The sequence below is a fragment of the Prevotella melaninogenica genome, assembly GCF_003609775.1.
Classification (GTDB): domain Bacteria; phylum Bacteroidota; class Bacteroidia; order Bacteroidales; family Bacteroidaceae; genus Prevotella; species Prevotella melaninogenica_A.
On record NZ_AP018049.1, the window covers coordinates 115344 to 230686 of the forward strand.

Annotated in this window: 78 protein-coding genes and 2 pseudogenes (2 of these 80 cut by a window edge); 53 read left to right on the top strand and 27 right to left on the bottom strand. The window is 41.5% G+C overall.

Annotated elements, in window-relative coordinates:
- A protein-coding gene (locus PMEL_RS00445; protein ID WP_120173496.1) for a M28 family peptidase crosses the window boundary here: on the top strand, positions 1 to 962 show its 3' portion. It extends 55 nt beyond the left edge of the window; only the last 962 of its 1017 coding nucleotides appear in the window; its start codon lies off the left edge, out of view; the stop codon is at positions 960 to 962.
- 1109 nt (positions 963 to 2071) lie between these two features.
- On the opposite strand, the gene PMEL_RS00450 is transcribed toward PMEL_RS00445, so the two are convergent.
- Positions 2072 to 3343, bottom strand: a complete 1272-nt coding sequence (locus PMEL_RS00450; RefSeq protein ID WP_120173497.1) for an NAD(P)/FAD-dependent oxidoreductase — start codon at positions 3341 to 3343, stop codon at positions 2072 to 2074.
- Positions 3344 to 3451: 108 nt separating this feature from the next.
- The gene (locus PMEL_RS00455) at positions 3452 to 4693 is read right to left on the bottom strand and encodes a M16 family metallopeptidase (RefSeq protein ID WP_120173498.1); all 1242 of its coding nucleotides are present in this window, start codon (positions 4691 to 4693) and stop codon (positions 3452 to 3454) included.
- Positions 4694 to 4834: 141 nt separating this feature from the next.
- On the opposite strand from PMEL_RS00455, the gene PMEL_RS00460 reads away from it, so the two are divergent.
- The 15 genes and pseudogenes from PMEL_RS00460 (at position 4835) to PMEL_RS00530 (ending at position 25605) form a co-directional block, all read left to right on the top strand.
- Complete coding sequence (locus tag PMEL_RS00460; RefSeq protein WP_120173499.1) at positions 4835 to 5773, top strand: carbohydrate kinase family protein; 939 nt, start codon at positions 4835 to 4837, stop codon at positions 5771 to 5773.
- Positions 5774 to 5856: 83 nt separating this feature from the next.
- Positions 5857 to 7047 (top strand): FprA family A-type flavoprotein, encoded by a 1191-nt coding sequence (locus tag PMEL_RS00465; protein ID WP_120173500.1) that lies wholly within the window; start codon positions 5857 to 5859, stop codon positions 7045 to 7047.
- Between the two features lies 1 nt (position 7048).
- Positions 7049 to 7567, top strand: a complete 519-nt coding sequence (locus tag PMEL_RS00470) for a TIGR00730 family Rossman fold protein (RefSeq protein ID WP_120173501.1) — start codon at positions 7049 to 7051, stop codon at positions 7565 to 7567.
- A gap of 704 nt (positions 7568 to 8271) precedes the next feature.
- The gene (locus tag PMEL_RS00475) at positions 8272 to 10290 is read left to right on the top strand and encodes a family 16 glycosylhydrolase (protein WP_120173502.1); all 2019 of its coding nucleotides are present in this window, start codon (positions 8272 to 8274) and stop codon (positions 10288 to 10290) included.
- 814 nt (positions 10291 to 11104) lie between these two features.
- Positions 11105 to 13360, top strand: a complete 2256-nt coding sequence (gene pnp, locus PMEL_RS00480) for a polyribonucleotide nucleotidyltransferase (RefSeq protein ID WP_120173503.1) — start codon at positions 11105 to 11107, stop codon at positions 13358 to 13360.
- A 209-nt stretch (positions 13361 to 13569) separates the two neighbouring features.
- Positions 13570 to 13767 carry a hypothetical protein gene (locus PMEL_RS00485; protein WP_120173504.1) on the top strand — a complete coding sequence of 66 codons (198 nt, stop codon included), beginning with the start codon at positions 13570 to 13572 and terminating at the stop codon, positions 13765 to 13767.
- A gap of 9 nt (positions 13768 to 13776) precedes the next feature.
- Positions 13777 to 15615, top strand: a complete 1839-nt coding sequence (locus PMEL_RS00490) for a lamin tail domain-containing protein (RefSeq protein WP_120173505.1) — start codon at positions 13777 to 13779, stop codon at positions 15613 to 15615.
- A 1240-nt stretch (positions 15616 to 16855) separates the two neighbouring features.
- Positions 16856 to 17518: a leucine-rich repeat protein gene (locus tag PMEL_RS00495; RefSeq protein WP_231999383.1), complete on the top strand. Its 663-nt coding sequence runs from the start codon at positions 16856 to 16858 to the stop codon at positions 17516 to 17518.
- A 305-nt stretch (positions 17519 to 17823) separates the two neighbouring features.
- Positions 17824 to 18759: a transposon Tn4555 protein TnpA gene (gene tnpA, locus PMEL_RS00500; protein WP_004292844.1), complete on the top strand. Its 936-nt coding sequence runs from the start codon at positions 17824 to 17826 to the stop codon at positions 18757 to 18759.
- 141 nt (positions 18760 to 18900) lie between these two features.
- Complete coding sequence (locus PMEL_RS00505) at positions 18901 to 20019, top strand: tyrosine-type recombinase/integrase (protein ID WP_004338318.1); 1119 nt, start codon at positions 18901 to 18903, stop codon at positions 20017 to 20019.
- Between the two features lie 247 nt (positions 20020 to 20266).
- Complete coding sequence (gene tnpC, locus PMEL_RS00510) at positions 20267 to 21124, top strand: transposon Tn4555 protein TnpC (RefSeq protein WP_004339687.1); 858 nt, start codon at positions 20267 to 20269, stop codon at positions 21122 to 21124.
- A gap of 199 nt (positions 21125 to 21323) precedes the next feature.
- Positions 21324 to 21698 carry an excisionase family DNA-binding protein gene (locus tag PMEL_RS00515; protein ID WP_004338328.1) on the top strand — a complete coding sequence of 125 codons (375 nt, stop codon included), beginning with the start codon at positions 21324 to 21326 and terminating at the stop codon, positions 21696 to 21698.
- Positions 21699 to 21703: 5 nt separating this feature from the next.
- A complete protein-coding gene (locus tag PMEL_RS00520; protein WP_004348225.1) occupies positions 21704 to 22801 on the top strand; it encodes an AAA family ATPase in 1098 nt (365 codons plus the stop codon).
- Between the two features lie 3 nt (positions 22802 to 22804).
- On the top strand, positions 22805 to 23920 hold the full coding sequence (locus PMEL_RS00525; RefSeq protein WP_004292742.1) for a DUF6371 domain-containing protein: 1116 nt from the start codon (positions 22805 to 22807) through the stop codon (positions 23918 to 23920).
- Between the two features lie 282 nt (positions 23921 to 24202).
- Positions 24203 to 25605: pseudogene (locus PMEL_RS00530) on the top strand (mobilization protein).
- A 92-nt stretch (positions 25606 to 25697) separates the two neighbouring features.
- Here the strand turns inward: PMEL_RS00530 and PMEL_RS00535 are convergent.
- Entirely contained in the window at positions 25698 to 26663 is a 966-nt protein-coding gene (locus PMEL_RS00535; RefSeq protein ID WP_004339683.1) for a CfxA family broad-spectrum class A beta-lactamase, read from the bottom strand.
- Between the two features lie 254 nt (positions 26664 to 26917).
- On the opposite strand from PMEL_RS00535, the gene PMEL_RS00540 reads away from it, so the two are divergent.
- From PMEL_RS00540 to PMEL_RS00565, 6 genes are all read left to right on the top strand, one after another.
- Positions 26918 to 27139, top strand: a complete 222-nt coding sequence (locus PMEL_RS00540; protein ID WP_004356044.1) for a hypothetical protein — start codon at positions 26918 to 26920, stop codon at positions 27137 to 27139.
- Between the two features lie 404 nt (positions 27140 to 27543).
- Positions 27544 to 29193, top strand: coding sequence for a leucine-rich repeat domain-containing protein (locus tag PMEL_RS00545; protein WP_231999384.1), 1650 nt, complete (start codon positions 27544 to 27546; stop codon positions 29191 to 29193).
- Positions 29190 to 29408: a hypothetical protein gene (locus PMEL_RS00550; protein ID WP_120173506.1), complete on the top strand. Its 219-nt coding sequence runs from the start codon at positions 29190 to 29192 to the stop codon at positions 29406 to 29408. The genes PMEL_RS00545 and PMEL_RS00550 overlap by 4 nt, the downstream gene beginning before the upstream one ends.
- Positions 29409 to 29547: 139 nt before the next feature.
- The gene (locus PMEL_RS00555) at positions 29548 to 32877 is read left to right on the top strand and encodes a glycoside hydrolase family 66 protein (RefSeq protein ID WP_120173507.1); all 3330 of its coding nucleotides are present in this window, start codon (positions 29548 to 29550) and stop codon (positions 32875 to 32877) included.
- A gap of 700 nt (positions 32878 to 33577) precedes the next feature.
- Complete coding sequence (locus tag PMEL_RS00560; protein WP_120173508.1) at positions 33578 to 33901, top strand: DUF4625 domain-containing protein; 324 nt, start codon at positions 33578 to 33580, stop codon at positions 33899 to 33901.
- 115 nt (positions 33902 to 34016) lie between these two features.
- Entirely contained in the window at positions 34017 to 34478 is a 462-nt protein-coding gene (locus PMEL_RS00565) for a copper resistance protein NlpE N-terminal domain-containing protein (protein WP_120174587.1), read from the top strand.
- 455 nt (positions 34479 to 34933) lie between these two features.
- On the opposite strand, the gene PMEL_RS00570 is transcribed toward PMEL_RS00565, so the two are convergent.
- Together PMEL_RS00570 and PMEL_RS00575 are read right to left on the bottom strand one after the other, a co-directional pair.
- The gene (locus PMEL_RS00570; protein ID WP_120173509.1) at positions 34934 to 35488 is read right to left on the bottom strand and encodes a DUF3332 domain-containing protein; all 555 of its coding nucleotides are present in this window, start codon (positions 35486 to 35488) and stop codon (positions 34934 to 34936) included.
- A 191-nt stretch (positions 35489 to 35679) separates the two neighbouring features.
- Entirely contained in the window at positions 35680 to 37350 is a 1671-nt protein-coding gene (locus tag PMEL_RS00575; RefSeq protein WP_120173510.1) for a DUF6377 domain-containing protein, read from the bottom strand.
- Positions 37351 to 37603: 253 nt separating this feature from the next.
- Between PMEL_RS00575 and PMEL_RS00580 the strand changes: the two genes are divergently transcribed.
- Complete coding sequence (locus PMEL_RS00580) at positions 37604 to 39742, top strand: glycoside hydrolase family 97 protein (protein WP_120173511.1); 2139 nt, start codon at positions 37604 to 37606, stop codon at positions 39740 to 39742.
- A 239-nt stretch (positions 39743 to 39981) separates the two neighbouring features.
- Positions 39982 to 41538: a DUF6377 domain-containing protein gene (locus PMEL_RS00585; protein WP_120174588.1), complete on the top strand. Its 1557-nt coding sequence runs from the start codon at positions 39982 to 39984 to the stop codon at positions 41536 to 41538.
- A gap of 523 nt (positions 41539 to 42061) precedes the next feature.
- Here the strand turns inward: PMEL_RS00585 and PMEL_RS00590 are convergent.
- A complete protein-coding gene (locus PMEL_RS00590) occupies positions 42062 to 42496 on the bottom strand; it encodes a hypothetical protein (protein WP_120173512.1) in 435 nt (144 codons plus the stop codon).
- 426 nt (positions 42497 to 42922) lie between these two features.
- On the opposite strand from PMEL_RS00590, the gene PMEL_RS00595 reads away from it, so the two are divergent.
- The 3 genes from PMEL_RS00595 (at position 42923) to PMEL_RS00605 (ending at position 47844) form a co-directional block, all read left to right on the top strand.
- Positions 42923 to 44149, top strand: a complete 1227-nt coding sequence (locus tag PMEL_RS00595) for a nucleoside recognition domain-containing protein (RefSeq protein WP_120173513.1) — start codon at positions 42923 to 42925, stop codon at positions 44147 to 44149.
- 90 nt (positions 44150 to 44239) lie between these two features.
- Positions 44240 to 45691: an oligosaccharide flippase family protein gene (locus tag PMEL_RS00600; protein WP_120173514.1), complete on the top strand. Its 1452-nt coding sequence runs from the start codon at positions 44240 to 44242 to the stop codon at positions 45689 to 45691.
- A 29-nt stretch (positions 45692 to 45720) separates the two neighbouring features.
- Entirely contained in the window at positions 45721 to 47844 is a 2124-nt protein-coding gene (locus tag PMEL_RS00605) for a S46 family peptidase (RefSeq protein WP_120173515.1), read from the top strand.
- A 119-nt stretch (positions 47845 to 47963) separates the two neighbouring features.
- Here PMEL_RS00605 and PMEL_RS00610 read toward each other — a convergent pair whose 3' ends face one another.
- Positions 47964 to 48323: a hypothetical protein gene (locus PMEL_RS00610; RefSeq protein ID WP_145985339.1), complete on the bottom strand. Its 360-nt coding sequence runs from the start codon at positions 48321 to 48323 to the stop codon at positions 47964 to 47966.
- Between the two features lie 248 nt (positions 48324 to 48571).
- Positions 48572 to 50494 carry a DEAD/DEAH box helicase gene (locus PMEL_RS00615; RefSeq protein WP_120173517.1) on the bottom strand — a complete coding sequence of 641 codons (1923 nt, stop codon included), beginning with the start codon at positions 50492 to 50494 and terminating at the stop codon, positions 48572 to 48574.
- A gap of 912 nt (positions 50495 to 51406) precedes the next feature.
- Between PMEL_RS00615 and PMEL_RS00620 the strand changes: the two genes are divergently transcribed.
- Positions 51407 to 52561 carry a TlpA disulfide reductase family protein gene (locus PMEL_RS00620; RefSeq protein ID WP_120173518.1) on the top strand — a complete coding sequence of 385 codons (1155 nt, stop codon included), beginning with the start codon at positions 51407 to 51409 and terminating at the stop codon, positions 52559 to 52561.
- 243 nt (positions 52562 to 52804) lie between these two features.
- Here the strand turns inward: PMEL_RS00620 and ispF are convergent, their stop codons facing one another.
- The 8 genes from ispF to rplM form a co-directional block, all read right to left on the bottom strand.
- Positions 52805 to 53308: a 2-C-methyl-D-erythritol 2,4-cyclodiphosphate synthase gene (ispF, locus tag PMEL_RS00625; RefSeq protein WP_120173519.1), complete on the bottom strand. Its 504-nt coding sequence runs from the start codon at positions 53306 to 53308 to the stop codon at positions 52805 to 52807.
- A gap of 192 nt (positions 53309 to 53500) precedes the next feature.
- On the bottom strand, positions 53501 to 54667 hold the full coding sequence (gene porV, locus PMEL_RS00630) for a type IX secretion system outer membrane channel protein PorV (protein WP_120173520.1): 1167 nt from the start codon (positions 54665 to 54667) through the stop codon (positions 53501 to 53503).
- 60 nt (positions 54668 to 54727) lie between these two features.
- Positions 54728 to 58318, bottom strand: coding sequence for a type IX secretion system sortase PorU (gene porU / locus PMEL_RS00635; RefSeq protein ID WP_120173521.1), 3591 nt, complete (start codon positions 58316 to 58318; stop codon positions 54728 to 54730).
- 72 nt (positions 58319 to 58390) lie between these two features.
- The gene (locus tag PMEL_RS00640; protein WP_120173522.1) at positions 58391 to 59008 is read right to left on the bottom strand and encodes a fumarylacetoacetate hydrolase family protein; all 618 of its coding nucleotides are present in this window, start codon (positions 59006 to 59008) and stop codon (positions 58391 to 58393) included.
- A 144-nt stretch (positions 59009 to 59152) separates the two neighbouring features.
- Entirely contained in the window at positions 59153 to 60151 is a 999-nt protein-coding gene (gene tsf, locus PMEL_RS00645) for a translation elongation factor Ts (protein ID WP_120173523.1), read from the bottom strand.
- Positions 60152 to 60278: 127 nt separating this feature from the next.
- Positions 60279 to 61094 carry a 30S ribosomal protein S2 gene (gene rpsB, locus PMEL_RS00650; protein WP_120173524.1) on the bottom strand — a complete coding sequence of 272 codons (816 nt, stop codon included), beginning with the start codon at positions 61092 to 61094 and terminating at the stop codon, positions 60279 to 60281.
- Between the two features lie 280 nt (positions 61095 to 61374).
- Positions 61375 to 61761 carry a 30S ribosomal protein S9 gene (gene rpsI, locus PMEL_RS00655; RefSeq protein ID WP_004358788.1) on the bottom strand — a complete coding sequence of 129 codons (387 nt, stop codon included), beginning with the start codon at positions 61759 to 61761 and terminating at the stop codon, positions 61375 to 61377.
- A gap of 11 nt (positions 61762 to 61772) precedes the next feature.
- Positions 61773 to 62237 (bottom strand): 50S ribosomal protein L13, encoded by a 465-nt coding sequence (gene rplM, locus PMEL_RS00660; RefSeq protein WP_107625076.1) that lies wholly within the window; start codon positions 62235 to 62237, stop codon positions 61773 to 61775.
- A gap of 445 nt (positions 62238 to 62682) precedes the next feature.
- On the opposite strand from rplM, the gene PMEL_RS00665 reads away from it, so the two are divergent.
- The 7 genes from PMEL_RS00665 (at position 62683) to PMEL_RS00685 (ending at position 73636) form a co-directional block, all read left to right on the top strand.
- Positions 62683 to 63780, top strand: coding sequence for a lactonase family protein (locus tag PMEL_RS00665; RefSeq protein WP_120173525.1), 1098 nt, complete (start codon positions 62683 to 62685; stop codon positions 63778 to 63780).
- A 463-nt stretch (positions 63781 to 64243) separates the two neighbouring features.
- The gene (locus tag PMEL_RS12150; protein WP_172586724.1) at positions 64244 to 64405 is read left to right on the top strand and encodes a hypothetical protein; all 162 of its coding nucleotides are present in this window, start codon (positions 64244 to 64246) and stop codon (positions 64403 to 64405) included.
- Positions 64406 to 64473: 68 nt separating this feature from the next.
- The gene (locus PMEL_RS00670; RefSeq protein ID WP_120173526.1) at positions 64474 to 66840 is read left to right on the top strand and encodes a hypothetical protein; all 2367 of its coding nucleotides are present in this window, start codon (positions 64474 to 64476) and stop codon (positions 66838 to 66840) included.
- Positions 66841 to 67368: 528 nt separating this feature from the next.
- Entirely contained in the window at positions 67369 to 67530 is a 162-nt protein-coding gene (locus PMEL_RS12155; RefSeq protein ID WP_172586725.1) for a hypothetical protein, read from the top strand.
- A gap of 77 nt (positions 67531 to 67607) precedes the next feature.
- On the top strand, positions 67608 to 69974 hold the full coding sequence (locus PMEL_RS00675) for a hypothetical protein (protein WP_120173527.1): 2367 nt from the start codon (positions 67608 to 67610) through the stop codon (positions 69972 to 69974).
- A gap of 652 nt (positions 69975 to 70626) precedes the next feature.
- Positions 70627 to 72531, top strand: coding sequence for a GH32 C-terminal domain-containing protein (locus PMEL_RS00680; protein WP_120173528.1), 1905 nt, complete (start codon positions 70627 to 70629; stop codon positions 72529 to 72531).
- A 223-nt stretch (positions 72532 to 72754) separates the two neighbouring features.
- Positions 72755 to 73636 (top strand): carbohydrate kinase family protein, encoded by an 882-nt coding sequence (locus PMEL_RS00685; protein ID WP_120173529.1) that lies wholly within the window; start codon positions 72755 to 72757, stop codon positions 73634 to 73636.
- 369 nt (positions 73637 to 74005) lie between these two features.
- Here PMEL_RS00685 and PMEL_RS00690 read toward each other — a convergent pair whose 3' ends face one another.
- The gene (locus PMEL_RS00690; protein ID WP_120174589.1) at positions 74006 to 74227 is read right to left on the bottom strand and encodes a hypothetical protein; all 222 of its coding nucleotides are present in this window, start codon (positions 74225 to 74227) and stop codon (positions 74006 to 74008) included.
- Positions 74228 to 74240: 13 nt separating this feature from the next.
- Positions 74241 to 76196, bottom strand: a complete 1956-nt coding sequence (locus PMEL_RS00695; protein ID WP_120173530.1) for a leucine-rich repeat domain-containing protein — start codon at positions 76194 to 76196, stop codon at positions 74241 to 74243.
- A 401-nt stretch (positions 76197 to 76597) separates the two neighbouring features.
- Here PMEL_RS00695 and PMEL_RS00700 point away from each other — a divergent pair, with 401 nt between their 5' ends.
- Together PMEL_RS00700 and PMEL_RS00705 are read left to right on the top strand one after the other, a co-directional pair.
- Positions 76598 to 78139 (top strand): arylsulfatase, encoded by a 1542-nt coding sequence (locus tag PMEL_RS00700; protein WP_120173531.1) that lies wholly within the window; start codon positions 76598 to 76600, stop codon positions 78137 to 78139.
- Between the two features lie 30 nt (positions 78140 to 78169).
- Positions 78170 to 79849, top strand: a complete 1680-nt coding sequence (locus PMEL_RS00705; RefSeq protein WP_172586726.1) for a sulfatase — start codon at positions 78170 to 78172, stop codon at positions 79847 to 79849.
- A gap of 478 nt (positions 79850 to 80327) precedes the next feature.
- Here the strand turns inward: PMEL_RS00705 and PMEL_RS00710 are convergent, their stop codons facing one another.
- Positions 80328 to 81152: an alpha/beta hydrolase gene (locus PMEL_RS00710; protein WP_120173532.1), complete on the bottom strand. Its 825-nt coding sequence runs from the start codon at positions 81150 to 81152 to the stop codon at positions 80328 to 80330.
- 327 nt (positions 81153 to 81479) lie between these two features.
- On the opposite strand from PMEL_RS00710, the gene PMEL_RS00715 reads away from it, so the two are divergent.
- The 10 genes from PMEL_RS00715 (at position 81480) to PMEL_RS00765 (ending at position 94042) form a co-directional block, all read left to right on the top strand.
- A complete protein-coding gene (locus PMEL_RS00715; protein WP_120173533.1) occupies positions 81480 to 82016 on the top strand; it encodes an NUDIX domain-containing protein in 537 nt (178 codons plus the stop codon).
- Between the two features lie 78 nt (positions 82017 to 82094).
- Positions 82095 to 84431, top strand: coding sequence for a type I DNA topoisomerase (gene topA, locus PMEL_RS00720; RefSeq protein WP_120173534.1), 2337 nt, complete (start codon positions 82095 to 82097; stop codon positions 84429 to 84431).
- A 94-nt stretch (positions 84432 to 84525) separates the two neighbouring features.
- The gene (locus PMEL_RS00725; protein WP_120174591.1) at positions 84526 to 85101 is read left to right on the top strand and encodes a shikimate kinase; all 576 of its coding nucleotides are present in this window, start codon (positions 84526 to 84528) and stop codon (positions 85099 to 85101) included.
- An 88-nt stretch (positions 85102 to 85189) separates the two neighbouring features.
- Positions 85190 to 87082 carry a biosynthetic arginine decarboxylase gene (speA, locus tag PMEL_RS00730; protein WP_120173535.1) on the top strand — a complete coding sequence of 631 codons (1893 nt, stop codon included), beginning with the start codon at positions 85190 to 85192 and terminating at the stop codon, positions 87080 to 87082.
- Positions 87083 to 87570: 488 nt separating this feature from the next.
- Complete coding sequence (locus tag PMEL_RS00735; protein WP_036921682.1) at positions 87571 to 88083, top strand: RNA polymerase sigma factor; 513 nt, start codon at positions 87571 to 87573, stop codon at positions 88081 to 88083.
- Positions 88073 to 88552 (top strand): pyruvate ferredoxin oxidoreductase, encoded by a 480-nt coding sequence (locus PMEL_RS00740; RefSeq protein ID WP_120173536.1) that lies wholly within the window; start codon positions 88073 to 88075, stop codon positions 88550 to 88552. The genes PMEL_RS00735 and PMEL_RS00740 overlap by 11 nt, the downstream gene beginning before the upstream one ends.
- Before the next feature lie 1213 nt (positions 88553 to 89765).
- Positions 89766 to 91040, top strand: a complete 1275-nt coding sequence (locus PMEL_RS00750; protein WP_120174592.1) for a glycosyltransferase family 4 protein — start codon at positions 89766 to 89768, stop codon at positions 91038 to 91040.
- Entirely contained in the window at positions 91037 to 91816 is a 780-nt protein-coding gene (locus tag PMEL_RS00755) for a glycosyltransferase family 2 protein (RefSeq protein WP_120173538.1), read from the top strand. Before PMEL_RS00750 ends, PMEL_RS00755 begins: the two co-directional genes overlap by 4 nt.
- 161 nt (positions 91817 to 91977) lie before the next feature.
- A complete protein-coding gene (locus PMEL_RS00760; protein WP_231999385.1) occupies positions 91978 to 92421 on the top strand; it encodes a hypothetical protein in 444 nt (147 codons plus the stop codon).
- Between the two features lie 403 nt (positions 92422 to 92824).
- Positions 92825 to 94042 carry an anaerobic sulfatase-maturation protein gene (locus PMEL_RS00765; protein ID WP_120173540.1) on the top strand — a complete coding sequence of 406 codons (1218 nt, stop codon included), beginning with the start codon at positions 92825 to 92827 and terminating at the stop codon, positions 94040 to 94042.
- Positions 94043 to 94174: 132 nt separating this feature from the next.
- On the opposite strand, the gene PMEL_RS00770 is transcribed toward PMEL_RS00765, so the two are convergent.
- The 4 genes from PMEL_RS00770 to PMEL_RS00785 form a co-directional block, all read right to left on the bottom strand.
- Positions 94175 to 95179, bottom strand: coding sequence for a peptidoglycan DD-metalloendopeptidase family protein (locus tag PMEL_RS00770; RefSeq protein ID WP_120173541.1), 1005 nt, complete (start codon positions 95177 to 95179; stop codon positions 94175 to 94177).
- Positions 95180 to 95454: 275 nt separating this feature from the next.
- Positions 95455 to 97551 (bottom strand): ATP-dependent DNA helicase RecG, encoded by a 2097-nt coding sequence (gene recG / locus PMEL_RS00775; protein WP_120173542.1) that lies wholly within the window; start codon positions 97549 to 97551, stop codon positions 95455 to 95457.
- Positions 97552 to 98186: 635 nt separating this feature from the next.
- Positions 98187 to 98879: a 2-C-methyl-D-erythritol 4-phosphate cytidylyltransferase gene (locus PMEL_RS00780; RefSeq protein ID WP_120173543.1), complete on the bottom strand. Its 693-nt coding sequence runs from the start codon at positions 98877 to 98879 to the stop codon at positions 98187 to 98189.
- A 22-nt stretch (positions 98880 to 98901) separates the two neighbouring features.
- Entirely contained in the window at positions 98902 to 99471 is a 570-nt protein-coding gene (locus PMEL_RS00785) for a DJ-1 family glyoxalase III (protein WP_120173544.1), read from the bottom strand.
- Between the two features lie 134 nt (positions 99472 to 99605).
- Between PMEL_RS00785 and PMEL_RS00790 the strand changes: the two genes are divergently transcribed.
- The 6 genes and pseudogenes from PMEL_RS00790 to PMEL_RS00815 all read left to right on the top strand — a co-directional run bounded on the left by PMEL_RS00790 (position 99606) and on the right by PMEL_RS00815 (position 106553).
- Positions 99606 to 100496 (top strand): NAD kinase, encoded by an 891-nt coding sequence (locus tag PMEL_RS00790; RefSeq protein ID WP_120173545.1) that lies wholly within the window; start codon positions 99606 to 99608, stop codon positions 100494 to 100496.
- 147 nt (positions 100497 to 100643) lie between these two features.
- Positions 100644 to 102323: an ABC transporter ATP-binding protein gene (locus PMEL_RS00795; protein WP_120173546.1), complete on the top strand. Its 1680-nt coding sequence runs from the start codon at positions 100644 to 100646 to the stop codon at positions 102321 to 102323.
- 128 nt (positions 102324 to 102451) lie between these two features.
- The gene (locus PMEL_RS00800; protein ID WP_120173547.1) at positions 102452 to 103381 is read left to right on the top strand and encodes a redoxin domain-containing protein; all 930 of its coding nucleotides are present in this window, start codon (positions 102452 to 102454) and stop codon (positions 103379 to 103381) included.
- Between the two features lie 378 nt (positions 103382 to 103759).
- Positions 103760 to 104257, top strand: a complete 498-nt coding sequence (locus tag PMEL_RS00805; RefSeq protein WP_120173548.1) for a hypothetical protein — start codon at positions 103760 to 103762, stop codon at positions 104255 to 104257.
- 307 nt (positions 104258 to 104564) lie between these two features.
- Positions 104565 to 106012, top strand: a pseudogene (locus tag PMEL_RS12520) (hypothetical protein).
- 16 nt (positions 106013 to 106028) lie between these two features.
- Complete coding sequence (locus PMEL_RS00815; protein WP_120174593.1) at positions 106029 to 106553, top strand: DUF6646 family protein; 525 nt, start codon at positions 106029 to 106031, stop codon at positions 106551 to 106553.
- A gap of 102 nt (positions 106554 to 106655) precedes the next feature.
- On the opposite strand, the gene PMEL_RS00820 is transcribed toward PMEL_RS00815, so the two are convergent.
- From PMEL_RS00820 to PMEL_RS00835, 4 genes are all read right to left on the bottom strand, one after another.
- On the bottom strand, positions 106656 to 108635 hold the full coding sequence (locus PMEL_RS00820) for a glycoside hydrolase family 13 protein (protein WP_120173549.1): 1980 nt from the start codon (positions 108633 to 108635) through the stop codon (positions 106656 to 106658).
- A 151-nt stretch (positions 108636 to 108786) separates the two neighbouring features.
- Positions 108787 to 110700, bottom strand: a complete 1914-nt coding sequence (pulA, locus tag PMEL_RS00825; protein WP_120173550.1) for a type I pullulanase — start codon at positions 110698 to 110700, stop codon at positions 108787 to 108789.
- Positions 110701 to 110831: 131 nt separating this feature from the next.
- Positions 110832 to 113525 carry a 4-alpha-glucanotransferase gene (locus PMEL_RS00830; RefSeq protein ID WP_120173551.1) on the bottom strand — a complete coding sequence of 898 codons (2694 nt, stop codon included), beginning with the start codon at positions 113523 to 113525 and terminating at the stop codon, positions 110832 to 110834.
- A gap of 658 nt (positions 113526 to 114183) precedes the next feature.
- Positions 114184 to 115343: the 3' portion of an SLC45 family MFS transporter gene (locus tag PMEL_RS00835; RefSeq protein WP_120173552.1), read on the bottom strand. The gene runs 175 nt beyond the window's last position; 1160 of the gene's 1335 nt are visible here — the last part of the coding sequence; its start codon lies off the right edge, out of view; the stop codon is at positions 114184 to 114186.

The following is a 115343-nucleotide window of genomic DNA, read 5'->3' on the forward strand; positions in this document are numbered from 1 at the left end:
CCGTAGCATACGGCTGTAAGGGGAAAGCAAGCAATGCTGATAATGCTGCTGATACTGTGGCTACAGTCAAGCCTGTCGGCCCTACGTTTAATCCTGACTCTGCATACGCCTTTACAGCAGCACAGTGTGACTTCGGTCCACGTGTGATGAACTCTGAAGCACATGATAAGTGTGGCAAATGGATAGTAGAGAAATTCAAAGAGTATGGTTGTGAGGTGCAGGAGCAGAAAGCCGATGTAAAAGCCTATGATGGTACGGTGTTGAAGGCAACTAACATCATCGCACGTTTTAATCCAGAAGCAAAGAAGCGTGTTTTAATCTGTGCGCACTGGGATAGTCGCCCTTGGGCTGATAACGATCCAGACTCTGCTAACCACAAGAAGCCTGTTATGGCAGCGAATGATGGTGCCAGCGGTGTGGCTGTAATGCTTGAGTTAGCACGCCAGTTGCAGGCTGATAAGAAGTTAAAAGTAGGTGTTGACTTCGTTTGTTTTGATGCAGAAGACTGGGGAATACCACGTTGGGAGACCCGATATCAAGATACTGGCGACTCTTGGGCACTTGGTGCACAATACTATGCAAAGAACTTCCCAACGGCTATTAAGCCTGAGTTCGGTATTCTTCTCGATATGGTAGGTGGCGAAGGTGCACAGTTCTATCGTGAGGGAATGTCTGTTCAGTTTGCTCCTGATATCGTAAACCGTGTGTGGGAGGCTGCAAAGAACGCTGGATTTGGCTCTTACTTCCCTGATGCTATCGGTGGAATGGTTACTGACGATCATGTCCCAGTGAATCAATTTGCAGGTATTCCTACAATTGATATCATTCCTTACTATCCTGATTGTCAACAAAGCTCTTTCGGTCCAACATGGCATACTGTCAATGATACGATGGAGCATATCGATAAGAATACGTTGCAGGCAGTGGGTCAGACTGTTATACAGGTCTTGTACACGCTGTAAGAAATAACGCCTCACCTCAACCCCTTTCCGAGGGAAGAGGGAGTAGCAATTACCTTTGTGAATAATAAAAGGCTGGATTCTATTGTGGATTCCAGCCTTTCTTATTTTTGTTTCTTTCTTAACTCAAATTGGTTATTAGAGCATAATATGTATAGTTCTTCTTGCTATAGTATTATTTCCTAACATCTTTTATATTCTTATCGGTATCTTGTTTGTCTTTGTAACTTGACGTAGCCCGCTACGCTTGCGTTCCAAAAACAAACAAGATACCGATAAGAAAACAAAATATGTTTAAGCTCTAATGACCAATTTGGTTTTAACCTACTAACCATGATATAGAAAAAGGTAAAGTCGTACTATGCCAACAAAGTGTTCATCAGATGAGGCTTTTATTGACTTCAACAAGTAATTAGCACACTTTCTTTTTGTGATAACCCCTTCTTCTCCTCTAAATTCTTCTCATGAAATAATAAGAGGTGGGTCGGTAAATAAGTACAAGAAAGAGGGGAGATAGGCTTAATTGGTATAATAATAGTTTATAAATAGTATAATAATAATTTATTTTATGCATATAAAAAGTTCTTCTAATGGTAAATAGGCATTGATTAATAGGCGGGAAAAGGTTCTTCATGAAACAAAAACATAGACAAGACCATCTACAATCTATTGTATTATTCCCCTCTGACATAGAAAACCTTTTCATGTTAGTACTTTGAAAATTCGAAGATAACAGGTTGAAAAAATATGACATAAATTCGGGTGAAATGTCTATAAATAACGAAAAAAATACGTATAAAAAGTAAGTCTGCAACCAACAGTAAATCAGTTGGTTATAAAACTCTATTCTAAAAGGTGCTTAATTGGACTTCAAAAGGGCGTTAGTAAGAGCTCTAAAGAGCATCTTTTGCAAGTCAATTAGGCGTCTTTTCGAAGCTAAAAAAGCATGTGTTGGTTTTGTGTTATGTGAAAATAGTTTACAAATATGAAGCAAGAGGGAATAAGTGGTGCGGTCTTTATAAAGTGTACAAGGCTTTATTCTATTTCCAATCTATGCTTTAACGAAAGAATCAGAAAAAAGACTCTGTTCCCAATAGTAGGGAACAGAGTCTTTATTTTGCCTTCAAAATCAAACGCAGGCTTTGTTTATAATTAATATAGTTCCATACCCAGTTGAGCAGGATAAATGTCTTATTCTTTACGCCAAGGATAGAACGAAGGTGAACAACGAGCCACAATGCCCACGCAGGGAAGCCTCCAAACTTCTTTCCAGAGATTTCTGCAACAGCATGGTTGCGACCAATAGTTGCCATTACACCGAGGTTTTTGTATCTGAAAGGCTTTGGCTCTTTTCCTTTCAACATTGCTTTGAAGTTCTTTGCAACGGTCTTTGCCTGCTGCATAGCTACTTGTGCGAGCTGAGGATGACCAAGTGGATATTCCTCATCGCCTTCTACAAGGCTTACATCTCCAATTGCATAGACGTCTTCTACACCCTTTACACGACAAAAACGGTCGGTAAGGAGTCTACCAGCATGCCCAATACTCTCCGCAGGAAAACCTTCGACGGTATTTGCACAGATTCCACTCACCCAAATAACAGTCTGTGTAGGGATTTCCAAGCCTGCACTGGTTTTCAGAATTCCATCTTTGTATTCAGTAGCAAACTGAGGCTGACGGATATGAACATGTAAGTCTTTCAGATCTCGTTCTGCTCGTTTTGATGATACTGGATCCATAGCTGCAAGAAGACGGTCACCTGCATTAACAAGGTAGATATGCATCTGTGAAGAGTCAAGGTCGGGATAATCACGAGCAATGATGTTCTTCTTCATCTCAGCCACAGCTCCTGCAATTTCAACACCCGAAGCACCACCACCGACAACAACGATATTCATCAATGCCTGTTTGCGTGCTGGGTCTTCCTCTGTTAAAGCAAGTTCAAGATTACGCAGGATTGTATTACGGAGTTTCATAGCCTCACTAACCGATTTCATCGGGAGTGTCGTTGCTTCAATATCCTTATTTCCAAAGAAGTTAGTCTTTGCACCAAATGCCAATACAAGATAGTCGTATTCTATCTCGCCCACCGTTGTGTTGATAGTCTTTTTAGCCGAATCCACCGATTTTACCTCTGCCATTCGGAAGAAAAAGTCCTTTCGTCCTTGGAAAAGTCGACGGAAAGGAAAAGAGATACTACTTGGTTCAAGACCACCCGAAGCCACCTGATAAATTAATGGAGGGAACTGATGATAGTTATTCTTATCTACCAATACAACTTGGTAATCATCATCTACTAATTTGAAGGCCAATTCCAAACCTCCCAATCCACCACCAACAATAACGACTCTTTTTTTGTTAGTGCGTTCAATGTTTGCTTTCATTATCCTGCTATATTTATGTTTGTTATCTTTTATACGTCTATTCCCTTTCTTTTTTTATAGAGAAAATCGTGCCAGAGGTATTCTTTGTTAGAGGAAAAGTTATACCGTCTATATATAAATTAATTTTGTAAGTCGTTCTTCTGGGAAGAGTCCGCGCGCAACAGCTTGCACCTCCTCTGCCGTTATTGCATCAATGTTGCGATAGAGTGCTGATATATCCTTCTTCCATCCATAGTGGAGGAAGCCTTTACCAAAATCTAAAGCAAGGTTTTCACGGTTGTCACATGCAATACCAATCTGTCCTTTAATCTGCTGTTTAGCTACAGCCAACTCGTCATCCGTCAATGGAGTATCGATGAAATGGTCGAGTTCTGCACGTACAAGGCGCATACATTCATCTAAATCATCGGCATCACAACCGAAGTATATAGCCCAAATACCCGTTAACGAATAGCTCACCATAGAACTATCTACCGTATAGACAAGTCCACGATGTTCGCGAAGTGCAAGATTCAAACGGGCACTCATACCTGGTCCACCTAAGATGTTATTCAATAGATAAAGTGCCATACGTCTTTTGTCATGTATGCTGTAGGCACGATTACCAATCATTACGTGAGCTTGATGAGTATGCTTATTAATCTTAACCGTTTGAGGTTGGTATTCACTCAATGCAGGAAGCGGAATTTCTATTGGTTTTTCTGTTTCGCCCTTTACCTTTACTTTACAGTCATTCTCTTTCTCTAAAAGACTGAGCAGATTATCAAAATCTATATCACCATACGCAAAAAACACCGAATTCATCGGTCTATAATGTTTTTTTGTGAATCGAAGTGCATCCTCAGTTGTGAACTTCCGAACACGCTCTGCCGTTCCAAGGATACTATGTCCTAAAGGGTGCCCACGGAAGATGATATTTTCAAATTCATCATAGATCAACTCTGCAGGACTATCATTGTAGGATTCGATTTCATCGCAGATAACTTCGACTTCCTTATCTATCTCCTTTTGTGGATAGACACTATGGAAAACAATATCTGTCAGAAGGTCTATTGCTCGTGGGAGATGGTCTTTTAGAATAGCAGAATAATAAACCGTATCGGTCTTAGTTGTAAAGGCATTGAGGTCGCCTCCCACTTGTTCAAGACAGTGAATAACATCTATTGCTGTGCGACGAGTAGTACCCTTGAACGTAACGTGCTCACAGAAATGAGCTATCCCCTCCTCATCAGGTAGTTCGTTGGCTGTCCCGACATTGAGTTGATACCCACAATAAACCACTGGTGAGGCCGTTGGAAGGGCTATGATGCGCAGTCCATTCTCCAAGACTGCAGTTTGATATCTTGTCATAGGGTGCAAAATTAAGAAAAAAGAATGAAAAGTAATAGACTTTAAACGACAAAGAAAAAAGAACTCATTTCATTTTGTAATCCGCCTAAATTTCAGTATATTTGCACAACTAAAGTGAGACACAATATAATTCACAATAAAATGCGGAAAGTAATAGGTATAGGTGAAACCGTTTTAGACATCATCTTTAAGGATAATAAACCAGTTGAGGCAGTTCCAGGAGGGTCTACCTTTAATGCCATTACATCGTTAGGACGCTGCGGAGTTAACGCATCGTTTATTTCTGAAGCGGGTAATGACCATGTTGGAAAATACATCATTGATTTCTTGAAGAACAATGGTGTGAATGCTGATAGCGTTTCTACTTTCCCTGATTCTAAGTCGCCTGTGTCGCTTGCCTTCCTCAATGAGAAGAATGATGCAGAATATATCTTCTATAAAGATCATCCACACGATCAGTTAGATTTTACTTTCCCTGATATCCAGCCCGATGATATCGTGCTTTTCAGTTCCTTCTATGCGGTGAATCCGGTGATTCGTCCACAGGTAGTAGGATTGCTCGATTATGCTCGCTCACGTGGTGCCATCATCTACTATGATGTTAATTTCCGCCCAGCACACAAAGATGAGGTTATCAAGATAACACCTAATCTGATAGAGAACCTTGATTATGCTGATATTGTACGTGGCAGTCACGAAGACTTTGCGACACTTTACAAGAAGGAGGATGCTGATAAAGTTTATAATGCAGAGATTTCCTTCTATTGCAAACAGTTTATCTATACACAGGGAAGTCAACCTGTGGAGGTGCGTAGTGGTAAGGAATTGAAAAAGTCATACCCAGTACTTGACACTAATATTGTTAGCACTATCGGAGCCGGCGATAACTTTAATGCAGGCTTTATCTTCGGTATGTTGAAGTATGGAATCACTCGTGTTGACCTCGAAAGAGGACTAACAGAAGAGCAGTGGGATAAACTCATCAACTATGCTTTGGCGTTCTCTGCAGATTGCTGTAAGGATATCTTCAACTATGTAAGCAAGGAGTTTGGTGAGAAGATGAGAGATGGGGCCTTATAATTAGTCTTATTTGCCAAATAAGTCCAATAAGCCAAATAAGCCCAATAAGCTTTAAAAAGAAACTACATAAATTCAAAAATAAAATGATAGAAATTGCCAATAAAGTTTATTACGTAGGAGTTAACGACCGTAATAAGAACCTCTTTGAAGGATTATGGCCATTGCCTTATGGTGTGACCTATAACTCTTACCTCATTGATGATGAGAAGGTTTGCCTTATTGATACAGTTGAAGTAGACTTCTTTACTCAGTTTATTGAGAGACTTCGTGAGGTGTTGGGCGACCGACAGATTGATTACTTAGTCATCAACCACATGGAGCCTGACCACTCTGGTTCAATAGGTTTGCTGCGTAAATATTATCCTAACATCCAAGTTATCGGTAATAAGAAAACCTTTGATATGATGTCAGGATTCTATGGTGTCAAGGATAATACGTTAGAGGTTAAGAATGGTGAGGAGTTGAGCTTAGGTAATCATACCTTACAGTTCTTTATGACTCCAATGGTTCACTGGCCTGAAACAATGATGACACTCTGCAAAGGTGAGGTCAGCCACCTCTTTACAGGTGATGCATTTGGCTGTTTTGGTGCATTAAATGGCGGTCTCATTGATCAAGAGATTGATACTGATTGGTGTTGGTTAGAGATGGTTCGTTACTATTCTAACATTGTTGGAAAGTACGGAACACCTGTTCAGAACGCATTAAAGAAGCTTGCTGGTATTCATATTGACTATATCTGCTCTACTCATGGACCAGTATGGCATAAGTATGTTGACAAGGTTATTGGTCTCTACGACCGAATGTCTAAGTACGAAACTGAGCCAGGCTTGGTAATTTGTTATGGTACAATGTATGGCAATACTGAGCGTATGGCAGAGGAGATTGCACGCTCAGCATCGCTCGCTGGTGTAAAGAATATTCGTCTGTATAACGTTTCTAAGACTCACCATAGCTATATTCTTCAGGACGTCTTCCGCTTTCGTGGCTTAATCGTTGGTGCTCCTACTTATAATGCAGGACTCTATCACGAGATGGACGTACTCTTGCAGGAGGTTGCTAACCGCGATATTAAGAATCACCTTATCGGCTGGTTTGGCTCTTATTCATGGGCATCAAAGGCTGTTGCTGCTATTGGTGAATGGAATGAAAATCACCTCCACTTCGAGAAAGTGGGTGAGCCAGTAGAGATGAAGCAAGCACTTACTCCAGAGATTAAGGAAGAGTGTAATCGCTTAGGACGCGAAATGGCAGCTAAACTCTTAGAGGAATAAGATGAATATAGCTGTATTTTGCTCTGCAAACAATAACATTGCTCCCGACTACTTCCGTGCTGCGGAAGAGTTGGGACGATGGATTGGAAAGAATGGACATACGCTTGTTTATGGTGGAGCTAATAGTGGATTGATGGAGTGTATTGGTAAGGCTGTACACGAAGCTGGTGGACGTACTATCGGGGTTATCCCTCGCATCTTAGAAGAAGGACGCAGAGTTAGTGGCTATGTAGATGTAGAGATTCCTTGTGAAGACCTTACTGATCGCAAAGCAATTATCATGGAACGCTCTGATGAGTTCTATGCATTGCCTGGAGGTATAGGGACTATTGATGAAATTTTCACCGTTGCAGGCTCAGCTTCTATTGGTTATCATCATAAGAAGGTAACCTTAGTTAACGTAGAAGGCTTCTGGGATAGTCTTATAGCCCTGCTGAACGACCTTTTAAAGAAAGAAATGTTACGTGGCTCTCTCAACGACTATATAGAGGTAAAGACCATTGATGACTTAAGGAAGTGATTGTTTTCTAAAGAACAGTTTTACAACAGTTCAGAAAACAAAAACATAATATAAATAAGGTTTCTTCCTATTTTTGGCTTCATAATCGACACTCAAGATTAGAACGAACACACTTTTTTCTACAAATTTACTTTCAATTTAATTTGCTGTCACTTTTAACATTTAGTGTAATCGATTTATAATCAGCTTTTTAATTGCGTAAAAGGAGTGATAGGAGTGACAGGAAAGTAGATTTATAGAAATCGTTTATTGAAAACGAACTTTTTGTCTTCGCATGAAAATGGGGATATATTGTGTTTTCTTATATACCCTTTTCTTATTTATAAGATAAAATTTAAACTGTCCAATCTTTTTAGTATCATTTGTTATCTACATTCATATCTTATAAACAAGGTAGCAATGTAATACAACCCGTTTGAATGAAACAAAAATAAACATTAGGCGTATTCATTTCATATTCTTCAACATAAAATGAGTACGTTTACAATACCTTACAGTTATTTTGCACTCTACCCGAGCCACGAACTGAGTAAATATGCGGGAAATAGTGTAATTTTGCAGCCGAAGGTTTGTTCATATTAGATTGAAAAATCACGATAGGTCAGCTTTGCAAGATGATATCAGCTTTCCTATTTAATATTGAGCCGCCTTGATTTTATTAAATAACAACGAGTAGTTTTAAACTGCTCATTAATCAAAACAACATGAAAAAAACAGGATTATTACTTTGCGGGTTATGTTTAGGACTCTCTAACCTATCTGCACAAGTAACACAGAATGCCGTACCGCCAATGGCTGGTTGGAATTACTATGGAGGTGATGAGTTTAATGGAAACAAGATTGACGAATCCCGATGGGGTATCTATGGTGATCCAAAGTATAATTATAAGTTTGATGATTATGGTAATACAGAAGGACAAGGAGGTGTCCAGTATTATCGTGCCGATATGGTTAAGGTAAGAAATGGAGTGGCATATATAACCGCTTCACGTGAACCTCTTTTGACAGGACGTCGTCCTGATCCTAAAAAAGACCCAGCTGGAACCGATTATAAAGTAAAGGTACAGCCACCTTTTAAGCCAAAGCACGACTTTGGAAAGTATGGTTGGTGGTCTGGGGCCCTCTCCAGTCGTAATGCTAATGGAGCTGACATGGGAACCGGTAAAGGATTAGAACACGGAGTTTATTATCCTCTTTACTCCCGTATAGAAGTAAAAGCAAAGATTCCATACGAGTTCGGAACTTGGATGGCACTATGGCTTCGTCACTGTAATGGAGCAAGTACTTTCGAGATTGATTTGCAAGAGTTCTTTGTAAATGAGGACCGAAAAGATGCAATGAAGGAGAAAGGCTTTTATCTGCATCAGACTGTCCATGGTATGGATTATAATTCAAGATCGCAAAACGGTAAGCTTAATAGTAGTCATAATATTAATGACTATGGAGATCGTGTAAGGGAGCTTGACTTTGATCCAGGAAAAGACTTCCATGTTTATGGTGCACAGATTGATCCAGAACCAGGTGACCCAAAGCATTTAGCCGTAACTTTCCTCTTAGATGGAAGGGTAAGATCTGTTTTCCGTACAAAGGATAATAGATATAAATCAAACAATCCGCAGTATCCATATCGTTATAATGCACTCTTAGCAGAAAACCTTTCAAAGTATGGAGAGGACCGTGTTTGGGACGTAGCCATCACAGGACAAGTAGGAGGTAAGGCGTGGAAAGCTAATACAGAAATACTACCAAGTATGTATCCATATACAGGATTTGGTGGAACCCTCTACCCTGAATTAAACCCTAAGTATGGAGGTGATATTAATAAGGTTCCTAATCAGTTTGTTACAGAAGTAGACTGGTTGCGTGTTTTTAAACGTGCAAATACACTACTATGGATAGGTAACCGTCCAGAATACAGAAAAAATCAGAAGATAAGTCTTGACCTTGCTAAAGAGAAGTTTGCTAAGATTAATGTAGGAGATCAGTTGGTTATGGACCTTGAGGTTTGTGATCCTACAAAGCAAGCAAGCCTTGATATCTTTAACAAAAGTGGACAGTCTATCACTACTCTAAAGCCAGAGTTTACAAAGAATGATGCACAGGTAACTTTCGTTGTGACAGAAGAACTTAGTAAGAAGCTAAGGAATGAGGGCTGCGTATTGCGAGGTGAGAATATTCGTTTATACACCGTATGTCATTCATCAAAGAAGGATGCTATTTGGTCAGGATTCAAGGAACTCCAGTGGGGTGAAACAATTATCCCTGCAGAGTTGTTTGCACATTTAGCAGAAGGTCAGAAACTTGAGTTTGTGGTGAGAGATGCTAATCCTGGTGCAAAGATTTTCTTACGCCAGAATAAAAAGAATCCTACTGATTCAAAAAGACCTAAGTTCTCATTTAGCGTACAGTATGGTAATATTATCAACTTGGATAATGAGAAAGATGAAAAGGCCTATACCCTTGACCTTGAGCCTAAGGTTATCGAAGAGTTAAAACAGAATGGTTTGGTAGTAACCGGACTGGGGTACTTCTTACGTAGTGTCAACATTGTAGGCAGTCCGATGACCAAAGTAATTACCTCTATTGATAAGTTAGAAACCACAGATCAGAATGATGGTGCAGTATATAATACTAATGGTGTGAAGGTTAGAGATGCTAATGATAAAGGAAAATTAGCTCCTGGTATTTACATTATCAATGGCAAGAAGGTTTTGGTAAAATAAAGAAGTGGGATGCAAGATTATGCTCAATCTATTTAATATTATAGATTGTCTTGCAGCACCAAAGAAAAATTGAACAATACCAATCAATATAAACTCCGATTATGGTGCAAGAGTATCTGCCCATAATCGGATTTTTTTATAACCAATGTTTGTAAACTATTTTCGTGTAGCTCAAAACCAAGACATGCTCTTTTGGCTTCTAAAAGACGCCTAATTAACTTGCAAAAGACGCCCTTTAAGCCCCTTACTAACGCCCTTTTGAAGTCTAATTAAGCACCTTTTCTTTCACTGCTTTATAATCAGCTGATTTTCTGCTGGTTATAAGTTTGCTCGTTATTCGTGTTTTTATCGTTATTTATAGCTGTTTTGTTTGATGTTTTGTAATGATTTTTCCGTGCCTTATCTGTAATTTTGCAGTATTAAAATAAAGGACTTTTCTATGATAGAGGATAATCATAGAATGAATTGCTGAGCGTCTTAGCTGTGTTATTTGTTTAATGAGTAACTTCAGTTCTTTCGTTAAGACTATACGAAGCGCATCCTACATTTTACGGAAAAGGAACCACAAAAAATAGTAAGAGTATATTAAAAGGAAAAGAAAAGCAAGTTAAGCGTTTTAACATCTGATAATTAGCTGACTTAAAAAACATTCATTTTTATTTGTAAGTTACATATATAATAGGTAAATTTGCACGGATTAATTTTTTCGGGACGCGTGAGAAGGTAAACGTCAAGACAATCGAGTCTTATCCAGAGTTACCACTTTTGGTTCCCTAAGATGTTGGTCAAAACAATAAGTATTTTAAAATTTTAGATGAACGTAATTACGAAAACAGTTCAATTGCCAGATGGAAGAACCATCTCAATTGAAACCGGAAAGGTTGCAAAGCAGGCCGATGGCGCAGCAGTTCTCCGTATGGGTAACACCGTACTTCTCGCCACTGTTTGTGCAGCTAAAGAGGCAGTTCCGGGCACAGACTTTATGCCTTTGCAAGTTGATTATCGCGAGCAGTATGCTGCCGCAGGTCGTTACCCAGGTGGTTTCACCAAGCGCGAAGGCAAAGCCAATGACGACGAAATCCTAACATCACGCCTTGTGGACCGTGTTCTTCGTCCACTTTTCCCATCAGATTATCACTGTGAAGTTTATGTACAGGTAATGTTGCTGTCAGCTGACGGCATCGATCAGCCTGATGCACTTGCTGGTTTGGCAGCTTCTGCAGCTCTTGCAGCTTCAGATATTCCAATCGAGCACACTACTTCAGAGGTTCGTGTTGCGCGTGTTAACGGCGAGTACGTTATCAACCCAACATTCCCACAGATGAAGGAGGCTGATATGGACCTCATGGTTGGTGCCACTAAGGACAATATCATGATGGTAGAGGGTGAGATGGACGAGGTTTCTGAGCAGGATCTTATCGCTGCTTTGAAGGTTGCACACGAGGCTATTAAGCCAATGTGTGAAATGCAGGAAGAACTTTCAAAGGCTTGTGGTACTGACGTTAAGCGTACCTACGAAGATGAAATCAATGACGAAGCATTGCGTGAGGAGCTTCACAAGGCTACCTACGATGCTTGTTACGCTCAGGCTCAGAGCGGTGATGACGACAAGAAGCACCGTGAGGAGACCTATAGCAAGATTAAGGCAGATTTCATCGAGGCTTATGACGCTGCTCATACAGATCTTTCAGAAGACGACCTCGAAGAAAAACACTCACTTATTGACCGCTACTTTGCAGATGTTCAGCGTGACTCTATGCGCCGTAGCGTTCTTGATACTGGCAAGCGTATGGATGGTCGTGCTACAGATGAGATTCGTAACATCTGGTGCGAGATTGATACACTGCCAATGCCACACGGAAGTTCACTCTTCCAGCGTGGTGAAACAATGTCTCTCTCTACTTGTACTCTCGGTACAAAGATGGATGAGAAGATGGTTGACAACGTATTGGAGAAGAGCTATCAGCGCTTCCTCCTTCATTATAACTTCCCTCCATTCTGTACAGGTGAGGCTAAGGCTCAGCGTGGCGTAGGCCGTCGCGAGATTGGTCATGGTCACCTTGCATGGCGTGGTTTGAAGGGTCAGATTCCAGCAGACTTCCCTTACACTGTTCGTTTGGTTAGTCAGGTGCTCGAGTCTAATGGTTCTTCTTCTATGGCTACTGTATGCGCAGGTACACTCGCATTGATGGATGCAGGTGTTCCAATGAAGAAGCCAGTATCAGGTATTGCAATGGGTCTTATCAAGAACCCAGGAGAAGATAAGTATGCAGTATTGAGTGACATTCTCGGTGATGAGGACCACTTGGGCGATATGGACTTCAAGACAACTGGTACAAAGGATGGTTTGACTGCAACTCAGATGGATATCAAGTGTGACGGTTTGTCATTCGAGATTCTTGAGAAGGCACTTATGCAGGCAAAGGCTGCTCGTGAGCATATCCTCAATATCATGACTGAGACAATCGCAGAGCCACGTGCTGAGATGAAACCACAGGTTCCACGTATCGTTCAGTTGGAGATTCCTAAGGAGTTCATCGGTGCTGTTATCGGTCCTGGTGGTAAGATTATCCAGCAGATGCAGGAAGAAACTGGTGCTACTATCACTATTGAGGAAGCTGATGGTGTTGGTAAGGTACAGGTTTCTGCTCCTAACAAGGATTCTATCGATGCTGCTCTTGGTAAGATTAAGGCTATCGTTGCTGTTCCAGAGATTGGTGAGGTTTACGAGGGTACAGTACGTTCTATCATGCCATACGGCTGCTTTGTAGAGATTCTACCAGGTAAGGACGGCTTGCTTCACATCTCAGAAATTGATTGGAAGCGTCTTGAGACTGTTGAAGAGGCAGGCATCAAGGAAGGTGATAAGCTTCAGGTGAAGCTCCTCGAGATTGACCCTAAGACTGGTAAGTACAAGCTTTCACGTCGCGTTTTACTTGAGAAACCAGAGGGATATGTTGAGCCACAGCGTCGCCCACGTGGTGACCGCCGTCCACGTCGTGATGGTGAGCGTCGTTTTGATGAGCGTCGTCCACGTCGTGAGAACAATGAATATGAGAACAACGATTAATCGTTTGTTATAATACTATAATCCCCCAGAGGCTTTTATAGCTTGCTGGGGGATTACAATTCTCTATCTATAAAGCCAAGTAGACTACAAACCCAATTCTACCTGACTGTACAAACCATATAGCCTAAATGGTAAAAACCACATCTATCTTGCACATTGTGAGATAGAATAAACCTATATTTAACTTAATCAAACCAATTAACGCTAAAATGAAGAAAGAATATCTTTCCCCTGCTATGGTTGCAATGCCAATCATAGAGGAACTTTCTATCTTAGAAACAGCCTCTGGCAACCTCCCAGAAAAGTCCCAAGGCCACAAAATGGATGATGAGGATGAGGAATACGAAACTGAGACTACTACAACTCCCAGTGGCCAAGCTAAATACACACCAAACTTTTTTGAATAACCAGAAATTATGAATAGCATTATTAAATCGTTTATTTTTGTAGCTATCTCACTTGGGTTAGCAGCCTGCTCACAGGAAGATATCACCTCAAATGAGCAAAAGAAAGCAACAGAAGAAACTACTTTCATCGTTGATGTTACATTAGATAAGAATGTAGAAGATATGGTGAACGCAAAACAGATGACAGCCGTATGGGATGCCGAGCAGTCTGCTATGACCCGTACACCTATCACCTACGACAAACAAGGGTCATTGACTTATAATTGGAAGGTTGGAAGTACGATACCTTTATTTGTCTATATCACTGATGGAAAGTACCGAAAAAGTTATAAACTTGATAAGGGCTTGCAAATTATCTCTACTAATAAGGGTTACTTTACGTTCTCTGTACCAACATATTTTGATTTATCTAAACTGCAAGTAGCATCGGCTACAGGTAAAGAGGATGGTGTAGAAAATGGTGCATGGACAATAGGTATTGGCATAGATGGCGTCATGAGAGTTTTTGGACCAAAAGTAATTGACGCAAATTCATACGATTATAACATCCCACTTTATTCGAAGTTGACGAATGTAGACCCTGTGACAAAGCACGCTAAAGTTCAGTTTTTAATGTTAGGTAGCTGGATTGGCGTTAGAGCAAAGTCGGATATGTATTACAAGAGCAGTGTCTATTCTATAGCCTTGAAGTCTGACGTGCTCCACATGGATGGTACATTTGACCTCTCACAAGCTTCTCCTGTATGGAAACCAAGTCCATATAGAATTAATATAGATAGACGGCAGGGAAAAGTTTTAGACGAATGTGACACGATTAGAGTCAATAATTTCGCTATTGGTGGTGAGGCTGATGGAGCAGGAACAACCAAGTATACCAAGCCTTTTTATTTCTGGGTAAAGGCTACACCAGGTGCAACCAGTACGACAAAAGCAAGAGTTATCCTCCGCAGTGAGGCTGATAGCAAGGCAGGTGCAGTAGCCCCACAAATAGACTTCTTGTCTATGCGTAATCGATTCTATCGTGAAGCGAAAACTATCGTTGACTTCAAAGATGGTGATACTTATAATTTCAGTATCAATGCAAGTCTGAAAGAAACACGTGGAGCATTGATGATAACAGAGTATTACCACTCTTCTGCAGTAAATGGAGAGAATAGTTGGATTGAAATAACAAATGCTTCAAGGGAGACAGTATCGTTGAAAGGATATTATCTGGTGAGTCCAAACCCATGGAATGTGGAACCTTATGGAAGATTATATGTAGCTAACCTTACGGACCTCAAAGCATTGAGCCGAGGCAGCAGTAGTGTTGGTATGCCAGGAAATTCAACAACATCGATACCTGCAGGAAAGTCTATTTGCTTAGCAGCAGGTACTGGTTATGCAGAAGTCGTAGCTAAGAATAAAGCTTATCAAGTAATCAATACGGGTTCTGGAATAGCATCTCCATCGGCAGTTACAGGTGGAGTCCACTATTCTAAGTTTATCTGTAAAGATGGTTGGAATATTGATTTAAAAGACCCTAACAACAATATAGTAGACAATTTTGGAATTCAAGTACATTATATATTGAATGGTAGCAACGGATTCTATTATAATTATTACTTAGGGGAGAAGGATTTTATTCGTTCAAAGGAGACGCCTTTTAATGCTCCTTATAATGGATTCAACCCGAAGGGATGGTATTACATGCCGATAGAAACAAGTGGATTAAACTTCCTTGGAACCTTCAATGATTATGATGGTAGGTTTATACCATTCAAGGACTATAATGATGGAGGTAATTTTACTAAAAGCGAACGCTATCGTGATATGTCTTATTATACCGATATAGTTCATCTTCCATAAGCGCAGGGAATCAAGATTATTTGATAATAAGCTGATCGTTTATATAAATATAGGCAGGAATACTACGTGTATTTCTGCCTTTTTTATGGTTCTTCTATTAAATGTAAAGATTATAATAGAGTAAAGACTTATACACTCGTGTGGTATTACTCTCCCAAATTAGATGAGCTTACAAAAGGAGAAAATTATAAGATAAAATGCAAATAGACACTATGTCTATTCGTCTGCTGTAAACAACGCATTCTCATATCATTGGTATTTGTAAACTATTTTCGTATGGTTCAAAACCAATACATGCTCTTTTGGCTTCTAAAAGATGCCTAATTGACTTGCAAAAGATGCTCTTTTGAGGTCTTACTAACGCCCTTTTGAAGTCCAATTAAGCACCTTTTAGTTTGCTACTTTATAACTAACTGATATCCTTTTAGTTACAAACCTAATTGTTATACGTGTTTTTGTCCTTATTTATAGATGTTTTATTCGAATTTATGTAATGGTTTTTCAATATCTTATTTACATCTTCGAAGTATTAAGAATGAAAAAGGTTGCTGTGTTGGAGGCTTATAATAGAATAGACAGTTGACTGTCTAAGTTGTGTTTTGATTTAATGATTAACTTCGGTTCTTCTGTTAAAGCTATACGAAAAATATCCATACATTTAGCAGAAGAACCTTTATTTATCTACATTTAAGTATTCTTCAACAAATCCTTTTCATAAAAACACTTCGATGAGGATGGTTTTTGTTCTTGGTAGAGTTATACTTAAGTATTCATATAAAGCTTTACTTAGGGCTTTGTTCTACGCCTTTTTGTTATAAAATTATCGATTTTATCGCTGCTTGTCGGATTTATTAAAAAATGTAATTGTATATATATGGAAGTTTTGTTATTGGTCTGAATTTTATTTTACAAAGCCTTATTTATTTTATATTCTGTTTGTATTATTGTAGGTTGTTAATGTATGTAACATATTGATTTTGTGTGTGATATATATGTCTGAAACTTGTATTTGTCGTAGTAAGAAATTGTTGAGTGGTTTATTTGTCTATCTTTGCATCGGTTTTTCTGTTTGATGTTTGAAACTAAAAATAACTTTTATTTCGTATCGCAAAGCGGAAGACAAAAGAGTGTCTAAGGATGACGAAGTGACGGAGTTTAATAGGACTTATATTCAGTCCGAGACATTCAGTCATGTAGTCTATGATAACATGGTATGAACCAAATTAATTAATAAAAAGAAATGAGACGAAAATTACTTTTGTTATTGTTAGCAATCATCTCGTTAGGATGTTTTGCTGACTCTCAACCAACAGATGCTGAGCGAAGAGCCAATCTCTTTGTATACAATGGTATGCTGTTTAGTATTCAGCATTTTGAGAGTGTCACCTCACAAAACAACACTGTTGAGTTCTGCGGGTGGACTACTTCGACTGATTTGAGTACTAATGCAAATAAGGATGCTGCTTTGGCTGATGCGCAGTTTAATGCCATTCGTAAGGTAGGAGAGATTTCTATTCCTGAAACAGTTACAGCTGGTGTTACTTACAATGGAGTACTTCAGGGTAATGCAACCTATAAGGTTATCATGCTTCGTGCTAACCTTTTCCGTGCAGAAGATTCAGGTGTTACAAGCCAGATTACTAAGATTACAATTCCAAAGACTGTTCAGCACATTGAGTCACGTTGTTTTGATAAGTGTGAAAACATGACAGAGTTTGTTATTGAAGGTGCTTCTGACGGTTCTTCTCAGTTGAAGGAGATTGACTCACATGCATTCTTAAATTGTAAGAAGTTGGCGTCTATCACGCTTCCTAATTCGGTTACTTACTTAGGTGAAAATGATCCGCTGGATGTATTTATAACCATAGAACAACCAAAACTAATCAGAAATATCCGAGTGTAAATCTTTAATTACCAGCATATTCTAAAATTTAACACTTTTCGGTTGCCATTTGTCGCTTCCCAAATTTCCACATATTTTTGAGACGTATTTCTGACGTGGAGAATTTGCGGGGCTTGTTTTTTGTCACACCGTGCAGACAGTTGACAAGGGTTTACAACCGTTTACGACAAGCGACAATAACCGCCCCGATATGCGGAAACAGTCACACTGTGTAGAAAAGCGACAATGGTTGACTTCCGTTCACATCCGTTTACCATTTCAGAGATATAGGATTGAAGAAATGAACCATTAAACGATAAAACGGTATGAAAGCAACCAGAAAATGCAGTTTTTGCGGCAAGTCCTTTGTAACCCGAAGCGGTATGCAAAGATATTGCAGTGAGGCTTGTCAGGCAGAAGCCAAACGAGCCAGAGTGATGCAGAAGAACAACCTCTTCAAAGTCGCCCAACCCTTGATGGAGATACAGCATCAGGAGTATCTCACCTTTTCCAAAGCAGCCATCCTCATGGGCTGTTCCCGACAGTACATTTACAAACTTGTAGCCATCGGCAAGCTGAAAGCCTCACGCATCAGCAACCGCATGGCATTCATCCGCAGAGCCGACATCGAGCAGATGTTGGAGGGCAATCCCTATCACCGCATCCTGCCCGGCAACACCTCCACACCAAGGAAATCATCTTCATCTTCCTTACCTGCCAAAAGAGAAAAAAGGGAAAAGGAAAGCGAAGAAGTGTTGGACTTCTATTCGGGCGAGGAGGTGATGTCCCTTTTTAAGGTAAAGCAGTCATGGCTTTACACTTCCGCCAAGCGTAACCATATCCCCATCTGCCGTATCGCAGGAAAGAACTATTACAGCAAGAAGCATATTGACGAGTTTTTCGGTGTGGCAGTTGATATTAGCGAAATTACCGACTGGCTACTGACCGAGGAGGTGGAGGAACTGTTCGGCATGAAGCCGACCGCACTCCGTGCCTACACCTATCGCCATAAGATACCCACTAAAAGAGAGTACGGGCGTACCTATTACTCCAAATCACATTTGAACGAACTCCGCAGAACTGACCTTGTGAACGATGAACGCTACTATACCGTTGAGCAGGTGCAGCAAATCTATGGTCTTTCGTCAGCCAACATCTGCCATATCGTCAAGGTGAAGCACATCGAAAAGATAAAGGTGGGTGTGAAAAACCTGCTTTTGCGCTCAGATGTGGAGCGTGTCATGGCTGAAAGGAACAAATAACCGTGAAAAATCGGGATTATCGAAAATTATTTCAAAATGATGTATCGTGGAGGTATTCACGGATATTTCACGTTGTTCCTTTGCCATCGGAAACATGGATACAACTCCAAAATGTATACAACCAATTAAAACATAATTATTATGAGTAAATGCAAAACAGTTACCTTGCGTAAGCGCAAGATTAAGAACGGGACACAGTATTCACTATGCCTTGACTACTATCCCGGCTACCGTGACAATGTCACCATGAGAGTGATTACACGTGAAGCCTTAGGAATTTACATCTTCGCCAAACCTGCAAACCAGCAGGAACGGGACTTCAACGCACGCATGATGAAGAAAGCGGTCATCCTGCGCAACCAGCGCTACGAAGCCATTTTCAATGAAAACAACGGCTTTTTTGACAAGACCAAGATGAAGGGCGATTTCCTTGCCTATTTCAAAGGACTGGCTGACCGCAAGAATATCAAGTGGCAGCACGTATACAAGCATTTCCAGCGGTTCGTGAACGGCAAATGCACCTTTGAGGAGGTGGATGTGGATTTGTGCCGCAAGTTCATGGAATACCTGCTTGATGCACCCCAATCCATCCACACCAACCAAAAGCTGCACATCAACTCCGCAGCAGGCTATTGGTCAACTTTCCGTGCCGTGCTGCACACCGCTTACCGTGACAGGAAGATAAAGGAGAACCCAAACGGCTTCTTAGACCGCATCGAGTGCATTCCCACCATCAGGGAGCATTTGAGCCAAGAGGAACTGATACGGCTTGCCGAAACACCCTGTGAGGAGGAGGTCTTGAAAAAAGCTTTTCTTTTCGCCTGTCTTACGGGACTGAGAAAGAGCGACATCAGACAGCTCACGTGGCAGCAGATACAACCATACACCAACGGCAGGATGTTCGTTACCACCCGTATGCAGAAAACCAAAGAAATAGTGCATAACCCCATCAGTGATGAAGCCTATGGACTGCTGGGAGAACGGGGCGAGGGACTTATCTTTGAGGATTTCAAGGACAAGATGCTGCAAGGACCACTCCAACGGTGGCTCACGGCAGCAGGGATAACCAAGAAAATCACCTTTCACTGTACCCGCCACAGCTTCGGAAGCCTGCACGTGGAAATGGGAACGGACATGGCTGTCATCCAAGCCTATCTCGGACATAAGAACATTACCACCACACAAATCTATTCCAAGATAGCAGCGCAGCAGATGTGTCAGGTGGTGGACAAGATAACCTTGAAGCGCAAGGAGGCATAAATGTCTCACATTGACAGGTATTCAGAGGGGCGGTTATGGCTACAAGGCTATAATCGCCCCTCTATGTTTTTGGCTTGATGCCACCATTTATAAGCCCCTCAGAGTATGAAACAGAGTATGATATGATGACATTTCGTGAAATACATTGAAAAAGACCGTTCTAACCGCAAATAACGGGCAGTAATTGGGAAAAATAGCATTAACTTTGCACAAAATAATACAGGAACATTCAATCTCTCAACGAAATATGGAATCATCAATCAAGGACAAATACATCATCTTGGGCTTTGTCGGCTTCGCCATCGTCCTAATATCTTCCATTGCCACGCTGGTAATAGCGGACAGCTTCAACCAAGACAACTTTGTCAGGTGGATAGTATTCGTATGCTGTAACCTGTTGGGATGGTTGCTCTATCTCTCCTTTCAGACACTTATCTTTGATACATACGAAATCTACAAAATCAAGTTCGGCAAGAAAGAAACGATTGCCGAAGCCATAGAGGTGCAGGAAGAACTGTCACAAAATACACTTGAAGAAGCCACATCTGTGCCTGGACCTACATCAGTCCCTGAGCCTGTACCCGAATCATCCCCGACAAAAGAAGAGACACTTATCCAAACACAACCGATAGAGCTTACTATCGCCCCGGATCTTCACGAAAAGAACCGTGCCAATTACGCAAGCAGAGAGCAACGGGAAAAGGAAGAGCGCATCCGCATGGTCATGGAGTATTGCCATTATTACCTGCCTCGCATTGCCGACCAAGAAACCGTGAACCACATCTGTACTGAGGTGGACAAATGGATGAATCTTAACACTTATACCCCGAAGCCCATACAAAGACCGTTTACCAAAGACATCAACAACATTCCACTCCGTCACTTCGTATGGAATATCTCTGAGCGTTTCCTGTACAAGAGATACTACAATGGGGATAACCGTGCCAAGTTCATCAAAGCCCTTTTCCCGAAATCGTTTGCTGATACAGACTTATCAACCATCAAGAATTTCAAGGTAGAGCCGTTAAAGACGGAAATTCCCATTGATGAACCCGAAAACGGCAAACTTGATTTCCACTATCCCGAGGATTATGTGCGGAATTAGGATAATCACGACACCAACGACAACCATCCGGTAACTCATAACCGCCTGTTTTACATCGTTTCCCGAGTAATTTTACCCGTCATTTATGGCTGGGCTTAATTATTCGGGAATTATTTTGCAATGACGTGTCGTGGAGATATTCACGGATATATCATTTCAGTCCTTTGCGCCAAGTCTTACAAAAGAGACGAGTACGCGAATGGAAAAATCAATTCTTACCTTCAACGACCTCCCCGAGGTTGTCGCTCAGCTTCGAGACGAAGTGATGAGCCTGAAAAGCCTGCTCGCCGAGCAGCGCAGTGTGAACAATGCCAAAACGGTGGACACCCACGTGCCCATGTCTGTGGACGAGGCAGCAGAGTATTTAGGTATCCCTAAGGGTACGCTCTACATGAAACTGTCAGAAGGGACAATCCCTGCCACCAAGCCCGGCAAACGCTATTGCCTTTACCGTGACGAACTGGACAAGTGGCTGGAAACCGCCCGAAAGAATCCCATACCGTTGTCAGACGAGGAACTGAACAAGTCCTTATCCTCTTCCCACCGTCGCAAGCCCAACCCACGTAACTGGTGAATGATATGGAAGAGGATAAGAACTATATCAACCTGATACGTGGCGACCTCACAAAAGCATCCCAAGCGCATAACGGTATGCCCGACAGTGTAGGCATGATGAATATCAAGACGGCAAACCAAACCATTCTTGAAGCATCGTTATTGCCTACGCCCCGTGCGCTGTGGGACAGCTTTTGGTACGAGGGGGAACTCTCCTGCTTGTTTGCCGATTCCAACGTGGGCAAGTCCATCCTTGCCGTGCAGATAGCCGACCGCATCGCCCGAACCGACAATGTGCTGTATCTGGACTTTGAACTGTCCGAAAAGCAGTTCCAGCTCCGCTATACCAACGAGCATGGAGAGCTCTACACCTTTCCCGACAAACTCTATCGGGTGTCTATTGACTGCAACCAGCTTTTGGATGCCAACTTTGAGGAAGCTATCATAGGCGGCATTGAACAGATGGCTGTGCAGACCGACTGCAAGATTTTCATCATTGACAATCTTACCTACCTGTGTTGCGCCATGGAGAAAGGCGATGCCGCAGGACGGCTGATGATTCAGCTGAACAATCTCAAAAAGAGATATGCGCTCTCTATCCTTGTCCTAGCACATACGCCCAAACGCTCTTTGGATTGTCCCATCACATCCAACGACCTTGCCGGAAGCAAACGGCTCTACAATTTCTTTGACAGCGTGTTCACCATTGGAAAAAGTGCCCAAGACGGAGGGCTTCGCTATGTGAAGCAGCTTAAAGTGCGCTATGGCACGTTCTCTCATGATGCGGATAATGTAATCGTTTACGAGATTGACAAGGTGGATGCTTTCTTGCAGTTCGTGTTCAGGGGCTATTCCACGGAAAAGGAACACTTGAAAAAATTGGGCGACAATGAATCAAGCCAAAGGGATTGCCAAATTCTGCAACTCTCCCAATCGGGCAAGTCCGTCAGGGAGATAGCCTCACAGGTGAATTGTGGCAAGTCCACCGTAAACCGTATCATCCAGCGCAGCAAAGAGAGTAAAAACGCAGGTGTCCCAAGTGTCCCACTGTCCCAACCCTTAGAGTGTGGGACAATGGGACAGGATGGGACAGCCGACAATCAACCATCAAAAACGGACTAAGCTATGGGCAATTATTCATTACAGAAGTATAAAGGAACGGCAACACGGCATACCTGCCCCAAATGCGGAGACAGGCATTCTTTCGTCTATTACGTGGACGAAAATAATGTGCCGTTGCATCCATCGGTCGGCAGATGTAACCACGAAAGCGGTTGTGGGTATCACTACACTCCGAAAGAGTATTTTCAAGAGCATCCTGAACACAGAACTACCAATGATTTCTCTTTTGACAGGCAAAGAGCAGAGCAGAAGAAAGTGAAGCAGCAAAGTAAGCCGACAGCCATCGGCTATATTCCCCCTCACTATGTGGAGAAGTCGCAAAGCGAGCGTAGCAATTTCTTCCGTTTCCTCTTCACACTCCTTACTTCCTACTATGGCGACAAGGCGAAAGAGGTGTTGAAGCGGTTGTTGGAGGAATACCGTTTGGGGGCTACCCGTGACGGCTCTGTTATCTTTTGGCAGATAGACAGGACGGGCAAGGTACGCACGGGAAAGGTGATGCAGTACAATCCCGAAGACGGACACCGTATCAAGGGAGGACAGACATCGGCAGTGAACTGGATACACAGCATATTGAAAAAGCAGCGTGTGTTGGCAGAGGATTGGCAACTATCCCAATGCCTTTTCGGGGAACACTTGTTGAAAACGCATCCCGACAAGGTGGTGGTCTTGGTGGAATCCGAGAAGAGTGCCGTTATCGGTTCTGCTATCTTCCCCGATTATGTATGGCTGGCTACGGGTGGTAAGAGTCAGATGAGAGAAGAGAAACTCCGTGTACTGTCAGGGCGAACCGTGCTTCTCTTTCCCGATGCCGATGCTTATGCCGAGTGGAAACAGCGAGCCGAGAGCATGTACTTTTGTAAGGTGGTGGTTTCGGACATCATCGAAAGGAATGCCACCCCGAAACAAAAAGAAGCCCATATCGACATAGCCGATTGGATTATCTTTCAGATACGGGAGGGCAAGGTGATGAGTACAGCCAACCACTTGGTCGAGGCTGAGAGAATCCTCCAGCGGATGATAGAGAAGAATCCCGTCCTGCAAAAACTGATAGACGATTTAGACCTTGTGCTGGTCGGTGCATCTCCAATCGGCAACGATGATGAAAAACCTCCCTGACGGAGGAGAGCGGAAGCCGTAGGCTGGAGTTTGCAGACAATGGCTTGCCATTGATATAGCCCACTATAACTACACGCTCCGCTTACGTAGTTGTGGGCTCTCCCGAGGGGATTAGGGTTTTACCCTAATGACCCACTCAGGGCGTTTCTCCCCTGAGAACCCAGAGCAAAGAGTGACCCTCTCTTTGCAATCTCCGCTTATGGGTTGCACCCCTAAGAACCCCATGCGTTTACGGACAGCGGAAAAGCAAACAATAAAGTACAAACCAAAAAACAAGTATCTATGGCAACAAAATCAAGCATACATATCAAGCCCTGCAACATCGCATCGAGCGAGGCTCACAACAGGAGGACTGCCGAATACATGCGCCACATCGGAGAGTCCAGAATCTATGTCGTTCCTGAACTATCCACCGATAACGAACAGTGGATAAATCCCGACTTCGGCAGTCCGGATTTGCGGATGCATTATGACAATATCAGACAGATGGTAAAGGAAAAGACCGGACGTGCCATGCAGGAAAAGGAGCGTGAACGCAAAGGCAAGAACGGTAAAATAGTCAAGATTGCGGGATGCTCCCCCATACGTGAAGGAGTGCTGCTTGTCAGGTCGGACACCACACTGGCAGACGTGCGTAAATTCGGTGAGGAGTGTCAAAGACGCTGGGGAATCACACCGCTGCAAATCTTCCTGCACAAGGATGAAGGGCATTGGCTGAACGGTCAGCCGGAAGCGGAAGACAGGGAAAGCTTCAAAGTCGGGGACAGATGGTTCAAGCCGAACTATCATGCCCATATCGTTTTCGACTGGATGAACCACGAAACAGGAAAGAGCCGAAAGCTCAATGACGATGACATGATGCAGATGCAGACCCTTGCATCCGACATCCTGCTGATGGAACGCGGGCAGTCAAAGGCTGTCACTGGTAAGGAGCATCTGGAACGGAACGACTTTATCATTGAGAAGCAGAAAGCTGAACTGCAACGCATGGATGCAGCCAAACGGCACAAAGAAGAACAGATAAATCTTGCCGAGCAGGAACTGAAACAGGTGAAATCAGAAATACGCACTGACAAGTTAAAGAAGACAGCCACCACGGCAGCGACAGCCATAACTAGTGGAGTTGCTTCTCTTTTCGGGAGTGGAAAACTGAAAGAACTGGAACGTGCCAACGAAAAACTGCAAGACGAGGTTTCAAAACGGAACACCAATATTGAAAAATTGCAGAGCCAAGTACAGCAGATGCAGAAACAGCATGATACGCAAATCCACAATCTCAGAGAAATGCACAGGCAGGAACTTGACATGAAAGAAAAAGAACTGTCACGGCTCGCCAGAATCATAGACAAGGCTTTCAGGTGGTTTCGATGTTCAGGGAAATGCTGCGCATGGAAAAGTTTTGTGCCATGCTGGGATTCTCTAAAGAAATGACTGAAAGTCTTATAGTCAAAAAAGAAGCCCTGAAATGTAGCGGTAAAATCTATTCCGAGCAACACAGGCGGAACTTTGATATAAAGGATGATATTTTAAGGGTGGAAAATGACCCTGACGATGAAAGCAGGCTGAACCTGACAATAAACAGGAAGCCGATTGCCGACTGGTTCAGGGAGCAATGGCACAGGCTTAGATATGGAGCAAGAGTGCCGCAACAGGAAGAAAGAAAAAGTAGAGGATTCAAATTATAATAGAAGCAATTTGATTAGTAATCTAAAAGCACTCCGATAACGATTAGAGTGCTTTTAGATTGTTTATCATTAATTATCAAAGCAAGTGCAGTTTAAGATTTTACTGAAGTTTGCATTAATAAAGAATATACTACAGCTGATATATGCGCAACATATTGTGACGCTTGTGATTCATTTCCCTTGAAATCCTTAACAAATACCGCTAAGGTATAACTGATATTATTAGGCAGACATATATAGGCAACATCATTGTGAGCTGCAAGAACACCATTTTCATTAACATAACCTGAACCTGTCTTATGCGCTATAACAACCCCTTCTTTATCAAGAAGTGGAGCTGCTATCCTATCTACACCTGTTTTGCATTCTTTTAACGTATTCTTAATGAAACTTTGTTTCTCATCATCGATAAGACCTTCAGTAAACAAACGATTCATCAACATTGCAGCACCAAGAGGAGATGTATAGTTAGAGTAAGCCTTGTTATGGTCAGCCGACATTTCCTCTTCCGTATAAGCTATCTGAAAACTTGAACGAGGAATGAGTGTGGCTATAAAACTATCTGTTTGAGCGACATTAACCATATCCTTAAACATAAGGTTGCTTGCATTGTTGTCACTCTGAGTAAGAGTATAACGCAGCAAATCTCTCACTGTCAATGATATGACTGGCCCTGAATAATCTTTCAGCATAGGACTCCAAGTCTTTGGGTCAAGTTTATCCCTATTTATATTTACTAAGGTATCAAGTGAAATTCCTTTATTGTCAAAGTCATTACAAAGAGCTAATGCCTGATGAACCTTAAACACACTCATCATAGGATAAACACTCTTATTATTGACCTTAACCGTATCTCTGTTATTAACAATAACCGCCACACCAATTTCGCCAGGACAAGCTGAGACAATTTGAGAAATGCTATCAGTCAAAACATTTGTTAAAGGAGGATTTGCGCTATCTTTTGTCGCTGATTTATGGAACAATGAAAATACCAAGATGAAAATGCAAACTAAAGCTATACTCAAAACTACGATTTGTTTTTTTCTGTTTTTTTCCATGTTTATATTATTTATATTTGTTTGACGAGAATATCTTTATTTGCCGACAAAGGTACATAACTTTACGGAAAAATATGTTTCTAAAATATATAAATAGACAGCTGTGGGGAAAATGTGGGGAAAAATTAGATAATTAAAAAGGCTAAATGACTGGAAATAATCACTTAGCCTTTTAATCCGTACCCAGACCCGTACTTCGTAATTGCTGCGCCCATCATTCAAGACTGTCAAATCGGGTCTTTCCTGTCAAGCCAATGATGCCTATGCGTATGCCAAACACATGGATTACGGATTTCTCGTTCCGTGAACAAACACTTTATCCGCAACTCTGCTATGTGGTGTATTGGCTTAACTCCATTTCTATGGGCAACACTTTTGTTGCAGATTTCAAGCAGCTTTTATCGAAATACCCATCAGTAAGAACTCGTTTATTAGGCTTTCCTCATAATTGGGAACAAGAGCCTTTGTGGAGATAAAATAATTGCCCTGTTTCTTAAAAAGCACTGGGGCAAACCAGCTCCGTCTTTAATTGTTTCCAATAAATGGATTGTTTCAAGCCCCTATAGAAAGAGAACAAAAATTCCTGTGTGAAAATTAATCTACGACAAGGAGCAAGCAAGGAGCAATATCAAACAAAAATCAATACCTTTGCAGTACATATGAGATAGACCAAAACAAAAGTGGAATATCGGAAACGAATAGCAAGGAAAAGAGAAGAAACGACCCAAGTTGATGTCCTTTTTGAGTTAATAATCAATAAAAGCGTTAAATCTTCACCTTTTAGAATGTGCAATTAAAAATAACAACCATATTTCTGACTTATTATCTATAAAATATTGAGTAATAATCGGTTGTAAATACTAACTCTAACGACGGTGGTGTGTTTGAAGGTTGTGAGTCGCTTACCTCTTTCACATTCCCAAGTAGTTATGCTTCAAACAACTTGCCAAGTTTTACCTTCAAGAATTGTACGAACTTAGCAACTATCAATTGGAATGGTTATAATCCAAAGCGTTTAAACAAGAATGCATTTGAGAATTGTGATAAAATCACATGGTCTCAAGTTCCTCAATCTGTAGAGGAGTTAGGCGATAACTGCTTCTATCTCTGTGATGCTTTGACGTCTGTTGACCTCTCAAAAATCAAGAAGATGGACACAGGTGTGTTCTGGGCGACACCTTTAACATCTGTTGAATGGCCTGCAGCTGTAACTGAAATTCCTGCAAATACATTCTGGGCTTGTGGCAAACTAACAACTATCAAGGGAATTCCTGGGCAGCCTGGTGCATGGGATAACATCACTAAGATTGGTGAAAATGCATTCAATATGTGTACTGCTTTGACTACTATTAAGTTGCCAGCAGAGCTTAAGACAATTGATGCGCAGGCTTTCCGAAGCTGTGATCATTTAGCTACAGTAGACTATGGTACTAAGGTTGAAACTATCGGTGACGGTGCTTTCTGGTTTACTGGTGCACTGAAGAAGTTCTTCTTCAAGGGTTCTGTTAAGACACTCGGTGCTCATGCTTTCCGAGAGAGTGGACTTACTTGTGTTCACCTCAAGGGTGATATGACTATAGGTAAAGAGGCTTTCATGAAGTGTGCAAGCTTGAAGTATGTTGAATTCCCAGCTACTTCTTCAGCTACTCAGCCATTGACTTATGTGGCTGAAGGTATGTTTGCCGATTGTACAAGTCTGCCTTTCATCACTCTTCCATCTACTGTAACAGAGATTAAAACAAAGGCTTTCGACGGTTGTTCAAGTCTGAAGTATGTAAATATCTTGGCTGCTTCTCCTGCAACATTGGGTGCTAATGCTTTCCCAACAACTGCTGGTGTATATGTAAAACCAAGCAAGCTTTCAGCTTATCAGGCAAATGCAGCTTGGAATGTTTATAGTCCTAAGGATACTTACGAGCAGACACTCGCTACGAAGTATGCAAGTTTCGACCATGATTTCCCTGTTTCTTTCGTAGCAAAGAATGGTCATGAAGCGTTGGAGGCATACGTTGGTCCAAGCACTTATAGAGTGACACAGCCAACCAAGATTCAGAAGATTTTGAAGATGATTAAGGTTACTTCAACAGCTGCTAATGAAGGTGTTCTCCTCAAAGGTGAGGTTGGTAGAACCTATACTTATCAGATAGCAGAGGTTGATCCAGGCCTTTATACGGGTAATCGTATTATCGGTGTACGTGAAGACACAACACTTGTACAGACCGAGACTGATGGTAAGAGCAACTGGGTTTTACAGCCAGATTATAAGCTTCACTTAGTTAGCAATGGAACTATTAAGAGTGGTCGTGCTTATGTTCATGAAACCAATGATGGTGATACAAGCTTTGGTGCAAAGGGAATTTACCTCTCTTTCGCTCTCAATGAAGAAAACAATACTACTGGTATTGATAAAGTTGAGAATAAGAAGGATGATGAAGAGAATATTTATTACACACTGTCTGGTGTACGGGTAATCAACCCAACGGAGAAAGGTGTATATATTAAGAACGGCAAAAAAGTTATTATACGATGAAACGGAACTATATAGCTCCTGCAACAGAGCAAATAGCAGTTAAGATAGAGCAGCATTTATTGGACTTATCTTTCGATGATACCGTTGTTGATCCAGGAACTGCACTGTCAAAGAAGAACGCATTTAATTCTGATGAAGATGAGGCAGATGATGCGTTGAGAGTTACATCTTATGGTGAGATAAGCATTGGTAGAAACTCACTTTGGGATGAATAATTACTAATATTGTTTACAGGTAAGGCATTGCTAAGTCTTGGCTTGAGAAAGTCAGGCTGTGGTAATGCCTTTCTATATTAACCTAAAGAATTGAAGTTGCCGTATAAGGCACATTAATAATAACTAAAAAACAAACACCATGAGATTAAAACGATTTCTTATTCTGTGGGTAACGCTGTCGTCAGCAGCCTTTTCATTTGCTGATGACTTTGTGTATGACAACCTCAAGTATGCTACCAACTCCGACAATTCGGTGACATTGGTAGACGGAAAGGGTGCGAGTGGAGAGATTATTATCCCTTCTGAAGTTCGCAACAACAAGAATGTTTATACCGTTACAGCCATCGAACACAACGCCTTTGAGCGTAACAACGCTATTACAGCAGTAACAATCCCAAGTTCGGTGAGTACTATTGGCTACAGTGCATTCAATGGTTGTAAGGGCTTGCGACGTGTGATGGATGCCTCACGTGTCACTGAGATGCAAGGCTTTGAGTACACTGATTGTACGAATTTAACCTCTGTAACCTTATCAGGAACACTACAAAAGATTGGTTATCGCTCTTTTGCTGGTAGCGCTTTAGCACATCTTGTATTACCAGCAAGCATGAGAGAGATTGGTAGCAGTGCTTTTGAAGATTGCCATCAACTAAGAAATGTGCAGTTTAATACAGGTCTTCAGAACATAAAGGACCATGCTTTTAAGAATAGTGGCTTGGTATCTTTAGAGTTTTCTAATGACTTAAAGGAGATTGGGGAGTGGGCTTTTGAAGGCTGTGCAAGCCTAAAAACAGTTCAAATACCTCCGTCTGTAACAAGCTTAGGAATGGGTGCATTCTATCATTGTATAGCTTTGGAGTCAGTTGTTATACCAACTACTCTTACGAACTTCAATGATAGAACCTTCAATGGATGCCGCAACTTGTCTGCCGTTTATTACTTAGGCAGCAGTTGCCCAAGCCTTGGACAATACACTTTTGCCGATGTTTCCGGTACTTTTGGCTTCTATGTAAAGCCATCAGCCCTGTCTGCTTTGCAAGGAATTGCATTTATTTCTGATAAGGTAAAGGATAGTTTTCCTTATCAGCAAAGCAGTAAGTACACCACTTTTTCGCGTTCTTTTGATATTGACTTCACCACTGCTACGGGTCTAAAAGCCTATATAGCAAAGGAAAGTAATGGAAGAACTTCGGTCTCCCTGATACCTATTACAACAGCGAGTGCAGGCACAGGTCTCATCATAGAGGCTGTTCCAAACACAGTTTATCAACTCCGTTTAGCTGATAATGCAGCCCATTATGATGACAATGCACTGCGTGTTTCAACAGGAGAAACTATTAGTACTACAACTTTAAAACTAAGAGAAGACATCACTTCTCGCTATGCTCCTGTAGAACTGACAACAGACAAGGTACGTTACGAGCCTGAGTCCACAGTTCGCTTTACATCAAAGTATCTTCTTCCTGATAATGTTAAAGTACGTTACTTACATGGCAATACAGTCGTAAAAACCGATGAAATCGGTGGAAAACAAAGTTGGTCTTGGAAGGTTCCAGCACAGAATTTTACTGGTTATCTGGCTGAAATCTATGTTGCTGATGGTATTGCCGAGCAGACACTTGCTACGATTGGTGTTGATGTTTCTACTGAATGGGGCCGCTTTCCACGCTATGGTTTCATCTCACACTATGGCTCTGACAAGACTGTTGAGCAGGTTAAAAAGGAAGTAGATATGCTTAATCGTTACCACATGACTGGCATTCAGTTCTATGACTGGCAGTGGCAACATCACAAACTAATTCCTGAAGGCGCTTCACAATGGAAGGATGTTGGCTTACGCGATGTCTTCAAATCTTCTATAGAAAATTATATTACCAAGCTACATGAGGTTGGAAGCAAGTGTATGTTCTATGACTTGCTCTATGGTGTAACGGGTAATATTGTCGATGGAAAGCCAGAAACACCAGCAAATCTTGATGGGAAGGATGGTGTCAGCAGTGATTGGGGATGGATAGACCTGCATGCAAACGATAAGGATGGCTATGACCTTCATCAGGTACAGTATCCTTTAGGCTCATGGCCAAGTATCTACGTGATGAATCCTGGTAATCAGGATTGGGTGAACTATCTCTCTAAAGAAATAAAGAAGGTATATCAGCATCTTAAGTTTGATGGTTATCATATTGACCAATTAGGCCGTCAGCGCGAGGCTTATTATACCAATTTGCAGAGCAAGACAGAAGATGGTCAGAAGGTTTATACTGGTGGCGACCGCCGTGATACTCACGACTTCGAAGGCTATTATGCAAACTTTATCAATCGTATGAAATCCGATAGTAAAGATAAGTCCCTTGTAATGAATGCTGTTTCTACCTTTGGTGGACCTAAGATAGTTGGTACAGGTAACGTTGAATTCGGCTATAATGAGATGTGGGGTGCTGACGACTATTTGTGGAACTACCGTAAAATAATACAGGACAATCGTCGTAATAATGGTAAGAATACTTTTAATACAGTCTTTGCAGCTTATCTACACTGTCGCAATGGAAATGGTGGTCAGTTCCGCACAAGCAGTGCTCTGTTTGGCAATGCTACTATCTTCGCACTTGGTGGTTCTCGTATTGAGTTGAGTGGTGACCACATGTTGTTTACAGAGTACTTCCCTGATGATGCTCGAAAAATGTCTGACAAGTTGCAAAAGTCAATCATTCACTATTATGACTTCCTTGTTGCCTATGAAAACTACTTGCGAGATGGCAATGCTGAAACTTCTGTTAACATGACAATGGATGGTGTTAACGTGGTTGCATGGGATTTGTCTGATCCTAATCCAAGTGTCGCAGATGCTGCAGATCAGACGATTGGACCAAAGCCTTATAGTGTGAATACTTATAGCACTATGAAGGGAAACGTGACTGCAATACAGTTGTTGAATTATAGTAACTTCTCAAGAGACAACTTTAATATCCGTGATATAAAGGAAACAATGCCAGAGCCTAATGTCCTACTTAATAAGAAGATTGTTCTTGACGATGCTGCCCCTGTAGCCCGTATATGGGTAGCAAGTCCAGATTGCTTCGGTGGTGCTCCGCAAGAAGTTGTCTTTACACAGAATAATGGTAAGGTAACATTCACCCTACCTTCTCTGGAATATTGGACGATGGTGGTCGTTGAACACGGTAGTAAGGTGGATAATAGCACGGGAGAAGTACGTAATTACATTCTCCGTGGTGAATCCTTTATAGAGGCTTCGAATAATACTGTTCCTGCAGGCGAGGCTTACCTCTCTTTTCCTGCTAATATAGGAAAGACCTTGCAGCCATTGTTACCTTTGGTTCCTGTTACCGCAGGGATTACTAATGTAACTGATAACGGACGTGATGATTATTACACTGTGTCTGGTATCAAGGTTGATAAGCCTGTGAAAGGGGTTTATATCCATAAAGGTAAGAAACTGATAAGCAAGTAAAAAATAGCTAATTCTTAATTACCCCCAATGGGGCATTAGTCATACTTACTATTCTACGTGAAGAGGTGTTCTAATGTCTGATTGGGGGTAAATAACTTCTATGACTTTATTAATGCTCACCAGCTATCCTATTATGCCTTTCTTTAATCTCTAATTAAATACTATGTCTATTCGTCTGCTGTAAACAACGCATTCTCATATCATTGATATTTGTAAACTATTTTCGTATGGTTCAAAACCAATACATGGTCTTTTGGCTTCTAAAAGATGCCTAATTGACTTGCAAAAGATGCTCTTTTGAGGTCTTACTAACGCCCTTTTGAAGTCCAATTAAGCACCTTCTCGTTTACTGTTTTATAACTGATTGATTTTCTTTTAGTTACAAACCTAATCATTATACGTGTTTTTGTCCTTATTTATAGATGTTTTGTTCGGATTTATGTAATGATTTTTCAAATCGTAGTCTGTGTTTTTGAAGTATTAAAACCTTTGTAACTTGACATAGCTCGCTACGCATGCATTGCCAAGACAGACAATCTAATCGATGATAAAACAAAATATGTTTATCCTTTAATAAAACGATTTGGGGTTAATTGAGGAACCTAAAATAATACTATATTAATCATTTTTTATTGTTAAGAATAGGGTGTAAGAACGATCAACAGTAACGTTACTTTAAGAAAGGTGGTAGCAAATCCTTATGCTCCAAATTACTAATTTGAAGGTAAATACACTGTCAGGAGTAGCGAATGGTAAGGTTACATTGACAGCAACTATCGTAACAACGTCTCCTATTGACGATATCGAAGTGGAGTTCCATGGTGATAAGGAGTATGATGTAGACATTTATGGTTACTATTATAATCAAGACTTTTCTATTCCTCGTGGCAACAAAGCATACGATACCAGCCAAGAAATTCAGATACCAACGACCGTCGAGCCGGGTGATTACCATTTTGTTATTCGTTTGACAGATCAAGCTGGTCACCAACAAATACGTGCTATGGCGATAAAAATAAAATAAAACTTGCACGATAAGGATAAATAAAGGTTAAAACATTCTTGTTTTTCATTCTAAATACAATATCTTTGCACCGTGAGAGTTAAAATAGAGTTTACATTATAAAACTAAAATGATTATGAAAAAGATTATGTTTATGGTAGCTGCTTGCGCAGCTATGGTAGCTTGTAACAATGGCAAGACTACTGCAAATAACGAGGGTGCAGATTCAACAGCTCAGGATTCAGTTGTTGCTGGTGACTCTGCTGTTTACGAGGGTTTGACACCTGCAGCTGATGTTGCTGGTATCAAGTATCGTGTTGCTTTGGCAAAGGATTCAACAAATGGTTTCAGCGTTTCTGAGTCTTACATGAAGTCTGATTCTGAGGTTGATACTGTTTACAACTATACAGGTAACTATCAGGTTGTAGAGAAGGACGTTAAGGGTAAGAAGAATACTTACTACCAGTTCGAGTTGGGTAAGGACAATAAGACCAACTTCCTCGTAGTAAACGATTCTACACTTCGTCTTGTTAACTCTGACTTCGAGGAGCCAGCTGTTAATTCAAAGGATATGAACTACGACTTGAAGTTGAAGTAAGAAGAATCTGTAAACACAACACTAAAATAAAGGGGCTTGCCAGGGTTTAATACCTTGTGCAAGCCCTTTTTACTTAGAGTAAGCTTACGTCTCTTTATCAAATAAGAGAATACTTCTCTTTGCTTGTACGGCTCTTTTCTCACGTCATATTGTGGTCATTATAAGAATTGGTAAGAATGTGTTTAGGCTTTCGCACCATTGGTGTTAAGGCTCCGCACGATGTGTGCTAAGGCTCCGCACCATTGGTGCGGAGCGTTAACACGGTTGTAAGCGATGAAAAAGTCGAGGCTTTTTCGTTGTATATTTCTATAGTAAACACTAATAGAGGACATACGAGCGATGGCTATCAAGGTTGCACAAACCGCTTGGCACGACTTCTGGTGCTTCTTATAGAAACAAAAATAGGGACACGTCTGTGCCCCTATTTTTATATTGCAATGTCACAAGAATGGATTTTATCTTCTTGCCATGAAGTAGCTTGTGCCAGCCTGCATCTGACGTACCTCATATACACCAGCTGCATCGAGTGTAACGTCTGCAGTCAAACCGTTGTTAAGGAAAGCCTTTACAGAACCATCACCGTTGAAGTGGATAATCTTCTGCTCCTTACCTTCTGCATTCATGTACCATGTATTCTCCTGCTTGTTGTAAGTGAAGTAGAATACACTACCATCTGGCTTTGTAATCTGATAACCATTCTCGAGATACTTTACAGCATAAATCAAGCCGTCATCACCCTTGATATTGCGTGTCTTACCAACGCGATTTGCTAAAGGATTCTTACCAGTCCAGAACTCGATACTGTTGAGTACGAGCGCATCAGCCGCACTACAGAATGCGTAAGCAGGAGAAATTACAAGGAAGATAATCTCATTGATGAACTTAGACTTAGTAGCGTGCTTGTTCCACTTAGCAAGTTTGTTGAACAAAGTAAATGAACCTACACATGAACTCATGAGTGTTGCGCCAATCAAGAGGGCAACCATAGACTTGATTCCTTTTGTTTTCATACTTTCAAATTAGTTTATTTGGTGAATATTTATCTTTTTACCACTTAGGGATTTGATAACCAATGCAAAATTAATACTCTTATTTTTATTAAGAGATAATTTTATTTTATGATATTGAAAGTTTAAGGATTTTAACTGGCTTCGTTAATGTTTTTGACATAACGAATGCCTTTGTTAACTCTTGTTTTGAGTTAGGCAGGATTAGACTTACCAATTACTCGGCAGAGTTTCATTACTTCTTCCTCGAAGTTCTCTTTGTTGATGGCTTTTCCCTTCAGTACAGAACGGTAGTTATAGATGGTCTGGGGAGAATAGAAAAGGAGGTCGGCAATCTCTGCACTTTCCTTCACACCCAATCGAATGAGTGCCATAATACGCTGTTCGGTAGTAAGTTTATCTGTGCTTTTATTCTGAATTCTGCCTTCTGGTACGAGTAGGTTATTCAAGTCTTCAGTAAAACCAGGGTAGAGATCGAGGAATGCCTTGTCAAAACGAGATAGAAAGGTTGCAGCGTCTTCCTCTGATAATCGTTCAGATGAAAGCTGACTAAGCAATTCTGAGGTTTGGTTGGCTTTTATCTTTCTCTTTACTAATGTCTGTTGTTTTTTCAGTCGAGCAATATACTTTGCACAAAGGTCAATATACAACTTTGCCAACCTTTCGCGCTTACGGTTGGTATCGACAAGCACTGCGTTAAGGTCGTGTAGCTGTGTATTCAACTCTTTTTGTTGGGTATTGAGTTCAGAGAGTTGATTATTATTGTTTTGTAACTCCTGTTGCTGAATACTAAGACGTTTAGTCTGTTTTACAATATAAAAGACTGCGAAAAGTAGGAAGAGTAGAAGGAGTGAGATGACTATGATTGCGGTCATCTGCACTTTATTACGCTGATTGAGGGTCTGTTGATAGCTGCTAACAATTACTGGTAGCTTGCTTGATATTTCAATAATACGGAGTCTGTTATTATAGAAATGTGCATCCTCGAGTGCTGTCTGTATGTATCGTTGTGCATAATCAAGGTCGTCTTTATTGTGCTCAAAGATATACATCGCCAAGTTTTGCAGTGCAAAGTTTTCCATTGTACAATTCTCCACATCTGCAATACTCGACAATAAAAGGAATTCTTCTTGTTTATTAGTATTTCCCTCATTAGCATAGCTGCCAGAGAGAGCAAAGCACGACATAGCGTAAAATCGGGAGGTTGGTGGCAACTGCTTTATGGCTTTGATGTAATGGGAACGTGCAGAAAGGGGATTATTCTGTACAAAAACACAGTATTCACCGCGATAATACTCGTAACTTTTATCGGTTTCATCGCAAAAAGGCATGGCTTTCTTTAAGTAGTTCTTTGCCTTTGAACGGTGTATAGGAGTATAGGTTTTATCATTGCAGAAGTCTGCCCAATAGGTGTGAATGCGGAAGAGTGAGAAGTAATATTCAAAACGTTGAGCCTTATCAAGTGCCGTTGTATCCACTTGTTCTATTTCTTGAACGGCCTCACTATATAAGCCTCCAATAGACAATAGTTCTGCCTTTCGTATCACATTACTATTGTAATAATAGGTGTTCTGTGTCTCCAAAGCCAGTTTGATACCTTTGTTCAAATACGTCATAGCCGAGTCAAACTGGAAGACATAGTATTCTTCAAACAGTTGCTCGTAGGTTTGCAGACGCTTAAGGGTATTGCTGCTGGTTGTAAGATGCTTTTTTAGGCGGTTGATATCGTTGTTCTTGTTATCGATAAGTGCATCACGTTGCTCCAAAAGATTATCGAGCTTTTGTCGTAACTGTTGTGTCTTACTACCAGCAGATAATGTCGTTGGCAGTAGCAAGAAAAGTATATATAATAAGCTTCTTTTCATTGTTCAATTACTATTGAGTACAAAGATAATACTTTACTTGGAAATAGAGGATGTCTACTTAAACAAATTGTTATTTATCATTAAAATGTTGATATTAAGTTATTTATATTTAATAACAAGACAATGTTGTCTACTTATGCACTACTATTGGCAATTACTTCAACTCTTTTTTACTATCTTTGCATAAAATCATATAATTACCCTTACAATCTTTAAATAAGAATTAATAACCATATTATACTTTAACAAAACAATGAAGAAAACCAATATTGCCCTTATAGGGCTACTGATGGGGTTCGCAAGCATTGCTAATGCGCAGACAGTAAAGTCTCCGAATGGTAATGTTGCTGTGACCTTCTCATTGACAGGTAACGGAGTACCTACTTATGAGATGACTTATAAGGGTAAGGCTGTTGTTAAGCCTTCACACTTAGGTTTGGAATTGGCTAAGAACAAACATGCCAGCAAAGGCATGGAAGAAACCAGCCTTATGGATGGTTTTGAGAAGACAGATACCAAGATTTCCACTTTTGATGAGACTTGGAAACCTGTTTGGGGTGAGACTGCTACCATTCGTAACCACTACAATGAGTTGGAAGTAGACCTTAAACAACCAAGCAGTAAGCGTAACATTGTTATCCGTTTCCGTGTTTATGACGATGGAATGGGCCTTCGTTACGAGTTCCCACAGCAGCCAGAACTGAACTACTTTGTTATAAAGGAGGAGCATACACAGTTTGCTATGGCGGGCGATCACACCGCATGGTGGCTCCCTGGAGACTATGACACACAGGAGCAGGAGACACAAGAGTCAAAGCTTTCTGAAATCCGTAAGCGTTTCCATGAGGCTGTAAACTGGGATAACTCATCGGTTTCTGTATTCTCTGATACGGGCGTTCAGACCTCTTTACAGATGAAGTCTGCTGACGGTCTATATATCAATATTCATGAAGCAGCATGTGCAAACTATGCTACAATGCACCTGAATCTGGACGACAAAACAATGACCTTCGAGTCATGGCTTACTCCTGACGCTACAGGTTTGAAGGGATTCATGCAGACTCCATGCGAAACTCCTTGGCGTACGGTGATGGTGAGCGATGATGCACGTGATATGCTTGCAAACAATCTCATCCTCAATCTCAACGAACCTTGTAAGATTGAAGATACATCATGGATTCATCCAACCAAGTATTGTGGTGTATGGTGGGAGATGATTGCAGGTGGTAAGTCTTGGGCTTATACTGATGAATTTAGTTCAGTAAAGCTTGGTGAGACTGATTATGCATCTGCAAAGCCAAACGGACGTCACTCAGCTAACACCGCTAACGTTAAGAAATACATCGATTTTGCTGCTGCTAATGGTTTGGATCAGGTATTAGTTGAAGGCTGGAATATCGGTTGGGAAGACTGGTTTGGACGTTGGAAAGACTACGTATTCGACTTTGTTACTCCTTATCCAGACTTCGATATCAAGACACTTAATGAGTATGCACACTCTAAGGGAGTAAAGTTGATGATGCACCACGAGACCTCATCAAGTACACAGAACTATGAGCGTCACATGGAGAATGCTTTCCAATTGATGAATAAGTATGGTTATGACGCTGTGAAGACAGGATATGTAGGTGATATTATTCCACGTGGCGACCATCACTATTCACAGTCAATGAACAATCATTATCTGCATGTTATCAAGGAAGCAACTAAGCATCATATTATGGTGAATGGGCATGAGGCAACTCGTCCTACCGGTCTTTGCCGTACATGGCCTAACCTCGTTGGTAACGAGTCAGCACGTGGAACAGAATACGAAGCATTCGGTGGAAGTCATCCTAACCATACTGTTATCCTTCCATTTACTCGTCTTCAGGGCGGACCAATGGACTACACACCAGGTATCCTTGAGACTCAACTCTCAACATGGTGTGATAATAAGAGCTATGTACACACAACTCTCGTGGGTCAGCTTGCACTTTATTTAACGATGTATAGTCCACTTCAGATGGCTGCTGACCTTCCTGAGAACTATCAGAAGTATAACGATGCCTTCCAATTCATTAAGGATGTTGCTTGCGATTGGGACGATAGTCATTATCTTGAGGCAGAGCCAGCACGTTATGTAACTGTTGCTCGTAAGGCAAAAGGTACTAACAACTGGTTTGTTGGTGGAAAGACTGGTCTCGCACCACACCTTAGTATCCTGAAATTCGACTTCCTTGATAAGGGTCGTAAGTACGAGGCAACTATCTATGCTGATGCTAAGGACGCTGATTACGAAAAGAATCCAAAGGCTTACACCATTACTAAGCGCACTATAAAGAAGGGTGATGTTCTCAAACTTCAGCAAGTTCGTGGAGGTGGTTTTGCCATCAGTTTGAAAGCACTTTAAGCTAACATTTTTATCGGTATTAACCGATTGTTATGTTTATTACAATACATTACCGCAGAGAAGCATGATAGCTCAGCTATTCAGAGGGTTATATCCTCTGAATGATAGCTTGCGTTTCTCTGTGGTTTTTTTATCTCTAATACTGATCATTGTACTTACTTACATTACTACATACTAAAAAACCTGATTATAGCGTTATATATAAGGATGATATTATGCCCCAAATTACAATGAAGCTAATGAAGAAAATAGCCCTTATCTGTGTAATATTATGTATGCCTTTACTCGTAAATGCACAGAATCAAATACCAACTCTTGACGATCTCGATAATGAGATAGCCATGTCACCCCAGTATGACAAAAAATATGAAGACGTTATTAGCAGTGTAAAGAAGGAACTTCGCACTGCTAAAACCAAGGAGGCTCGTTATGACCTATCTAATAAACTGTTTAATCTTTATACATCTTACTCTGTTGATTCTGCCATTGTCTATGCTATTGAAAAGCAGAATATAGCTAAGCAAATTGGGGATCGGAGTAAGGTAAACGATGCCAAGCTTAATCTTGCTTATCTCTTGATACGAGGTGGACAACTTAAGGATGCGAGTGATATTATTAACTCTATTCCCCGAAAGGAGATAAGTCAAGAATTGTCTTTCTATTATTTTTCTACCCGAAAGACACTTTATCGTACACTTGCTGAAGCTGCACTAACCACATCACAGAGGAATCTATACAAGCAGATGGAGAAGAACTGTAACGATTCCGTCGTTGATAATAATGCTTCTCCTGATAGTTGGTCACGTGCTGAACAGCTTGTTAATCGCCATCAGTACGAGCAAGCAAAGAAAATACTTCTTGATGCTTATCAACATTTAAAGCCTGGTGACCGCCAGACGGCATTTGTGTCTATTTCGCTTGCAGATATTTACGGTAGAGAGAAGAATGTTGAAGCTCAAAAACAATATCTTATCGCTGCTGCTATTTCCGATATTCGTAACTCTGTAAAGGAGTATCTTGCTTTACAGCAGTTGGCTGTAATCCTCTTTGAAGAAGGCGATACAAAACGGGCCTATGCCTATATGGATCAAGCCATGAACGATGCTGTGTTCTGTAATGCACGACAGCGTACTATTGCTATGGCTGACGTATGGCCTGCTATTGAGAAATCGCATGAGCGTGAAACAAAGAGTCGTACACTCAGACTTACAGCTATTATTATTGTTATCAGCTTGTTATCTGTTGTCCTATTCGTTATGATTATCTATACGCGTCGTCGTGTAGTTGAGTTGCGTGCTATCCGTGCACGTCTCTCCAACACTAACGAATTGCTGAAAGAGTCAAATAATATTAAAGACGAGTATATTACTCGCTTCCTCACTGAATGTTCTGCATATATCGATAAACTCGATAGCTATCGCAAGCAGATTTATCGCCTTGTCACTGGAAATAAGCGTACGGAACTACTCAATACGTTAAAATCACAAGAGGTGATCGACCGTGAATTGGAGTCTTTCTACTCCAGCTTCGATGAAACTTTCCTTGGTCTTTTCCCAAACTTTGTAGATGATTTCAACGCACTACTCAAACCAGATGAGAGGATTATTCCTAAACAGTCTGGTCATCTCTCTACCGATTTACGCATCTTTGCGCTTATTCGGCTTGGAGTAAAAGAGAATGAACTTATCTGCTCCTTCCTTCGTTGTTCAAAAGCAACGGTTTATGCTTATCGTTCTCGTGTTCGTTTGAAGTCGATAGACCCAGATAATTTCGATGAAATGGTGCTAAAATTATAGTCGGTTACATCTCTTTCTGTAATTTATAGGCTACTTATTATCTTCGTGCGACAACCCAATGTCCTGTATATTGGATTGTCGCACGTTCTGTTTTTTATTGCTCCTTACTCATAAAAGCCTACTTATTCTTACTCTCTTTTTGTTCTGAGTAATACCTCGAAAATCCGCAGATAAGGGTCTGAAAAATAATTACAAAAACGCGAATAAATATCTATAAATAATGGCAAAAAATAAGTATTAAAAACATATTTGTAACTAAAAGGAAATCAGTTAGTTATACAGTGGGAAACGAAAGGGTGCTTAATTAGACTTGAAAAGGGCGTTAGTAAGACCTCAAAAGAGCATCTTTTGCAAGCCAAAAGGGCGTCTTTTAGTAGCTAAAAGAGCATGTGTTGGAATTGAAGTGTGCGAAAATAGTTTACAAATAGCGGTCGTAAAAAGAAGAATCCGATTATGGACAGAAACTCTTGCAACCATAATCGGAATTTATTTGGATTAATATTGTGAATCCTATTTCAGATGTTTAGATACGTTTTAACGACTGTTTAACGCCAGAGATAAGTAAGCCCATTTCCGCAGCATTCAGTCCTCTAATCAAGACGTTAGGCTCTCTATACTCCACAGCGTAATTGGATAAAGCGGGTACACAATGAAAGAAAGGTAAGTCTACAACCTCTCCTTTCTTTGTCGTACTTACAAATGTAAGTCGAATGTCAGAGAAATTATCTTTTTCGTTTTTGTATAACTCGTTGGGATACATCGGTAGAATGGTGTTAACCCCCTCTGTTATAACAAAATTCAAAAGCTTTTCTTTTCCCTCTTTTTCATAACATTGTGGCTCTGCCACATAAGCCTTCGACCATAGGTCAGCCTCCCCTGTCCCTTCTTCATCTAAGAGACATTGTTCATTTTGCTGAGCCTTACGCTTATTCTTGTTAAAGAAATCGAATATACCCATATAGTCTTGCTGTTACTATCTTTATTGGCAAAGTGACTAATTATGTAATAAAAGTAATCGGAAATAGATAAAATCCTATCCCAAAAAGACGTTTGCAAAGATAAAGACTTCATACTACATAAACACAATTACGTATGTTAAAAAGATTAAACTATACTTGTATTTGTCTATAATCATCGATAAAACATCTAAAAACAGGGCGTAATAAATGTTATTTTGGTAGCTTTTTGGAAAGCAACCTACAGCTTATTATCGACAAAACAGTTGGAAACACGTAGGCTGACAACATCTTTTTAGTTTATTATGCCGTAGGTTCACATAGAAATGTTTATCTTTGCATTGGGAATGAATGGTGCCTTTGTGGGGCTGTCTGTCCCCACTTCTGATATATTACAGACATATTAAAACAGTTATAAAACGCGATAAATGGCACTGAACTATATTTGGATAGGATTCTTCGTAATAGCCTTCGTCTTCGGTATTATCTCTCTGTTGATGGGTGATACGACGATATTCGAGAAAATGATGAATTCTACCTTTGATTCATCTAAGAACGCCTTTACAACATCAATAGGCTTAACAGGAGTCTTGACGCTGTGGTTGGGAATTATGAAGATTGGCGAAAAGGCTGGTGTTGTCAATGTTCTTGCACGTATGCTCAGCCCTTTCTTCTCTAAACTCTTCCCTGATATCCCAAGGAATCACCCAGTTATGGGTTCTATCTTTATGAATATAGCGTCGAATATGTTAGGACTTGACAATGCTGCTACGCCTACAGGACTGAAGGCAATGGCGCAGATGCAAGAGCTGAATACGAAGAAGGACACGGCAACCAACCCGATGATAATGTTCTTAGTATTGAATACTTCGGGTCTGACGCTCATTCCTACGACCATTCTTGGCTATCGAAGCATGAACGGAGCAGCACAACCTATGGATGTGTTTATCCCAATTCTGTTGGCAACAACGGTAGCTACGATAGCTGGTATTCTCATTACGGCAGCTTGGCAACGTATCAACATCTTCCAACCGACATTGTTTTTGGGGCTTGTTGGAATTATTGGCTTTGTCGGATTGTTAATTTGGGGATTCGGACAGATGGATAAGCAGATGACGAATACGGTGTCATCTGTTGCCTCTAACTTGATTGTCATGTCGATAATCATGCTTTTCATCGTTGTGGCACTATTACGGAAAGTGAACGTTTATGACGCTTTCATCGAAGGAGCGAAGGATGGATTCCAAACAGCTGTACGCATTATTCCTTATCTGGTTGCTATCCTTGTGGCAGTAGGAGTGTTCCGTGCTTCGGGTGCAATGGACCTTTTGATACAGGGAATTAAGTGGTGTGTGGAGCAGTGCGGACTTGACACAAGATTTGTAGATGCACTCCCAACTGCCTTTATGAAGCCGCTTTCTGGTAGTGGTGCACGTGGTCTTATGTTAGAAGCAATGAAGAACTATGGTCCAGACTCCTTCGTTGGCAGATTGAGTTGTATCTTCCAAGGTTCAACAGATACTACCTTCTATGTTCTGGCTGTTTACTTCGGAAGCATCAGCGTAAGATATACACGCCACGCATTGGCCTGTGGATTGTTAGCCGATTTGGCAGGTGTAATAGCTGCAATCGCAATCTGCTATATATTCTTTTAGAAGATAACTGAGTCTTTTAAGCTATTGGGCGATTAGCCCTATAAGCCTTATTAGCCTAATAAGGCAAGTAAGCTAAACAATAATACAACAATGGCAAATTTAAAATCACTTGCAAAAGACACTGCTATCTACGGATTGAGCAGTATCATTGGAAGGTTCTTAAACTATCTTCTTGTACCCCTCTATACAGCTAAAATTAGTGCAGCGAGCGGTGGCTATGGTGTTATCACAAACATCTATGCCTATACTGCGTTGCTGTTGGTCGTTTTGACTTATGGAATGGAGACAACTTTCTTCCGTTATGCCAATAAGACTGATCAAGATCCGAAGAAGGTTTACTCTACTACTTTGTCTTTGGTAGGCCTTTCTTCACTGCTATTCATCGCAATGGTCTTCGTCTTTCTGCAGCCTATTTGCGACTTTATGGGTTATTCGGAACATCCGTCGTATGTGTGGGTAATGGCTATCACTGTAGCAATTGATGCTTTTCAGGCTATTCCTTTTGCCTATCTCAGATACAAGAAACGCCCAATTAAGTTTGCTACTTTCAAACTGTTATTCATTGCTTTGAACATCATTTTGAATCTTGTTTACTATCTAATCCTCGACGGACATGAGGTAGGTTATGCCTTCTATATCAACCTTGTATGTACAACGACTATCACCTTCTGTTTCTGGAAAGAGCTAAAAGATGGCTTCTTCTCAGGCGGTAAGCTGCTTGATATGCCTTTGGCAAAGAAGATGTTGTCCTATACTTGGCCAATTCTTTTCCTTGGTATTGCTGGTATTCTTAATCAGACAGCAGGTTATATCATCTTCCCATACGTCTACAAGAACAACGATGCGCATACACAATTGGGTATCTTCGGTGCTGCAAGTAAGATAGCAATGATTATGTCGATGATTACACAGGCTTTCCGCTATGCCTACGAACCATTCGTCTTTGGTAAGGCACGCGACAAAGACAATAAGGAAACCTATGCAAGAGCAATGAAATTCTTTATTATCTTTACGCTTCTTGCCTTCTTGGTGGTAATGGGTTATATGGATATTCTGCGCCATATCATCGGTCGTGACTACTGGGTAGGATTAAAGGTTGTGCCAATCGTGATGGCAGGAGGTATCATGACCGGTGTTTACTTCAACCTTAGTTTCTGGTATAAACTCATTGATAAGACAATTTGGGGAGCCTACTTCTCAGGCATCGGATGTGCTGTAATCATCGCAATTAACGTGATTTTCGTACCCAAATATGGTTATATAGCCTGTGCTTGGGCAGGTTTCTTGGGTAATGCTACGGCAATGGTGCTCTCTTATCTTGTCGGTCAGCGTAAGTATCCGATTAATTATCCATTGAAGAGTATCTTCGTCTATCTTCTGATAGCTGGTCTCTTCTTTGCCATTATCACCTATACTAACGCCAATCTTCCCGTTCCTGCAGCCTTGGGAATCAATACATTGGTGATTATTCTCTTTATAGCTCACGTGCTTTATCACGACTTTCCGCTGCAAAAATTACGCAGTCGGTTTGCAAAGAAATAAACAATTATCATTTAACCAATAATATCATTATGAAGAAATCGACTTTACTTATTGCCGGACTTCTTGCATTGGGTAGTACAACCATGCACGCCGACGAGGGTATGTGGACGCTCTACAATTTGCCAGATGCTGTCTACGAACAAATGGTAGCTGAGGGATTCCAGATGCCACGCAACATGCTTTATGGCGCACCTAACGCTATTAGTAATTCTGTTATCAACTTCTCTGGCTTCTGCTCAGGTGTTGTTGTCTCACCAAATGGTCTCGTTTTCACCAATCACCACTGTGGATTTGGTGCTATTAATGCTCTTTCTACTGTTGAACACGACTATATGAAGGATGGTTTCTATGCAAAAAGCTATGCAGAGGAACTCCCAAGTAAGGACTTGTTCGTTTCCTTCATGAAGAAGCAGGAGGATATTACTCCTCGCGTTAATAAGCTTATTGCTGGTAAGAATGCTGAACAGACAGAGGCTATCATTGATTCACTTACAAATCATTTGACTGACTCTATCAAGGCGATTGATAAGACATTGCATATCTCTGTTGATGCTTTCTATGAGGGAAATAAGTACTATGCAACTACATATCAGGACTTCCAAGATGTACGTTTGGTCTTCACCGTTCCAAAGAGTATGGGTAAGTTTGGTGGTGAAACAGACAACTGGATGTGGCCACGACAGACAAGTGACTTCTCTGTTTTCCGTATCTATGCCGATCCTAAGACCAACGGACCAGCTGCTTACTCAAAGGACAACGTTCCTTATCAGCCAGCTAACTGGGCTCCTGTAAGTCTTGAAGGCTACAAGGATAAAGACTTTGCAATGACAATTGGCTATCCTGGCTCTACTAATCGTTACTTGTCTTCATTCGGTATACAGCAGCGTCGAGACATTGAGAACACTGTTCGTGTACAAGCTCGCGATATCAAGCTTGCTATCATGAAGAAGTACATGGATAAGAATGGAAAGACTCGTCTCCAATATGAGAATAAGTACGTTACTTCTGCTAACTACTGGAAGAACTCTATTGGTATGAATAAATGTATCGATTCTATCGGTTTGATTCGTCAGAAGGCTGAATATGAGGCTAAGATACAGAGATGGTTGGACGAGAAGACCGTGAAGGATCCAACTGTAAACGTTGATCTTAAGAAGTTGGAAAAGCTTTATAAGGAGAGCAATGAGCCTGCTTTGGTTCAGGCTTATTGGAACGAGTCATTCTGGAAGGTGTCTGAATTGATTCAGAGAGCCTTTGATATTACCCGTGGTGCTATCGAACCACAGGGTCCAAAGGATGATGAATCAGCGCAGTATATGCAATTTAAGGACAATAGCAGCGAATGGAACTTAGCACTTGATAAGGAAATGACAGCTGCCATGTTGAAGAACTATGCTGAACATGTACCTGCTGCATATCGCCCAGAAGTGTTTAATGTTATCAAAACAAAGTTCGGTAACAATTATAAGAAGTACACTGACTGGCTCTATGCAAATAGTAAACTACTCGTTAAGGACCACAAGTTCTATAATGATGAGAAGACCCTCAACGACCCAGGTATACAGCTTGGAGTAGAACTCGTGATGCTCTATCAGCAAGTTATGAGCAACTACGTTAGTAAGATAGAAGCTATCGAGCAGGAAGAGAAGAAGCTTTGTGAGGCAAAGGTACAGATGGAGATGGATATGCCACATTATAGTGATGCTAACTTCACTATGCGTATGTCTTACGGACAGGTGGGTGGCTATATGATTGGTGGCTTCGATAGTAACTACTACACCACAGCTGAGAGTATTGTTGAGAAGATGAAGAAGGGTAAGAAACTTGAGGACTATAAGGTTGAGCCTATCATGATGGATCTTATGAGTGCTAAGGACTTTGGTCGTTACGCTGATAAGACAACCGGTAAGATGCAGCTTTGCTTCCTTACCAACAATGATATCACTGGTGGTAACTCTGGTTCTCCAATGTTCGATGGTAAGGGTCGCCTTATTGGTCTTGCTTTCGACGGCAACTGGGATAGTCTTTCAAGCGACATCAACTTCGATCGTAAACTTGCACGTTGTATTGGTGTTGACATCCGCTTCGTCCTTTACCTGATGGATAAGTGGGGTCATGCTGACCGCCTTTTGAAGGAAATTAATCCACAGTAAGAGTTACTCTTAATATATTAAAAGAGGTATGTTCAAGAATGAACGTACCTCTTTTATTTTGTGAAGTTGTATCTATAAGTGTATTTATTGACTTTTACAATAAGTATCTAATATCTTTTTTAGATAATAGATAAAAAGATAATCATTAATATTATTAGCAACAAAACATAACAGAATAGTCCCAGTTTATATTCTTTCTTTGTCAGTAATGCCTCTCGTTCTTTCATCTTTCGTTCGGGAAATAGCAGAAACATTAAGAGGTATAAAGGAATAGCAACAATCGCACCTATTAGGTAATCCTCTGATTTTGAGCCTGTATGCCAAAAATTTAATACACTCTGCATATTTAATAAACCAATTATTATAAAGAAACAAAGTGTAAACAGTGCGAGAAGGTTTGTCAAGGTAGCAAAATAAGGAATGCTTCTGTTAGCCCCTCTCATATTAAAACGGTATAAACTGGCTATGATTTTGTACATAGTTATTACTGGAATAGGTGTAATATAATACAAACAACAGTCGCTTTTCCCCTTTTTAGCCATCGTGTTGAGGCTCCGCACTACTCGTGTTGATGCTCCGCACCAATGGTGCGGAGGCTTAACACCACTCATGAAGATAGCAATGCGCTATACAATATATGATAGATGTATAGCCAATGTATCGAAAGCCTCTCCAATGTTATACGCTAAGTCTCCCTCCCCTTTGGGGAGGGTTGGGGAGGGGTCTTTTACTTCTTTGGTTTGCGTCTTGCCCAACCTTCCTCAGAGAAGTCTGGTTCATCGCCCTTCAACTTAGCTGGGCTACCCTTCATAAGTTCCTTCCAATCATCTTTCTTGAACTTATGCTGTCCTCCGAAAGGATTTTCGTCATACTGGCGACGACTACGGCCCTTGCGCTCACGAGACTCCTGACGACCCTCGCCACGGCTTCCGTAACCGCCACGTCCACCTGCAGAGCGACCATTGCCACCAGCTGATCGGCCATTAGCCGAACGACCGTGACCACCTTCTTCGGCATCGTTACAACGTACCTTACGACCTTTGTAGGTTGCACCGTCCAATGACTGCATCACCTTCTGAGCGTCCTGCTCTGGCACTTCGATGTAGCTCTGCTTAGCAAGGAGGTCAATATGGCCTACTGCCTGCTTGCCATGCACGTTCTTATTGACAAACTGCATCACCTCACCCGGATAGAAACCATCTGCCTTACCGAGGTTGATAAAGAGTCGCTTGTAGCCACTCTCTGGCTTACGTGGTCCACGGCTGCGGCTTCCTCTGCCTTCACCTCTTGCGCCACGGCTATCTTCACGTGCACTACGTGACGATGGCTTCTCAATCTCCTGAGCATTCTTATAATACTCAAGGAAACGACCGAAGGTTGCAGTTACAATCTTCTTGATGACAACCTCCTTATCAATATACTCAAACTGGCGGTTGATATCCTTCATGTAAGGAGCAATCTGGTCCTCATCAACGTCTGTCTTCAGAATGTCATCCATTGTCTTAAACAGCTGCTTCTTGCAGATTTCCTCTGGTGAAGGCAGTGTTCCGTCAACAAACTCTTTACTGATTTCGCGTTCAATATTACGTACCTTATACTTCTCACGTGAGTGAATAATCGAGATAGAAGTACCCTTCTTGCCTGCACGACCCGTACGGCCAGAGCGGTGGGTATAGTTCTCGATATCATCAGGGAGACCATAGTTGATAACGTGTGTCAAGTCGTTCACATCCAATCCACGTGCTGCAACGTCTGTTGCCACGAGAATCTGTGTGAGATGTGAGCGGAACTTCTGCATCGTAAGGTCACGCTGCTGCTGCGAGAGGTCGCCATGCAACGCCTCGGCATTGTATCCGTCCTTAATCAATTTATCGGCAATCTCCTGTGTCTCAACCTTTGTACGGCAGAACACAATCGCATAAATCTTTGGATAGAAGTCAACCAATCGCTTCAATGCAAGGTACTTGTCGCGTGCGTTTACCATATAATAGATATGGTTTACACTCTCAGCACCCTCGTTACGGCTACCCACAACAATCTCTTTATAGTCGTGTAGATAACCCTTTGCAACACGCTCAACGTCACGACTCATCGTAGCCGAGAACAATAATGTGTTACGATCTTCAGGTACACCCGTCAATATCTCAGTGATACTCTCTTGGAAACCCATGTTCAGCATCTCGTCAGCCTCGTCCAAAACAACGTTTCTTACCTTGTCAAGGCGAGCCTTACCACGGTGCATAAGGTCGATCAGACGACCCGGTGTAGCTACGATAATCTGTACACCATGGCGCAATTGGCGAATCTGTGTGTCGATAGACGCACCGCCATAAACAGCTGCGATATGTAGATGAGGGATATACTTACTAAATTCCTTCAAGTCATCGGCAATCTGCAAACAAAGCTCACGCGTAGGACTCAGCACAATAGCTTGAGTCTCCTTGCTGCTTGTATCAATACGTTGCAGCAAAGGCAAACCGAATGCAGCCGTCTTACCCGTACCAGTCTGTGCCAGTGCGATGACGTCGTTACGATTACCAAGTAAATAAGGGATTACTTCTTCCTGTACAGGCATTGGATTTTCAAATCCAAGCTCACTAATGGCGCGACGAATCTCTTCGCTCACACCTAACTCTTCAAATGTCTTCAAATTCGTTTGTTTATAATTTATTATCCTATATAAAAGGTAAGCTCACCACCAAACGAACCCACTAAAAAGACACTTGCCTGCGACGGGCTTCAACCAGCCAGTACGCAAACTCTCAGGTGGTATGTTACCTTTAATTGTTTGCAAAGGTACGTTAAGAAGTTGAAATGAGCAAATAAAACTTCCTATAAATCAAAAGGATGGAAGAAAAAGATAGTATTTAGAAGAGGAGTATTGGATGGAAATCTAAAAAAAAGTTGATAGATTTAAGTATTTTATCATAAGCTATTAAAAAAATACTACGAAAACACTTGTACTGTTATAAAGTCTAAAAGTGTCATCGAATATTCGTGAATTACATTTTTTTTATGTGTTTTTTTTGTAACTTTGCATTGTCAAATAGAAAAATAGTCGTTATTAAAGTTAATTATTTGAGTTAGTACAAGGACACAAAACTTACGTGAGTAAGTTTGATGTTAAACGAAAGGCTTCGCAGTGATGCGAAGCCTTTCTTCTTTTTGTAGGATGTGAAGTTGTAGCCCAGCCCAGCCTCACCCCCAACCGAGCCTCACCCCCAACCCCTCTCCGAAAGGAGAGGGGAGTGATTACCAGTGTAGGGTGAATATTCTTAGTAAGCAATTACTATTCAAAGGAATCCATCACCACCCAATATCAAACACCTATCACCCAATAACTAACACTCCATGTAAATGAGTAAAGGAGGCTTTTTGGGGTGTTGAAAAGGTATTAAAATACGGCTATCAGTGAAGAATCTATTATCATTTTGGCGGCTGGAGGATGATTTATATAAGTATAGTGAATTTGATAATATTTGACGATAATTGCTTTGCAGTTTTATCATTTTACGTTACCTTTGCAGGAAACATAAGATAAAAACGTAATATCTATTAAACAATGAAGCATAAAATCGGAAACATTTTGGCGGCAGGCTTTGCGATTGTTGGACTCGCTGCACTGGCAAGTTGTGCGGGAGAAAAGTTCCATGTGACAGGTTCTATTGCAAATGCCAAGGATTCTTTGCTCTATTTCGAGCATAATGGACTCGATGGATTCTCTACTGTTGACTCTGTAAAACTCGATGAAAAGGGAACTTTTTCGTTTTCAGGTGATAAGGTTGAGAACCCTGAGTTTTATCGTCTTCGTATTGCTGGGCAGATTATCAATATTGGTATTGACTCAACAGAGACTGTTGATGTGAAGGCTACTTATCCGCAGATGGCTACCGATTATACAGTGAAGGGTTCCTATGAGAATGAGAAAATCAAGGAATTGGCACTGAAGCAAATTGACTTGCAAGCACGTTGTCAAACAATTCTTGCTGAGCGTCCTGACCTTGCTGACTCAATCATCACCGTGTTGATGAGTGACTATAAGCAGGATGTATCACGCAACTATATCTTTAAGGAACCAATGCGTGCTTATAGCTACTTTGCATTGTTCCAGTATATCGTAATAGGTAATCAGGCACATTTGATCTTTGACCCATCCAGAGATGTGGCAGATAATAAGGTGTTCGGTGCTGTTGCCACCAGTTGGGATACTTATTATCCAGCGTCAAAGCGTACGCAGAACCTCCATAATATTACCATTAAGGGGATGAAGGACGAGCGTATTGTGAAGGCACAGAATAGGCCTGTGGAGATAGAAGCAAAGGAATTGGGGGTTGTTGACCTTCCATTGCGTGACAACCGTGGTGTAGAACGTCATCTGACAGATTTGAAGGGTAAGGTTGTTTTGCTTGACTTCCATGTCTTTGCTGCAAAGGGTTCTACGGAATACATTATGCAGCTACGCGAACTTTACAATAAATATCATGACCGTGGTTTGGAAATCTATATGGTTTCATTAGATGATAATGCCCATTTCTGGAAGGAACAGGTGGCTAATCTGCCATGGATTAATGTTTATGATGATACGGGTATCAGTAGAGCTTATACTGCTCCTGCACAGTCTTTCCCAATCATTTACCTCATTGATCGTGGTAATAACATCGTGAAGAACCCTTCACAGATTACGAATCTTCAGCAAGAGATTGAGAGCTTGTTGTAACGTTTGAAACTTGTAAGAGCTTAATTAGTATAAAGCATAATAAAAAAGGTTCTTCCGTTAAAGCTGTACGAAAAGCGTCCACACATTTAACGGAAGAACCCCCCAAAAAAAGGGACACATGCCGTGTCCCTTTTTTATTTAACAACCAATGTCGTTATATATTGTTCTGTTTAAGCACTGATAATTGATCAGTTCTTATGTAGAATCTCTATGTAGCATATTCTGCACTACGTTTTTGTACGCTTATGCCTTTACAATCATACAAACAGCGTATGCAGCCATACCATCTTCACGGCCAACAAATCCCATGCGCTCGGAAGTGGTAGCTTTAATAGATACAGCATCGATATCGCAGCCAATAATATCAGATAAGCATTTGCACATAGCAGGGATATGTGGGTTTATCTTTGGACGTTCTGCACATACCGTAGCATCAATGTTTCCCACGCGATAGCCCTTTGTTGCCAAGAGATCGATGGTCTTACGAAGAATGACCTTTGAGTCCATGTCTAATGTTTCAGCAGAGGTGTCGGGGAAGTGATAACCGATATCACGCATATTGGCTGCGCCGAGTAGTGCATCGCAGATAGCATGAATGAGTACGTCGGCATCACTATGTCCAAGGAGTCCAAGTGTATGCTCTATCTTGATACCACCTAAATATAGGTCACGTCCTTCAACGAGTTTGTGTACGTCGTATCCCATTCCGACACGGAACGATGGGATGGGTTGAGTAGAATCGGTCATATACTTATATAAGGAGAACCTTCCTAATACCCTGCAAAGGAGGGGGAATATCTTTACTAAAAGATAAGCAGAAGGTTGGTTGAGAGTTAATGCTAAATAATTAATGAATACGATAAGAAGCGGATAACTAAGTCTGTTCTAATAGTTTCCCATTAGTTCCTCCCCCTCCTTTGGAGGGGCTGGGAGAGGTCTTTACCTCCTCTTAAACAAATCCTTGATACCATCCATATCAAACGAGAGAGAGAAACGGAGGGTCTGATCAAGTGGGTTGTTCTTAGCCGTTGCTATGACATAGCCAGCATCTAATGCAAATACATTCATCTTGAAGCCTGCACCTACAGTGAAGTACTTGCGGTTACCTTTGTTCTCGCTTTCGTGGTGGTAACCAGCGCGGAGTGAAAACTTATCATTATAGGTATATTCTGCACCTAAGCTCCACTGAATCTCCTGTAACTCTTCAGAAGCACCATTAGGTGCATCACCAAAGCTCTTGAAGATACCAGAGATAGAAGATACGTCATAGTATTCCTTCTGAAGACGGTTATCATAGTCTACTTGTGTTTCATCAGCCTGACGCTTTGGATAGGTAGGAACCAATAGTTTGTTAGCATCAGCAGCAATGGTAAAACGATTGAATTCATCGATAGGAATCATCAAGGAAGCACCTAAACGTAGGTTGGTTGGGATGAATTCAGAGCGATTATCACCACCGAAGGTAATCTTCGAACCAATGTTAGAGATATTCATACCTAAGCCCAACTGGCACTCACGCTCACCGATATTGATATAGTTCTGATAATAGCAAGACAAGTCGGCTGCAAAGGCAGAACCTGGTGCGGTATCATCTGTATAATTATAGGTAAGGTCTGAGTATATCCAACGTACAGCAGCACCTAATGAGAAATGTTCACTCAACATCAGAGAGTAGGCCACGTCCATTGACATCTCGTAAGGGTTAATGGTCATATTAGAGCCGTCTGTCATCTGTACCTCACCCAAAGAGAAGTAACGCATTGAGGCAGATACAGCACTATAATCACCGATACGATAGTAACCTGCAAGGTAAGCCAAATCAATGTCGCTCACCAACTGGCGGAGCCAAGGAGTATAGTTCAATGAAACACCAGCACGAGAAATATTAAAAGGGTATTTAGCTGGATTCCAATACTGTGAGTTCACATCTGGGTCGGTGGCTGCACCAACGTCACCCATACCTGCAGCACGTGCGTCAGGAGCGATAGACTGTGAGGTAACAGATGTGTTGACAGGGTTAAAAATGTCTTTCTTATCCTGAGCGAAAGCGGTAGTCGAAGCAAATACCGTCAGTGAGAGGATGGCTATACGAAGCTTATTAATCATTCTATTTTAATTGGATTGCTTATTAAATGTTTCTATATGGATTGAAACGTTCTTTCTGTGTTATTTATTGTCTAAGATAATCAGTTTCTTAGCTTTCGATACCTTTGTAGCACCATTGCTGCTGAGGCGTACTCGATAGAGATAGACGCCTGTTTGGAGTCTTGCTCCATTCTCGACAGTAAGGTCCCAGTTGGCTGTAATGGCATTACCTGATGCAACACCAGTCTCACTACGGTGCCACAGCAGTCGGCCGCTCATATCGAATACTTCAATGTCGATATCCACATCTGAGCCAATGTAGTTGTGTGTAACGATGAAGGTTGTCTCTGTCTTGGCTGGGTTTTTAGAGGCATTGACGCTGTAAATTTCTGGTGCCAGCCCCTTAACAACTTTGAACTGAAGTGTGACGGTTGAAGGGTTGTTCTGTATATCCCATGCGCGGAACTGCAGTGTGTGTGGTCCTTCTGAAAGCTCTGGTAGGCTAAAACCTGTTGTTCCAGAGGTATAGCTACCGAAGTCGTATCGAAAGTTATCATTCAGAATATAGGTCTGTATCAGCTTGCCGTCAATGGTCAGCTGCATATCATGTCCGATACCATTACCAGAAGCGTTAATACCATCTTTATCTGTTATCTGTGCAAAGAAGTAAGGGGTACTGTTGACCTCACCACCATTGACAAATGAAGGAGAATTGAGATAAGCATAGATAGACGGGCCAATAGAGTCGTTGTACACAATCTCAGAACCATCAATAGTGAATCCCTCTTCATGTCCTTGTGCCATAAGGGTATGGCTGTCGTTAATGGCAGATAAATTCATCAAGCCTGTACCTGCTGCATAGTTGATGTCACGTGGTACAGCAAAGGTGAATGTAAACTCACCATTCTTGATACTATCTGTACCATTGTAGAGTACCTTCTGGCGATCATAATACTGGAAAGCCCTTACGGATGTATCTTCCTGCTTCTTGCAAGTAATAAGTTCTTTTGTATCACGTACGGTAGCAGTGAGTAGTCCCTTGAAATCACTTTGCTTACTGCCGTTCTTTGCTATGTATCCTTTGACGGTTACTACGGAGCCACCTTTGAGTACAACAGAGCCCGTTGTACTTGGTGTTTGTCCATTGATCGTCTCGACCTTGACTTCTAATGTAGGGAGATTCAATGCGAGTGCAGGATCGCCCAATAAGGCATATTGAAGCTTGTTAGGTGTAAGGTCGCTATTAGAATTAATCAACTCGCATTTAGCCAGACGCTGTGCTTCGCCCAATGTGGTAGGCTTACCATTTGTAAAGCTCAGTATATGCTTGAGGAAGGCGGTATTGATAGCCTTGTTATAGTAAGCATATACCGTACGAGTAGTACCCCAGAAAGCTACTGAGCCACCTTTCTTGTTTAGCATGGCAGCTTCACCAATAGTTGGGATGGTACCATCGTATGGCATGATATCACAACTGGCAGTAATCCAAAGCGGCAGATTAGCGTTGGTAAAGTTAGCATAGTCGTTGAGACGGAGTACTGCTTCATGAGAAATCTGGTCTTCTTTTCCATGACCAGCATAATCCATGATAAGTGCACCTTGTGCTTGTTGCTGCTTAATAATAGTGCTTACCTCTGGGTAGCTATGACCTGTTGCTGAAGACGTTCGTGTATAAGCGTCCCACATAACTTTCTTAACCTGATAGCTTGGGTAAAGTCCCATGATGGTTTCTGCCGTCTCATTGACGTCGTGCATGTGGAGATTATTGTTACCATCATCGCCCATGAACATAAGAACATTCTCCCAACTTCCTCCATTTTTGTTCTCAGCATAGTTGATAGTCTTATCAACTAATATCTTTGCATCTGATATGTCTGTAACAGGGAAACGCCCTACTCCGAGATCTTCTTTGTCACGTCTTAACAAATCTCCACCCTCACCATCGTCCATCAAAGTAAACCAACCATCATTGACATAGCAATCGGTCTCGCTGAAAGAGTTTTCACTCTCGTATGCAAGAAGATAGTCGTCAGGGTTAAGGTTACGGCAGGCACTGGTCACCATACGATTATCCCATACGCAGTCACCAAAGAGTAGGAGCGACTGTGGAAGATTATTACTGGTAGCACGGTCGTAAAGCATCTTCATGTAGCGACGATAAGCCATTGCATCAGGCGTTCCACTGGAGAACTCATTATAGAGTTCGTCTGCAGGAACAATACGTACTGAAATATTATCGTGTGTACGATGGAAGTCTGCTAAACGTTCTGCTTGCTTCAATAGCTTCTGGCTTGTTGGTATGATGATTACCATATTGACAGGCTCGTGAGCATGAAGGTCCTGATTGGTTATGTTGTAAACATATTCAGGAGCAGGGAAAGATGCCTTTAATGAAGGTGCTGGCGCAGGAGTAGGGTAGGTCATGATAAGATAGTCAAGACGTGCTGGACCACCTGATATGGTTGTCAGTTTGATACTGTCAACGGCATGAAGTGTGTTGAGAGTGTAGGTCCTGACTTCTTCATATCCTTTGTCAAACGATTCTTGTGGTGTGACTCTTATGTCGCCAAGACGCTGACCATTAGCTTCTACCTTTACAATAGAATTATAAGTACCTGTTGTTACGGCTACAGTGAGTTTTGCACTTGTAGCACGAGCTTTGTTTGCTAAAGCGAATACTTTACCTTCGTTCAGTTTTAATGGAGTCTCTTCAAAGAGGTTTCGACCTCCATGATACCAACTGAAATTATCAACCTCATGCAAACTATGATAATCTCCTGCTGATGGATAGAAACTATTGAGGAAGGTTGTGCTATCTGAAACAGTTGCAGGAGCACTGTTGTTGTCTTCTGTTAGGAAGTAATAACCATAGTTAGAATAAGGGTTGCGGATTCTCTTTACCGATGTGTTATTTTCCCAGCTAACAGGACCATGTGCGTAGAAGAGTCGTCTGCCGTTGCTGTTATAGGTCGGAACTTCCTTTAAATCATCATGTGAAGTAATGTAATCAGCTGTTAGGACCTCCTTCTGTAAGTTACCTCCATAGCCATAGATTTTTACTTTGTCAATGTTAGAGAAACCTGCACGACGGATAAGTTCATTGGTTAATTGATAGACGCCATTAGCTGGAACACGTATCTTTGCCCATTTTCCGCTGGCAAGAACAGAGTGGTCTACATAGCGATTAGCTACTGGAGATGCCGTTACACCTCCAGCACGAGTAGCAAGGGCTTTTGTCTTTATCTTCTTAGGACGCGATGTAAGGGCTATCATGAAACTAACGAGGAACTGCTTCTTACCATTGTGCTGAACAATTGGTGTCAGGGATATCTCTAAGACACCACGTTTGCGTTCTACAGTCATCTGCTGATGTATCTCTGGGAGTGTTGGGGGGACGATAGCAGTCAGTGCGTTATATCTCTCAATATCCGCCTTGTCCATGTCAATGAACTCAGGGTAGCGTATCTCCAATTCGTAGATAGAGTCAGTATATTGCTCACCTACAGGGATAGCATAGCGGAACTGTGGCAATACTGAGTCTATTGTCACATCTTTAACTGTTAGGTTAAAGAATCTTTGCTGTTGAGCTGATAGATTGATACAAACCAACAGTAGTATGAAGCAGAGTATTGCTGAGCGTTTCGTCATCAGCTTATTGATTTCTTTCGTCATTTTATTGATGTATTCCTCCTTAAGTCTTTTTGTCAGTTATTCCCTCTGTTTGGTTCGATTATTTGAGCGTATTTACTTGCAATTGAAGTTGAGGACTTTTCTTTCCTCTATATATCCTTCCAGATGATCGTTGATATGAACTGGTCCACAGCCTGATGGGCAGCCTGTATAGATGATGTCACCAGTCTTGAGGGTGAAGTAGCGACTAATATAACTGATGATTTCATCTACTTTATATAGCATATCACTTGTACATCCCTCTTGCATAGTCTGTCCGTTGATATCAAGGTGGAAACGGAGTCGTTGTATATCAAGAAATTTATCCTTTGATACCCATTCGCCTAAAGCAGCCGAACCATCAAAACCTTTACAGAGGTCCCATGGTAGTCCTTTTGCTCTTAGCTTTTGTTGTAATTCTCGTGCAGTGAAATCAATACCTACTGTCACAGCATCGTAGTATCTATGGGCGAAACGTTCAGAGATTGTCTTTCCCAATCGACAGATACGCACCACGAGTTCCGTTTCATATTCAATCGTTCCCAAATCATCGGGTATGAAGAAAGGCTTTTGGTCTTTCAGTAGGGCAGAGTCTGCCTTAGTGAAGATAACTGGTCCTTCCTTTGTAGATAACGTTTCGTTTAACGATTTATTATGTTTGGCATAATTCATGCCGACTGCAAAGATTTTCATTGTTGGTAGTTTCTTTGGTATTTGGCTTATTAGGCTAATAAGCCAAATAAGGCTAATAAGCCCTAACTTCTAATAAAAGAGAGTTGCAGGAGCCTAATGGCTTTCCTGCAACTCCCATATCTTTCTTCTTAAGAAGGTCTGTGATTACTCTGCAGAGAGAGTGAAGCGCTTGTAGGCAACAATCTTAAGATCCTTGCTCTGAGCCTTAAGCCACTCGCTAACGCTCTGCTTGTCGCCATCACCGAACTGGAACTCCTGATCAACGAGACAGTTCTCCTTGAAGAACTTGTTCAAACGACCTTTAGCGATGTTGTTAATCATATCCTCATTGAGGTTTGCAGCCTTCTCAGCAGCTACAGTGTTGCGGATTTCGATAGCCTTATCAGCTTCCTCACGAGTCAACCAACCTTTCTTGATGTTAGACTCGATGTGGTCATCGCTGTCAACGAGGTTAGCGTTGATACCTGCCTTCTTGATAGCAGCAACAACAGCCTTCTCAATCTGCTCTTCCTTAGTCTTCTCAACAGCAACCTTGAACTCCTCGTCCTTAACTGACTGTGGAATAGATGCTTCGTCAAGAGCAACTGGCTTCATAGCTGCAACCTGCATAGCTACCTTGTGACCAGCATCCTCGTTGTTCTCGTTGAGCTGAACCATAGTTGCGAGAGTGTGCTTGTTCATGTGGTCATAAACAGAGATGTTCTCACCCTCAAGGAAGTTGTAGCCGTCAAGCTCCATCTTCTCACCGGTAACACCAGAACGCTGTTGAACAGCAGTAGCAGCATCCTCACCGTTAGCGAGCTTAAGAGCCTTAACCTCATCAAGGCTCTTGCACTTGTTAGCAACAGCAGCGTCCAAAATCTCCTGAACGAGGGCAATGAAGTCCTGACCGTTAGCAACGAAGTCTGTCTCACACTTAATAGCAACCATAGCAGCAAAGTCGTCTACCTGCTTAACGAGTACACAACCATTTGATGTCTCACGGTCAGAACGCTTAGCAGCGATAGCCAAACCACGCTCGCGGATCAATTCCTTTGCTTTGTCATAATCGCCTTCAGCCTCTGTAAGTGCCTTCTTTACGTCAGCCAGACCTGCGCCAGTCATAGCGCGGAGCTTCTTGATATCTTCAATAGATACAGCCATTTTTTGTTTTCCTTTCTAATATTATTAAATATTGTGGGCGTTGATGAGGGATAATAAACTTCACGTATTATTACAAATAATATAGAAGCTCATTAGCACTCACCAGCGCCCACTATGTTTCTTTTAATTACTCAGCAGCTGGTGCCTCGTTCTCAGCCTTTGGAGCCTCCTCCGTCTTACGAGCAGCACGCTTTGGCTTAGCCTCAGCAGCCTCTTCAGCCTGCTCTGCTGCAGCCTTCTCGTCAGCCTTCTCAGCCTTACGCTCCTCAAGACCCTCTGCGATAGCACCGCAGCAAGCAGCGAGGATAGCCTCTACAGAATCCTTAGCATCATCATTAGCAGGAATGATGTAGTCGATGTTCTTAGGATCAGAGTTGGTATCAACGATACCGAATACAGGGATGCCGAGACGGTTAGCCTCCTTAACAGCGATGTGCTCCTTCATTACGTCAACAACGAAGAGTGCAGATGGCAAACGAGTCAAGTCAGAGATAGAACCGAGGTTCTTCTCGAGCTTAGCACGCTGACGTGAAATCTGCAAAAGCTCACGCTTAGAGAGGTTAGAGAATGTTCCGTCGTTCATCAACTTGTCGATGTTCGTCATTTTCTTCACAGCCTTACGGATGGTTGGGAAGTTGGTCAGCATACCGCCAGCCCAACGCTCGTTTACGTATGGCATGTTAACAGCTGCAGCCTTCTCTGCTACAACTTCCTTAGCCTGTTTTTTAGTAGCGACGAACAAGATCTTCTTGCCACTCTTAGCGATACCCTTGAGTGCCTCTGCAGCCTCGTCAACCTTAGCTACTGTCTTGTGAAGATCGATGATGTGGATACCATTACGCTCCATGAAGATGTAAGGAGCCATAGCTGGGTTCCACTTGCGACGGAGGTGGCCAAAGTGACATCCTGCCTCCAATAACTGGTCAAAATTTGTTCTTGACATTTTGTTTGTTTTTACTTGTTTACTTTCTTTTAAATTCTTTCTTGGCGAATGAGCTTCACCACGCTTGTTAGAATCAACTGACGGGTAGTCCCCCGATAAGGAATCGCGTCAGTTTAGATACTAAACCATCTCCTTTTCCTTTGAACTTTGAGGTTTGAGGTTTGAACTTTTACCTTTAAGCTTGAACTTTTTCCTTCTGTTTTGCTTTGTTCTTTTACCGAACAAAACATATCATAAAGTTCAAAGTTCAATATTCAAAGCTCAAAGACTAAGGAAAATATTAACGCTTACTGAACTGGAAGTGAGCACGAGCCTTTGGCTGACCTGGTTTCTTACGCTCAACAGTACGGCTGTCGCGTGTCAGGAATCCCTGGTCCTTGAGTGCTTTCTTATCTTCAGCGTTAACCTTAACCAATGCACGAGCGATAGCAAGACGCAGTGCCTGGCTCTGACCAGTAAAGCCACCACCATCGAGGTTGGCCTTAATGTCATACTGACCTTCTACACCGAGCAACTGCAGTGGCTGCTTAACCACGTACTGCAGGATAGCTGATGGGAAGAATTCAGTTAAATCTTTCTTGTTGATAGTGATCTTACCGGTGCCCTCTGAGAGGTAAACACGCGCTACAGCGCTCTTACGGCGACCAATTGCATTAATTACTTCCATCTTTCTCCTTATTATTTATACTGGTTAATATCAATTGCCTTTGGCTTCTGTGCCTCGAGACCGTTGAGCTCTGTACCTTCGATAACATAGAGGTTATCCAACAGATGACGACCTAAAGGACCCTTTGGTAACATACCCTTAACAGCATGACGAATCATCTTGTCAATACCGTTCTTGCGAGTACGAAGCTGTGCAGGTGTGTTGAAACGCTGACCACCAGGGTAACCAGTATAACGTGTGTAAACCTTATCAGTCTCCTTCTTACCAGAGAATACAACCTTAGCTGCATTGATAATGATTACGTTGTCACCACAATCTACATGTGGGGTGAAAGTTGGCTTGTACTTTCCGCGAAGAAGTTTAGCTACTTTAGAGCAAAGGCGACCTACAATCTGATCGCTCGCGTCAATAACGACCCACTCTTTCTTAGCTGTTTCCTTGTTTACGGAAATAGTCTTGTAACTTAAAGTGTCCATTCTAAAAAATTAATAATTTTACTACTAAAAAACGTTTTCTATTTCTACGACTGTGCTTGTCCTAACCATGCTGCCCGGCCAAAGACAACACTATTAACACGCATCGTATGGGGTTCTAAGAAAATCCCCCTTTAATAATCGGACTGCAAAGGTACTTATTTTCAACCTTATATAATTGTTTTGAATGGTAGGATTGTATGTAGTTTATGATTATTTAACTAAACTGCTTGTTGGATTCATGCTCTTTTGAATGTTTGTAAAAACTTAAAAACAAACCAAACAAGTGAAAAATAATGAAAATATATAGAGGGTTATGATAGTTTTGTTTATTTTTGTAACGTTATAAAGTTATTCCTTATATCTTAAAAGAATTATATAAGCAACTTTGCTTATTATATAATAGGTGAAACATAGAACATAAATAAATATAACAGATTAAACAAAGATGAAATTTAAATCTATTTTGTTAGGTGTGGCTTTGGCCTTCAGTCCTGTATTTGGTTTTGCCGATAATAATATCAAAATGGTTGTTGGAACCTATACTGATGCAGGTAGTCAAGGATTATATTCATTCTCTTTTGATCAGTCTACAGGTAAAGCTTCGGGGATTACTTCGTTGAATGTAGACAATCCTTCTTATTTTACTTTCAGTAAGGATGGGCGTAATATCTATGCTGTTAGTGAGAAGAATAATGCGACAGCTGTTCTCAATTGTATTGGTTATGACCCTGTAAAAGGAACTTTTGCTTTTAAGAACTCACAGTTGACGCATGGTGGTGATCCTTGTTATGTAGACACAGATGGCAAGATTGCACTAACAGCTAACTATTCTGCGGGTACAATCTCTGTTTTTCCAATTCTTAAGAATGGAACACTTGATAAGTCGTTGCTACAGTTGGGTAGTGTGAAAGGTGGACCTGATCGTTCACGTCAGAACACACCTCATGCGCATTGTGCGATTTTTGCTCCTGATGGTTATATCCTTACAACTGACTTTAGTGGCGATCGTATTCTTTGCTTCTCTTACAATAAGCGTGATAAGAAGTTAGAGAATCATGGTATTGCTGCTCATGTAAAAGCTGGCTCTGGTCCACGTCATCTTGTTTTCTCTCCTAACGGTAAGTATGCTTATCTTATGAGCGAGTTGTCTTGTAATGTAACAGTTTATACTTATAAGGAGGGTAAGTTAAAGGAACTTCAGACCATCGCTGCTGATAATGCTAATGCACGTGGTGGTGCTGATATCCATGTTAGCCCTGATGGAATGTTTGTTTATGCCAGTACACGTTTGAAGGGTGATGGTATCACAATTTTCCGTGTAAATAATAATGGTACATTGACTCGTATTGGTGCGCAGTTTACAGGTAGACATCCACGTAACTTTGCGATTACTCCAAATGGAAAGTTCCTTCTGGTTGCTTGTCGTGATGATAATTCAATAGAAGTTTACTCACGCGATAAGTTCACTGGCCTGCTTAAGAATACTAATCAGGATATTATCCTTAGTCACCCAGTTTGCGTGAAGTTCTATCCTGAGAAGTAGGATTTTAGTAATTAAATCCAAATCAGTCGTTAGAGCCTAAACAAAAGATGTTAGGAAGCAATATCATAGTAATAAGAACTATACATATTTTGGTCTAATAATCGATTTGGTTTAAATAATTTATAAGGAGTTAATGGTGTTTTTAACCATTAGCTCCTTTCTTGTGTAGATAGAGATTTTTTTTGGTTGTACTGGGTTAATGTGTTATTTATTTTTAATATATCCTATTCAGTCTTTTGATTACAAAAGAAACACAGAGCTATGGTTAATTTTCTTAAAAACACTTACTTACGCGGAGGTGTTCTAAATGTTTATGCGTAATTTTGCAAAAGAAAATAAAAAGTACTCAAGATGACTTGGTGATTACACCAATACTAAAGTAAAGTGCTTTAAGCAACTTTAGCTTGAATAGAAGGAAAATTAACCCATATTTATTATAAAAAATCTATTTTACTAAAAGTTTATGAAGAAGAAGGATTATGTAAAGCCTAATGCGCAAGTATTAAGCTTTTATACTGATGATTTTCTGGAAGGTGGATTCCATGTGCAAAGTAATTTGAAGGGTAATCTCGACCCTGCGGATGATGAAGAAGATCCTGAGGAAACGAACCCAACTGGATTTTAAGCATATTATTTTAAATTCAGAATAACTTTCTGGTAGGAAATAAATTATCTACATAAAATAACAAATATATGAAACATTTTCTTTATTCATGTATTGCTGTTTGTGCATTGCTTTTTGTAGGCTGTACAGACAATGATATGGTAGAGTCTATCTCTACTGATGACAATCAGCCTGGAATAACTGTGTCTATGTCACTGGAAGGTGATATGGGAAAAACCGCAGCTACTACTCGTGCCATCGGTTACGAAACGGATGACAATACAGGTTTTCCAACACCTATTGGTATCTTTGATAAGTCAGGAAACGAGGGGCAGGAGATTGCTGATGGAACTAAGGTTCCTGTACTTCTTATCTTTAAGAGTACAGATAGTTCACAGCCTATTACTAAGGTTGTTACAAACTGGACTTATAAGAAGGGTGGTGATTTAACTTTGTTGCCAAGTGAGACCTTTGAAATGAAGAGTGGTACCGACCTTAGTAAGGGCACATGGTATGTATGTGGTATTCTCGGTGGTGAGATGCTTCCAGGTAATAACCAAGTGAAATTCAATGGTTTTTCAGAGGGACATGTTGCACGTGATGCTGCAGGTGAAAAAGTAACATGGGGTGCAAATATTCCTTATGTTTTCAGTTGGCGTAAGTTGACAACCAATGCTGCTAATAAGACAATTAAGGCAGAGAAGGCTGTTAAATTTAAGCAGTTTGGTACTATCGTACGTCTGAAGGTTACCAATAACACTGACTTTGATTTTAAGTATAATGGTGTACGAATCATAACAAGTAACATTCTTTGTGGTCAGTTTGACTTAAAGGCTTTTGATGATGAAGATTTGGTTAACTCATCAAGCCTTAAGGATACAGAGGATAGCGATGTGGCTTCTGCTAAGTCTGCTTCTTTTAAGGAGGCTTTCAAGGCTTTCAAGTTCTATCAGCGTCCATTTGAAGATAGAGCCGTGTCAGGTGATGATGGGCTTTATAAGAAGAGAAGATACCGTGTACATGGTGAGTATATTGCAGATTATAATGAGGAGAAGTCTGGAATCAAGCTTAATACTGCTCTTTATTATTATGACCATACCTTCTTGCCAAGAACTTCTGGCGACAATTTTGATAAGGTTGCGAAGGGGCAGGAAGCCCCAAGCTATATCTATGTATGGATGGCACCACAGGAGCAGGCGGTGAAGATTTATGAAGGTAATGAAGAAGGGGTAGGAAACTACTCTGTAAAGAACATTGCTAAGACTCAGTTCTTGCTGATGGCTGTACCTGATGGTAATGGAACTGTTGGTAAGGTTATTCCAACCTCTATCAATATGCTCCCTGCGTATGGTACGCTTACAAGTTATGTTTCTGGTGCTAACTATCCTGCTAAGGGTAAGGTTGTGTATAACTTTGCTCCGTTGAGCTACCTTTCTAAGCATGATAACTTTGGTACAGAGGCGGAACTTTCAAGTGATGAAAACCAAGACGTAGAGCATAGCATTCGTTATACTGCAAGCGAGTTAGAGGATAACATCTCAAATATACCAGCTGGTTTTATGTTTGCTAATCATGAATACTGGCGTAGTATTGTCCCACAGGGTTATGGTTTCTCTGGTTTCCGTGGTAATGGTAATCATTATAAGTACTCTATGGGTGTTGTTTCTCCTGTTAAACTTCCAGGTTGGAGCGATACAAAACTTGCGTTCCATAGCTCTTCTAAGGGAGTAAATGTAGATGGTAAGATTGTTGCTTATATGATAGGTATGTCTAAAAAGCCTGATTATATTAGCAATGATGGTGAAGGACAAGCATATCAAGGTTACGCAAAACAGCCTTCTACCCGAGTAAATTCTGGTCTTGAAGGTTCTATGTCTTGGGTTACCAATAATGATTATCGTTATGTGATGCGTTGGGAAGATATAGATGGTAATGCTGTTCTTACACAGCGTTATCTTGGTCCTCGCTTTGTACTTGATATGGATGATATTGCCAATGAAGACTTTTGGGCGGCTCCAAGTAATAATAATGTTACTTATCCTGCAGATGTTAAGCGTATTATTCCACTCGGAGGTGGTTACACGTTTAGTGTTGCTAAATCAAAATCAACAGGTAAAAAGTTACAGTATTGGCATTTAGTTAATAAGGGGGTTAGTGCACAGTATTGGACACCAGATGACGCTTTCCCTACTGGACGTTATGCGATGAGAAGTCCAGTTACTCATAATGGCTATATTCTTGATAGAGATAAGAATGTTCCTAAGCAGGCTGTAGGTTTTAGAATGCCAGACTTATCTGGTGAAACTTCCAGTTTCTTCTATTATCTGTTTAGAGGCGTGTCTGGCTCTCAGCATATTAATAAGGAGGATATAGAAGGCGATGGTGGTAAGTATATTCAGAACCTCATTATGGCAGCGCCTGTTCGTTTGTGGAAGACAACTCCATACGCAGACTAAAAGAATATATTAGATATTTAAAAAACCACAATCTCGATTACATATAGGGATTGTGGTTTTTTATTGTTTTGTACTTAAATTCTATTTCTCTTTATTCCAATTTGGTTATTAGAGCCTAAACATATTGCAGTCCAATGACCCATTGGGGATTATTGTTCTTTTATGTAGTTTTTGATGTGTTTTTATTTTATAGTTCTATGTGCTAAAACCATTGCGTTTACTCAGGATTTTAATAATAATCGCCATATTTTTTGTCAACAAAACATGGAAGTATCTGGCAAATTAGAGCCTTTGGAAATTGAAAAACAAAAACCTTAATTTATAAATTTGTTGTTAAAAATATAAAAATAAAACCTGTAAGTGTGTGATTTCAAAATATTTATACGTAATTTTGCACAAAATTTAATAAATGTATTCAAAGTGACTTGACGAATAACAAGTTCTCAACAGGTATCTTTAAGACAATTCTCTATCAATAGGAATACACTTAGCCGACGATATTATTTAATTTCTATATTACAAAGGTTTATGAAGAAGAAGGATTACGTAAAGCCTAATGCACAGGTATTGAGTCTTTACACAGACGAGTTTATGGAGGGTGGCTTCCATGCACAAAGTGATATAAAGGGTAGTCTTACTCCAGGTGATGATGAGAGAGATCCAGAGGAGGATCATCCAACAGCATTTTAAGTTTAAGAAAGTTATTTAAGGAAATTTGAAAACAAACCTGTAGGGAATAATTACCTACATAACGAAAACAAAAATAAATGAAAAAACTATTTTATTCATTCATCGCTGTTTTTGCATTGCTTTTCACTGGCTGTGCAGACAAGGATGTTGTTGAGGCTATCTCAAATGGTGATAACCAGCCGGGTGTCACAGTGTCTATGTCAATGGAGGGTGATATGGGTCAGACTGCTGCTACTCGTGCTATTGGTTACGAAACTGATGATAATACTGGTTTTCCAACTCCTGTTGGTATTTTCGACAAAGGTACGTCTGAAGGCAAAGAAATTGCTGATGGTACTAAGGTAGATGTGCTTCTTATCTTTAAAAGTTCAGATGACTCTCAGCCTGTAACAAAGGTTGTTACTAAGTGGACCTATAAGAAGGGTGGTCACTTGACTTTGTTGCCAAGTGAAAAATTTGAGATGGCAGCGGGTACTGATCTTAGCAAGGGTACATGGTATGTATGTGGTATCTTAGGAGGTGAGATGCTTCCTGGTAACAATCAGGTAAAGTTCAATGGTTTCTCTGAAGGACATACAGCTCGTAACAGTGCAGGTGAGAAAGTGCAGTGGGGTGCAAATATTCCTTATATCTTCAGTTGGCGTAAGTTGACAACCAATGCTGCAAACAAGACTATTAAGGCTGAGAAGGATGTTAAATTCAAGCAGTTTGGTTCTATTGTACGTTTGAAAGTTACCAATAAGACTGGTTTCGATTTCATGTATAATGGTGTTCGTATCATCACAAGTAATATTCTTTGCGGTCAGTTCGACCTGAAGAGTTTTGATGATGTTGCGACTTCAGACCTTAAGGATACAGAGGATGGCGATATAGCTTCTGCTAAGACAGAAAGTTACAAGAATGCTTTTAAGGCATTTAAGTTCTATCAGCGTCCATTGGATGATACTGCTATTGAGAATGGCCTTAAAAACACCAATCGTTTCCGTCTTCATGGTACATATGTTAAGGATTACGCAGCTGAAAAGGCTGGAGCTCTTAATACTGCCCTTACTTATTACGATCATATCTTCTTGAAGAAGCAATCTGGTGATAATTTTGATAATGTTCCAAATGGTCAGGAGGCTCCAAGCTATATCTATGTTTGGATGGCACCACAGCAGCAGGCAGTGAAGATATATGAGAAGAAAGAAGGAGTTGGAAACCCTGTAGAGACAAAAAAGATCTCTAAGACACAGTTCTTGTTGATGGCAGTGCCAACTGAGACAAGTGCTGGTAATAAGATTGTTCCAACTTCTATTAATATGCTTCCTGCGTATGGTACACTTGCAGACTATGTTTCAGGTGCAAACTATCCTGCAAAGGGTAATGTTGTATACAACTTCTCTCCATTGAGCTATATTGCTAAGCATAACAACTTTGGTACAGAGGCTGAGTTATCAAATGTCGCTACTCAAGATGCTGCACATACAGAGACATATTCATATAGTGAGATAGAGAGTAACGTTAATAATTCTGCAAAGGTTCCTTCAGGCTTCACGTTTGCACATCATGAATATTGGCGTAGTATTCTTCCACAATTCTATGGATTCTCTGGTTTCCGTAATAACGGAACTGAATATAACTGTTCTATGGGCATAGTATCACCAGCAAGATTACCAGGTTGGAATGAAACGAAGCTTGTATACCAATCTTACTCTAAGGGTGTAAGAGATGATCAAGGAAACCTAATAGCTTATATGATTGGTTTGTCAAAGCAACCAAGCTATATAAGCAATACAGGTGAAGGACAAGCTTACCAAGGTTATGCCAAGAACCCTCTAACAAGAGCAAGTTCTGGTGCTTTCGAATCAGCACCATGGATTCAAAATAATGACTATCGTTATGTTATGCGTTGGGAAGACAAGAATGGTAATGCAATCCTTAAACAGCGTTATCTTGGTCCACGCTTTGTTCTTGATATGGATGACATTGCTAATGAAGATTTCTGGGCAGCACCAAAGAATTATGATGTAACTTATCCTGCCGATGTAGAACGTATCGTTCCTTATACAGGTATATATGATGTTGCAACAACTAAAGACCCTTCAAAACCTGCCAGTTCAAAAGAAGGACAGACATGGTGGTACTTTAATACAAACACTGTTGGTAAGTGTGCACAATATTGGACACCAGATGACGCTCCTGTTGGTGGACGTTATGCAACACAATCTCCTAGTGGTGGTGCAATGCAAGATAATGCCCACCAAGCACCAAAGTTGTCTGTAACATTTAGATATTCAGTTGTTGCCGATGATGTAAGTGGATTCTTCAACTGTTATCTTTACACACGTACGCCATTAAATCAGAATGAAAAGAAGCCTTATGTAAATGACTCACGATTTGTTGAAAATCTCATTATGAAGGCACCTGTACGTCTTTGGAAGAAAACTCCATACGCTGACTAATTCGCTAACATTAGAATTATCTATAATATCAAGTATCTGTGGTATCCGAAAGGGTATCACAGATATTTTTTATGTGGGTTTTTAGTCGGTGTGTTGACCCTCCGCACATATCGTGCTGTTGGTTAGCACGAGTGGTGCGAAGGCTTAGCACGAGTGGTGCGGAGGGTTAAAGACCTTGTAATTTGTAGGTGAGAAAGATTCAATCAGTTGTTAGAAGCGAGTTATACTGCCACAAGTATCGTCAGTCTGTTTTATTAGGAGGCTGGGGAAGTTGTTAATCTAAGGAATAGATGGAGCCAAAGACGTTTCGTAACTATCTATCGTCATTTCTTTACACGCATAATAACGCCTTTATTACTTGCAAATATAAAAGAAAGGATGTATCTTTGTTGCGGTAACTCGGGTGCAACCATTGTGCGGTATTTAACCCAAATCGGTCATTAGATCCTAAACATATTTTGTTTTTATTATCGGCAGATTGGTTGTCTTTAGGGCGCAGGCGTAGCGGGCTGCGTCAAGTTAGGAAGACAGACAAGATACCGAAAATAAAATAAAAGATGTTAGGAAATAATGCCATAGTAATAAGAACGAGATATATTGTGGTCTAATGACCGATTGGGGTTTAATGAGAACGCCATAACTAAAAATAACTATGAACAAAAGAAATTCTTTCCTTTATGCAGCCTTGACAGCTCTATCCGTATCGTCTACGGCACAGACAATGGACATCACACGTGCAGGCGACACGACGATTGTGAAGATAGTAAAGTCGCCAAAGTATCTTCTCCTTCCGATTGAAGAGGGGAAAGACGAGGCGCAGGTGATTCTCGACAATGGCAAGAAGACGGACACGTGGATGGATGTAAGATTAGCACAAGGGAAGACGGACTATTATGTGCCTTTCAAACTCAATAAGGGTAAGACTTCTGTTGTTAAGATTCTCAACTTAAAGGAGGATGCTTTGACCTTGAAGAAAGGACAGATGAAACTCTCTGATGTTTGGGATGTGACCAATACCGATTTTTATCGTCCTTCTTATCATCATACTCCTTCTTATGGATGGATGAACGACCCTGTTGGTATGTTTTATAAAGATGGGATCTACCACCTCTGTTATCAGTACAACCCCTACGGCTCTATGTGGGGAAATATGCATTGGGGACACGCTATAAGTCACAATCTTATTTATTGGAAAGAGGTAGAACCGACGATTTATCGTGACCCTATGGGGCATATTTTCTCTGGTAGTACGGTAATAGATAAGAAGGGTACGGCAGGTTATGGTAAGAATGCGATTATCTCCCTTTATACATCCGATAGCAAGGAGAATGCACAAACGCAATGTATGGCTTATAGCACCGATGGCGGTTATACGTTCCATAAGTATGAGAAGAATCCAGTTTTGAAGCCTTTTGATGGTGTGAAGGATTTCCGAGACCCAAAGGTCTTCTGGTATGAGCCACTTCAGAAGTGGTATATGATAGTTTCTGCCGATAAAGAAATGCGCTTCTATTCGTCGCCAAACTTGAAAGAATGGACCTATGTAAGTGCTTTCGGTGCAGGTTATGGTGCACAACCTAACCAGTTTGAATGTCCCGATTTCTTCGAACTTCCCGTTGATGGTAACCCGAATAAGAAGAAATGGGTGATGATTGTGAATATCAATCCTGGCTGTCTCTTTGGTGGTAGTGCTACGGAGTATTTCGTTGGTGACTTCGATGGAACGAACTTCACCTGCGATAGCGACCCTTCTGTGGCTAAGTTCCTCGACTATGGCAAGGACCATTACGCCACTGTTACCTTCTCAGGCGTTAAAGACCGTGTGTTGGGTATTGCGTGGATGAGCAACTGGCAGTATGCTAACGTTACTCCTATTCGCCAATATCGTGGTGCGAACACGCTTCCACGTGAGTTGAAACTCTTCACAGGTAAAGATGGTCAAATTTATATGTCTTCTAATGTTGTGTCAGAAGTAGTCTTGCTAAGAAGGAAGTATAAGCGCTTACCTAACCTGCTTATTGCTAACGAACGGGACGCAAAGAATGTATCAGTTAGCAAAGAGAATGCTTTTGAATTAGAGATGGATGTAACACCGAATAAGGCAGCTAAGACAGGAATTGTTCTTTATAATGATAAGGGAGAGAAGGTAGATATCTACTTTGATTTAAAGGCAGGACGACTTGTTATGGATCGTACGGAGAGTGGAAAGGTTCAGTTTGGTGAGAAGTCAGAACCACATAAGATTGAAACTGACTATGATGAGCGTGAAGAACAGAAGGCTTTAGGTCCGATGCGTAAGCTGAACGCCATTAATTATAAGAACGACTTTGCACTCGGAACATGGGCACCGTTAAGCCTCTGCGACTCCGACACCTATCACTTGAACATCTTTGTTGATAAGTGTTCAATAGAAATCTTTGTCAATGGTGGGCGTATCTCAATGACCAATCTTGTCTTCCCGACGCAGCCTTACACATCTGTTAAGTTCTATTCAGATGGCAATAGAACTGCTTTCAGAAACATAAAGGTGAATGAATTAGGCTTGATAAAACCTTAGGCGTTCGTTAATTGTTGCTTATCCGTGCTTGAGTAGAGATCGTGATGGGTTTTGCCAGCGATGGATTCGGTCAAGTGGGTGCTGTTGTCGTAATGGCAGTGGGCGTGCTCTACCTCTTTTCTTACATTCCAAAGATGAAGTAGTGTTATAGGCTTATTTGTTTAATGAATCTAATTAGGCTAATAAGCCCTTCTAAAAATAATAACTGAAAACAGAAAGATATATGAAACAGTTAATCGTTGGCCTCGGAGAGGCGTTGTGGGATTGTCTTCCTGAAGGACGAAAGCTTGGTGGCGCACCTGCAAACTTTGCTTATCATACAGGACAGTTTGGGTATGATTCGTTGGCTATTAGTGCTGTCGGAAATGACGTCTTGGGTAAGGAAACCCTCGATGAATTCGGTAAAAAAGGTGTAAAGTACTTGATGCCAGAGGTGGATTATCCAACAGGAACGGTTCAGGTTGAACTCGATAGTGAGGGGATTCCTACATACGATATTAAGGAAGGTGTAGCTTGGGATAATATTCCCTTCACCCCTGAACTTGAAGCTACGGCTAAGAATTGCCGTGCCGTATGCTTTGGCTCACTTGCACAGCGTAGTAGTGTAAGCCGCCAGACAATACAGAAATTCCTCGAAGCAACGCCTAAGGACTGTCTGAAGATATTTGATATCAACCTTCGTCAGAACTTCTATACAAAAGAGATTATTACCTCCTCGCTTCAACATGCTAATATCCTCAAGATTAATGATGAGGAACTTGTACTCATCGGCCGCCTCTTTGGTTATCCAGGTCTTGATATAGAGAATAAATGTTGGCTGCTTTTAGGCAAGTATAATCTTGATATGCTCGTGCTGACCTGCGGTGTCAACGGTTCGTATGTCTTTGCTCCAAACCTCAAGTCGTTCCAAGAAACACCAAAGGTTGAGGTTGCTGATACCGTTGGTGCAGGTGATTCCTTTACGGGTGCCTTTGCTTCTGCAATCTTGGCGGGTATGCCTATTACTGATGCCCATAAACTTGCGGTAGATGTAAGTGCATACGTTTGCACGCAGAATGGTGCTATGCCAAAACTTCCAAAGAAACTATTAGACAGAATTAAGTAAGCTGTGCCTAATCTCTAAACCCTATGCTGTTTTAGGGGTGGGGCAATAAACTTATATTATAATTTTCTCAATAGATTTTAGGAATAAAGATTTCAGGATGATTTTTAGCCTGAATTAATTGTAGAAAGTTTCTCTTTCTTCGATTAATTCAGGCTTTTTTGTGCTCTTTCCGTTGTGTTGTTACCCTCATAGGACTTACTCCTCTTGCCTCCTTGACCGCCTCCTTTCGAATTATTTTATGAAAATAATTCGTAGTGAGTGTCAGGTTGTAGCTGTTTCTGTTGGAAATATATAATAAAAAATGGGATAGTATCAGCATGAAGCAGATACAATCCCATTTGATAAGTTAATCAACAGTAAAGTATGGTTTTAATCTTCCCAGATATTAGTTGTGTTTTGCTCGGTGAAAGGATTCGCCTTGCTTCCTGCTTCACCAGGACCACCTGTATCAATATTGTCTTGACTCTTTTCATTTGGACTGCCTGTACTTCCAATACTTGCTGAGTCTGTTGTTCTGCTGTTACATATAAACTTCTCAGTAATAACGGCATGAATATCCGTCATTGGCTTTATATATATTGTTTTCATCATGACTTTTCTTTGTTTAACGAACGATGTACTTCTTTCCATTAACGATGTAAACTCCCTGTGGCAATGCTTTCAGGTTAATTGTGCCCTGCTGTACGAGCTGTCCCGTAATGGTATATACCTTTCCCTGCTGCATGTCGTGTGCTGCTGGCATAACAGGAAGCGTGTCAATAGCAGTTGTTTGCCCGTCAATGCTTTCTAAATAATAGCTGATTGATGGCTTCGCATTCGCACCATTGTCCTTATTCATCAAGACGCAAGCCGTGTAAGGAGTCCATGTTCCGCTGTTAGATGCTATCCACTTGTAAAAACCGTTCTTATATCTGGTCTCATCGTCACCTGAATAGTAATAATAAGAATACTGCTGCAGGTGCTTGTTCTTGTCATAATTACCAATGAAAGTATAGGTGACGCCATCAGCAGTCTTTACAACCTTTTGAGCATTCAAGCTTTCCTGTTTCTCTTCTTGTTTCTTGATACCCACGATGGTTGTTTTCACACCCGTCTGCGTTCCCTTGTGCAGGGAAGGGTGAATCATGTAAGGATGGTGAGCCTTTGTCTCTGTTACAGGCTGCTTAAATTTCAGTGTGACAATCTTGTCATTATTAGGCTTTGTGACAACGTCTACATCAGAGAACTCTACCACTTCAACTTTTGAACCGTATGCACTCTTGAGCTGCTGGGCTGTCATGTCAAATGGCAGACACATTGTGTACCACTTGCCGTCTACACGTTTGTCGTCATCCCATGTTTCATCTTTTATTTTGCCTGTAAGTGCGAAATTCCTCCAGCCTGCATAATCACCAGATGTTAAGGAAAACTTGCCATCTTCAAATGTAGGCCAGCAGCCACCATTCTCTGCAGCAACATTTTTTGTTGAACCTCCTATTGAACGTGAATTCTCATTTACATAGTTCTCGTATGCAGCTTCAGGATAATGTAGCATTGTGAAAAGCTTACCAGTCTCTTGATTTGTATAGAACTCTCGTTTTACAGGAGTGATATTGCCAGGATTGTCATATTTGAAATTACTTACAGTATAGGGACCAAAAGCTTGGTTTTCAGCTTTTGTGTTTGTTCCTAATACATATACATCTGTAAGTGCTTTGTTGCTTTGGAAAGCGAATGTCTCAATTTTCTCGACACTTGCAGGAATTGTAATTGTTTTCAGATTCTCGCATACGAAAGCATTTGCCTCAATTACTTTCAGCGTGTTAGGCAGGTGGATGGCTTCAATAGCTGCGCCAGAGAATGCACCATTACGGATAAATTCAACTCCTTCTGGTAACACAATATCCTTTAAGGCTGAGCAACCAAAGAACGCCTGGGTACCAATTTCTTTCCAACCATAGCCGAAGTCAACAGATGTGAGATCTGTACCTGCAAATGCTTGTTGCTCTATTTTGCTGCTGCCATTAGGGTTAACTTCACCAAGTTTAATAGTCTTTAGGGATTGTGGAAACGCCTGAACGCCTACATCAACGCTGCGTTCTGCATTGTCAGGAATGATTACATTTTCTATTTTGCATGAACCATCTCTAAGGCAAGCTCGTGGTATCTCTTTAGTTGTACGAGGGAAAGTAATAGTCTCCAGCTTGTCCATATACTTCAGATTGACCAAATCGTTATCATTCGTGAAATTTGCGAACTCAAGGTCGAGTGTGTTTAAGTTGGGGAAGTTGTTTTCCTCCTCTGCCATACCACAGATACGCTTTAAGTCCTCACTGCTCATAGTTACTCCAGGTTTGGTTACAACTTTCAGCTTCGTGGTAGTCAGATAATCTTTTATTAGATCTGATGGCGTGTACTGGGCATATCCTCCTGATACTGGTGTGAACTCATTGTTAATGTCGCCAGATGCTTCGAGCGTGAAGACCACCGTCCCGTCAGCTTCTTTAGTTACATTTAGCTTTGCCCATGTTGCCTGCAATGTAATGATTGACAGAGCCAACATTAAGATTAATCTTTTCATTTCTTTTTCTCAGTTTTAATATTTATAAGTTGTTTAAATTCAATAAATTATTCCACAAGTTTCGGTATGAAACTGCAGATTGTTGTTGTTTGATTGAATGTTTGCTGCGAATAGTTGCTTTAAATTAATTTGTAATATATTTAATTTTCTGCAAAAGTATTATTATTATTTAATATATTGAGTTTTACCTCCTTTATATTTAATATAACTTAACATAAGTTATCCTTGATTTTAATAAAAGTAATAAAAGGTAGCAATAAGTCTTTTGAAAAGCCAACAAGAGGCACATTCTGATTTGCGTTTTCATTTTTTTTATGTAAGTTTGCAGACCCGTAGACATTACTACACGATGAAATCGGGGAAGACAAGCATCAAGAACCTAAAGTATAACATATCATTATATGAAACCAAACCTAACAAAGACACTTCTGCCCATAGCTGCATTGGCTTGTGGACAAGTTAATGCAATGGTGCAGAAACACCAGCAACGTCCAAACATTATATATATTATGTGTGATGATATGGGCTATGGCGACCTTGGCTGCTATGGTCAGCAGTACATCCTTACACCGAATATTGACCGTATGGCAAAGGAAGGTATGCGCTTTACACAAGCGTATGCTGGTGCACCAGTGAGTGCTCCATCCCGTGCCTGCTTTATGACAGGACAACATTCTGGTCATACGGAAGTACGAGGAAACAAGGAATATTGGGCACCAAGTAAGCCTATCTATTATGGAAAAAACCGCGATTTCAGCGTTGTTGGTCAGCATCCTTACGATCCAGAGCATGTTATTTTGCCTGAGATAATGAAGGGACAAGGCTATCGTACGGGTATGTTTGGTAAATGGGCTGGAGGTTACGAAGGCTCTAAGTCAACACCAGACAAGCGTGGTGTAGATGAATTCTATGGTTATATCTGTCAGTTCCAAGCACATCTTTATTATCCTAACTTCCTTAATGAGTACAGCAGGGAGCGTGGAGACAGTGCTGTTAAACGTGTTGTGATGCAGAATAATATTGATTATCCAATGTTTGGTGATCAGTATGCACAACGCAAGGACTACTCAGCTGATCTCATCCATCAGCACGCTATGAACTGGTTGAAGCGACAAAGCAATGATAAACCATTCTTTGGAGTATTCACTTATACGCTTCCTCATGCAGAACTTGCACAGCCTAACGACTCGCTTTTAGCTTTCTACAAGAAGAAGTTCTTTGAGGATAAGACATGGGGTGGGCAGGAAGGCTCACGTTACAACGCTGTTGTGCATACACACGCACAGTTTGCTGCAATGATAACGCGCCTTGATGCTTATGTCGGAGAAATCCTCCGTACCTTAGATGAGCAAGGACTTGCTGAGAATACGCTCGTTATCTTTACCAGTGATAATGGTCCTCATGAGGAGGGTGGAGCAGACCCTGCATTCTTCAACCGTGATGGTAAGTTGCGTGGAGTTAAGCGTCAGTGCTATGAAGGAGGTATTCGTATTCCATTCATTGCTCGATGGAAAGGGCGTATTAAGGAGGATGTGACCAGCGATTTGCCATTTGCTTTCTACGACTTGATGCCAACTTTCTGTGACGTGGCAGGTGTACGCAACTTCCCAAAACGCTATGTTAATAAGAAAAAGACTGTCGATTACTTCGATGGAATCTCTATTTTTCCAACCTTGATGAGCGATGAAAAGGCACAAAAGCAGCATCCGCACCTTTATTGGGAGTTTGCTGAAACCAATCAGATTGCCGTGCGTATGGGAGATTGGAAGCTGATTGTTATCCGTGGTGTACCGCATCTTTATAATCTTGCAACCGACCTTCATGAAGATAAGGACATTGCGCAGGAGTATCCAGAGATTGTTGAACAGATGGTAAAGATAATCTATCAAGAGCATGTTGACAATCCTTTGTTCCCAATCACAATGCCAAAGGGGAGGGCGTAATAAGACACAAATATCTAAAAACCATTCTATATGAATCAGAACATTGCAAAAGCAATCTTGCCATTGGCAGCACTTTCATGTGCTCAAGGTAAGATGCTTGCACAGGACGCGGCACGTCCTAACATCCTTTACATTATGTGTGACGACCATGCTATGCAGGCAATTAGTGCATACGGTAGTCCTATCTCGAAGTTAGCTCCTACACCAAACATCGATCGTTTGGCACAACGTGGAATGCTTTTCCGCAACTGTTTCGTGGAGAACTCATTGTCAACGCCAAGTCGTGCCTGCTTGATGACAGGCCTTTATAGCCACCAGAATGGTCAAAGACAGTTGGCGGAAGGTATTGACACAACAAAGACTTTCGTTCCAGAGCTGATGCAGAAGGCAGGTTATGAAACTGGTATCGTGGGCAAGTGGCACATGATGTGTAAGCCAAAGGGCTTTGATTATTATCATATCCTTGATGGCCAAGGAAAATACTATAATCCTACTTTCTGCAAGACGGGCAAGTATGGTAAGTATGAACAGGAGATGGGTTATGCTACATCACTGACTACTAAGCATGCAATAGAGTTCCTCGATAATCGTCAGAAGGATAAGCCTTTCTGTTTGTATGTGCATCATAAGGCACCACACCGCAACTGGTTTGCTGAACCAAAGCATATCGGAATGTATGATGGGGTAGACTTCCCATTGCCAAAAACCTTCTGGGATAACTATGAAAACCGTGGCTCGGCAGCTAAAACACAGAAGATGAATATTGAAAAGGATATGGAGTTGATCTTAGACTTCAAAATCCCTGAACTCCTCGATACGTCAGATGTAGAGAGTATGTCGTCTTATTCTGGTTTGATGGGTGAACTTGGCCGTATGACTCCTGCACAAAGAATGGCGTGGGATAAGTATTATATGCCAAGAAACCGCCGTTTCATCGAGGCTAAGCTGTCTGGTAAGGAACTTGCCGTGTGGAAGTATCAGAATTATATTCGTGATTATATGTCTGTCATTGCTTCGGTAGACGAGAGCGTTGGACAGCTATTGGATTATCTTAAAGCACATGACTTAGATAAGAATACCGTGGTTATCTATACCTCTGATCAAGGCTTCTATATGGGCGAGCATGGATGGTTTGATAAGCGTTTTATGTATGAGGAGTCTTTACACACCCCATTGATCATCAGCTACCCAGGCCATATCAAAGAAGGAGTTGAGAATACTGATATGGTACAGAATATCGACTTTGCACCAACTTTCCTTACTTATGCTGGTGTAGAGCAGCCTAAGGAGATGACTGGTAAGCCTCTGCAGCCACTGCTTGCTGGTGAGAAGCCAAAGAATTGGCGCAAGGATTTGTATTATCACTACTATGATTATCCTACTTATCACCTCGTTCGTAAGCACGATGGTGTACGTACTGATCGATATAAACTTATCTATTTCTATGGTAAGGGTGGTATGCGTGCCGTGGAGGAGAATAAGTACCAGAATATTGCAGGTACAAGCGAGAATAATTGTTTGCGCTATCTCTATGCAACAAACTATTTCAACGAGGATCCTGACGTAAGCTACTATGAACTTTACGACCTGCAGAATGACCCAGACGAGTTGAATAACATCTACGGCAAGAAGGGTACAGAGAAGGTTACAAAGCAACTGATGAAGCGCCTAAACGATTATCGTAAGGAGCTGAAAATAGATGAATATTAATGTTCTGTAAACTCTTATAGATTAGGAGTTGTAGAATATAAAGACGTTATAGAGAGTCAAGTCAATTCTTTCCTTAGTATGATTTCAGGGAAAGAGTGACTTGACTCTCTTTTTTATATATTGATGTTGGAGGAGATAGTGTATTTACTTTTATTGCTGTGTCATAGCAATAAGGGTATATAAAGTCTGTGAGTGCATTTTTTTTAATGGTGATTTGCTTTCATTTTAGGCGTAAATTATTGGGAGAGTAATGCCCCGCACCATTGGTGCGGAGGCTTAACACCATTGGTGCGGAGGGTTAACACGAATGGTGCGGAGCATTAATCTGTCGAATATCTATACCTTTCAGAAGAGAAAGAAGGGCAAAGAAAAAGGGATACACAGCCCGTGTATCCCTTTGTAATATAGTCGATAATTAATTCAGATGCCGATAAGTTAAATTCGGCTTAACCCGTTGAAGGATAAGGTTAGAAAAGGTTTAGAAACTCTTTAACCATGCCTTCAAGTCCATCATCAACTCCTCATGGTAACGGAAACCAATCTTGCTACCCCAACCGTGGCCACCACCTGGATAAACGTGGAGAGAACCACGAACGTCATTGCGGTACAACTCGGTGTAGAAGTTTACACCATTTGCTGGTGGAACAGAATCATCATCATCGCTGAGGGCAATGAAAGCACGTGGAGTTACACGGCTCACGTTCATGTCAGCACTATATTTCTTCTCGTCACGCTTGCTTGGACTCTTGCCAAGGAAGTTCTGACGACTTCTGTCATGTCCGTAACCTTCCATCATGGAGATAACAGGATAGAAGAGAATCTGGAAGTTAGGCTTTGCCTCACCCTGACTTCTTGTTGCGATGGTTGCAGCAAGGTGACCACCAGCAGAGAAGCCCATGATACCTACATCATTGCGGTTAATTTTCCAACTTGTTGCATTCATGCGTACAAGTTTCATAGCCTGCTCTGCGTCAGAAACTGGAACTTCTGGCTGACCATGTGGCATACGATACTTTAAAACAATGGCTGCAATACCTTGATTTTGGAAGAACTCTCCCCAATCGTAGCCTTCTTTCTCCATAGAGAGGGTTTCGTATGCACCACCAGGGCAGATAACTACGGCACGGCCAGTAGCTTGTTTCTCCATAGGAAGGAATACACGAACCTTTGCAGAGTCGTTTGCATCACCATTATCGTAAGGTGGTCGTCCGTTATAAAGCTTAACGTCGAAGACACTCTGAGCAGACATTGTCATAGTGGCAGTAGCCAACCCGATTACGAGGAAAAGTTTTCTTAAATTCATTCTATTCTCTGTTTAGTTGTTTTGTACGTTTATTTTCTCTCCCTTTCTACTATGTAATGTTAGTTAGTTGATTTACAGAAAACAGCACGTTACTGTCATCAGAAGAGGAATAAAGCGTAAGATTTTGAACGTATAGTTGCAAAGTTAACAAAAAGATACGATTTCAATAGTAGATGTTTAGAGTTTTTAGTATATTTGCAAGCAGAAATAATAAAAGGGAAGAAGTATAAACGAATTTTAATAATTTCGTATTACTGTTAACAACTTCCTTTTAGTAAGCTGCTAAAATAGCAACATCAATATACAAGAACAATATACAATCTCAAGATGCACGTATTAGATAAATTTCGGTATTGCCCAGTATGTGGAAGTAAACACTTCGTTGAACAGAATGAAAAGAGCAAACGCTGTGAGAGTTGTGGCTTTGAGTATTTCTTAAATCCAAGCTCTGCTGTTGCTGCATTCATTCTGAATGAGCAGGGAGAACTGCTTGTTACACGTAGAAAGTTTGAGCCAGGACGTGGAACGTTGGACCTTCCTGGTGGCTTCTGTGATATTGGAGAGACTATCGGTGAAGCATTAATACGCGAGGTGAAAGAAGAAACTAACCTCATTATCAAAGAGAAACGCTACTTCTGTTCACTTCCGAATAAGTATCGTTATAGTGATTTTGATGTTCCAACACTTGATGCATTCTTTGTCTGTAAGGTAGAGGATGAGGCAGCACTCAAGGCTGCTGACGATGTAGAAGAGGCTATATGGTTGCCTTTGTCAGAGGTTCACACAGAGCAGTTCGGGCTTCGTTCTATCCGTCAGGCACTATATGATTTTCTACAAATAGAGTCGAAAAACTTAAAAAAGTAGAAATTTTGCCTATTATATAAGGTGTAAGCAAAAAGTTTAAGTACTTTTGCGCCCTTGAAAAAATGTACAAGATTGATTATGCAAGAAAACTTGGTAATAGTAGAGAGTCCAGCAAAGGCTAAGACCATTGAGAAGTTTCTCGGTAAGGACTATAAGGTGATGTCATCTTATGGACATATCCGTGACTTGAAGAAAAAGGAACTTAGCATTGATCTCGACACGTTAAATCCTGACTACGAAATCCCTGATGAGAAGAAGAAAGTAGTCAGCGAACTGAAGAAGAGTGCAAAAGCTGCTGAGAAAGTTTGGTTAGCTTCCGATGAGGACCGTGAGGGAGAGGCTATCAGCTGGCACCTTTGTGAGGTGCTGGGATTGGACGAAGAGAAAACAAATCGTATTGTTTTCCACGAGATTACCAAGCCTGCTATATTGAAAGCTATCGAGTCACCACGTCGTTTGGACATGAATCTTGTAAACGCACAGCAGGCTCGTCGTGTACTCGACCGCTTGGTTGGTTTCCGTCTTTCACCAGTGTTGTGGCGTAAGGTGAAGCCTGCTTTGAGTGCAGGACGTGTGCAGAGCGTAGCTGTTAGACTGATTGTTGAGCGTGAGCGTGAGATACAGAACTTTAATTCAGAGCCTTACTACCGTTTGAATGCAGTCTTCGCTGTAACCAATGAAGACGGCTCAAAGAATGAGGTGAAGGCTGAATTGAGTAAGCGCTTCAAGACACACGAGGAAGCAATAGCGTTTCTTGAACTGTGTAAGACCTCAAAATTCAAGGTTTCATCGATTGCAAAGAAGCCTTTAAAACGTACTCCAGCTCCTCCATTTACTACCTCAACACTTCAGCAGGAAGCTGCAAGAAAGCTCGGATTTACCGTAAGTCAGACGATGATGGTTGCCCAGCGATTGTATGAGGCGGGTCGTATTACCTACATGCGTACCGATAGTGTGAATCTTTCAGCTTTGGCTATCAATACCTGTAAGGCAGAGATTGAACGACTCTATGGTGCAGATTACGGCAAAGTAAGAAAGTATCAGACACATAGCAAGGGTGCTCAGGAAGCGCACGAGGCTATTCGCCCTACGTATATCGACAATATTTCTATCGATGGTACAAGCCAAGAAAAGCGTTTGTATGACCTTATCTGGAAGCGTACTATTGCTTCACAGATGGCTGATGCACAGATGGAGAAGACTACAGTAAACATTTCTCTTGAGTCAGAGGATGGCAAGAGTACCACTGATTTGCAGTTTATTGCGAATGGAGAAGTAGTTGCTTTCGAGGGCTTCTTGAAGGTATATCACGAGTCAACTGACGATGAGGAAAATGGCGAGGAATTCTCACATGCACTACCTGTAATGCACGAAGGCGAAGAGTTAGAGCGTCGTGAAATCGTGTCAACAGAGCGTTATTCACAAGGTCCTAACCGCTATACGGAAGCAAGTCTTGTGCGTAAACTTGAAGAACTCGGTATTGGTCGTCCATCAACTTACGCCCCAACGATTTCAACAATTCAGCAACGTGAATATGTGCAGAAGGGAGATCGCAAGGGTGAAGAGCGAAAGTATGCTGTTGACTCATTGCTTGGATTGAAGATAACTTCTAAGACAAAGAAGGAGATGGCGGGTGCTGATAAGGGTAAGCTTATCCCAACCGACATCGGTATCGTTGTAAACGACTTCCTTATGGAAAACTTCCCTGATATCATGGACTACAACTTTACTGCTAAGGTTGAGCAGGAGTTCGATAAGATTGCAGAGGGAAAAGCAGAGTGGAATAAGGAAATGAAGACCTTTTACCAGAGCTTTGAACCAGAGGTGGAGAAGGTTATGAATGCCCGTTCTGAGCATAAGGCAGGTGAGCGCGAACTTGGTATTGACCCTGTTTCAGGTAAGCCTGTGTTTGTAAAGATTGGTCGTTTTGGGCCAGTGGTACAGATTGGTAGTGCTGACGATGAGGACAAACCACGCTTCTCACAGCTCCCTTCAGATAAGAGTATGGAAACCATTACCCTTGATGAGGCATTGGAGTTATTTAAGTTGCCACGCAATCTTGGACAGTTTGAGGGTACAGATGTAGTAATTGGTGCAGGTCGATTTGGTCCTTACGTGCTTCATGATAAGAAGTACACATCGCTGCCAAAGGAGGAAGACCCACTCACAATCAGTCTTGATGCAGCTATCAACCTTATCCAGAAGAAGCGTCTGCAGGATGCACAGCGTCATTTAAAGACCTTCGAAGAAGATGCTAAGATGGAGGTGATGAATGGTCGTTACGGTCCTTATATTGCTTATGATGGCAAGAATTACCGTATGCCAAAGGCACTTCATGAGAAGGCTGCAGAACTTACTTACGAACAGTGTATGGACATCGTAAAGAATGCTCCGGAGCCAAAACGTAAGAAGTAATTGAATATAGACTCACCTATAAGGGAAAGGAAGACATCCACCACGTAGTCTGATAATGTCAGGCTATAGGGTGGATGATAAATATAACGTGAGTATGACAGAACATACAGAAGAATACAAACCGCTTCGCATTATTCTCATAGGTTATATGGGTGCGGGTAAGACTACCGTAGGCAGAGCCTTGTCAAAAGAGTTGAACATTCCGTTCTACGACTTAGACTGGTACATAGAGAGCCGAATGCGCAAGACGGTGAAGCAGATCTTCGATGAAAGGGGAGAGGAAGGCTTCCGTATGATAGAACAGTCAATGCTTCACGAGGTGGCTGAATTTGAGAATGTTATTATCTCTTGTGGGGGAGGAACTCCATGTTTCTTTGATAATATGGAGTATATGAATGGGCAAGCAGAGACGGTCTATTTGAAAGCAGAGACAGATGTCCTTTACAAGCATCTACTGATGGGTAAGTCTGTACGCCCCCTCTTGCTTAACAAAACACCTGATGAAGTAAGCCTGTTTATTCGTGAACAACTGAAGCATCGCGAGCCTTTTTATACAAAGGCAAAGCACGTTCTTGACGTGAGTCTTATGGATAGTTACGACAAGATACAGATTTCGGTCAATCAGCTTTGTCAACTATTAAAGTTGAATAAGGCTAACAGACAGAAATAAAATGGCTATTATTTAATAGTTAGGAATTAAACGCTTAAAGCAAATAATTGATTAATTCAAGATTATATATAGGGACAGAAGAATAGAAATGAAAAAGTGGACGATTGAAGATTCTCAAGAGTTGTACAACATCTCAGGATGGGGTACATCTTACTTTGGTATTAACGACTCGGGTGATGTGTATGTAACGCCTTGTAAGGATAATACACAAGTTGACTTGCGTGACGTTATGGATGAACTCGCCCTGCGCGATGTGACACCTCCAGTGTTGCTCCGTTTCCCAGATATTCTCGATAATCGTATCGAGAAAACATCCTCTTGCTTTGAGAAAGCAAGGAAGGAATATGACTTCAAAGCTGAGAACTTTATCATCTATCCTATTAAGGTAAACCAAATGCAGCCAGTCGTAGAGGAGATTATCTCTCATGGACGTAAGTTCAACTTGGGTCTGGAAGCTGGTTCAAAGCCTGAGTTGCATGCTGTGATTGCCGTACAGTGTCAGAGCGATTCGCTCATTATCTGTAACGGATATAAGGATCAGAGCTATATCGAATTGGCTCTGTTAGCACAGAAGATGGGTAAGCGTATTTTCATTGTAGTGGAGAAACTCAATGAAATTGACCTTATTGCACGTGCTGCAAAGAAGTTGAATGTAAAGCCAAACCTCGGTATTCGCATCAAACTTGCATCCAGTGGTTCTGGTAAGTGGGCTGATAGTGGTGGCGACGCTTCTAAGTTCGGTCTTACTTCTTCTGAACTCTTGCAGGCTTTAGAAACGCTTGATAATAAGGGATTGCACGATTGTTTGCATCTTATCCACTTCCATATTGGTTCGCAGATTACGAAGATTCGTCGTATTCAGACCGCTCTCAATGAGGCTGCACAGTATTATGTGAACCTCAGAAAGATGGGTTATAATGTCGATTTCGTTGACTGTGGTGGTGGTTTAGGTGTCGACTACGATGGTACACGCTCTGCAAGCAGCGAGAGTTCTGTCAACTATAGCATTCAAGAATACGTCAACGACTGTGTTTACACCTTTGTTGATGCAGCCAATAAGAATGATATTCCACATCCAAATATCATCACCGAGAGCGGTAGAAGTCTTTCTGCTCATCACTCTGTCCTCGTGATTGATGTACTTGAAACGGCTTCTCTGCCTGAGATGTCAGAGGATTTTGAGGCAAAGGATACCGACCATCAGTTGGTAAAAGACCTTTACGATATCTGGGATAATCTTGATTCTCGTAACATGCTAGAAGACTGGCACGATGCTGAACAGATTCGTGAGGAAGCCTTAGAGTTGTTCTCTCATGGCTTAGTAGACCTAAAGACACGTGCTGAGATTGAAGCAATGTATTGGAGTGTATGCCATGAAATCAACAATTTGGCAAAGAATATGAAGCATGTGCCTGATGAGTTGCGCAATATGGATAAACTTCTTGCAGATAAATATTTCTGTAACTTCTCTCTCTTCCAGTCTCTTCCAGACAGTTGGGCGATTGATCAACTCTTCCCAGTAATGCCGATTCAACGACTCAATGAGCGTCCATCACGTAACGCTACATTGCAGGATATCACCTGTGATAGTGACGGTAAGATTTCAAACTTCGTTGCAATGGGTCGCAGTAGTCACGTTCTTCCTATCCACGCATTGAAGAAGAATGAGCCTTATTACCTTGGAGTCTTCCTCGTTGGAGCTTATCAAGAGATTTTAGGTGATATGCACAACCTCTTTGGTGATACCAATGCCGTACATGTTTCAGTAAAGGATGGCAGCTATCATATTGATCAAATCTTTGATGGTGAGACGGTAGAAGAGGTGTTGGAGTATGTTCAGTACAATCCTAAGAAACTTGTTCGCCAACTCGAAATATGGGTGACAAAGAGCGTAAAGCAGGGTAAGATTTCACTTGAGGAGGGTAAAGAGTTCCTCAGTAACTACCGCAGCGGCCTCTACGGTTACACTTATTTGGAGTAAACTGTAAGTCTTCGGGATAAGAAGTTTGTCCGTAAGGAGCAATAAACATAATCATTGACAAACTGTAGGGGCGCATAGCTCGTGCGTCAACATTGAATATTTTGTTTCGGACGCACGAATTGTGCGTCCCTACGTTTATTAATATAGTGAGTCAAAAGATGGTGTTTAAAAAGATTGGTAAGGATGTCTGTCCTATGAGTTTATACTCGCTTTTAGTCGTAACAGCATAATCTTATCGAATTATTTTCATGAAAATAATTCTTTCTTTTCATGAAAATAAATATTTCTTTTCATGAAAATAATTCTTTTTCTTCGTGAAGATAATTCGTGATAAAGGTTCTTTAATAGGATAAAAAGCCAAGTAATAAAGCTGTTTAGAGCAGCATAATAAGAAGAATAAAGGTCTTAATGAAAGTTAAATAACAAGGTTTTTCGCCTCATGCTTGTAACTTTCCCCCATAAATAAACGTCATTTAAACAGAGAGAAGATGAAGAAAGTCAGTTTCCGTAACGATGTGTTGCCATTGAAGAATGAACTCTTCAGGCTTGCACTCCGAATCACGCTCAATCGAGCTGAGGCTGAGGACATCGTGCAGGATACGCTGATAAAGGTCTGGAACCGCCGATACGAGTGGGAAAATATCGATTCTATCGAAGCTTTTAGCCTCACCGTATGTCGTAACCTATCGCTCGACCGCATCAAAAAGAAGGAAAATAACAACGACTCTTTAGAAGATGTGAAAGTAGCTGAGCCTCTTGCTTCATCTAATCCTCAAGACCGAATGATTGAAGAGGATAAAATCAGTCTCGTAAAACAGATTGTAGACGCTCTTCCGGAGAAACAACGTAGTTGCATGCAGCTAAGAGATTTTGAAGGAAAGTCATACAAAGAGATTGCTGAAATACTCGAAATCAGCGAAGAGCAAGTGAAAGTTAATATCTTTAGAGCTCGACAGACGGTCAAACAAAAATATTTGAAATTAGACAATTATGGATTATAAGTACATCGAACAATTACTGGAACGCTACTGGCGTTGCGAGACTTCTCTCCAAGAAGAGGAAATCTTGCGTATGTTCTTCTCACAGGAGGACCTTCCAGCTGCGTTGCTGCCTTATCGTTCTCTGTTCGTTTATGAGCAGAATGAGAAGGAGATGGACGTCTTGGGCGATGACTTTGACCAGAGAGTCCTCGGACTGATACAGGAAGACGAGCCAGTAAAGGCACGTGTAATAACAATGCGCCACCGTCTTATGCCACTCTTTAAGGCAGCCGCTGTGGTAGCTATCTTCCTAACCTTAGGTAATGCAATGCAGGTTGCTTTCTCTGATGGTGATGTTCATCAGATAAGCCCAAGTACTGCAGCTGTAGATAAACCTCAGGAGGGTCCATCTGTTGCTAAGGCCGATTCAGTAGTGAGCGATACCTTGCAACACAAGATACAGTCATCTGTATCAACCATTACAAAATAAGACAATTTCTATGCTTTCTCTATAAAATAATCATTTTAAGTAAAACAACTCGAGGCTGTGAAGTCTCAATTCTCTCAAATTTTTCATAACATACTAACGTAGAAGAGCCGATACTCTATGAGTGTCGGCTCTTCTTATGCTGAAACACGGGGTTATTAATTCATAATTCACAATTCATATATAATTCAGAATTCAGAATTCAAAATTCATAATTATGATTACCGATGATGCTTAAAGATAAAGTTCAAAACTCAAAGTTCAATGTTCAAAGGGGTTAATTATAATTACTGATGATGTTTAAAGACAAAGTTCAAAACTCAAAGTTCAATGTTCAAAGGGGTTAATTATGATTACTAATGATGCTTAAAGACAAAGTTCAAAACTCAAAGTTCAATGTTCAAAGTGCTTAATTATGATTACCGATGATACTTAAAGACAAAGTTCAAAACTCAAAGTTCAATGTTCAAAGGGCTTAATTATGATTACTGACGATGCTTAAAGACAAAGTTCAAAACTCAAAGTTCAATGTTCAAAGGGGTTAATTATAATTACTGATGATGTTTAAAGACAAAGTTCAAAACTCAAAGTTCAATGTTCAAAGGGGTTAATTATGATTACTAATGATGCTTAAAGACAAAGTTCAAAACTCAAAGTTCAAAACTCAAAGTTCAATGTTCAAAGGGCTTAATTATGATTACTGATGATGCTTAAAGACAATGTCCAAAACTCAAAGTTCAATGTTTAAAGGGCTTAATTATGATTACTGATGATACGTAAAGATAAAGTTCAAAGCTCAAAGTTCAATGTTCAAAGGGTAAAGTTCAATGTTCAAAGTGCAAAGTTTAAAGAAGAAAAACGCCGAGACTCTCAACGAGCTTCGGCGTTATTAGTATGTTTAACTAAGAAATCTTTTCAAATGAAAGGGAGCCTCACGGCCGCCTTTGTCATCCTTGATCAATCGTTAAACTTTTACCTTAATAAAATAACTAAAAACCTAAATCTATTACTACTAACCTAAACAATCTATTAACCTTTTGACAATGCAAAGTTAGAAAGTTTTCAAGTCTTGTGCAATATTTCATAGAACTTTTGCTTTAAAAATAGTCTTTTCTTGATGCAAATCAACTCTTTGTGTGCGCAAACAATCAATATTTGCTCACTTTTCTTGGCTTTTTATCTGTTTTCTTGTAACTTTGCTGCAAATGATATATCAATGAGAATACTGATAGTAAATACCAGTGAGAAAACCGGTGGTGCAGCTGTTGCAGCCAACCGACTCAAAGATGCTCTGAACAATAGCGGAGTGAAGGCTAAGATGTTGGTACGTGATAAGTTGACGGACGATATCACTGTGGTTAGCCTTGGGCATGAGTGGAAGAATCAGTGGCACCTACTATGGGAGCGTTTCTGTGTTTTTTGGAACCTCCACTTCTCTCGAAACCATCTCTTTGAGATTGATTTAGCAAACTCAGGAGCCGATATCACAAAGCTACGTGAGTTCAAGGAAGCTGATATTATTCATCTTTCTTGGATTAATCAGGGTATGCTTTCATTGAATAGTATCAAAAAGATTTTATGCTCTGGTAAGCCTGTTGTGTGGACAATGCACGACCTTTGGCCTGCATCCAGTATCTGTCATTATGCGCATGGCTGCTATCGTTACGAGAATGGTTGCGGCAATTGCCCACTTCTCCCAGGCAGAGGTAATTCGAATGATTTGTCTTCAAAAGTTTGGAAACGTAAGAAAGCTATCTATAATCATGGTAATATGTGGTTCGTAACATGTAGTCAATGGCTTGCTCGTCAGGCAAAGCGGAGTGGACTCTTGAATGGCTTGAGTGTTACAAGTATTCCTAATCCAATAGATACGCATGTTTTTGAGCCACAAGACAAGCAAGTTGCACGACAGCGTTTGCAGCTTCCAGTGGATAAACGACTTATACTCTTCGTTTCTCAGCGTGTGACAGATCAGCGTAAGGGAATGGATTATTTTATCGAAGCCATTGAAAAGATGGTTGTCGAACATCCAGAAATAAAGGAGAATACAGGTATAGCTATTCTTGGTGGACACGCTGAAGAATTGGAGGGAAAACTTGCTTTGCCAGTTTATCCGCTCGGTTATGTAAGTGACCAACAGCGAATTCGTGATGTCTATAATGCTGCAGATGTCTTCGTTCTTCCATCGCTTGAAGATAACCTCCCTAATACAATTATGGAAGCAATGGCGTGTGGTGTACCATGCGTAGGCTTTAAGGTTGGAGGAATACCAGAGATGATCGATCATCGTAAGAATGGCTATGTCGCGGCAGAACGTAATTCAGAAGACCTTGCAAAGGGTATGCACTGGGTTCTTGAAGAGGCTGACTACACAGCACTTTCAGAGGCGGCAGTGAGGAAAGTCCTACGCTGCTATTCACAACGAAGCGTTGCAATGCAATATCTTGAAGTATATAATGAGGCTCTTGCCTATAAGAATTTCCGATTATGATCACATTTTCAGTAGTCACTATAACCTATAATGCCGCTTCGGTTTTACAGCCGACACTTGACAGTGTGCTCATGCAGAACTATCCTCATGTGGAGCATATCATCATTGATGGGGCTTCAACTGATGACACTTTAAAGATTGCTAAAGCCTATCAGCAGCAGTCTGATGAGGCTGAGAACGATCATGTCGTGCGCATTCAAAGCGAACCTGACGATGGGCTTTATGATGCAATGAACAAAGGCTTACAGCAGGCAACAGGCGATTACATCGTCTTTATGAATGCAGGTGACCGTTTTCCTAATCCCGATACATTAGACAAGGTAGTACTTGCTGCGGTTGTCGGAGACGGCGAGGAGCGTCCTGCTGTGCTCTTTGGTGATACAGATATCATTGATGAAAAGGGCAATTTCCTTTGTCACCGCAGACTAAGCCCATCTGAACGACTCACTTGGCGTTCTTTCCGTTATGGAATGTTGGTATGCCATCAGGCGTTCTATGCCCGTTTGGATATAGCTCGCTCGCTGCTCTATGATACTACTTACCGCTATTCAGCAGATGTAGATTGGTGTATACGTGTGATGAAAGAGGGCGAACGTCAGCAACTCCTTTTACGTAATATCCATGCTGTTGTAGCAAATTATGTGCGAGAAGGGCAGACAACCCTTCACCATAAGGAGTCGCTTCGTGAGCGTTTTGATGTGATGTCTAAGCACTACGGATTTATTCAAACGCTATTGCTTCACGCATGGTTTGCTGTGCGTAGTTTAATTAAATAGGGTAGTTCTCTATGGTTTAAATGCCCTTAATACGTCCTATTGATTGTTAAGGGTGGCAATTTCTACGCTGTTAATTCGTTTTATTCAGCAGGTAGTATTATTGTGGGGACGTTTAGATGAAGTCTATGATTAGTCCCTTTCACCTAATAAAACGTACGAAAATGAAAAGAATGAGATTTAAAATGTTAGTAGCTTTGTTGTTGCTGTGCCTCTCAGTGTCAGCTCAGACAGAGTATAGTGGTATTGCTGGAGCCTCACCAGGATTGGTAAGAGCGAACAAGCAGGCTGCAGCTAAGCAGGCTAATCGTAGTTCTAAGGCACGTTATACATCTACGGCATCGAAGCCTAAGACTTCAAACGATGGCAATACGAATAGTTATAACTCAACTTATGCACCGCTTCCAGACAATAATGAGTCTGGTGAAACGGAAGTAAGAGATGGCTTTAAGACCTTCTCACGTGGTATGGGTAAAGTTATTAAGCGTGAGACAAAGACAATGGGAGAGGTAACCCGTAAGATTGGTGCCGATGGTAAGAAGTTCTTTCAGAAGCTTGGTAAAGGTATTTCCGACTCCTTTAAATCAGACACAACAACGTCTAAGTAAAATTTCGTTTCATATTTTATAAAGCGTGTTCCAAGGCTAAGACCCTTTGCGGTCAGTAGTCTTGGAACATTCTTTTTTATTAGTGTTGTCTTGTAAGCAATTCTCTATACAACTTGATTATAGTGTCCTTACGATACATGATAACAAAGGCAAAGGAGTTATTTTATCGTTTTTGATTACTGTATTATTGCTCCGCACATGTTGTGCGGATGCTTCGCACGTGTTGTGTTGATGGTGAGCACCAATGGTGCTGGGCGTTAAAAGACTTCTTAGATGAATCCATACGAGGTCATACTTACTTATCGTTAGTGTCTAATGGGTGATAAAGGGAGGAATAAGTCATCTGGAATGTTTTGCCATTAGTAAATAATTGACTACCTTTGCCGTCCGAAACAAGATTATTATGAATACCATAGTCCCTTTTAGTCATCCCATGTATATCATGCTGAAGCCTGCTGGTTCACTTTGTAACCTGCGGTGTAAGTATTGTTATTATTTGGAGAAGAGTAAGCTATATGACGATAACAAGAATCATGTCATTACTGATGCGTTGCTTGAGAAGTTTATCAAGGAATACATCGAGGCACAGACAACACCACAGGTTCTCTTTACATGGCATGGTGGTGAGACCTTAATGCGCCCTATATCCTTCTATCGTCGTGCATTGGAGCTACAGCGTTATTATGCTCGTGGTCGTCAGATAGATAATAGTATTCAGACGAATGGTGTTCTTTTAAACGATGAGTGGTGCCGCTTCTTCAAGGAGAATAACTTCCTTGTTGGCGTTTCTATTGATGGTCCACAGGAGTTTCATGATGAATATCGTCGTAATGCAATGGGCAAACCATCCTTCCATCAAGTGATGAAAGGTATTAATCTATTGAATAAGCATGGGGTAGAGTGGAATGCACTTGCTGTTGTCAACGACTTTAATGCAGACTATCCATTAGACTTCTATCACTTCTTTAAGGAGATTGGTTGCCGTTATATCCAGTTTACTCCTATCGTTGAACGAATTGTTAATCGCAATGATGGATTGACCTTAGCACCCGGAATGCAGGAGGGTGGTGAACTTACAGACTTCTCTGTTACTGCTGAGCAATGGGGCAATTTCCTTTGTACTATCTTCGATGAATGGGTGCATCATGATGTAGGCGAGTATTATATACAGCTCTTTGATGCCACTTTGGCTAACTGGGTTGGTGTTGCACCGGGCATTTGTACAATGGCAAAGGAGTGCGGTCACGCAGGTGTAATGGAGTATAATGGTGACGTTTACTCTTGTGACCACTTTGTTTACCCAGAACATAAGCTTGGAAATCTATCGCATCATACCATCTATGAAATGATGAATAGCGACCGACAGAAGGAGTTTTCAAAGATGAAGTATAGACTTCTTCCACAACAGTGTAAGGAGTGTAAGTATCAGTTTGCTTGTCATGGTGAGTGTCCTAAGAATCGTTTTATTCGCGATTGTTACGGTAATCCTGGGCTTAATTATCTCTGCAAGGGCTATTATCAGTTCTTTGAACATGTAGCACCTTATATGGACTTTATGAAGAACGAGTTGGAGAATCAGCGTCCACCAGCTAATGTGATGAATCAAGTATTTGGGAAGTAAATCATTCTTTCTATAGCTCAAGACTACTTTATAATCACCTTTCTCTTTGTTCTTATAGCGGAAAGAACCATAAACGAAAACAGCTCCGATAGACAATGTCCATCGGAGCTGTTTGTATAATGTGGGAAATGTTTACTTCGTAATTGATAGTAGTTGTCCTTCTGTCACGCGTGTCAATTTGCCTATACGATTCTGACGGCATAGCTGTTCGATACTGATACCATATTGTCTGGCTATCGTTTCTAAGGTTTCACCAGAAGCAACTTTATGATAGAAGATCTTTCCATTGTCAGCACTTGGTTCAGTGCGTGGCGTATGGTTTGAGAAATCAGTATTGTAGTTTCTCTCCTGACGTGGGCTGTAACTCTGGTTGCCCTTGCCCTGAATGTTCTCACGAGAGTAACCTGGGCTTGAAGAAGTACCACGAACAGCAGTTGCACGTTCAGACTCCTGTGCTACGGTGTTGCGACGATAAACGTAGTAGTCGCCTGTAACGTCTTGATTAGCGAAGTCGAAGAAGAGTGCTGGATTCAAAGCTACACCTGCCAAACGAGTCTCGAAATGGAGGTGAGAACCTGTAGAACGACCGGTGTTACCACCCAATCCGATAGGCTGACCAGCACGAACAGTCTGGTTTGGAGTTACAATCTGCTTTGAAAGGTGACCATAGATGGTCTCAAGTCCATTATTGTGACGGATTACAATGTACTTACCATATCCGTTACCATCGTATTTTACTACACGAACCTTACCAGAGAAGGCTGCGCGGATGGTATCACCAATATACACCTTGATATCCAATCCCTGGTGGCGACGCCCCCAACGACGACCGAAGTTACTTGTGATAACACGGCTTGGTGTTGGCATGTGGAAGTCGCGAAGATCGATTTTGTATACATCTGGAAGGTTACCTCCACGATGTGCATAGTTGTTATTCCAATCGTTATAGAGCTCTGATGATGGCTCCTCAATCTCTTCAGCTTCACGAAGTCGGTTAATAACCATTGTGTCTAATGCCTTAGCGCGGCGGTCAATAGGGGCTTGACGAGCAAGCAGGTCTTGTGCATTTGCTGAATGAGCTGTCAAGGTTAAGAGAGATGTTAGTGCAAAAGTCCTAACTATTTTCTTAAAAGTCATAATCAAATTATTTTGTTTCAAACTCAGATGCCATATAGGCACGGGACAGATTTTCAGATCCCTTTCTAACGGTTAAGTCGTTGGTGACCATTTAAAAGGCACCTAATTTTTTACCGAAAGACTTCGCAAAGATAACGAAAAAATATCGAATAAATTGCAGTTTCGCTATTTTTTTAGCCTGTTTAACAGAGAAATAGTACGTATTTTTACCCTCACATGATTTATGTCAAGTCGCTAAAACAGGGCCTTTGAAGCCAATTTTGTGGTGTTTTTTTCTATGAAATAGCAGCCCAATTTATATTAGTCTTTCTTAACGCTTTTAGCCTATCCCATAGCATTTTATACTCAATTTTTTGACAAGTTGGGTCGTTGTCGATAATCTTTTGTGCCTCATCTCGTGCCATTTGCACTATTTGTCCATCACGTGCAATGTCGGCTATTTTGAGGTCGAAGGCTATACCACTTTGTTGTGTACCCTCCAAATCACCAGGACCACGCAACTTGAGGTCGGCTTCTGCTATCTCAAAACCATCATTTGTATCGCACATAATATCAATACGTTTACTGGTTTCCTTAGTAAGTTTGTGGTTGGTAACGAGGATACAATAACTCTGTTCTGCACCACGACCAACACGACCGCGTAACTGATGGAGCTGAGAAAGACCGAAACGCTGAGCATCGAGGATAACCATTACGCTGGCGTTAGGTACGTTTACACCCACCTCAATCACTGTTGTGGCAACGAGTATCTGTGTTTGTCCACTCACAAACTTCTGCATTTCAGCCTCTTTGTCCTTATCCTTCATCTTTCCGTGAATCTTACTTAACTCGAATTCAGGGAAGATGTTACGCATTGTTTCAAAGCCATCTTCAAGGTTTTTGAGGTCCATACGCTCGCTTTCCTTGATGAGTGGATAGACGATATAGACCTGACGGCCCAAGTTTATCTGTTGTCGAATACCACTATAAAGGCTCGCCATTTGGTCATCATACTTATGAATTGTCTGTATTGGCTTACGTCCCGGTGGCAACTCGTCGATAATAGAAACGTCAAGATCACCATAGATGGTCATCGCAAGCGTACGTGGTATAGGTGTGGCAGTCATAACTAATACGTGTGGAGGATTCTCACTCTTACTCCATAGCTTGGCACGTTGCTCTACACCAAAGCGGTGTTGCTCGTCTATAACAGCCATACCGAGGTGTTGGAATTGTACTTTATCCTCTATAATGGCGTGCGTTCCTACAACAATATTAATAGAACCGTCGATGAGTCCGTCTAATACTTCCTTTCGCTTCTTACCCTTCACAATACCTGTCAGCAGTTCAATGCGCAGGTTCATTCCTTTAAGAAACTCTTTGATGGTCTGGAGATGTTGCTCGGCAAGAATCTCTGTAGGTGCCATCATGCAAGCTTGATAGCCGTTGTCGATAGCAATAAGCATGGACATAAGGGCAACAAGGGTTTTACCTGAGCCTACATCACCCTGTAACAGACGATTCATCTGACGCCCACTTGCCATGTCTGCACGTATCTCGTGCATTACTCGTTTCTGTGCTCCAGTAAGTTCAAAGGGTAGGTTATGGGTGTAAAACCAGTTAAACTGGGCCCCAATTCTATTGAAGATATAACCTCTATACTTGCGCCGGTGGTCGCTGGCATAGCGAAGGATATTAAGCTGTACGTAGAAAAGTTCCTCGAATTTCAGGCGTACACGGGCACGCTGGGTATCATCAACCGACTTCGGATAATGAATCTTACGCATAGCAGCATCCCGTGAGATGAGATGCAAATGAGTGGTGATGAAGGGTGGAAGTGTCTCTTCTAATGGTTCGGTAAGCTTACTAATGAGCATCTTTGTCAGCTTCTCCATAGCACGTGAAGTGATGCCTGCCTTCTTCATTTTCTCGGTAGTAACGTAGAAAGGTTGCATACCCATGTCATTGAGTTGCAATTGAGAAGCATCATCAATATCAGGATGTGTAAACTGAAATCTGCCGTTGAAGAATGTTGGTTTTCCAAAGATGATATACTCTTTGTTTACCTTATAGTTCTGATAGATATACTTTGTGCCATTAAACCATACAATATCACAAACGCCATGTCCATCAGAGAAGTGTGCAATGATACGTTTCTTGCGTTTTCCCATCTCAGCTTCTTCAAAGCTAAGGATTCTTCCTTTGATTTGCACAAACGGCATATCCTGTGAGAGTTCAGAGATAAGATATAGCTTGGTTCGGTCAACATATTTGTAAGGGAAGTACTCCAGTAGGTCACGATAAGTATGGATTCCAAGCTCTTTGCCCAGAATCTCCTTGCGGTGTGGTCCTACACCCGGTAAATACATTATGTCTTGCGATAGTATATCCATTAATCTAATTCATAATTCACAATTCATAATTCATAATTATGATTACCATTGTTTAATTAGAATTCATAATTTTGTTTAATTAGAATTCATAATTTAGAACTCATAATTATGATTACTGATGTTTGCTGTTTTATAAAACATATAACTGAAAAACTCGTACACTCGTCTACTTGTTCACTTCTTAGCTTGTCTACTCATTCACTTTCTCACTTGCTTTCGACCCTCTTTTAGCTTTGAATAGTGTGTAAATAAAGTCGTTCTTCAGCCTCCTTTCTTACGTTAGAATTTGCCTATTGCGAATTATTTTCATGACAATAAATATTTTTCTTCGTGAAAATAAATATTTCTTTTCATGTAAATAATTTCTTTTTTACGTGAAAATAATTCGGAAAGAACGCCCTTTACACTTCTTATCTCTATGCTCTACGCTATTTTATGGTGCTATCTATCAACTTAAAACATCATTTTTACGTTTCCACTCTTTCGTTCTTCTCATCCAATAACCACACCAAACTCAGTAATCATAATTATGAACCTTTGAACATTAAACTTTGAGTTTTGAACTTTGTCTTTAAGCATCATTGGTAATCATAATTATGACGTACTGATGAGAACTTCGTTCGAATAATTGTGAATTATGAATTATGAATTAAAAGAGCTTCTGCCACTTTCAAGTCGAAAGGTGTTGTGATTTTAATATTCTCACGGTTTCCTTCCACCATTGTTACCGCTTGTCCGAGTCGCTCAACAACGCTGGCGTCATCAGTAAAATCGGCACTTTCTTCTTGTTCGTATGCCTTTTTGATAAGTTGGATGTCAAAGACTTGTGGCGTTTGCACGGCTTTATAATCGCTACGCTGTACGTTTCTTCCACTTGGGTAATCACCGATAAAACGTAGGGTGTCAGTAACTGGCAATACAGGAATGACTGCTTTCGACGTTTGGGCAGTATCAAAACAACGTGCAATGGTCTCACAAGAGACGAAAGGACGTACACCATCATGGATGCCGACAAGTCCAATAGTATCTGTAGGAATCATCGAGATACCATTCTTGCACGATTGAAAGCGACTTGCACCACCATCAGCTAACTGGTACTCCTCATTGAAATGATACTGCTCGCATAGCTCCTGCCAATAAGCTTGTTGCTCTTTTGGTAGGACGAGGATAACCTTCAATTCCTTATCGTAGGCATGAAAGCGACTGATTGTGTGCATAAGGACAGGCTTTCCACCAACAGGAAGAAACTGTTTGGGTATGTCTGCTCCCATTCGCAATCCCTTTCCACCAGCGACGATGATGGCATATTTTGATGTTTTAGACGTCACAATTCTATGCTATGAATATGGTTTATGAATTGAGAAGACAGTCGTAAATCATACCCTTCTGTATCTCTTCCACCTTCTCTGCTGGTAAGAAATAGCTTAAAAGCTTGTATCCGTATGGGAAAGAAGCAGCAGGACCAGCACCAGTAGTTACGTTTCCGTCCTCCTGAACAAGTGCTCCTGTGTATTCAGCATCCTCACCTAAGTAGGTTTCCATACCTGGATAGATTGTTGCCTTCTTACCTTTCAGCAAGCCAACAGATGCCAAAACCAATGGTGCAGCACAGATTGCAGCAACGCGTTTGCCCTTCTCAAACTGCTCTTTGAGTGCATTACGAACGCCATCGTGCTCATTCAAGTTCTTAGAACCAGGCATACCGCCCGGTAACATCAGAAGGTCTGCATCAGAGAAGTCGGTTATGTCCTCGAAAAGGAGGTCGGCTTTAACGACTACACCATGTGATGACTCAACGAGGTTGCTTCCAGTTATACTGACCATCTTGACCTCTATGCCTCCACGACGCAAGATATCTACAGGTGCCAAAGCCTCAACTTCTTCGAAGCCATCAGCGAGAAACTCATATACCTTAGCCATAATTATTTTGTTTTTACGTAATAAATCCAATAAAAATCTTTAATTTTGCAAATGAATAGTGTCTGCAAATATACTAAATATTCATGGTATCGTGTGGCTTGTAAGACTAAAAGAATTTAAAAAGGCACGTTTTTATGGCAGAAAAGAAACTTAGTTTTGCTATTTTCGGCAATACTCCCAAGGCTTTTAATACGCTTCAGATTGTTGATATTTTAGACTATCTGGTAGGGCGTGGGGCTGATGTATATATCGAACAGAACTTCTATCATACTCTACTAAAAGAACTGAAAAAGGATTTTTCAATAGCAGGTGTATTTGAAGGGGTAAACTTTGATGTTGATTACGTTATCTCCTTAGGTGGCGATGGAACCTTCCTTAAGGCTGCAAGTAAGGTTGGTCCTAAGCAAATACCTATCATTGGCGTTAACATGGGACGATTAGGTTTCCTTGCAAATGTGACTCCTGAGGAGATAAGAAACGTGCTTGATAATGTCTATGAGGGGAAATATGAAATAGAGGAACGTGCTGTTATCCAGCTAAAAGCGGATGGTGCAGCTCTTGAATTTTGCCCTTTTGCATTGAATGATATCGCTATCTTGAAACGCGACAATGCTGCAATGATATCCATAAAAGCAAGTGTGAATGGTGAATATCTGGTAACTTATCTTGCTGACGGACTCGTTATCAGTACACCAACGGGCTCAACGGCTTACTCATTGTCGGTTGGCGGTCCGATTATCGTGCCTCAATCAGGTATTTTAAGTATGACTCCTGTTGCTCCACATAGTCTAAATATTCGTCCGATCGTTATCAGTGATGAGGCTGAGATAAAGTTGGAAGTGCAGAGTCGAAGCCATAACTTCCTTGCAGCTGTGGATGGACGATCAGAGAAACTCAGTGAAGGAGTAACGCTAACAATCAAGAAAGCGCCTCATAAAGTGCGTATCGTGAAGGTTTATGGGCAGCGTTTCTTCTCCACACTACGTGAGAAACTGATGTGGGGAGCTGATACACGCCAGTTTTAAGAAGGTTAGTTGTTAGCATGAAAGGCAGTGAAAGGCTTTTCATTCAGCCTAGTTTTTCTAGCTTTCCTAGGAGCTCTAGGAGTCCTATCTATCCTAGAATACCCAGCAACTCAAGGCTTTCAATAAAAATAAAGATAAGAAAAAACAATGCTAAGCAAGATAAAGAAACTCTTTCAAATCCCTGAAACGCGTTACACAAGCAAAGAGATATTTCGCTGGTTGTGGAATGCTTGGCGTGGTAATCGTAAGCAGGCAGTACTGAATGCTTTGATAGGTATTCTCAGCGTAGTCGTTTCTTTGGCAACAGTTTGGGCTGTACAGCATGCCATTGATGTGGCTTCTCATGTCATAGAGGGTAGTATCTATGTAGCAGTGAGCATCATGGGTGCTTTGATTCTCTGTGATTTTGCATTGAACATAGCCTCTGTATGGGTGAGAAACTTGTTAGGTATCAAGGCTCAGAACCGTATGCAGCAGCGCATGCTCGACCGTATTCTACGTTCGGAGTGGCACGGTAAGGAGCGTCATCATAGTGGTGATGTGTTAAACCGATTGGAGATTGACGTTGCTAACGTGGTAAGTTTCCTCACAGAAACAATACCCAATTCAGTCTCAACATTGGCAATGTTCCTCGGTGCTTTCTTCTATCTGATGTCGATGGATTGGCGTCTTGCCATTATTATTGTTATCATGATTCCGCTGTTTGTCCTCATCAGCAAGGTTTATGTACGCCAGATGAGACGATTGACACGTGAGGTTCGCGACTCAGACTCAAAGGTTCAGAGTGTTTTGCAAGAGACCATTCAACACCGAATGCTCATAAAGACACTTGAAAGTGACGAGATGATTGTTGGGAAGTTGGAGGGAACACAACACGAATTGCGCCGTAAGGTAGTGCGTAGAACGAAGTTTTCTGTATTCTCAAACCTTGTCTTGAACTTTGGATTTGCTTTTGGTTATCTTGTTGCTTTTACGTGGGCAGCCCTCCGCATGTCGGCTCATTCGCTGACTTTTGGCGGTATGACAGCCTTCTTGCAGTTGGTAAATAAGATTCAGAACCCTGCTCGTCAGCTCACGAAACTGGTTCCAGCTTTCGTCTCAGTGTTCACTGCTGCCGAGCGATTAATGGAGTTAGAGGAGAATCCTTTGGAAGAACAAGGAGACCCAATCGAACTCGCTGGCCCTTGTGGTATTCGTCTAAACCATGTCGATTATCGTTATGATGATGCCGAACGAGAGATATTGAAGAATCTTGACTTCGATTTCTACCCAGGTTCTTGTACGGCTATTCTTGGTGAGACAGGTGCAGGAAAGACAACGCTGGTGCGTATGTTGCTTGCCTTATTAAAACCAAATAAGGGCTCAGTTGAGATTTACAATGAAAAGGAAAGTAAGGAGTTAACACCATTGATGCGTACTAACTTCGTTTATGTTCCACAAGGTAATACACTCCTTAGTGGTACAATTCGTGAGAACTTGCTGCTTGGTAAGGTTGATGCAACAGAGGAAGAGATGATAGCTGTATTAAAGAAGAGTTGTGCAGACTTTGTTTTTCATCTCCCTTTAGGACTTGATACGCTCTGTTCAGAGCAGGGAGGAGGACTCAGTGAAGGACAGGCACAACGCATTGCCATAGCTCGTTCGTTACTGCGTGACCGTAGTATCATGATATTTGATGAGGCAACGTCAGCCCTTGACCCACAGACAGAGCGCGACCTCTTGAAGAATATACTCTCCAATCACGATAAAACGGTGATTTTTATCACCCATCGTCCAGCTGTTGTTGACTATTGCGACCAGACGTTGACCATAGAAAAAATACAATAATGTATTTGCGTTATTCAAAATAAGGTCGTATATTTGCAACATAACTGAAAACTGAAAGGAGACCTAAAAACTGCAAATTCCAATCTTATTAGTGGAAGAAAGATAAAGAAAATAGAATAAAATTAGATATGAAAAGAATTCTTTTAGCTGTTGTCAGTGTATTTCTTATGTCCGCATCAGTGGCTTTTGCACAGACAACAAACGTTGAACCAACTAAGGATTTAGATGCTAAGTATGCCACGAACATGCTCAAGCCGGGTACTCGTGCGCCTGAGTTTAAGTTGAAGACATACGATGCTAAGGAAATAAAGTTGAGTCAGTATCGTGGTAGTTACGTGGTATTGGATTTCTGGGCAAGCTGGTGTCCAGACTGTCGTCGTGACATTCCTGCTATGAAGGCACTTTACGAGCAGTTCCGTGATTATGGAGTGCAGTTTGTTGGTATCTCTTTCGATACCGATCGTGAGGTTTGGGCACAGACTTATTGGGGCAAGTATCAGATGCACTGGACACAGGTGAGCGAACTAAAGAAGTTCAGAAAGAATACTGTTATCGACAAGTTGTATAAGATTGATTGGATTCCTTCAATGTATCTCGTTGACCCAGAGGGCAAGATTGTCATGGGAACGGTGGAGATTAATAAGCTGAAAGCGAAGTTGGAGTCCCTTTCTCTGACTCCACAGGTTAGTAAGACAGAGGTGCTCCCAACCTTTGAAGGTGGTCAGGAAGCTATTAATAACTATTTTGCACAGAGTCAGCGTCGCAGCATTCAGTCATTCCGTTCAAAGGTACAGGCAGAGATGACCGTTGTTTTCAATGTCGAAATGGATGGTACTGTTACTGGTGCTCGTGTCGTTGACGTAAAGAATGTGAAGGGCACAAGCAAGCACTTCATGAAGATGGATGCTGAAAAACAGAAGCGTGTGTTGGAAAACTGTGTTGAATATTACAAAGAGCAGGCTGTTCGTCTTACGAACAATATGCCTAAGTGGAACCCTGCTATGCAGAATGGTCGCCCTGTAAAGAGCAAGACAACAGTAAATATTCTCTTCCAGTAATAGACGGATTCGACAACAATTAAGTTATCAATAAGATGTACAAGGCTGTCCTAACGAGGGCAGCCTTGTGTTTTTTATCTCTTTAAAAACGCTCTTTTTGAATCTACTTGAGCCTCATCATTCATCGTGTTAGTACTCCGCACCATTGGTGCTTACCCTCCGCACGCTATGTGCTAAGCACTAACACGTATAGAAGAGATGTGTAAGACGAACTTTTATTGATCAATGTTTGGAAACAAGAATATTAATGCTTACTTTTGTGAAAAGTACATAAAGGAAAGGTTATAGTTGATAGTTGCACCGTTTTATAGTGTCTTACGTTCCGATATAGTTAGTAGGATAGATTGATAGCGGTTGAATTTTTAATTTTTTAGAAGGATGAATAAGTTATTATGGTTATGTGGAATAATTGCCTTCGCAGTCGTCAGTTGTTCAGAAGGTAATCGAGGTAGTATCAAGGAAAAGGATACACTCAGTGCGTATGACTCCGTTCTTATTGGACGTGATCCCGGCTATAGTTGCGGTCTTACGGAGGTTTATTGGATGTTATATAAGAATGGAAGTGTAACGAAATGTACGCGATCAATATTTGTATCTGACGATGGTAAAGACACTGTCAGAACTGTTCGTTTTAGTGATGATAGTGCTCGTCGTGTACAAGAACTTGTTGATGATATGTTTGTCAAGGGTACTGTAAAGGACATTGTGGCGGTAAAAGGTAACGAACATTGCAGTGATATGGGTGGTCTATACATCTATATTTACTATCCAGGAAAGACCGTTCGATATGAATATAACTGGGGACAAACAGGTGTAAAATACTCTTCCGAGTTCAATGAACTTATGAATCTATTAAAAGTGCATGATGCTGAATAGGGAGAAAGACGTATAAAAGCAGCGAGAAGAGCGTTAGGACTTTCTCATTGTTGTGTCTATATACGATTTATGCATCCTTTTTATGCTCAATAGATTAGGTTAATTTGGATAAAAATAATAGTAGGCTGTGAAAGTTTCTTTGAATTATTTGTAACTATCCAATAAAAAATGTACTTTTGTGTTTAGTAAGTTAAAAGTTTGAAAGGAGGAAGACGAGAGCCTAAAATTATGTAGTGTAACGAACTTTTAGATAGTTCTAAAAAGATAAAGACAATCTTAATCATTAACTATTAACGATAAAGTAATTATGAGAACTCTGCTATTATGTGTTATTGCGTTGTGCTCTCAGGTGATGAGTATGACTGCTCAGGTGACAGGAAGAATAGAGTATCCTCACCGTGCTGACTATGAAGATCAGGTAGTGTTGCCTGTGGATGACAAGGGACTGGTTATTCAGTCGTTTGCTAAGGACAGCAAAGAGGGTAAGCGTTACTTCAAGACTGAGTTTTATTCAACCGCAATGAAACTAATAAGTACCGATTCAATATTGATTGATAAGGGTATGTATTTCTATTCAGATGTGGTTGAAAGTGGTGTGCTTTATACTGTTTTGCGTCAGAAGGATGGTTCGTTTATGATCGTTGCTTTCAATCCTGCAACACATAAAATAACCACAACGGATGGTGAATACACCCGTAAAGGGTCGATGAGAAATCTCGTTATTGCGAATGGATCAGTCGTTTTCAGTTCAACACAGAAGAAATTAGACCGCATTGGCATCATTGATTTGAAGACGGGTAATTGCCGATTTACCGATATCCACTTCCCAAAAGTGAAGGATAAGAATATCTTTGTGCTTGAAAACACCGTGATAGACAATACTATCTATGCGTTGGTAGGAGTAGAGTCAGATGTTTATCTGCTTCGTATGGATATGCAAGGCAATCAGTTAGGTGCAAACAATCTTACGGCTGATATTGCTGAACGAATTATCTCGGCATCAGTTTCAAAGGCAGGAAACAAGTTCTTTGTTACAGGAACTTACTTAAGTCGAAGAAAGGTGGGGCGGAAGGTATCTTCTTCTCAGAGCTGAAAGACGATAGATTTAATAATATCAAGTTCTACAACTTCTTGAAGCTAAAGAACTTTACGGAGTACATGAGCGATCGTAAGCAAGCAAAGATTGAACGTAGAAAGGAAAAGGCAGAGAAGGCTGGTAAGGAGTATTCGCTGAAGTATCTGATGGCTTCTCACCGTATTATGACGGATGGTAAGGATTATTTCTATCTGGGTGAGGCTTACTATCCAGTTTATCGTACGACTTGGATTGGTACTACGATGGTGACAACCTTTGCAGGTTATAACTATACACACGCCGTTCTTGTAAAGTTTGATGTTGCAGGTAATCTGCTTTGGGATGAATGCTTCCCTATGGAACCACGTTTGTTGCCAATGTATGTGAAGCGTTTTGTTTCTGCAAGTATGAAGGGTAATAATGTGAATCTTCTTTTTACTGATAAGAACCGACTGGTTTCAAAACTCTTTAGGAATGCTGATGGAAATGTGATTCAAGACCGTACGTCGGAGATTATCGAAACGGATAATGATGACGAAGACGTTAAGAAGATGCGTTATTCTAACTCTCAGCACTGGTATGGAGATAACTTCCTTGTCTATGGAACGCAGGTGGTGAAGAATTCTAAGACTGGTGAGCGCCGTAAGGTGTTTGCTGTTACAAAGTACACTATAAAGTAACCGCGCTATGAAGATAATGAAATATATAGTTAAATTCCGTTTCTTCCACTGGCTTTTACTGTTTGGCTGTCTGCTTTGTGTCCCGCATAGTGTACAAGCACAGGCGTGGGACGGAGAAGGAGATATTAAAGTTTATGCAGGTTATGCCAATGTTGGAGGGAGATCAGGTATAGAGTTAGGTAGTGATTATGCGCTTAGCGACTACGTTTCAGTAGGTGGACAGGTAACTTATGTCAATGTGAAGGACTATGATGAGGGACGTGATAGAGCCTTAATGGGGTATGACCTCAGTCTGATGGGTAACTATCATTGGGCTGAAGTACTGAAACTACCATCCGTACTGGATATTTATAGTGGTGCTTCTGTCGGCTTACGAACAGCTGGTTTGCAGGTAGGTGTGCGCTATAACTTCAGTGAGGCAATCGGAGTCTATGGGCAGGTTCGGCAGAATCTCTTCAAGACTTTTAGCGATGATGTGGAACATGGGCGCGTCTATCAAGGCAAAACAGCTCTCTCTGTGGGTCTGACTGTTACGTTCTGATGTAGTGAATAGAAACAACAAAGACTATCGGGAACTCCGATAGTCTTTGTTGTTTAGTGTAGAGTTTATATTTGTTTCTGACTTTTATTCAATGTTTTAAAATTAGAAACTGAGCACCATTGCTTGTCGTTGAGCCAAAGGAATATTCTTTGTGAGGTCTACTGTAGCACCTGTGAGGACATCGATTGCAGTGGTATGTGTACCAATTACTTCGGCATAACGGGCTACATCGACTTGGTTGTCGGCCTTTTTTCCATTGAGGATGGTGAGGACCGTCTTGCCATTATGTTGACGTGCAAGAACGTAAACACCATGGTGAGGAATGAATTGGGTCTGAGAACCATTGATAATTACATCGTTGTTCTGTCGCCAATGGAGGAGACGGCTGGTCCAATCAAACATTGCATTCTCGGCTTTGGTACGGCCTTCACGTGTGAACTTATTGACCTTATCGCCTGGGAAACCACCTGGGAAGTCTTGACGTACATTACCATCGGTCTTCTCTTTTGTACCATTCATCAGAATCTCCGTACCATAATAAAGCTGCGGGATACGCTTCATTGTCAGCAAGAGGGCGTACGCCTGCTTCAAAGCCGTTGAATCCTTACCATTGCCAAGATAGCGATCAGTATCGTGATTCTCAATGAATGCCATCACAGAAGATGGGTCAGTGTAGAGGTAATCGAAGCAAAGAGAGTTGTAAATGCGGTTCCATCCTTTCCACCAGTCGTCTGTTTCCTCGTTCTTTGCCTGCGAAAGACGATCAAAGAAGGCGAAGTCCATTACCGTTTTTAGATAGCTGTTGACATCAGAGAGCTTGCTGTCTTTTTGCCAAGCAGCCGTGTAAGCAGGTTCTGTTACCCATGTTTCGCCAACGGTGTTGAAGTTAGGATATTCCTTATTGAGGACCTTCATCCAGTCTGCCATTGCTTGTCGGTCTGCGTAAGGGTAAGTATCCATACGGATACCATCAATACCAACGGTCTCAATCCACCAAATAGAATTCTGAATCAGATACTTGATAACGTGTGGATTGCGCTGGTTGAGGTCGGGCATTGACGATACAAACCATCCATCAACAGTCTCAGCCATATCCACTTTGCTGGCGTATGGGTCAAGAACAGGAGTGAGTTTGTAACTTGTCTGAAGTCCATAATTAGGACTGTTAAACCAGTCTTTTGATGGATAGTCTTTGATAGTCTTGCCGTTCTCATCCATGCGTGTGCCCTTAGCCCATGGATGATAGTCGCCACAATGGTTGAAAATCATATCCATAACCACCTTCAACCCCTTCTTATGACATTCATCTACGAGGGCTTTATATTCTTCGTTCGTACCGAAGCGAGGGTCAACGCGATAGTAATCGGTTGTTGCATAGCCGTGGTAGGTACTGTGTTTGCCACCATCGGCAGGGCGATCATTCTCTAATACTGGCGTAAACCAGAGTGCTGTAACACCAAGGTCGGTGAAGTAATCGAGGTGTTGGCGGAGTCCTTCGAGGTCGCCACCATGTCGAAGACTTGGCTCATTGCGGTCGCAGAGTTGGTCTTCCATCCCTTTAATAACGTCGTTCTTTGGGTTACCATTAGCAAAACGATCGGGCATCAACATATACAATACATCCGAAATATCGAAGCCTTTTCGCTCTGTTCCAGCCATCTCACGTGCCTTTAGTTGGAACTTCTTCGTAGTCTTTTTACTATTCTTATTAGCGAAGGTAAGGGTTATCTCACCCGGTTTCGCCCCTTTTAAGTTAAGATAAACAAGGAGGTAATTAGGTGAATCGAGGCGTACGAGCGAGTCAATCTTTACGTTAGGGTAGTCCGTTGTGACGTCAGCAAACTTGATATCCTTGCCATATACCATTAGCTGTAACGTTGGGTCCTGCATGTCAGCGAACCAGTTGGTAGGGTCAATGCGGGTAACGTTCGGTGTAGCTGTTCGATTATTGGCTTTCTTTTGAACTGCCGTACTGTTCTGAGCGGTCATAGGAGATGATAAAAGAAGTAAGAATAAAAGAATCTTCCAAGTCTTTTGAAAGAGAGGAAGATTAGGATAGTTGGTTCTTTGTTTGCGGTTCATTTTAGGTAATTTGTTTTGCTGTGGTATTGGGCTTATTAGCCGTATTAGCCTAATAGGACCAATAAGCCCAATATTCCTGACAGCTATTAATAATCTGCTGAATGGTCAGTACTCCTCTCTTCGAGGGAGAAGTGGAGAAGGATAGGGGCCCTTAATCATGCAAGATAAGGGCTGACTGGGCATCAACCATTACCTCACCACCTTCCATCTTGCCTAATCCAGCCTCATTCACTTCACCATTTGCACATACGATAGTGTACTGACCCTTAGGGATGTTTACGGTGCGAAGCTCCTTGTTGGCGTTGAGGATGACGTAGATGTTCTTCCACTTGTCACCACCAGCGTGGTCTTTTAGACGGAAAGCAACCAAACAGTCCTGTACAGGAAGGAACTCAAGATGCTTGCGAACGAGGTCGGCTTTGCCCAATCGGAAGGCTGGGTGTGCCTTGCGAAGGTTGATGAGTCCACTGTAATAGTTGAATACCTGTGGATAAGTCTTGAGGTTATTCCAGTCGAGGTGATTGATACTATCAGGTGAATTATACGAGTTATGCACTCCTTTCTTGTTACGAAGCATCTCCTCACCAGAGAGCATGAAAGGTACACCCTGTGATGTGAAGATAGCTGTTTGGGCAAGTTCATTCAGACGAATCAGCTCATTCTCGTCGTATTCAGCCTCTGGAATAGAAGCCTTCAGACGGTCAACAAGACACAAATCATCGTGACAGCTGACGTAAGAAATCATCTGAGTAGGCTCAAGAGCGTATGGTTTCTTAGAATAATTTACCTTTGAGTAATCTACCTGTGGATGCTCAATCATACCTGCGATACCCGCTTTTAGACTCTCTTCCAAGCCTGTAACACCACCAAGGAAACCGGGCTTATGGTCGTCAGAGAAGGGTCCACGCAAGGCATCACGAATATCATCAGAGAAAGCAGCAATGCCCGGCATCTGTGGAACAGCAGCCTTCATAGCCAACTTCTCATGTGGGTAAGCACAGGTACCAGCACTCCAACCCTCTCCATAAACGAATATCTCAGGGTCGATAGCATTGAGTTCACGACGGATTTCGTTCATGGTTTGAATGTCATGTACGCCCATAAGGTCTACACGGAAGCCATCAATATGATATTCATTTACCCAATACTTCATTGACTCCAGCATATAATCGCGCATCAAAGGACGCTCACTTGCTGTCTCATTGCCACACCCTGAGCCATCTGATGGTGTACCATCAGCTTTGTATCGGTAGTAAGCCTTAGGATAAGTACGCTCAAAGTTGCTATTTGCGAGGTCGAAAGTATGGTTGTAAACAACGTCGAGGATAACTCTGATACCCGCTTTGTGCAATGCTTGTACCATCTGTTTGAACTCCGTGATACGACGAGTTGGCAGATTAGCATCGTATGAATAGCTTCCCTCTGGTACATTGTAGTTCAATGGGTCATATCCCCAATTATACTGTGGAACGTCTGGCTTGGATTCATCTACTGATGCAAAATCGAACGAAGGGAGGATATGTACAGCATTAATACCCAACTTCTTCAAGTGGTCAATAGCCTTCTGCTCTGTCAAGGCAAGGTATTTACCCTTGTGCATTAAGCCCGATGAGTTATCAATAGAGAAGTCACGATGGTGCAACTCATAGATAATGAGATCTGCCGGACTCTTAGTCGGTACACGACGATCGCTCTCCCAGCCCGTTGGGTTAGTCTCCTTCATGTCAACAACGGCACCACGACCGCCATTACAACCTACCGCTTTGGCAAAGACACCCGGTGTCTCGCCGTGTCCGATATCGAAGGTATAGAACTTACCTTTGAGATCTCCCTTCACAGTAGCAGTCCAAGTGTTGTCTCCACTTGGTGTAAGTTTCACCTTCTTGTAGGCTTTTCCACCTCGTCCTGCCTCATAAAGGCGGAGCGTTGGTTTAGAGGGAGCATTGAGGCGGAAGGTTGTCTCACTCGGAGAATAGGACATCTCGTTGAATCGCTGCTGAGCAGTAGCGTTCTGTGAGAATATGAAAGCAGCAACAGATGCTGCAAGTTTATATTTTATTTTCATTGGGTGTTGAATGTTGGGTGTTGAATGTTGGGTGTTGATGATTTGGATGATGGGTGTTGGGGGGGGTGTTGAATATTAGGTGATGATGGATTGTTATAACAATTTACAATAGCCATCATCACCTATTCTTTTTATCGACCCGCCTGATAGATAAGGTCTGTTATCTGCTCATTGAAAGCCTTATTCTTCATCAAGTCCTCAATGCTAACGTGCATACGGTAACGCCAGTAATGCTTTGGATTGGCAGGAACATTGATACGCTCAGCATTAGGGTCAGCCAAACGCAATTCCTCGTCGATGCTCATCCAGTCCTGAATACCGAGGATACAGAGCATACTTGGTGATGTAAGGTGACGGCTTACGATGTCTCTTGCCAACCAACCTGGTAGTGGGTGAGGTGCTGGACCACCACGATGTAACATACTATTGAAGTAATCCTGCGCACGTTCCCAGTCTTCATCCCACCACTGACGTAGCGTTGCCATGTCGTGAGTAGAGATGGTGCTAACACTGCGGTAAGGGTTCTCACCAAGATGACCGAAGCGTACCTTTGGATCCTTTGGCATACTCTGAATCTCAAGGCTGAGAATACGTAGCTCATTCATCACCCATGCTACGCAATCAGGAACCATTCCCAAGTCCTCTGCACAGACAAGCATACGAGTCGCATTCACCAACTTAGGCAACTTCTTCATAGCCTCCTGATACCAGAACTGGTTATTACGACGATAGAAGTAATCGTTGTAAAGCTTATTGAATATAGCCTTATCGCTATCGTAGAGACTCTCATAAATAAAGTCGAACTGTACGCAGATACGTGGATGGAAGCGGTTTGGATCCTTATGGTCACGAACGAAGAGAACATTGCTGATTAATGCGTAAAGTCCGTCACGCAGCCAGATGTCAACATCAGAGGTCTTACCAGCAAATGCTTTCTCAACCTTTCGCTGTGTGTCATACGCTGAACGCATCTTGTATCTGTCGCCCCATACATGTTCCACATACTTCTGTCTTACCTCATCAGCGTGCTCACGGAAGATGCGATCGAGTACCCAATCGGCAATGAATGGCTCAGTGAAGAGTTCTTCCTGCCAGTGTAGACCATAGCCTTCAATCTCCTCACGGCTCATACCGAGTGATGGAGAGAACTGACCAAGCAGTCCGTGTACCGAATGAATAGGAATCTCCCAGATACGGAAGAAGCCGAGAACGTGGTCGATGCGATAAGCATCAAAGTATTGCGCCATATTCTGGAAGCGGTTTACCCACCACTGACAGCCGTCCTTAATCATCTCATCCCAGTTGTAAGTAGGGAAACCCCAGTTCTGACCATTCACTGAGAAATCATCAGGTGGAGCACCCGCCTGCCCGTTAAGGTTGAAGTAACGTGGTTCTGTCCATACGTCACAGCCATAGCGATTAACACCGATAGGAATGTCACCCTTGAGGATAATCTTATGAGCCTGTGCATATTCGTGTACCGCCTTCAGCTGACTGCTCAACACGAACTGTACGTAATAGAAGAAAGCCACCTCTTTATAAGCCTTGTCCTTAGGATTAGACAATGCCTTGCGGTCAGCCTCATCCCATTGCTTATGGTCTGGCCAGTGAGAGAAGTCGGCTGTTCCGAACTTATCTCTCATATAAGAATACTGTGCGTAAGGCACGAGCCAACTCTCTGTTTCAGCAAAGAAGGTTTTGAAAGCAGTGCTTTCGAGTACCTTAGTACCTTCCTGTTCAAAGAGCAGACGGAGGTATTCATTCTTCGCATCGTTCACGCGCTCATAGTCAATCTGTGGTAGTGCGTTAAGCTCTTTGCGTAGTTTCTCGAACTTCTCACTCTGTTTCTTGTCCTTCAATGCAGGTAATGCAGTAAGGTCAGCATACTGTGGATGGAGGGCAAAGATAGAGATACAGCTGTATGGATAAGAGTCTGTCCACGTGTGTGTGATAGTTGTGTCGTTGATAGGGAGAATCTGCAGCGCACGCTGGTTGGTCATACTCACCCAGTCAACCATCTTCTTCAAATCACCGAAGTCACCGATACCGAAGCTTGTTTCCGAACGGAGTGAGAACACTGGTACCAAAGTTCCTGCAACACGAACGGCAGGAAGTGGGAAAGCAGCCTCTGTCAATTCATAAACAACAACGTCGCCTTCGTCCATTGTAGGCAATGTCACGGTACGGTTGTCGCTGTACTCCCATACAAGATTCTCATTGCTATCATTGCTCTTGACGAAGAACTTTACTTCAAGTTGGTCGCCAACAAGTTTTGTAGCATCTAAGGTATAGCTCCACTCGTTGATATTATACTGTGCCATCTTCAGTGCCTTCTTCACGTTCCAAGCACCTAATGCAGGCTCAGCACCTACAAGATAGAGCTCATCCGTAGCACCTAACTGTGGTGCACGCACCTTCAGCGTGACAGCTTTGTTATAGTTATTGAGTTTACCCTTAGCCATCTTCTTGCCAGCAACACAATCGGTGATAGCAGAAGTATAGAGATAAGCATTGTCTGGAATATCACTCCAGTGGTCGTAAACACGATAGTTAAGACTGCGTTCTGTGTCAAAGTCAAGACGATGATTCACGATACCCCATTCTTTTCGCTGTTCGTTATCTCCACAGAGAATGCTGTAGAAATATTCGATATGCGTTCCTGGCTTTGCATCTTTCTTCACTTCCACCTCCCAGTGGTAGCCATCAGATGTGCGCATTCTGTACTGTGAGGCCTCTATAGCCCCGTTGTGTTGACCTGTGATAATATTCAGGACAAGGTCTTGTCCGTAGTAGGTCTGGTAGTCAATGTGAAACTGTATGTTCATAGAGTTGGGTAGTTATTTTTCGTCAAAGATAATAATATTAATCAGAAAAAGCAATACCCTTTTACATGATTTATATCAATTCTTGCGCAATCGTTTGCATATTGCTGAATTGGCGATAATTCATGGCTAATCAACTAACGCTCTATAAGTATAAATAAAACCTTATTTTCGATGCTCTCTAACGCTACTTTGCTTTCGTGTTAGTGCTTAGCACCAATGGTGCACACGCCCAACACCAATGGTGCGGGGCTGCAACACGGTCGTTAGAAACGGTAAATAAGTTTTGTGATGGGTACTATATGACTTGTAAACTGCGAATGGCAAACTTGTAAGAGGATGTTTGTTAGCTGATGTTAGCTATTTATTTGCATAGGAAAGAATGCTTTATTGGGATTGATTTCTCAGTGCTTTATCATTTCTTTTCATGGTGATAAATATTTATTTACGTGAGAAGAAATATTTATTTTCATGAAGAAAAATATTTTTTTTCATGAAAATAACTTGTTGGTGAGGGTAGAGTGGTAGTGAGTTGCTGATAGAAAAGGTTTATTTTGTTGAACGATAAGAGGTGTAAAAAGCGTTTGTAGAAAAGGAAAAGGTGTGCTGAAACACTTTTCAGCACACCCTTAAATTCAGAGAGATTATAAAAAAGTTATTGTTACCCTTGCTCTGCAGGACGGCGTACCTTTATGAATCCAACGGACATTGCACCGAGGATAAGGGAAACGCCTGCTACAATCATCATATTACTTTGTACGGAGCCAACCATCTGGAGTAGTACTCCGCCAATAGCCGCAGCAATAATCTGTGGGATACAGATGGTTCCGTTGAACAAGCCAAGATAAGTTCCCAAGTGGCCATAACCCTCGAGCGCATTGGTCACTAAGGTGAATGGCATTGCCAATATCGCCGCCCAAGCGCATCCAATGAGGAGGAATGGGATGAACATAACATACTGGTCGTGTACGAAGGCTGCGAGGATAAAGCCTGCTGCACCTAAGATAAGCGAGAAGGAGTATGCGAGTTTGGTGTTCTTGAACTGTGGAAGAACCATTGCCCACAGCACTGAGCCAATAGCTTGTACAGCAAAGAGAATACCTACCCAGTTGCCTGCTTCTTGATAGCCCTTTGTCATCGTTGCATCATGTGCAAGCATATCTACGCCCCAACAGTTAGCTGCTACGGTTCCATTGGTATAAGTCCACATATACATAAAGGCGAACCAGCAGAAGAACTGTACCAAACCGACTTTCCAGAAGGTAGATGGAGCGTTCTTAAGAAGTGTGAGTAAGTTTGCCTTTGATTCGTTCTCTGTATTCTTAACGCTATGGTATTCAGCGTACTCCTTTGGTGGCATCTCCTTTACCTTGGCTGTGGTAAAGATAACACAGAGGATGAGGATGGCTGCACCAATATAGAAAGAATAGACCACAGAGTCTGGTACTACACCCGATGGAGCTTGGTTAGAGATACCTAAGAAGGTGAAGAAGAATGGGAAGACGTAGCCGGCGATAGAGCCTGCATTGCAGAGGAAACTCTGAATAGAGTAGGCGAGTGTCTTCTGTTTTTCGTTGACCATATCTCCCACCAACATCTTAAAGGGTTGCATAGCCATATTGATACTTGTGTCGAGGAACATCAATGAGACAAGTCCAAATACCATAGCCGTTGAAACTGCCATACCTAAAGAGCCCGCATTCGGCAGCAGACACATCACGAGAACAGACATGGCTGCACCTACGAAGAGGTAAGGAATGCGACGTCCGAAGCGTGTCCACGTCTTGTCTGAGAGCGAACCAACAATCGGTTGTACGACGA

Bases quoted from the DNA above. Each gene is read 5' to 3' on its own strand.
- recG (WP_120173542.1), bottom strand. From the start codon at position 97,551: ATGGATATACTATCGCAAGACATAATGTATTTACCGGGTGTAGGACCA.
- PMEL_RS00485 (WP_120173504.1), top strand. From the start codon at position 13,570: ATGAAGAAAGAATATCTTTCCCCTGCTATGGTTGCAATGCCAATCATA.
- PMEL_RS00515 (WP_004338328.1), top strand. From the start codon at position 21,324: ATGGAAAAATCAATTCTTACCTTCAACGACCTCCCCGAGGTTGTCGCT.
- PMEL_RS00525 (WP_004292742.1), top strand. From the start codon at position 22,805: ATGGGCAATTATTCATTACAGAAGTATAAAGGAACGGCAACACGGCAT.
- PMEL_RS00725 (WP_120174591.1), top strand. From the start codon at position 84,526: ATGACAGAACATACAGAAGAATACAAACCGCTTCGCATTATTCTCATA.
- PMEL_RS00790 (WP_120173545.1), top strand. From the start codon at position 99,606: ATGGCAGAAAAGAAACTTAGTTTTGCTATTTTCGGCAATACTCCCAAG.
- PMEL_RS00675 (WP_120173527.1), top strand. From the start codon at position 67,608: ATGAAAAAACTATTTTATTCATTCATCGCTGTTTTTGCATTGCTTTTC.
- PMEL_RS00755 (WP_120173538.1), top strand. From the start codon at position 91,037: ATGATCACATTTTCAGTAGTCACTATAACCTATAATGCCGCTTCGGTT.
- PMEL_RS00590 (WP_120173512.1), bottom strand. From the start codon at position 42,496: ATGGGTATATTCGATTTCTTTAACAAGAATAAGCGTAAGGCTCAGCAA.
- PMEL_RS00560 (WP_120173508.1), top strand. From the start codon at position 33,578: ATGCTCCAAATTACTAATTTGAAGGTAAATACACTGTCAGGAGTAGCG.
- PMEL_RS00800 (WP_120173547.1), top strand. From the start codon at position 102,452: ATGAAAAGAATTCTTTTAGCTGTTGTCAGTGTATTTCTTATGTCCGCA.
- PMEL_RS00765 (WP_120173540.1), top strand. From the start codon at position 92,825: ATGAATACCATAGTCCCTTTTAGTCATCCCATGTATATCATGCTGAAG.
- PMEL_RS00680 (WP_120173528.1), top strand. From the start codon at position 70,627: ATGAACAAAAGAAATTCTTTCCTTTATGCAGCCTTGACAGCTCTATCC.
- tsf (WP_120173523.1), bottom strand. From the start codon at position 60,151: ATGGCTGTATCTATTGAAGATATCAAGAAGCTCCGCGCTATGACTGGC.
- PMEL_RS00550 (WP_120173506.1), top strand. From the start codon at position 29,190: ATGAAACGGAACTATATAGCTCCTGCAACAGAGCAAATAGCAGTTAAG.
- ispF (WP_120173519.1), bottom strand. From the start codon at position 53,308: ATGACCGATTCTACTCAACCCATCCCATCGTTCCGTGTCGGAATGGGA.
- PMEL_RS00690 (WP_120174589.1), bottom strand. From the start codon at position 74,227: ATGATGAAAACAATATATATAAAGCCAATGACGGATATTCATGCCGTT.
- PMEL_RS00830 (WP_120173551.1), bottom strand. From the start codon at position 113,525: ATGAACATACAGTTTCACATTGACTACCAGACCTACTACGGACAAGAC.
- PMEL_RS00770 (WP_120173541.1), bottom strand. From the start codon at position 95,179: ATGACTTTTAAGAAAATAGTTAGGACTTTTGCACTAACATCTCTCTTA.
- rpsI (WP_004358788.1), bottom strand. From the start codon at position 61,761: ATGGAAGTAATTAATGCAATTGGTCGCCGTAAGAGCGCTGTAGCGCGT.
- PMEL_RS00580 (WP_120173511.1), top strand. From the start codon at position 37,604: ATGAAGAAAACCAATATTGCCCTTATAGGGCTACTGATGGGGTTCGCA.
- tnpC (WP_004339687.1), top strand. From the start codon at position 20,267: ATGGAATCATCAATCAAGGACAAATACATCATCTTGGGCTTTGTCGGC.
- PMEL_RS00705 (WP_172586726.1), top strand. From the start codon at position 78,170: ATGAATCAGAACATTGCAAAAGCAATCTTGCCATTGGCAGCACTTTCA.
- porV (WP_120173520.1), bottom strand. From the start codon at position 54,667: ATGATTAATAAGCTTCGTATAGCCATCCTCTCACTGACGGTATTTGCT.
- PMEL_RS00505 (WP_004338318.1), top strand. From the start codon at position 18,901: ATGAGTAAATGCAAAACAGTTACCTTGCGTAAGCGCAAGATTAAGAAC.
- PMEL_RS00495 (WP_231999383.1), top strand. From the start codon at position 16,856: ATGAGACGAAAATTACTTTTGTTATTGTTAGCAATCATCTCGTTAGGA.
- PMEL_RS00460 (WP_120173499.1), top strand. From the start codon at position 4,835: ATGCGGAAAGTAATAGGTATAGGTGAAACCGTTTTAGACATCATCTTT.
- PMEL_RS00785 (WP_120173544.1), bottom strand. From the start codon at position 99,471: ATGGCTAAGGTATATGAGTTTCTCGCTGATGGCTTCGAAGAAGTTGAG.
- porU (WP_120173521.1), bottom strand. From the start codon at position 58,318: ATGACGAAAGAAATCAATAAGCTGATGACGAAACGCTCAGCAATACTC.
- PMEL_RS00540 (WP_004356044.1), top strand. From the start codon at position 26,918: ATGATGCCTATGCGTATGCCAAACACATGGATTACGGATTTCTCGTTC.
- rplM (WP_107625076.1), bottom strand. From the start codon at position 62,237: ATGGACACTTTAAGTTACAAGACTATTTCCGTAAACAAGGAAACAGCT.
- PMEL_RS00760 (WP_231999385.1), top strand. From the start codon at position 91,978: ATGAAAAGAATGAGATTTAAAATGTTAGTAGCTTTGTTGTTGCTGTGC.
- PMEL_RS00740 (WP_120173536.1), top strand. From the start codon at position 88,073: ATGGATTATAAGTACATCGAACAATTACTGGAACGCTACTGGCGTTGC.
- PMEL_RS00605 (WP_120173515.1), top strand. From the start codon at position 45,721: ATGAAGAAATCGACTTTACTTATTGCCGGACTTCTTGCATTGGGTAGT.
- PMEL_RS00555 (WP_120173507.1), top strand. From the start codon at position 29,548: ATGAGATTAAAACGATTTCTTATTCTGTGGGTAACGCTGTCGTCAGCA.
- tnpA (WP_004292844.1), top strand. From the start codon at position 17,824: ATGAAAGCAACCAGAAAATGCAGTTTTTGCGGCAAGTCCTTTGTAACC.
- PMEL_RS00585 (WP_120174588.1), top strand. From the start codon at position 39,982: ATGAAGAAAATAGCCCTTATCTGTGTAATATTATGTATGCCTTTACTC.
- PMEL_RS00685 (WP_120173529.1), top strand. From the start codon at position 72,755: ATGAAACAGTTAATCGTTGGCCTCGGAGAGGCGTTGTGGGATTGTCTT.
- speA (WP_120173535.1), top strand. From the start codon at position 85,190: ATGAAAAAGTGGACGATTGAAGATTCTCAAGAGTTGTACAACATCTCA.
- PMEL_RS00570 (WP_120173509.1), bottom strand. From the start codon at position 35,488: ATGAAAACAAAAGGAATCAAGTCTATGGTTGCCCTCTTGATTGGCGCA.
- PMEL_RS00735 (WP_036921682.1), top strand. From the start codon at position 87,571: ATGAAGAAAGTCAGTTTCCGTAACGATGTGTTGCCATTGAAGAATGAA.
- rpsB (WP_120173524.1), bottom strand. From the start codon at position 61,094: ATGTCAAGAACAAATTTTGACCAGTTATTGGAGGCAGGATGTCACTTT.
- PMEL_RS00490 (WP_120173505.1), top strand. From the start codon at position 13,777: ATGAATAGCATTATTAAATCGTTTATTTTTGTAGCTATCTCACTTGGG.
- PMEL_RS00610 (WP_145985339.1), bottom strand. From the start codon at position 48,323: ATGTACAAAATCATAGCCAGTTTATACCGTTTTAATATGAGAGGGGCT.
- PMEL_RS12150 (WP_172586724.1), top strand. From the start codon at position 64,244: ATGAAGAAGAAGGATTATGTAAAGCCTAATGCGCAAGTATTAAGCTTT.
- PMEL_RS00475 (WP_120173502.1), top strand. From the start codon at position 8,272: ATGAAAAAAACAGGATTATTACTTTGCGGGTTATGTTTAGGACTCTCT.
- PMEL_RS00695 (WP_120173530.1), bottom strand. From the start codon at position 76,196: ATGAAAAGATTAATCTTAATGTTGGCTCTGTCAATCATTACATTGCAG.
- PMEL_RS00820 (WP_120173549.1), bottom strand. From the start codon at position 108,635: ATGAACCGCAAACAAAGAACCAACTATCCTAATCTTCCTCTCTTTCAA.
- PMEL_RS00710 (WP_120173532.1), bottom strand. From the start codon at position 81,152: ATGAATTTAAGAAAACTTTTCCTCGTAATCGGGTTGGCTACTGCCACT.
- PMEL_RS00455 (WP_120173498.1), bottom strand. From the start codon at position 4,693: ATGACAAGATATCAAACTGCAGTCTTGGAGAATGGACTGCGCATCATA.
- PMEL_RS00795 (WP_120173546.1), top strand. From the start codon at position 100,644: ATGCTAAGCAAGATAAAGAAACTCTTTCAAATCCCTGAAACGCGTTAC.
- PMEL_RS00670 (WP_120173526.1), top strand. From the start codon at position 64,474: ATGAAACATTTTCTTTATTCATGTATTGCTGTTTGTGCATTGCTTTTT.
- PMEL_RS12155 (WP_172586725.1), top strand. From the start codon at position 67,369: ATGAAGAAGAAGGATTACGTAAAGCCTAATGCACAGGTATTGAGTCTT.
- pnp (WP_120173503.1), top strand. From the start codon at position 11,105: ATGAACGTAATTACGAAAACAGTTCAATTGCCAGATGGAAGAACCATC.
- PMEL_RS00620 (WP_120173518.1), top strand. From the start codon at position 51,407: ATGAAGCATAAAATCGGAAACATTTTGGCGGCAGGCTTTGCGATTGTT.
- PMEL_RS00595 (WP_120173513.1), top strand. From the start codon at position 42,923: ATGGCACTGAACTATATTTGGATAGGATTCTTCGTAATAGCCTTCGTC.
- topA (WP_120173534.1), top strand. From the start codon at position 82,095: ATGCAAGAAAACTTGGTAATAGTAGAGAGTCCAGCAAAGGCTAAGACC.
- PMEL_RS00520 (WP_004348225.1), top strand. From the start codon at position 21,704: ATGGAAGAGGATAAGAACTATATCAACCTGATACGTGGCGACCTCACA.
- PMEL_RS00465 (WP_120173500.1), top strand. From the start codon at position 5,857: ATGATAGAAATTGCCAATAAAGTTTATTACGTAGGAGTTAACGACCGT.
- PMEL_RS00450 (WP_120173497.1), bottom strand. From the start codon at position 3,343: ATGAAAGCAAACATTGAACGCACTAACAAAAAAAGAGTCGTTATTGTT.
- PMEL_RS00700 (WP_120173531.1), top strand. From the start codon at position 76,598: ATGAAACCAAACCTAACAAAGACACTTCTGCCCATAGCTGCATTGGCT.
- PMEL_RS00565 (WP_120174587.1), top strand. From the start codon at position 34,017: ATGAAAAAGATTATGTTTATGGTAGCTGCTTGCGCAGCTATGGTAGCT.
- PMEL_RS00640 (WP_120173522.1), bottom strand. From the start codon at position 59,008: ATGAAAATCTTTGCAGTCGGCATGAATTATGCCAAACATAATAAATCG.
- PMEL_RS00715 (WP_120173533.1), top strand. From the start codon at position 81,480: ATGCACGTATTAGATAAATTTCGGTATTGCCCAGTATGTGGAAGTAAA.
- PMEL_RS00470 (WP_120173501.1), top strand. From the start codon at position 7,049: ATGAATATAGCTGTATTTTGCTCTGCAAACAATAACATTGCTCCCGAC.
- PMEL_RS00665 (WP_120173525.1), top strand. From the start codon at position 62,683: ATGAAATTTAAATCTATTTTGTTAGGTGTGGCTTTGGCCTTCAGTCCT.
- PMEL_RS00750 (WP_120174592.1), top strand. From the start codon at position 89,766: ATGAGAATACTGATAGTAAATACCAGTGAGAAAACCGGTGGTGCAGCT.
- PMEL_RS00805 (WP_120173548.1), top strand. From the start codon at position 103,760: ATGAATAAGTTATTATGGTTATGTGGAATAATTGCCTTCGCAGTCGTC.
- pulA (WP_120173550.1), bottom strand. From the start codon at position 110,700: ATGAAAATAAAATATAAACTTGCAGCATCTGTTGCTGCTTTCATATTC.
- PMEL_RS00535 (WP_004339683.1), bottom strand. From the start codon at position 26,663: ATGGAAAAAAACAGAAAAAAACAAATCGTAGTTTTGAGTATAGCTTTA.
- PMEL_RS00575 (WP_120173510.1), bottom strand. From the start codon at position 37,350: ATGAAAAGAAGCTTATTATATATACTTTTCTTGCTACTGCCAACGACA.
- PMEL_RS00600 (WP_120173514.1), top strand. From the start codon at position 44,240: ATGGCAAATTTAAAATCACTTGCAAAAGACACTGCTATCTACGGATTG.
- PMEL_RS00815 (WP_120174593.1), top strand. From the start codon at position 106,029: ATGAAATATATAGTTAAATTCCGTTTCTTCCACTGGCTTTTACTGTTT.